We start from the raw sequence: 112550 nt of genomic DNA, 5'->3' as shown, positions 1-112550 counted from the left end.
GATCGAGCTGAAGTACGTCGAGTGCTTGACCTCCGGGTAGGTGCCCAGCGTCCGGTGCAGCTCGTGGCCGAGCCGCCGGGTCAGGTCGAGCACCTCCTGGTAGGTGGCGATCCGGTAGCGGCCGTCGTAGAGCTGGTTGTTCGGCCGGTTCTGCGGGATCCGCTCCTTGGCGTAGAGCGTCTTCAGCTCGGCGAGGGTGAAGTCCTCGGTGAACCAGCCGGTCATCTTGGTTCCGTCGATGACCTTGGTGGTCTTGCGCGAGGCGAACTCCGGGTGGGCCGCGACGTCGGTGGTGCCGCCGATTTCCGGCTCGTGCCGGGCGACGAGCTGGCCGTCCTTGGTCGGCACCAGGTCGACGTCGACGTAGTCCACGCCCATCCGGTAAGCGAGTTCGTACGACGCGAGCGTGTGCTCCGGGCGGTAGCCGGGCGCGCCCCGGTGTCCGACGATCACCGGGCCATCGTGCCGGGGACCGTGCGCGGCCGCACCCGCGGCCGTCTCCTCGCTCGCGGCGGCCGGGCCGATCGCGAGACCCGCGACGCCGAGCAGGGCCAGGCCGGACAGGGCGAGCACGCCGAGGCGTTTGCGCTTCATGGGGGGACCTTTCTCTACCGGGCGATCCGCAGCTCGCCACGACTACCGCGTCACCCTCACCGCCGCAAGCGTCGGGCGCGCGGCACCAGCCGGACGGGCGGTTGACAACCGGGTAAACGGTGGATGGCAGGCGAATCCGGACACCGCGCGACCGGGACCGGACCAGTCGCGCACCTGGTCCGGGCCGGGGTCGCGGACGGCGCGCTGCCGCGGCGCGACACGCACCGTTACGCTGTCCGGCGTGCGCGTACTGGTAATCGGCTCCGGCGCCCGGGAGCATGCACTCGTCCTCGCGGTGGCAGGCGACCCCGCGGTCACGGCGCTCGCTTGCGCCCCCGGCAACGCCGGCACGACTGCGGTCGCGGAGCAGCTCGGGGTCGAGCTCGCCGAGCCGGAGGCTGTCGCGGCCCTGGCCAAGGAGTGGAAGGCCGACCTCGTCGTGATCGGGCCGGAGGTGCCGCTTGTCGCGGGCGTCGCCGACGCGGTGCGCGACGCCGGCATCGCCTGCTTCGGACCGTCTGCCGCGGCCGCGCGCATCGAGGGGTCGAAGGCGTTCGCGAAGGACGTCATGGCGGCCGCGAAGGTGCCGACGGCCCGCAGTGAGGTCGTCGTCACTCCCGCGCGCCTCGACGCCGCGCTTCAGCGCTTCGGGCCCACCTGGGTCGTGAAGGACGACGGTCTCGCCGCAGGCAAGGGCGTGGTCGTGACCCAGGACGTCGAGGTCGCGCGCAAACACGCGCTGATGCTGCTCGACGGCGGTCACCCGGTCCTCCTGGAGTCCTTTTTGGATGGCCCTGAGGCCTCGCTCTTCTGTTTCGTCGACGGCCGCACTGTGGTGCCGATGCTGCCCGCGCAGGACTTCAAGCGCGTCGGCGACGGCGACACCGGCCCGAACACCGGCGGCATGGGCGCGTACGCACCGCTGCCGTGGGCGCCTGCCGACCTGGTGGACGACGTCGTCGCGCGGGTCGTGCAGCCGGTGGTGGACGAGCTCGCCGACCGGGGCAGCCCGTTCTCCGGCCTGCTCTACGCCGGTCTCGCGCTCACCTCGGAAGGCCCGCAGGTGATCGAGTTCAACTGCCGCTTCGGCGACCCCGAGACGCAGGTTGTGCTCGCGCTGCTGCGTACGTCGCTGGCCACTGTGCTCAACGCGACGGCTACCGGGAAGCTGGCCGAGCTGCCGCCGCTGGAGTGGTCGGGCGGGGCCGCGGTCACCGTCGTGATCGCTGCGGACGGGTACCCGGGCAAGCCGCGCACTGGTGACGTCATCACCGGCGGAGAGATCGAAGGCGTGCTTCACGCAGGTACGCGGCGTCGCGACGACGGTGCGGTGATCTCGGCTGGCGGACGTGTGCTGTCAGTTGTCGGCACCGGTAAGTCGCTTAAGGCGGCGCGTAAGCACGCGTACGAGACTGTCGAGCGCGTACACCTCGCCGGTTCGCACCATCGCACCGATATCGCACTGCGCGCGGCCAACGGGGAAGTAAGCGCTCCCGCCTGAACAGCTTCTCCACGAAGTTCGCCTCGGGTTCACGCGCCGGTTGGTAGCCTCGAAACGGGTCCGTACGGTCACCGTCCGTATCACGGGAGGGGTTAGCGCATGCCGGGAAGCACACCGCTCACCGACCTGGCTTCGTCGGTTCCGGCAGCGCCGGGCGTGGCGGACATCGTGGTCGAGCCGGCGAAGCTGCTCGAGGTCGCGCGAGTGGTCGATGAGCAGGTCAGCGCGCTTGAGGACAAGCTCCTCACGCGGCTGGGCGAACTGCGCGTCGACACTCCTTCGTCGGACACGGTGAGCGTGAACGCGATGGCTGCGTGGAACACCGTGGTCGCGGAAGGCGATCAGTCGTACGCCGCGCAGGTGCGCGCGTACGTCGCCAATCTGCACAAGCTTGTCGGACAGCTGCGCGAAGCAGCGAAGACGTACGAGGCCAGCGACGCGGACAAGGCCGCGGCTTTCGGGGACCGCGGTGCGCACGGCATCCACTAAACCGATTCTCGCCGTCGTCGCGGTGCTCGGGGTCGCTGGCTGCTCGTCGGGTGAGCAGGGCACCGCGTACCCCGTACAGCCCGCGATGAGTTCCCTGGCGCAGCAGACGAAAGCGGCCGCACTGCCGCAGCGGCCGTCGGACTTGCCGATCGCCGGGACCGATCCGTGCGCCCTGCTCGGCCAAGCGCAGCTCGACCTGCTGAAGGTCACGAGCGTGCCGCGCAAGGCCGCCGAGCCGAAGGACGGGCCCACCTGCGTGTTCGATTCGGACAAGGCCGAACCGTTCCACGCGCTGCACCTGCGGATCGTCAACGCGGACGTGCAGGAGTGGCTCACCGGATCGCGGCGCAAGAACAGCATGACCACCGCGGCCACCAGCGTCGAGGGTTATCCGGCGATCACGAATTACCGCGCGGCAGGCACCCCCGCCGACTGCGAGGTGCTCGTCGGCGTCGCCGCGGGACAGACCATGGCGGCACAGGAGTTCGCGGTCACCGCGGGCGCGTTCAGCCAGCCGCAGTTGTGCGACATCGCCACCCAGGCCGCCGGCCTGGCCGTGCAGGGCCTGAAGAACCGGACCTAGGGAGGGCGCGTGGAGATCTCCGAACTCGCGGGCAGGATCCGCGACCACCGTTTCGACGGGTGGACCGACACCGCCATCGCCGACGAGATCGAGAAGTTCGGCACCGGCGACGGAATCGCCAGCATCGCCACCGCGGTCGAGGCGCTGCGGGAAATCGCGACCGCGCTCGCGGGCACCGACCACACGCTGCGCGACCAGTTGGCGAAGCTCGGCGTCGAATGGCAGAGCCAGGCGGGCGGACAGGCCGGGCAGGTGCTGTCGGACCAGGCGGGCTTCTCTCACGACGCGATGCAGAAGGTCGCGCACACCGCGGAAATGCTTTTCGCGCAAGGGGAAGCGTTCAATCGCACCAAGTACAAGCTGCCCGACCCCGCCGCGGTCCGCAAAGGCGCGGAGAGTCTCACGCTCGTCGATTCGGTGGCGAGCTTCCTCGGATTCGAGACCGATCACGCGGCCGCGGTGCAGGCCGCGGACAACGCGCGCGGCCAAGCGGTCGAGGCGTTGAACGCCTACGCCCAGCAGAGCGGCGAAAACCTGCTGTCCACCGAACCGTTGAGCCAGCCGCAGTCGCTCACCATGGTCCAGCCCGGCAGCGGGCCGAGCCCGGTCGACCGCGCGGCCGCGGCGGTCGAGGTGACGCCGGACGGCCAGGTGCGGCCCGCCGCGGCGTCGGTGAAGTCGCAATACGTTCCCCCGCCGCCTCCGGCCCCTCCAGCCGCTTCGGTGGTGGATCCGCCGACGCCCGCGTACGGCACCCCCTCGCAGGCACCGGCTGCTCGGCCAGCCGCGCCGGTGGTCGCGGCCAGCTACGTGCCGCCGACCTCGCCGCCGCCCGCAGGATGGGAGAAGGGACCGGCACCGCACGCCAATCCGCCTCGGTCGGTCGGTTCGACCAACGGGCCGGGAATCCCCAGCGGGCCAAGCACTTCGGGCGGCCCAGGCGCCTCAGGCGGGACGCGGGTTCCGAGCGGGGCACGGCCCGGGGAATCCGGCACGTTCCTGCCGACTGGTCCGCGCGGGACGAGCAGCGGGTCCGAGGGCACGCCGGTCAACCGGGGAACTGTGTCCGAAAGTCTTGGCGGCGCAAGCGGTTCCAGCCGTCCCGCGGTCGGCGGCCCGGGTGGGGGCAACTACTCCGGCAGCGGGCACGAAAACCAAGCGCTGCAACGAGGTCGTCTGGTCGGCAGCGTCCAACAGCCGCCGCCTGCTCCCGTCGCCGAAACCCCCGGCAACGCTCCGGCCCCGCGTGCGGGAGGCGCGTCTGCCGGAGAAATCGGAGCAGGCGCCGCGGCTTTGGGCGCGGGAGTGGCCGGTGGCGCGCTTTCCGGCGACCGCGAACGGCAAGGCCGCGCACAAGACGGTCAGCCGAAGGGCCTGGTGCGGCCGTTGCCGGTGGACGAGCTTCCCGAGGAAGAAGCCGTCGCACTGCGGAAAGCCGAGCAGATCGCGCCCAAATCGGCCGGTGGCGAAGCCAAGTACCTCTCCGAAGCCGCACCGCAGGAAAGCGACGACGAGCACGTGCGCCGCTTCGGCGTCGACGACAAGGACCTGTTCGCCGACGGCCGGATGGTGACGCGCGACGTCCTCGGCGACGGCACGGGAGACGTGCGCCGGCCGTGAACCTGGTACTGACCGCCCTTGAATTCGATGTGCTGTGGGAATCGCTGGACCTGGGCGGGCGTCCGGCCGCGCTCGCGGTTCCGTCGCCAGGGCGCACGCACACCGAGCGGGCCGAGCTGATCGAGTCCGTTTGGGACTCGCTGGCGCAACGCCGGCTCGCGCGCGGCCGCCGTCCTTCCGGGACAGTGCTCGATCAGCTGCATTTGCTGGCGCGTCCACGGGAAGCGGTGGACGTCTGGGTGTGGGCGGACCGCGAGATCCGCGGCCGCGCGGTGAGCCGGGGCAGCCAAGCCGTGCTCGCGGTGGTCGACCGGGACGAGGTGTGGCTGATCCCCGCTGACGCCAGCGGGCTCGCCGACGCCGTGGTGTCGGTGGCCGGATCGCTCGACCCAGGCATCGGCCAGTCGATCTCGGTACCGCACAGCACGCTCGTCGCCGCCGACACGGCTGCCGCGGGCGACCCGAAAGCGCTGGTCACGGCCTTGGAAGACCGAGGCATGGCGTTGTGGGAAGCGCAGGAACTGGCGGGCATGTTGATGGGACAGGCCGCCCGGGGACAGTTCTGCGCGGAACGGGTGCTGCGGGACGGGACGGTGCGCCGGTCGCCGCACGTGGCGGCGTTTTACGACACCGATTCCGGGCGGTATCTGTTCCAGCTCACCGACGATTCGGACGGGCACACGTGGGCGACGGTGAGTCCGGCGGACAACGCGATGCTGGCGGAGCGGGTGCGGGAGTTGCAGGCCGCGATTTGACGCTTGGCGTGACCGTTTCACCCCTTTTCGATCGCGCTCTAACCCGGTCCGGGGGTTCGCGGCCGGAAGTCGGACGGAACTGCACACGGCACGCGCTCGAAGTCTTAGAGTAAGCAGGGAACCGACCTGGTGAGCGGAGCGTCCGAACTGGTCGGGAAGCGAGTGTCGCGAAGGGGATGACGAACGGTGCCTGTCTACGATCCGGATTCCATGGCCATTGCCGCCAGGAACGTGGAGAAGCTGAAGGACGAGTTCGAGAAGTCCAAGAAGCATGTCACCGGAGTCGACGACGAGCACGAGAGTCCGTTCGGCACGATGGGTGGCTCCAAGGACGTGCACGGTGCGGTCGGCACGTTCAAACAGGGTGTGCACAGCGAGTTCGACGCGGCCGGGAAGCTGATGGAGGCGACCAGCTTCATCCTTAAAAAGGCCGCCGGGCTGATTCAAGAGACCGACCAGGTCCACAAGACCGATCTGACTGTGCACGAAGACCGCTGAGCAGGCACGAGGGGGCAAGAGCATGGCGCTGATCGACTACCCGCCGAACTGGAACGGCATTGTCGAAAAAGCCAAGAAGGTCGACAAGATCAACCCGGACGCGATCAGCCGGGCGGGGCAGCAGTTCAGCGACGCCGCGAAGCGTGCGGGCGACCACGGCCAAGAGTTGACAAATACTACGAAGTCGTTGGCAGGCGGAGTGTGGGAAGGCCCGGCGGCGGACTCCTTCCTTGACTACGTCACGCAGATCACTACGGCGGGTGCCAAGGTGCAGGGGCATCTTGACGAGGTCGGCAAGGACCTCACCCAGCTGTCGAGCGACCTCGGCGGGATCAAGAGCAAGGTCACCGAGGCCTTCAACACCGCCAAGACGAACATCGACAACCGCATCAAGACCGAGTCGGACAAAGCGCAGAAGACGCAGGCGGCCGAGGCGGCGTACGCCAACGATAAGTCGGACAAGAAGGGCCCGCCGCCCAGCCCGACGTCGGCGAAAATCATCTCCGACGCGAACGAGGCGAACCAGAAGGACGCGACCGCGGCCGAGCAGACCATCGACCCGCTGCTGAAGCAGGCCGATGACATGGTCAAGAAGTCGCAGGATCTGATGAAGACCCAGATCGAGGGCGGCTACTCCAAGGTCCCGCTGCCCAACTCCGACGGCACCATCCCGCAGAGCACCGGCGGTCTGCACACCGGACACGGCGGCGGGGGTGGCGGCGGAGGCGGTCACCACGGCGGCGGTGGCGGCGGTGCGTCCGGTGGCGGCGGCGGTCTCGGCCCGAGCGGCGGTCCGCCCTCCTCGCCTCCGCCCGGCAACGTTCAGCAGTGGATCCAGGAAGCGATCAAGGCATTGCAGGCCGCGGGCGTGAACGTGACCGACGCGGACATCAAGAACATCTGGGCGATCATCCAGCACGAGTCCGGCGGCAATCCGAACGCGATCAACAACTGGGATTCGAACGCCGCGGCCGGGCATCCGTCCAAGGGCCTGATGCAGTGCATCGACTCGACGTTCAACGCGCACAAGCTGCCGGGGCACGACAACATCTACAACCCGGTCGACAACATCATCGCCGGCGTGCGGTACTCGCTCGACCGGTACGGCTCGATGTCCAACGTCCCGGGCATCGCGGCGATGGCGCACGGCGGTGCGTACCGCGGTTACTGACGGCACACCCCGCACGCGGTTCCGCCGGTTAGCCTGGCCGCATGGTCGACATCGGTGCTTTCGGCGGGCCCGCGTTGCGGGCAGGCGTGCCTCCTTTTCACGTGATGGACGTGCTGTCCGCGGCACAGGCCCGGCAGCGCAGCCACGGCGACCTGATTTCGCTGGCCGCCGGGCAGCCGTCCGTGCCCGCTCCGGCGGCGGTGCTGCGAGCGGCGCAGGAAGCACTGAGCCGGCACACCCTCGGCTACACCGAGCAGCTCGGCATTCCTGAGCTGCGCGAAGCCGTCGCCGGGCATTACCGGCGCACGTACGACATCGACGTGTCCGCCTCCGACGTGGTCATGACCACCGGTTCGTCCGGTGGGTTTCTGCTGTCGTTCCTCAGCGCGTTCGACCCCGGCGCGCGGGTCGCGATGGCTCGCCCGGGCTACCCGGCGTACCGGAATCTGCTGAACGTCCTCGGCTGCGAGGTCGTCGAGTTCGCGACCACGTCCGAGACGAATTTCCAGCCGACCGTCGAGCAGCTCGACCGGCTCGGGCCGATCGACGGGCTGATCGTCGCGAGTCCCAGCAACCCCACCGGGACCGTGCTGCCGCCGGGCGAGCTGGCGGCGATCTCCGGCTGGTGCGCCTCGCACGGCGTGCAGCTGATCAGCGACGAGATCTACCACGGCATCTCGTACGGCAAGCAGCTCGATTGCGCCTGGCAGTACGGCCGGGAAGCGCTGGTGCTCGGGTCGTTCTCGAAGTATTTCGCGATGACCGGCTGGCGGCTCGGCTGGATGCTGGTGCCGCAGCGGCTGCACCGCGCGGTCGACGTCCTGACCGGCAATTTCACCATCTGCCCGCCCGCTGTTTCGCAGTACGCGGCGGTCGCGGCCTTCACGCCGGAGTCCTACGCCGAAGCGGACGCGCACGTCGAGCACTACCGCCGCAACCGCGACCTGCTCTTCGCCGGGCTCCGCGAGATCGGCCTCGACAAGCTCGCCCCGGCCGACGGCGCGTTCTACGCCTACGCCGACGTCTCCGAGCACACCACCGACAGCCTGAGCTGGTGCCAGCGGCTGCTCGCCGACACCGGCCTCGCGATCACCCCGGGTATCGACTTCGACCCGGTCGACGGCGGCCGTTACGTGCGGTTTTCCTTCGCGGGCGCGACCGAGGACGTGACCGAGGGGCTGCGTCGGCTGGGCGGCTGGCTGGGGTGAAACCGGTCAGGGGAACCCGGAGATCTCTGGCCATCGGCCGCTGACCTGCTGGTGCGTCGAGGCAGCGTGGTTCCGCCCCGCGGGCTTGAGCGGTCCGGTCAGCCGTGCTGCTCGGGCCAGTCCCATTCGAGCCCGTACCGCCCGGCGCGCAGTCCGAGCATGACGGCGTGCGTGTTGGCCGATTCGCCGATGCGCACAGGTCGTTCGGTCGGGGTCGGATCGCTGAACGGACGGCGGACCTCCCGGCAGCGGACCGGGACGGCACCGGGGCCGAACCGGGCCTCGATCAGGAATTCCTGGATGGGCAGCCGGAAACTGGCGGTCCAGCCGTTGTCGGACGGCTGTCCAGGCTCGGGGTACAACTCGATCTCGTATTCGAGGACCACGGTTTCGCCGCGGCGAAGCGCACTGTCGAAGAGCAGTTCGTTGATCATCAGGTGCTTCTCTTCGCTCACCGACTGGCGGCCCAGCCTGCAGTTGTACGTCGGGATGAGCGTTGGCCGCCTGCGGGAGCCCGGGGAGAGCTCCAGCAGGTTGAGGTCCTGGCTGATGCCGTCCTGTTCGGCCAGCAGGACGTGCCGGTAGCTGATCCGGTGCACAGCCCGGTCGGAGTCGAGGTGGCAGCGCAGGTGCAAGCTGATCCGGCGCAGTCCGTTCTGCGGTGCGATGTCGGCGTCGGTCATCAGCGCCGACAGGCCACTGGAGTCCAGCCACTGCTCGTCGGGCGCGGCGGACTCCTCGGCGGCGACTTGCCTGCCCCTCGGCCGGGGCGGCCCCAGCCTGCCGGACAGCCTGCCCATCGGCAGTTCGAGGACGTTCTCGAGTTGGCGCACTGCTTCTATCGACCGGCGCTGTTCGGGCTGGCGGCTGCCGGACTGCCAGTTGCTCAGCGTCGCCAGGCTGACCCGGCTCCCGCGCTCGGTCAGCCTGGCCCGGATGCGTTCCAGGGTGAGGCCGCTGGCATCGATCGCGCCGCGCAGCGTTTCGGCGAAGGACGGCCCGGCCAGGCCGAGGGAGTCAAAATTGTTCTGCTGATCGGGACTGTGCGCCGCGTTCGAATAATCGTGGAGCGTCAACGCGCGTCACCTCCGCTGCGGCTCCCTGTGCCGGTGGCACCTTCCCTCGTTCGGAACCCTATCGAGTGAAAGGGGCTAGACAAAGGTAACGACGAGCGATCGGGAGGAACGTCGTATTTGTTCCGCCCGACCGCTGGTCGCTATTATGCCCGATTAAGGTGAACTATCTGAAATTGTTGATTCTTACTTGGTGAAGGCGGCGGTGCCCTTCGGGGTGCCCAGCCCGGTCGGGCCGTCCCAGCCGGTGCCCGCGTTGCACCACTGCTTGGTGTCGCAGCTGCCGTTGCTGCCCGAGGTGACGTCGGTCAGCTGGTCGGTGTGCGACCACGGGTACTGGGCGGGCCAGTCCTGCGCACCGGGGGTGCCGGCGTCGGCGTAGACGCTCGCGATGATCGGTGACGAAGCACTGGTGCCGCCGACGACCTGCCAACCGCTCTGCTGGAAGGTGTCATACACCGCGACACCGGTGGCCGGGTCGGCGACCGCGGAGACGTCCGCGATGGCCTTCTTGTCGCAGCCGGTCGCGGCGGTCTGGAAAGCGGGCTTCGCCGCATAGCTGGAGCAACCCGAGCCCGCGCCCTTCCATGCCGTCTCGGTGTACGAGCCGCCGCTGCTCTTCAGGGTCGTGCCGCCGACGCCGACGGCGTACGGGGAGGACGCCGGCCAGCTCGCGCCGTAGCCGTTGTCACCGCTGGACGCGGTGATCGCCACGCCGGGGTGCTTGAAGTGCGCGTCGCCCGCGCCGCCCTCGGACTCGTCGCCGCCCCAGCTGTTGGAGACGAACTTCGCGCCGAGCTTGACCGCGGTGTCCACCGCTTTGCCCAGGTCGTCGGTGCTGGCCTGATTGGCCTCGACCACGAGGATCTTGGCGTTCGGCGCGGTCGCCGCGATCATGTCGACGTCCAGCGCGGTCTCGACGGCCCAGTCCGGGTCGGCGGCCGGCAGCGGGCTCTCTTGGCCGTCTTCATTCACGATCTGCACGTCGCCCGCGGGTAATCCGAACTGCTTGCGGTAGGCGGCCAAATCTGCTTTGAGAGAGGGATAATCGCCGGACTCGGTGACGGCGATAGTCTGGCCCGCGCCGCCGTCGGCCTTCAGCTGATAGGCGGCTTGCAGCTCAGCGGGGCCGTAGCCGGAGGGGGCGGCGCCGGGAGCGCGCCGGGCCTGCTTGATGTCGGTGCGCACCTGTGCGAAGCAGGACATGTGGCCTGCCGCGCGCACCTGCGCACAGGCGTTTTTCACCGTCGGACCACCGGTGGCCGCGGGGGCGGCGGAGAACTGCTGCGCGGTGGCAGTTCCACCGGTGGTAAGGGCGAGCGCGACGGCGAAGGCACCGCCTGCGATCAATTTCTTGCGCATTGATTTTGCTCCCGACTCAGTGGTGAATAATTCACCATCAATAATTGGTCCGGGGCGCCGAGTGAACAACGGGCCGATAGTAGGTGCCTTTCAACGGACAGCCGGAAAGCCGTAAAAACTGCGTTCCGTGATATCTCGGCCAGTGCCCGGCCGGTCCGATGACCAAGGGGGCCAGGTCGCTCTGCCGCCGCGCGGGCGGCACTGGTCACGGCGCTGGGTTCGGGCACTCGAGCCGGACCCGCCGGACGAGACGACCAGGAAAGCCGGCTCAGGGGGAACCCGGAGATCCCCCTGAACGTTGGGCTGGCGTAGAGAGTTTCCGTCGCACGGATGGCACGCTGGAGGGCACCGGGCCGACGTGGCGCGGAAACGGCATCGGAGGAGCCATGTTCTGGAAGATCGTCGGAGCGCTCGTCGTGGCCTGGATCGCCTTCATGGTGGTCGGGTCTGTGATCGGCTTCCTGTTCAAGGCCGTGCTGTGGATCGGCATCATCGGCGGGGTGCTGTTCCTGGGCACCGCGGCCTACGGGGCGATCACCGGGAAGAAGCAGTCGAAGCGGATCACCCGCTGACCGGCGCCGAACCATACTGAGGCACCCGACGGCTCCCGCACCGAGAAAGTGCGGGAGCCGTTCGCGGTTCAGGCCAGTGCTGCGCGGGCGGCCTCGGCGCCGTCCCACAGGTGTGCGCGGATGCCGACCGCACGGGCACCGTCGACGTTGACCTGGCGGTCGTCGAAGAACAGGCACTCGTCCGGTTTCGCACCCAGTTTGTCCAGCAGCAGCTGGAAAATCTCGGCGTCCGGCTTCGCGACCTTCACGTCGCCGGAGAACAGCGTGTGCTTGAACAGTTTCGCCCACTCCTGCTCGCGCACCCAGACGCCGAACGCCGATGGCGCGTTCGAGAGCAGCGCGAGCGAGGCTCCGGCGTCGGACAGCGACTGCAGCAGGTCCAGCGACCCCGGCGCGAGCTGTCCCCAGCCCGCGACGTCGAGCGCGGTCAGCTCCGCCGAGAGCGCGTCGTCCACCTTCGCGCCCACCCGGTCGCCGATCGACGTCCAGTACTCCAGGTCAGGACAGCCGCGGTCGTACGGGTCGCGCACGCTCCAGTACACCGGTTCGAACGTCTCGAGCGAGACGCCCATCGCGGCGGCCAGCTTCGGCACCGCGGCGGTGCGGACGCTGAGTACCTCGCCGTAGTCGAACACGATCCAGTTGGTCACCCAAGTCCCCCAGGGTTCAGGCACCGGTTTTGATCCGGCGCAGTGCTTCGTCGATGTCAGCGGACGACAGGTCGCGGTGCGTCACGAACCGGACCTTGCCCGCCATGGGCAGAGCCTGGATGCCGAGCGAGCCGAGCCAGTTCAGCGCGGTCGGCACGTCCGGCACCCCGGCGAGAACGATATTGGTGTCCGGCGTCCGCACGTCCCAGCCGTGTTCGGAGAGGCCGCCGGCCAGCCGTTTCGCGAACTCGTGCGTTTCGGCCAGTTCGTCGACGCGGTCCAGTGCGACCAGGCACGCGGCGGCGAGCACCCCGCCCTGACGCACGCCGCCGCCGAGCATCTGCCGCATCCGGCGGGCCTGCTCGACGAACTCGACGCTGCCCGCGACGACCGAGCCGACCGGCGCGCCGAGGCCCTTGCTGAAGCACGCCGACACCGAGTCCACGCCGACCGTCAGCGCGGCGGGCGGCACCTGCAACGCGACGGCCGCGTGCCAGATCCGCGCGCCGTCGAGGTGCACGGTGAGCCCGGCCTGCTTCGCGACGGACAGCAGTTGCGCGTGCTCGTCGGGCGGAGTGACCGCGCCGCCGGCCGCGTTGTGCGTGTTCTCCAGGCACAGCAGCGTGGTGCGGAGCGTGAAGTACGGGCCGGGGTTGCCGATCGCCGCTTCGAGCGTTTCCGGCAGGCACCGGCCGGGGCCCGCGTCGTGTTCGAGGATGTTCGGCATGCCGCCGGCCAGCCAGGCGGCCGAGCCGAGTTCGTTGACGAGCACGTGTGCGCCGCGGGTGGCGAGGAACCGGTCGCCGCGCTGGAGGTGGACGCTCAGCGCGATGAGATTCGCCATCGTCCCGCTCGGCGTCCACAGCGCCGCGGGCATCCCGAGCGTCTGCGCGGCCCGGCGTTCGAGTTCGGCGATGGTCGGGTCGGTGCCGATGACGTTGTCGTCGACCTCGGCCTCGGCCATGGCCGCGCGCATGATCGCGTCCGGGCGGGTGACGGTGTCGGAACGGAAGTCGATCAGCTGCCCAGTCATGGTCACAGTCCGATCACATCACACAGGTGGGCGCGGCATCAATGCGACGGGGGGTGGAACGTTTCCGGCCGGACGTGCAACCGTGGACGCCCCCGGATCCGTCCCTTCACCGGACATGGCCAGAGCGGAGCTGCAAAGCGCGTGGACCAGCGCGACGAACAGGAGTTCGCGGAGTACTTCGCCGCTAGGAGGGACGCCGTGCGCCGGACTGCCTATTTGATGTGCGGGGATTGGCACAAAGCCGACGACCTCGCGCAGACGGCGTTCGTCGCGTTGCACCGGAGGTGGAAGAAGATCAGAGACCGCGCGGCGACTGACGCGTACGTGCGCAAGACGCTCGTGCGCGCGGTCATCGACGAGTCCCGCCGTCCGTGGCGGCGGGAGCGGCAGACCGAGGTGCTGCCCGAACCTGTCGACGACAGTCCCGGGCTCGCCGAACGCGTCGCGACTCGCGAGGACCTGCTCGCGGCGCTGAAGGAAGTGCCGCCGAAGCAGCGGGCGGTGCTGGTACTGCGGTTCTTCGACGGACTGGACGTCGGGGCCGCGGCGACGGTGCTGGGCTGCAGCGAAGGCAACGTGAAGAGCCAGACGGCGCGCGGGCTGGCGAATCTGCGTCAGGTGCTGGAACGGGAGGTGGAGACCAATGGATGAGCGGGAAGCCGAGACGTTGTTCTCCGCCGTTCCTGGCGAGGTGCCGCCGCCGACGTTCTCGGTGGACGACGTGGTGCGCCGTTCGAAGCGCGAGACGCTGCGCCGGCGCAACCGGATCACTGCCGGCGCGGCGGCCGTGGTCGTGGCCGCCGGGTTCGGCACCTGGGGAATTGTGGGGATTTCGAGCGAGAAGTCCGATTCCAGCGCGAATTCCGTGGCCGCGCCGGTGCAACCCGGCGGGTCGGCGGCGCGTCCTTTCAGCAATGGGGATGACTTCCCGGGTCAGCCGTCTCGGCAGGGAGCCGGCGAAACCGGGAGGACCGGCCCTCGGGTCGAAGGCACCTCCGGGTGCGGACGGGTGGACTGGGAGCTCGCCACTGCCCTCGCTGGCGAGCTCCCAGGCCACTTGAATGCCGCGCAGGCTTCCCCAGGCAGCGTTTGTACGACGTCGTCGCGCGGTGCCGGGTTCCCGCTTCCGGACGGGATGATCGGCGCGGCGGTGTTCGCTCGCGGTGCCGCGGTGAACGTGCCCACGCAACCAGCCGGAGCCGTCACCGTGCGTCAGCAAACCGGCAGTGGCGGGACTCTCGTGCTGGTCAGCGTGCCAGGGACTTCCGGTCACCCAGCACCGTACGCAACCGACCTCGCGCGCTTCGCCGCTTCGCTGGCCACCCGGTTCTGATCGGCGGCTATCGGGGCGGCTGGCAGAATGACCGGACATGACGGCAGCAGCCACCACCCCCAAGGGCGAGCGACGACGGGCGGCGCTCGTCGAAGCCGCCGCTGAGCTGCTGGCCGAGGGCGGTTTCGACGCGGTCCGGCATCGCGCGGTCGCCGAGCGGGCTGGTCTGCCGCTGGCGTCCACGACGTATTACTTCGACTCGCTGGAAGAGCTCGTCACCGCCGCGGTGGAGCACCACGGGCAGACCGAGCTGGAGAACGGGCGACGGCAGCTCGACGACCTGACGACCCGGAACCGGGGCGTGCAGGCGACCGTGGAACTCGTGCTGGACATGCTGCTCGGCCCGCAGAGCGGCGATCCGGAAGCCGACGCCGAGGCGGTCCTGCTGCGCTACGAACGCCTGGTCGCGACCGGACGACGGCCGTACCTGCGCCCGTTGATGCGGACGCTGTCCCAGCAGCTCAACGAACTGCTGACGGAGATCTTCGCCCGTTCCGGGACGCCGGTGGCCAAGGACGAGCTGGACCGGCTGGTCGCTCTGGTCGACGGGGCCGTGGTCAACGCGCTCATCGCGGTCGACCCGGCTCCGCGCGCCGCGGCCGGGCGGATGCTGCGGACCGCGCTCGCCGAGTCCGTCCACTGAGGACAGTTACTCCGGATACGCCGCCGTGGCGCGGATTTCGATCAGCAAGCCCGGGCTGGCGAGCCCGCTGACGCCGATCATCGACCACGCCGGGTAAGGCAGGGCGGTCACGAGGCGCTTCTTGGCTTCCAGGAAACCGGGCAGGTGCTGGTGGATGTCGACGTGGTAGCTCGTGATGTCGACCAGCGCGGAGAGGCCGAGTCCTTCCAGGCAAAGGATTTCCTCGATCCGGCGGAGCGCGATCTCGGTCTGCTCCTCGATCGTTTCCGCGATCGCACCGTCCGGGCGGCGGCCGATCGTGCCCGCGATGAACAGGAGATTCCCCGCGCGAACGGCGGCTGAGTAGCCGAAGCGGGAGAAGGCGGACGCCCCGGACGGGCCGAAAACCTCGGAGTCCTCGGGGATTGTGACGGAGTGCATGTGGATCCCTTTCTCAGATGCCCCAGCGGGACGCACGGCTGGCGCGTTCCAGCCGGGTTTCGCCGTCGGCCTCACGCTCCCGCAGGAAATCTGCGGGAACAGACGGGACCGGCGCGTTCTTCGGGTTTTTCGCGGCCTGCGCGACGATCGCGTCGGTGAGCGAGCGGACCATCTCGAGCCGGGGGTAAGCGGCGTGGATCGCCGCACCCTGCTCGTCGGTGACGGCTTCGAGGTATTCGGCGCCGACCGGGCCGCCGAAGTCGACGGAGACCCCGGCGCGCACGAGCACGCACAGCGGGCCGCGGCGTTCCGCGATGCCCGCGGAGGTGTGCAGGGCGATGGCTTGCCAGACCTCGTCGGCGTCCGCGGCGGAAATCCCTTGCTTCGCGAGGAACCCGGCAGCCCGGTCGGCGCCTTCGACCTCGAATCGCTCCACGTGCGGGCCGTCCGGCGCGACGCCGATGTCGTGCATCACGCACGCGGCGAACAATAGATCGTCGTCGAAATCGGACTCGGCCAGCCGATCGGCGACCAGCCGCGCGAACAGGTAGCTACGGACGCTGTGGTTGAACACCGACTGCGATTCCAGCGGGCGGACGACGTCGAGAACGGCGTCCGCCAGCGGAGTCGCGGGCAGGGCGATCACCGGGTCCGGAAGGAGTTCGGTCATGCCTTCAAGGGTGGCTCGCAAGGCCCTGACCTGGTGAGTGGCAAGTTTGCCGGACTTCGATAGAATCTTGCCATGACGGTGCATCGGGTCGCGGTGCTGGCGCTCGACGGGGTCCTCCCGCTGGACCTCGCGATACCGGCGCAGGTGTTTCAGGCCCGGCCGCAAACCCGCTACGAGATGTCGCTGTGCGCGCTCGGTCCGACGGTTCCCACCAGCGCCGGGTTCGAGCTGGCCGCCGAAGGCGGGGTCGAGGAGCTGCGCGCGGCGGACACGGTGATCGTGCCGGGGTACGACCCGATCCGCGAGACGCCGGAAGCGGCGATCGAGCTCCTGGCCGAAGCCCGTGACCGGGGCCGGCGGGTGGTGTCCATCTGCACGGGTGCGTTCGCGCTGGCCGCGGCAGGAATTCTCGACGGTCTGCACGCCACGACGCATTGGGAATATATCGACGAATTCGAGCGGGAATATCCTTCGGTACAGGTCGACCGGGATGTGCTCTACGTCGACGAGGGCGACGTGCTCACCTCAGCAGGCGTGTGCTGCGGCATCGACCTGTGCCTGCACATCGTGCGCCGCGACCTGGGCGCCGCGGTCGCTAATCGGATCGCGCGCGGTCTGGTCGCTGCTCCGCATCGAGAAGGCGGGCAGGCCCAGTACGTGCCCGCGCCGCTCGCGGATGCGGGCGACGCTTCGCTGTCGGCTACGCGCGAATGGGCGTTGCAGCGACTGGACGAATCGCTCAGCATCCGCCTGCTCGCCCGGCACGCGGGGATGTCGCAGCGGACTTTCCTGCGCCGGTTCGCCGAGGAAACCGGGACGACGCCGTTGCAGTGGCTGCTCAACGCGCGTCTCGGCAAAGCACGCGAACTGCTGGAGACCACGGACTGTTCGGTGGACCGGGTCGCGCGAGACTGCGGATTGGGCACCCCGGCCAACCTGCGGCTGCACTTCCGGCGGACCCTCGGAACCACGCCGACTGCCTACCGCCGCGCGTTCACTTCCTGACCCGTCCGCTTCGCGTCGGCGGCGGATTTCACCAGCAGTTCCAGCATCGCGTTCTCCGCGCCGTCCGGGTCGTGTTCGGCGATGGCCTCCAGCACCCGGCGGTGACTCGGCACTGGATCGTCCGTGGGACCGGCGCTGTGGACGAGTTTGTCCCGCTCCGCCAAGCCGATCGCGATGACGCGTTCGATCTGGAGCAGGAAGTTGTTGTGCGCGGCGGTCAACAGTCCGCGGTGAAACGCGAGATCCGCTTCGACGCTCGCTTCCAGGTCCGGCGCGGCGACCATCGCGTCAAGCGCGGATTCGAGTGCGGCGAGGTCTTCGGCGGTCGCGCGTTCCGCAGCCATCCGTGCCGCCGCGGGTTCGACGACGGCGCGGACTTCGGCCAATTCGTCCAGCAGGCCGGCGTTTCCACGGGCGGTGGTTTGCCAGCGCATGACGTCGGCGTCGAGAAGCTGCCAGCTCTCGCGCGGCCGCACGTAAGTACCGTGCTTCTGCCGCGCCCCGATCATTCCCTTTGCTGCCAACACCTTCAGTGCTTCCCGCAGGGCGGTGAGGCTGATGTCCAGCTCCTCGCGCAACGCGGGAAGGTCCAGCACCATGTCCTCGTGCCATTCGCCGGACAGAATACGCGCGGCGAGCGTTTCCACGGTCTGTTCGTGCAGGCCGCGCGGGCGATGGTCGGTCACCGAAGCGGGAGCACGCACGTCGGGGAGCCGGTCGGGTAGTTGCGGACCTCCGCGTTCCCCAGGTCCTTCAACGGGAAAACGGAAATGACGTCGTCCCGGAAAGCGGCGGTGTAGCAGGTTCCGTCCGCGACCGCGAAATTCCACGGGTACGAGCCGCACGGCTGATCGGCCGTCGCGCGCAGCGGGGTTCCGGCGAACGACGTGATGCATTCCGGGCCGCGATTCGACAGGTAGATCCCGGATTCGAGGACTTCCAGGTGCGCCACCAGGGATTCGCCGCCTGCCGCTGTCGCCGGAGCCGCCGCGACGAACTCGAACGCTCCCGGCGAAGTCTCCCGCAGGGTAATCAGCTCACCGGACAATTCCCCGGCGACGTAAGCGATTCCGTCCGCGCCGCGCACGAGCTGCCGCGGTCCGGTTCCCGGCGGCAGCGACGAAACGGCCAGCGGAGTCAGCTTTCCTTTCGGCGACAGGGTGTAGCTGCGGATTTCGTCGGTGCCGAGGTCGACGGCGCTCACCACCGAACTGTCCGCCGACGACACCGCCATGTGGACGTGCGGACCGTCCTGCCGGTCGGCGCGCGGCCCGCTTCCGGTGTGCTGCACCAGGTCCGTGCGGCCGTCGATCCGGCCGTCCTCGCGCAAGGCGAACACGGCGAGGCTGCCGCCCCCGTAATTGGCGCACAACAGAAACCGGCCGTCCGGTGTCACCGCGAGGTGGCACGGGCTTGCCCCGCCGGATTCGACCACGTCGAGCGCGACCAGGCCGTCGGCGACCGAAACGGAGGTGATCTCGCCGTAGCTCGTCTCGTTGGTCGCGTACACCATCGGCAGCGCGGGATGCTGGGTCAGCCAGGTCGGCGACACCATCGGCAGCGTCGAATCCGCGATCAGTTCGCCGCCGGAGCGCCGGAAAACCGCGATTCCTGTGCCGTTCCCGCCGGTTTCGGCGGTACGGCAGCCGACGAGTACGACGTCGCTCACGAGCTCTCCCTCACCAATGCGGCCACTCGGGCCCGGATGTCCTCAGCGGATCCTCGGGTCAGCGCCGACCCGATCCCGCAGGCGACGGCGCCCGCGTCGAGCCAGCGTGGCACGTCCTCGGGAGCGATTCCACCCGTCGGCACGAGCGGGGCTTGCGGAAGCGCGGCGCGCACGTCCTTGATCCACTGCGGGCCGAGCGCGGACGCAGGGAAAACCTTTACGGCGTCAGCACCTTCCTCCATCGCGCGCACGATTTCGGTGACCGAACCGGTGCCGGGCAGCGCCGCGACGCCGTACCGATGAGCGGTACGCAAGACCTCGGTGTGCAGCGACGGGGACACGAGAAACTGGGCCCCTGCCCGGATCGCGGCCGTCGCGGACGACTCGTCGAGCACCGTGCCCGCCCCGATCGTCGCGTCCGGATACGCGGCGGCGAGTTCCTCGATCGCGACGAGCGCGCCCGCGTTGGTGAGCGGGACTTCGACCGACTTCAACCCGGCGTCGAGCACTGCCCGCGCGGCGGCGACGGCCGAGGCGGCGTCCGCCGTCCGCACGATTCCGACGACGCCCTGGCGCACCGCTTCGCGCGTGATCTCCCACCGGTATCCCATGGCGGCCAGCCTAGCAGGCAAATTATAAATTACTAATTATTCTTGCCGACCTTGGAGCGGTGCGGCATGCTGGCGAACCATGCGCACTGCCGTGGTGACTGGTGCGGCGTCCGGGATCGGAGCCGCGACCGCCCTTCAGCTCGAAGCCGACGGCTACCGGGTGATCGGCGTCGACCTCGCCCCGGTGCCGGGCGGCGTACGGGGCGATGTGACGGATGACGAGACCTGGCAACGAGTTCTCGACCTGGCGGGCGAGGTCGACGCGGTGGTCAGCAACGCGTACCTGCCGACTTTGGGCCCACTGCACGAAACCGATCGCGCGCAATGGCAACGACAGCTCGACGTGAACCTCACCGCGTCGTACCTGGCCGTCCGGACGTGCCTGCCTTCGCTGCGGTCTCGGCGCGGCTCAGTGGTGCTGGTTTCCTCGGTGCACGCGCGTTTCGGGCTGCCCGGACATCCGGCATACGCGGCCAGCAAAGGCGCGTTGGTATCTCTGGCGCGGCAATTGGCCGTCGAGTACGCGCCCGAGGTGCGGGTGAATTCGGTGCTTCCCGGTCCGGTCGAGACCGAGGCATGGGGCCGGATCAGCGTGGAGGATCGCGAACGCAGCACTCGCGCGACACCCGCCGGACGGCTCGGCGACCCGGCGGAGGTCGCCGCGGTGATCGCGTTCCTGCTCTCGCCCGCGGCGTCGTTCGTCACCGGAGCCGAGCTGACCGTCGACGGCGGCTGGTCGGCCGCGAAAGATTCCGCTTAGGAGACAAGGTGCAGATCACCGGGATCGAAACGTTTCTCGTCGCGCCGCGCTGGTTGTTCCTCAAAATCAGCACCGACGAGGGCATCACCGGCTGGGGCGAACCGGTCGTGGAAGGGCGCGCCGGAACCGTTCGCGCGGCTGTGCACGAGCTGGCCGAGCTGCTGGTCGGGAAGGATCCGCTGCGTATCGAGGACCACTGGCAGGTGCTTCGCCGCGGCGGCTTCTACCGCGGCGGTCCGGTGCTTTCCAGCGCGCTCGCCGGGTTCGACCAGGCGTTGTGGGACATCGCGGGCAAAGCCAGGAACGCGCCGGTGCACGAGCTGCTCGGCGGTCCGGTGCGCGACCGCGTGCGGGTGTATTCGTGGGTCGGCGGCGACCGTCCGTCGGGGATCTTCGACGCGGTGTCCGCGCAGGTCGAGCGGGGTTTCACCGCCGTGAAAATGAACGTCGCCGGTCCGCTCGGGCCGATCGCCACTCCGGCCGAAGCGAGTGCGGCGCTGGCCCGCGCCCGGGAGGCGAGGGAAGCGCTCGGACCCGACCGGGACCTGGCGATCGACTTCCACGGCCGCGTCTCGCCCGCGATGGCGCGCCGGCTGGTGAAGATGCTCGAAGAGGTACAGCCGATGTTCGTCGAGGAGCCGGTGCTGCCGGAACTGCCCGCTGACGTGGTCAAATCGGTGGTCGAGGCCTCGACGGTGCCGATCGCGCTCGGGGAACGGCTGTTCTCGCGCTGGGAGTTCAAACCCGTGCTCGACGCGGGTGTGGCCGTGGTGCAGCCGGATCCGTCGCACGCGGGCGGCATCTCGGAGCTGCGCCGGATCGCCGCGCTGGCCGAGGTGTACGGCGCGAATCTCGCCCCGCACTGCCCGCTCGGCCCGATCTCGCTGGCCGCCGCGCTGCAGGTGGCGTTCGCGACGCCGAACTTCCTCATCCAGGAGCAAAGCCTCGGCATGCACTACCACGACGGCCGCGAACCGGTCGCCTATCTCGCCGACGACGCGTTGTTCCGGTTCGCCGACGGCTACGCCGCGCGTCCGACCGCGCCCGGCCTCGGCATCGAGGTGGACGAGGCGGCGGTCCGCCGCGCCGACGAGACCGGGCACGCCTGGCGGTCGCCGGTGTGGCGGCTGCCCGACGGCAGCTTCACGGAGTGGTGACCGCAGCGCTGACCTGCGCAGGTATCGTGGCCGCGTGACGGACAAGCCCCGCATTCCGAACGTGCTCGCCGCCCGCTACGCCTCGCCTGAGCTGGTGGCGCTCTGGTCGCCCGAACGCAAGGTCGTGCTCGAGCGGCGGCTGTGGCTCGCCGTGCTGCGGGCTCAGGCCGAACTGGGCGTCGAGGTGCCCGACGGCGTCCTCGACGACTACGAGCGCGTGGTCGAGCAGGTCGACCTCGACTCGATCGCCGCGCGCGAACGCGTCACCCGGCACGACGTGAAGGCCCGGATCGAGGAGTTCAACGCCCTCGCCGGGCACGAGCACGTGCACAAGGGCATGACCTCGCGCGACCTCACCGAGAACGTCGAGCAGTTGCAGCAGCTGCGCTCGCTGGAGCTGGTCCGTGGCCGCGTCGCCGCGGTGCTGTCGAGGCTGGCCGCGCTCGCCGTCGAGCACTCCGACCTGGTGATGGCCGGCCGCTCGCACAACGTCGCCGCGCAGGCGACCACGCTCGGCAAGCGCTTCGCGACCGCCGCCGACGAGCTGCTCGTCGCGTTCTCGCGGCTGGACAACCTGATCGAGCGCTACCCGCTGCGCGGCATCAAGGGCCCGGTCGGCACCGCGCAGGACATGCTCGACCTGCTCGGCGACGAGTCCACTTTGGACCAGCTGGAATCCCGGATCGCCGAGCACCTCGGCTTCGGCAACCGGTTCGTCAGCGTCGGGCAGGTGTACCCGCGTTCGCTCGACTTCGACGTGCTGTCCACTGTGGTCCAGCTCGCCGCCGCGCCGTCCAGCCTCGCCAAGACGATCCGGCTGATGGCCGGGCACGAGCTGGTCACCGAGGGCTTCAAACCGGGCCAGGTCGGCTCGTCGGCCATGCCGCACAAGATGAACACCCGCTCGTGCGAGCGCGTGAACGGTCTCGCGGTGGTGTTGCGCGGTTACCTGTCGATGATCGGCGAACTGGCCGGCGACCAGTGGAACGAGGGCGACGTCTCGGATTCCGTGGTGCGCCGCGTCGCGCTGCCGGACGCGTTCTTCGCGCTCGACGGCCTGCTCGAAACCTTCCTCACCGTGCTCGGCGAATTCGGCGCGTTCCCGGCCGTCGTGGAGCGTGAGCTTGATCGCTATCTCCCGTTCCTCGCGACCACGAAGGTGCTCATGGCGTCGGTGCGCCGGGGCGTCGGGCGTGAGACGGCTCACGAGGCCATCAAGGAGAACGCCGTCGGGGTCGCCCTCGCGATGCGTGAACGCGGCGCGGAGAACGACCTCCTCGACCGGCTCGCGGCCGACGAACGCCTCCCGCTCGACCGCGCTGACCTGGACGAACTCCTCGCCGACCGGATCTCGTTCACCGGCGTCGCCCCGCGCCAGGTCGAAGAGGTCGCAGCGCGCGTCGAGGACGTGCTCAAGCGATTCCCGGAGGCCGCGGCGTACGCGCCGCAGCCGATTCTGTGAGTGCGCGCACGTCGTCCACGTGCTGAGACGGCATTACTCGATCGGGCGAAGCTTTTAGTCTTCGTGCCGAACCCGGAAGCGCCAGGCCGCCACCCCGCGGCCTGGCGCTTCTTGTCTGCGCACGCCGGATATTCAGGAAGAAGTCATGAGAAAGATCCTCAGCACGCTCGCCGTCGTAGTCGCCGCCACCGCGGGCCTTACGGCGTGCGGATCCTCGGACGCTTCCGGGGAGACCCTGCGCGTCGGCACCCTCACCGACGCCCCGCCCAGCATCTACCTCGAAAACGGCCAGTTCACCGGGTACGACAACGAACTGCTGCGGGACATCGCCAAGCGCGAGGGCTTCAAGGTCGACTTCGTCGGCACCGAGTTCTCCAGCCTGCTCGCGAAGGTGGCCGGCGGTCAGCTCGACATCGGCAGCTCAACGATCTCCGCGACCGCCGCGCGCAAGAAGACCGTGGCGTTCAGCAACGGCTACGACACCAGCTACACGACCGTCGTCAGCAAGAAGGGCGCCGCGCTGCCCGCCGCTAACTCCTTCGCGGGCAAGCGGGTCGGCGTCGTGCAGGGTTCGGTGCAGGACGAGTTCGCCGGCAAGCTCGCCGGTGCGCAGGTTGTCCGGTTCCCGGACTACAACGCCGGTTTCGCGCAGCTGAAGACCGGCGGTCTCGACGGCTGGGTCGTGCCCAAGGACATCGGCCAGAAGTACATCGACCAGAACCCGACGATTCCGCTCGAATTCGGCTACACCGTCGCGGACAAGGACACCCCGTCGGCTTTCGCGGTCGCCAAGTCGAACCCCGAGCTGCTGAAGAAGATCAACGACGGACTGGCCAAGGCGATCGCCGACGGCACCGCGGCCCGGCTGCACGCGCAGTTCTTCAAGGAGGCGCCGGTCGCGAAGGAGCTGGAGAAGGGCGGCCCCGGCCTCCCGGTGGCGAACTCCTGATGCCCAGGCACACTGGTGGCATGAAGAAACTGATCGTCACCGCCTTCGCGGCGGCACTGGTCGCCGGTCTCACCGCGTGCGGTGGCGACGCGGGCGAGACCCTGCGAGTCGGGACGCTGAGCGATTCCCGGCCCAACGCGTACCAGGAAAACGGCGAATTCACCGGCTTCGACAACGCGTTGCTGAAGGATATCGCCGCGAAAGAGGGCCTGAAGCTGGAATTCGTGGCGACCGATTTCTCGGCACTGCTCGGCAGCGTCGCGAACGGCCGGTTCGACATCGGCAGCTCGGCGATCGCGCAGACCGACGAGCGCAAGAAGACGGTGGCGTTCAGCGATCCGTACAACTACCAGTCGCTCGGCATCGAAGCGAAGGCGAGCGCGGGCATCAGTGACGAGAACTCGTTGACCGGCAAGCGGATCGGCGTGGTGCAGGGCACGGTGTCAGACACCTGGCTCGCCGCGAACGCGCCGAAAGCGCAGGTGGTCCGGTTCCCGAACGACGCGGCGGCGCTGAGCGCGCTGAAGTCCTCGGCGATCGACGGCGCGGTGTTCGACCAGGTGTCCGCGGAGGACTACGCGACCAAGAACCCCGAGCTGAAGGTCACGAAGGCGATCACGACCAGCATCCCGCACGGATACGCGGTGCGGAAGGGCAACACCGAACTGCTGGGCAAGCTGAACGACGGCATCAAGAAGGCCGTCGCGGACGGCACCTGGGCGAAGGTGCACCAGCAGTTCGAGCCGAGCATTCCGGTTCCCGCGGATTTCAAGACGAAGTAGCCTGATGGATCAGTTTTTCGACACTTTCCTGAACTGGCAGTACATCTGGGAGGTTTTCCCGGACCTGCTCAAGACCGGCCTGCTGAACACCCTGATCCTTTCGGTGGCGGCGGCTGTCATCGGGACCCTGCTCGGCATGGTGCTCGCGGTGATGGGCCTGTCCGCGAAACGCTGGCTGCGCTGGCCGGCGCGGGTGTACACGGACATTTTCCGTGGGCTGCCCGCGATCCTGACCATCCTGGTGATCGGTCAGGGCGTCGGCCTGCTCGCCCGCAATGTGGTGGGCAACAACCCGTACCCGCTGGGCATCGCCGCGCTGAGCCTGATCGCCGCCGCGTACATCGGCGAGATCTTCCGGGCGGGCATCCAGAGCGTCGACAAAGGACAGCTGGAGGCGAGCCGCGCGCTCGGCATGAGCTACTCCAAGGCGATGCTGCTGGTGGTGATCCCGCAGGGCGTTCGGCGGGTGCTGCCCGCGCTGGTGAACCAGTTCATCGCGCTGGTGAAGGACTCGACCCTGGTGTACTTCCTCGGTTTCCTTACCTCGCAACGAGAACTGTTCAGGATTGGCCAGGACCTCGCGGCCAACACGGGCAACTTGTCGCCGCTGGTGGCCGCCGGTGCCGTCTACCTGGTGATCACGGTTCCGCTGACGCACCTGGTGAACTACATCGACAAGCGGCTGCAAACCGGCCGCAAGGTGACAGCGGAGAACAACGAAATGCTCGCGGGCGGAGCGGCGATATGAGCACGGCGATTCGTTCTTCTTCGGTGGAACTGAAGGACATCCACGTTCGTTTCGGGACGCTGGAGGTGCTGCGCGGGGTGAACCTGAAGGTGCCCAGCGGCAGCACCACGTGCGTGATCGGCCCGTCCGGTTCCGGCAAGTCCACTTTGCTGCGCTGTGTGAACCGCTTGCAGGAGCCCGACAGCGGTGATTTGCTGCTGGACGGGGAGAGCGTTATCGCCTCGGATCCGGACGCGCTGCGCCAGCGGGTCGGGATGGTTTTCCAGCACTTCAACCTTTTCGGGCATCGTTCGGTGCTGGACAACATCGTGCTGCCGCTGCGCAGCGTGCGCGGTCTGTCCAAAGAGGACGCGGCCGAGGTCGCCCGGACGCGCCTGGCGGAAGTCGGGCTCGCGGACAAGGCCCCGTACCGCCCGGCTGCGCTGTCCGGCGGCCAGCAGCAGCGGGTGGCGATCGCTCGTGCGCTGGCGATGGAACCGGAAGTGATGCTCTTCGACGAGGCCACGAGTGCGCTGGACCCGGAGTTGGTCAAGGGCGTCCTGGACCTGATGGCTGGGTTGGCTTCGCGGGGTCTCACGTTGATCGTGGTGACGCACGAGATGGGGTTTGCCCGGAGCGTGGCCGACGAGGTCGCGTTCATGGACGCTGGCCGGATCGTGGAGCAGGGGACGCCGGAGCAGGTGTTCGAGGCACCGGCTAGCCCTCGGTTGCAGCAGTTTTTGTCACAGGTGTTGTGATCGGCTGACCGCCCTAACGCCCGGCGACGGCCCGGCGTGCGATGCCGAGGTCGGCGAGGGAACCCTGGGGGAATCTGATTCCGTCGGGGTTCCCCGCACGGACTTTCGCGGGAACGCGGCCCCAGCGGGATGGCTGCGGCGCCCGGTCCCCTTCGGACGAGCAGGTACCGTGAACCCCATGGGGACGATCTCGCGGCTCACGTACTACCCGGTCAAAGGCTGTGCCGGCACGACCGTCCAGTCCGCCGACGTGACCCCGGCCGGTCTCGCGCACGACCGCGAGTTCATCGTCGCCGCGGCCGACGGCGACTTCCGAAGCCAGCGCCGCTTCCCGGTCATGGCCGCAATCCGGCCCCGCCTCCTGGACGGCGGCGCTCGCCTCGCCCTGTCCGCGCCCGGCATCGAAGACCTGACCATCGAGGTCCAGAAGGACGGCCAACGCCACCCCGCGTCCACCTTCACCTGGACCGGCGAGGGCGTCCACCAGGGCGCCGACGCCGCTGAGTGGTTCTCCACCGTGGTCGGCCAGCCGTCCGTGTTGCTCGGCGTCACCCCGGAGCATGACCGCGTCACGAGCGGTGAGACCGCTGGCACCGCGCGGTTCGCCGATGGCCACGCGATCCTCGTCATCTCCGAGTCCTCTTTGGACCACCTCAACGAACGCATCGCCGAGCGCGGCGGCGAACCCGTGCCCATGGACCGGTTCCGGCCCAATCTCGTGATCCGCGGCTGGGCGGAACCGCACGCCGAGGATTCGGTGCGCCGGATGGAAGCTGGCGGAGCCGAGTTCGCCTACGCGAAGCTGTGCGTCCGCTGCGCGGTGCCGATGGTCGATCAGGAAACCGGCAAGCGGTCCGGCCCGGAGCCGATTCGCTCGCTCGCGGCGTACCACCGCGACCCGGCGGGCGGCGTCCTCTTCGGCATGAAGGCGGCAGTGACCCGGCCCGGTCAGCTGGCGGTCGGCGACGAGGTGATGGTGCATTCCTCGGTCGGCCCGATCCGCAGCACCGAAGCCGCCGAACCGCCGTTGACCGCGACGGCCAGCTTGCCCGCCGAGTCGGTGTAGACGAGGTTCGCGCCCCGCGGCACGTCGGCGAAGGTCCGGCCGATCGTGGCGGGCACCGCGACGTGCTCGCTGTGCACGGTCACCGCACCGGTCAACCCGGTCAGTTCGAGGTCGGCGGGGGTGGCGGCGAGCTGGACGTTGCCGAAGTGGTCGACCGTCAGCACGTCCGACACGAGCTTGCCCGGGAACGCCGCGACCAGCGGTTCCGGCAGTCGCACCAGGTCGCGGATGGCGGGGCCGAAGGAACCGGGGTGTGCGCCCATCGCGATCCGCGCGGCGGTCGGCGCGAAGATGTCGCGGCCGTGAAAGGTCGCGGACGTCGGGGTGCGCACGTCGATCACGTACGCCGCGTACACGCCGCCTAGTGCCTCTGCGGCGGGTAGGAGCAGGCCGTTGTCCGGGCCGACCAGGATGCCGTGCGTCGCGACCACCACGATGCCGCGGCGCTCAGTGCCGACGCCTGGGTCGACGACAGCGAGGTGTACTGCCTTAGGCAGCGACGGCACGGTCTGCGCGAGCACTGCCGCGCCTGAGCGCACCTGCTGCGGCGGGACGAGGTGAGTCACGTCGAGAACGCGTACGTCGGGCGCGATGCCGGCGATGACCCCGTGGCAAGCGGCCACGAAGCCGTCGTGCAGCCCGTAGTCGGAGGTGAACGAAATCCAGCGGTAGGCCATGACCTGCATCATCCTCGCTGTAGCGGTGCTCGGGTTAGGGTGCAGCAGTGACGACGCTCGCCGATTACCCGAAGATCGCTGCCGGAAAAGTCCGGGACCTGTACGCGGTCGGGGACGACCACCTGCTGCTGGTCACCTCGGACCGCATCTCCGCCTACGACTTCATCCTGGACACGCCCATCCCCGACAAGGGCCGCGTGCTCACGGCGATGAGCGTGTTCTGGTTCGAGCAGCTGTCGGACCTGGTCCCGAACCACCTTGTCGCGTACGACGACCCGCGCATCCCTGAAGAGGTACGCGGGCGCGCGCTGCTCGTCCGCCGTCTCGACATGCTTCCGGTCGAAGCTGTCGCGCGCGGGTACCTCACGGGGTCCGGTTACTCGGACTATCAGCGCACGGGCGCAGTGTGCGGCGTAGAGCTGCCCGAAGGGCTCGTGGAGGCATCGAAGCTGCCGTCGCCGATCTTCACGCCCGCGACGAAGGCGGCGTTCGGCGAGCACGACGAGAACGTTTCGTTCGACGCAGTGGTCGCGACTATCGGTGCGAAGCGCGCGGAGGAGCTACGCGAGGCGACGCTCGCGGTGTACCGCCGTGGCGCGGAAGTGGCGGCGAAGCGCGGAATCCTGCTGGCGGACACGAAGTTCGAGTTCGGCGTGGACGAGACGGGCGCGCTGGTGCTGGCGGACGAAGTGCTGACGCCGGATTCGTCGCGGTACTGGCCGGCGGAGGGGTACGAGCCGGGAAGGGTGCAGCCGTCGTTCGACAAGCAGTACGTGCGCAATTGGCTGACGGGCCCGGAGTCGGGCTGGGAGAGGGCGTCGAACGTACAGCCGCCGCCGTTGCCGAGTGAAGTGGTGGAGGCGACGAGGGGAAGGTACGTGGAGGCGTACGAGAGGATGACGGGGTTGTCGCTGGAGGACTGGCTGTAGCCCGAGGGGGTCCTGGGGAGAGAACCCCGAAAACTGTCGGCACCCCCTGACACACTGCAACCATGACCACACCGTACGCAACACCGCGCGCGAGGGCATTGGGCCTGGAGTTACGCGCGGCGCGGGAGAGAAGAAGACTGGGTGTAAGAGAGTTGGCCCGGTTGCTGGGGATGACGCCTGGTTTCGTGACGAACTGGGAACGAGGACTGCGGCTGCCGAAGCCGGAGGACATCGGAGCGGTCCTGGCGCACTGCAGGGTGATCGGGCCGGACCGCAGGCGAATAGTGGAGATGGCGCGAGGAGCGCGAGAGCAGGACTGGATAGACAGCGGCGGAGAAGAGCCGTACCTGGAGTGGGAACGCACGGCGGAGGCAGTGTTCGGCTGGGAGCCGGAAGCAGTGCCGCAGCTGTTGCAGACGAGCGGGTACGCACGAGCGCTGCTGTCGAGTTCTGCGGCCGTTGCCGCGGACGAAGTGGATGCGCGCGTAGCCGAGAGGCTGTCGCGGCGAGTGGTGCTCGATTCGGGCGCGCGGTGTGTGTTGGTGCTGGGGGAAACGGCGCTGCACAAGAAGATCGGTGGCGCGGAAGCGATGGCGGAACAGCTGTGGCATCTGCGCGAGCGGCTGGCGGAAGGCAAGGTCGAGGTGCGAGTGGTCCCGGCGGACCGCCGCCCCGATCTGGGCAGGGCGTTCACGATTTTCGATTTCGCGGACCTGCCCTCGATCGTCCACGAGCGGTTGCTGCGGGAAAGTGCCAGCAGTTCGAGTCCTGCGCGGGTCGCGAAATACCGTGAGGTAGCGGAAACGCTGCTGGAGCTGTCGTTGCCGAAACCCGAGACGGACGCCCTGCTGGAGTCGGCGCTTCGGAAGTTGTCGGTGCCGTAGGGCAGAGTGGGTGCCGGTGAAAGGAGCGGCATGAGCCGAGCTTTGGTGTTGGGCGGCGGTGGCGTCGCCGGGATCGCGTGGGCGACCGGTTTGCTGACCGGGCTGGCGGAAGCGGGCCAGGACGTGACCGATGCCGACGTGCTGATCGGCACGTCAGCGGGTGCGGCGGTGGCGGCACAGCTGGGCAGCGGACTGCCGCTGCCGCAGTTGTACGCGAGGCAAACCGACCCGTCCTTGCAAGCGGCGGAGATCGCGGCCGAGTTCGACCCGGAAAAGTTCGGCGAGGATTTCGCCGCGGTGCTGGCCGACGGCGGCACCGCGGCGGAAATCCGCCAGGCGATGGGAGAATACGCCCTGGCCGCGAAAACCGTCCCGGAACCGCGGCGGCGCGCAGTGATCGAATCCCGCCTGCCGTCCCACGATTGGCCCGATCGTGCGATGAAAATCGTTGCGGTAGAAGCGGAAACCGGTGAGCCATCGGTGTTCGAGCGCTCGTCCGGTGTCTCGCTGGTCGCCGCAGTGGAGGCAAGCTGCGCAGTGCCCGGCGTCTGGCCAGCGGTGCCGATCAACGGAGGATGGTATGTCGACGGCGGCGTCCGCTCCTCCGCGAATGCCGACTATGCAACAGGTTTCGCCCAGGTGACAGTGGTCGTCCCGATGGGCGCGGCAGAGGCATTCCCGACGGAGCGACCGTTCGGTCAGGTGGTGGCGGATCTGCGCTCGGCAGGCGCGAAGGTCGCGGTCTTGGAACCAGACGAGGCATCGGTCGCGGCGATCGGTCCGAACCCGCTGGACCCGGAAACCCGCTCCGCAGCCGCGGCGGCCGGTTTGGCACAGGGACAACGGGGTGGGGTGGTGTGGGAGTGAGTTCGTCCTGGCACCAGCCTGGTCGCTGACCTCGGCGGGCTGGGCACCGCATTCAGGCGAGGGCTGGTCGCTGGCCTCGGTGGGCTGGGCGCCGCGTTCAGGCGAGGGCTGGTCGCTGACCTCGGCGGGCTGGGCACCGCATTCAGACGAGGGCTGGTCGCTGTCGGCTCCAGGCCAGCGCGCAGGTCGTGTCCGGCCGGCTGTCGCCGAGCCCTGCCAGCGTCGGAGCGGGACGCGTTGGCTTCAGGCTGCTCCGGAGTCTGCGCTCCGCTGGGCAACCCGGTTCGTCACCAAGCGTTCACCGCCAAGGTCGGCGCGCGCCGGAAGCGCGTCAGGGCTGGCATCGGGTGGTGATTGCGTTCGGGCGGTTGCAGTGGGTGAAAGTCAGGCGCGCCCCGAAAAGCCGACCCCGCGGCCGCCCTGGCACTGGCACACTGGGCCTCGTGCTTCTGCTCATCAGCGGCAGCCTGCGGGCCGGTTCGGTCAACGCGGCTGTCATCGCGACCGCGGCTGGCTTTACGGCGTCCACTGTGTACGGTGGGCTCGCTGGGCTGCCGCACTTCAATCCGGACTTTGACCGGGATCCGTTGCCGGTCGAAGTCGCGGCGTTGCGGGAGGCGATCGGGGCGGCGGACGGCGTCTTGTTCTGCACCCCGGAGTACGCCGGCGGCCTGCCGGGTTCCTTCAAGAATCTGCTCGACTGGACGATCGGCGGCGGCGAGATGTACGGCAAACCCGTCGCGTGGATCAACGCGTCTTCGGTTGCCGCGCCGACTGGGGGTGCGGACGCGCACGAATCTCTCCGCAAAACCCTCACCTACGCGGGCACTCGCATCGTCGACGACGCTTGTGCGCGGATTCCGATTCCCCGCCAAGCCGTCGAGAACGGGGCCCTCATCGATCCCGACCTGCGGGGGCGGATCGCGGTCGCGGTGCGGCGACTGGTGGAGGCGGCCAAACCGGCCAATCCGTGAGTTGCTGAGCCCAGTCGGCTAGCGCGAAAATCGGTGGCACTGCGGCATTTGCCCGGTTAGCGTCCGCAGGCGTGAGTTACGAGCATCCCCTCGCTTACCTCGTCGGCATCGAAGGCGCGGCGTTGCTCCGCGCGTTCACCGGCGAGCATGATCGCGAGTTCGTCGAAGCGCGGCTCGCTGAAATTCGTGCGCTGCTGGCGGACGAAGGCCTGGCCAAGGGGGTCGAGGTAGCGCAGCTCGCCCCGCGAGACGGTTATGCGCGCTGGGCAGCGGCGTATGACTCCGGTGAGAACGCCGCGTTCGCTGACGAGCCCCACGTCGCGGCGATCCTCGACGCCATCCCGCCGGGGCGTGCGCTCGACGCTGCTTGCGGCACCGGACGTCTCACCCGCCTCCTGGTCGAACGCGGCCACCGCGTCGTCGCCGTCGACGGTTCGCCGGAGATGCTCAGTCACGCTGAGGCCGACTCGACTTTTGTCGCTGACCTGCATGAACTTCCGGTTGACGACGGGTCGCAGGACGTCGTGCTGTGCGGCCTCGCACTGCCGCACGTGCCGGATCTGATGCCGGTGGTCGCGGAGTTTGCCCGGGTACTCGCGCCGGGTGGGCACCTTGTTCTCTCGGATGTGCATCCTGAGCAGGTCCAGCGCGGATCGATCCCGTCCGTGCGCACGGACGGCGGTGACCCGGCTCGGGTGCGGACTAGGCAGCACCGCGTTGGTGATTACTTGCGTGCGTTCTTCGCTGCGGGCCTCGCGCCGGTGAGCTGTCAGGAACCGAGGCCCGCACCTGCGGAACCGCGCTACGTGCCTGGTGGCGGGCCGTGGGATCTCTGGCCGTGGTCGCTGAACGGCCTGGTGCCGGACGCGTTGGCCGCGGCGGCGAAAGACGTGCCGTCGCTGCTCATCTGGCACTGCCGCAAAGCCGGATAAAACCCAGCGGTGACTGTCCGCCGGGTAAGTCTCACTCGCAGTTCACGGAGCGGTCAGGCGGTCGCCACACGGCTGCGGCGCAATGGTGGTGTGGATGCTCGCCTGCTGGTCTCGCTGTCCGGGGTCACCACGCGCACGCTGCACCGTTGTGCGCATCTGGCGGCCGAACTCGAACGTCGGCACGTCCCGCTGTCGATCCTGCATGTCGCGCGCACCGAGGACGGGCCCGTCACGGCCTGGGTCCGTACGCGCGCCGCGGCGGGCGACTCGGTGTTGCTCAATGGCTACGACCACCGCATTCCGCCGACGCATCGCGCCGTGCACCTGGGGCGCAAGGCTGAGTTCGCCGTGCTCCCCGCGCACGAAGCACGGCTTCGGCTCATCGCCGCGAAGGCTGCCCTCGATGCGACCGGCGTGACTGTCGACGGCTTCGCGCCGCCGCGTTGGCTGGCGTCGCCTGGCACTGTGCAGGCGTTGCGGGAGCATGGCTTCACGCTGTGCGCCGACCAGAACGCCGTACGGGACCTGGTGACCGGCGAGGTCCGGCGCGCGCGGGTGCAGGACTTCACGAGTCAGTCCCACCGTACGGAGACTGTCCGCTGCTTCGCGCTCGTACTGGCTTCCGCGCGGGCCGCGCGCCGAGGCGGGTTGGTGCGGCTTGGCATTGACGCCGCTGACCTCAGCCGCCCCGGCTTGCGGCAGGCGTTGCTGGACGCGGTGGACGTCGCCCTGGAAAACCGGGCTTTCGGGAGCACTTACGGCTCCCTGCGCCACACCGCTCCCGCCTAGAGTTCCGTCGCGACGCCTCGATCCAGCACCTTCACCTCGGTGCCCTCGGGAGCGAGGTTCTGGAACAGCCCGTAGTGCATTGCCGGGTTGGCCAGCACCGCCTCGTGGATCGGCACCGAACGGCGCGGCGCGACCGCGCGCAGGAAGTCCACGGCTTCGCCCGCCTTCAGCCACGGGGCCCCGGTGGGCAGGCCGAGCACGTCGACCTTTTGCTCGGGCACGAAGAACGAGTCACCCGGGTGGTAGAACGCGCCGTGGTCGACGAGGTAGCCGATGTTCGGGATCACCGGGATGTCGGCGTGGATCACCGCGTGCTCGCCGCCGACGACCGACACCGACGTGCCGCCGAACTCGAACGCGTCGCCGGGCCGTGCGACCTCGAACTCCAGGTGCAGCTTCTCGATCGCCTCGGCCGAGCCCGGGTCGACGATCAGCTTCGCGTCCGGGTTGGCCTTGAGCAGGCCGGGCAGCCGTTCGACGTCGAGGTGGTCGAAGTGCTGGTGGGTGATCAGCACCGCGGACAGTTCGCGCTCGTTCTCGAAACCGGTGGAGAACGTGCCAGGGTCGAGCAGAATCCGCTCCGCGGCGGTCTCGAGCAGTACGCAGGAATGTCCGAAATGGACGATCCGCATCAGGTTTTCTCCTTACCAAGATCGGTCGGTTCAACCCTACGCTCCGTGCCTGGTCCACGAGGGTGTCCAGCGAGGACTCCCGGTCGGAGGACTTTCCGCGCCAGCTCCTGAGATGCCATGCTGGCGGGAAGCCCGGGCAACTGTTGGCAGAGTGTCAGCAACCTCGTAGCCTGGGGGTTCACCGACACGGGGAGACGCCGATGACCGCGGTCCAGCCGAAGCCGACGCCCGTCGGCGAGACGTTCGATTCGCTCAGCCCGGCCACCGACGAGGTCGTCGGCACCTACCCGGTGCACACGGCCGAGCAGGTCAACGCCGCTGTCGAACGGGCGAGGGCGGCCGCGCGCTGGTGGGACGGCCTCGGCTTCGCCGGGCGCGCGGAGCGGCTGCAGCGCTGGAAGGGCGTGCTCACCCGGCGGCTCCCGCAGCTGTGCCAGGTCGTGCGCGACGAAACCGGCAAGCCGATCGCGGACGCCCAGCTCGAGAGCGTGCTGGCGATCGAGCACATCGCGTGGGCGGCGAAGAACGCCCGCAAGGTGCTCGGCAAGCACCGCCGTTCGTCCGGTCTCCTCATGGCCAACCAGGCCGCGACCGTCGAGTACCTCCCGCTCGGCGTCGTCGGCGTGATCGGGCCCTGGAACTACCCGGTGTTCACCCCGCTCGGCTCCATCGCGTACGCGCTGGCCGCGGGCAACGCCGTCGTCTTCAAGCCCAGCGAGTACACCCCCGGCGTCGGAAAATGGCTGGTCGACGCGTTCGCCGAGATCGTGCCCGAGCAGCCGGTGCTGCAGCTGATCACTGGCTTCGGCGAGACCGGCGCCGCGCTGGTCGGCTCCGGCGTGGACAAGATCGCGTTCACCGGCTCCGCGGCCACCGGCAAGAAGATCATGGCCGCCGCCGCGAACACCCTCACCCCGGTCGTGATCGAGGCGGGCGGCAAGGACGCGCTGCTGGTCGACACGGACGCGGACCTCGAAGCCGCGGCCGACGCCACTGTCTGGGGCGCGTTCTCCAACTCCGGTCAGACCTGCATCGGCGTCGAGCGCGTCTACGTGCACGAACGCGTGGCCGACGAGTTCGTCGCGCGGGTGGTGGAGAAGGCGAAGAACGTGCGCGCCGGCTCCGACGAGGACGCGCAGTACGGTCCGATCACCATGCCCTCGCAGCTTTCGGTGATCCGCAGCCACATCGAGGACGCACTGAAGCGCGGCGGGAAAGCGCTGGTCGGCGGCGTGGAGAGCGTCGGCGACCGCTATGTCCAGCCGACCGTGCTGGTCGACGTCCCGGAGGACTCCGAGGCGGTGCGCGAGGAGACGTTCGGCCCGACGGTCACCATCGCCAGGGTCCGCGACATGGACGAAGCGATCGAGAAGGCGAACGCGACCAAGTACGGCCTCGGCTCCACGGTGTTCTCGCGGGCGCGCGGCGCCGAGCTGGCCTCGCGGCTGCGCGCGGGCATGACCTCGGTGAACGCGCCGCTTTCGTTCGCCGGCATCGCCTCGCTGCCCTTCGGCGGCGTCGGCGACTCCGGGTTCGGCCGGATCCACGGCCCGGAGGGGCTGCGCGAGTTCGCCCGCCCGAAGGCAGTGGCCCGGCAGCGGTTCACCGCGCCGCTCACGCTCACTTCCTTCTCCCGCAAGGAATCCACGGACGCACTGGTCGCCAAGCTGGTGACCGTCCTGCACGGCAAGCGCTGAGGAGAACTGTTGCCCGGCTTCGGCGATTTCCAGCACGAGATCTACTTCGCCGGGCTGTCCGGCCGCGTTCCGGACCTGCCGATGGCATACGCGGAACTGGAAGCGCGTGCGGCACAAGCGCTTCCGCCGTCTGTACTGTCCTATGTGGCCGGTGGAGCGGGCGACGAGCGGACCCAGCGCGGGAACGTCGAGGCATTCGAGCGCTGGGGTCTGGTCCCGCGGATGTTCGTGGGTGCGCAGGAACGCGACCTGTCGGTGGACCTGTTCGGCATGAACCTGCCGTCGCCGCTGTTCCTTGCGCCGGTCGGCGTTATCGGCCTGTGCGCGCAGGACGGCCACGGCGACTTGGCGACCGCGCGGGCCAGCGCCCGAACAGGCGTGCCGATGGTCGCTTCGACACTGAGCGTCGACCCGATGGAAACGCTCGTCCCGGAACTGGGCGACACCCCCGGATTTTTCCAGCTGTACACGCCAACTGACCGTGACGTCGCCGCCTCGCTCGTGCAACGCGCCGAGGCGGCGGGCTTCCGCGGCATCGTGGTCACGCTCGACACCTGGGTGACCGGCTGGCGGCCGCGCGACCTGTCGACGGCGAACTTCCCGCAGTTGCGCGGGCATTGCCTGGCCAACTACTTCACCGACCCGGTGTTCCGGAAACGGCTCGGCAAGGCTCCCGACGACGACCCGGCGGCCGCCGTCGGACTGTGGGCTCAGCTTTTCGGCAACCCGCTGACCTGGGAAGACCTGCCCTGGCTGCGGTCCCTGACCAAGCTTCCGCTGCTGGTGAAAGGCATCCAGCATCCCGACGACGCCCGCCGCGCGATCGACGGCGGGGTCGACGGGATCTACTGCTCCAATCACGGCGGACGGCAGGCCAACGGCGGCCTCCCGGCGCTGGACTGCCTGGCCGAAGTGGTCGACGCCGCGGACGGCACGCCGGTGCTGTTCGACTCCGGCGTTCGCTCCGGAGCCGACGTGGTCAAGGCGCTGGCCTTGGGCGCGACCGCGGTAGGCGTCGGCCGCCCGTACGCCTGGGGATTGTCGTTGGCTGGTGAGGACGGCGTTGTCCATGTGCTGCGTACCTTGCTCGCCGAAGCTGACTTGATCATGGCCGTCGACGGCTATCCGACCCTGGCCGGCCTCACCCGCGAGGCACTGCGGAGAGTCGGCTAGCCGCTTACGAGGGCAGGAAATACCCCTCGCTCTCGTCCCACGGGATGTCGAAATCGTCCAGGTGCACGTGCCACTGCGCGTCCGGGAGGGCACGGCGCAACTCGGTCACCGAACCAAGGACGTGTTCGAGCACCGGCATCACGTGGTCGACTTCGAACGGCATCTTGGTGGACCCGGCCACGATCGCGTCCGGCTCGTCGCCGCCCTCCTCGTACAGGAAGAGGGATTCCTCGTCGGGACAGGGAAAAGACGCCTGCCGGGCGGTGACGATGCGCTCGATGGCGGTGGTCTCGGCAGCGGTGAGCGCGGATGCCCGGCTCGCGTTGTAGTAGAGGGAGGTGCTCATGGGGCCGACTGTAACGACGGGGTACGACAATTCCGTGAAAACGGTCATCCGGAACAGTCCGCCCGCTTGTTGCGCAGGCAGCTACAATCGCCGCCCGTATGTGGTTTCAAGGAAAGGCCGGGCGGATCCTCGCCTGGTCGTCCGCACTCGGCGCGGTAGCCCTCGTCGCGGGCGCAGCGGCCGTCATCAGCAGCTTCAACCCGGTTGACTTGCAGGTTTACCGCTTCGGAGCGGATGCCGCCGTCCGTGGCGGCGACCTGTACGGTCCGCTCCCGACCACCACGGCCGGGTCCATGCTGCCGTTCATCTACCCGCCCTTCGCCGCGATGCTCTTCTCCGCCCTGGCGCTCCCGCCGCTGCCGGTCGCGTCAGTTCTGCTCGACCTCCTCTCCGCCGCGTCGCTCTGGATCGTCTTGTACACCACGGTCCGCCGCCTGTGGCGCGACTGGAATCGCCGGTCCGCGGTGCTCACTGCCTCCGCGTTGACCGTTGCGGCACTTGCCTTCGAGCCCGTGCGCTCGACTATCGGCTTCGGACAGATCAACCTCGTCCTGATGGCCCTGGTCGGCGTGGATTGCCTGGCGCCCAACCCGCGCTGGCCGCGCGGAATACTCGTCGGCCTGGCCGCCGCGATCAAAGTGACACCCGCCGGTTTCCTGTTGTTCTTCCTGATCGCCAAGGATTTCCGCGCCGCCCGCAACGCACTGCTCACCGGTGCCGGGACGACTTTGCTCGGCTTCCTGGTCGCCCCGCACGCGTCCGTCGAGTACTTCTTCGGCGGCGGACTCACCGGCGCCGACGGCTTCAGCGGCTCGCCCTACGCGACCAACCAGACCATCCAAGGCGCCCTCAACCGCCTCGCGCTGCTGCCGCGGGCCCACGACCTGCTGTGGCTGTCGTTGTCCGCGTTCGTCCTGGTCGCCGCCGTACTGGTCATGCGGCGCGTCGACAGTTCGCTCGGCTTCGTCGTCAACGCGGCGGCGGTGCTCGTCCTGTCCCCGATTTCCTGGTCGCACCACTGGGTCTGGGTCGTGCCCGCAATGCTCATCCTCGCCGCCCGCGTCCGCACACTTCGCGCCGGCGCGGCGTTGGCGGCGGGCGCGGCGGTCTTCATCGCCGCGCCGCACACCTTCGTGCCCTCCAGCGGGATGAGGGAACTCGCGTGGGAACCGTGGCAGCACCTCGTCGGCGACGCCTACGTCCTCCTCGGCTTGGGTTTCCTTGCCTGGCAGCTCTTCGCAATGCAGTTCGCCCGTGTCCCCGCGCTGGAACGGGTCCGTTAAGCGGAACCGGGCCATGTCAGGGTCACCAGATCCCGGCCGGAGGATCCGAGATCGGGCGGCATTTCCGGGTCAACCCCCAGGTCCGCCAACGCCCGCTCGACGTCTGCGGCCGCGTCGGCAGGCAAGCACAACCGCCGCCGGACGACGTCCGCCATGGTCGCGAATTCCGCGTACTCCGGCTCCGGCGGCCGCCGCCATTCCACGACTTCCGGCTCGATCCCCGCTTCCGCGAGCGCCGCGAGACAGTCCGCGGCAGTCGGCCCCTCCGGTCGTTCAATGCCGTGAAACCGTTGCCACAACGGATTAAGCTCCGTCAACGGATGCCGCGCGGCCGTCTCGACCACCACCCGCCGCCGCGCCGCCGCAGTGAGCGCCGCGGCGAACGGGGCCAGGTCGGGCACGTTGTAAACCACGTTCCCGCACACGACAACGTCCGCCGCACCGGCTTCGTCGGCGAGATCGGGCCACCGGCCGGACAGCAGCCGATGCTCCACGCCCGCGGCCCGCTCGGCGAACGCCGCGAGCAACTCGTCGTCGGTGTCCACCGCTGTCACCGCGGTGACGTTCGACCGGCCGACCAGGGGCAGACTCGCCGCCCCGGCCGCCGCGCCGATGTCGAGCACCGTGCCCGGCTCCTGCAACGCCTCGGCAGCCAGTTGGTGAGTCGCCCCGATCGGCGCGGCGATCTGCCGGTCGGCACGCCGCAGGAACACCTCACGCGGGAGGACCCAAGGCGATTCCGGAGGGTGCACGGTTTCCGGAATCGCCCAGGCGGCAAGGAGATCCCGCCAGGTTGACAGAGCGGTCATCGAGCCCGGATCAGGTCCGCCGCCTTCTCCGCCACCATGATCGTCGGCGCGTTCGTGTTCCCGCGCGGCACCACCGGCATCACCGAAGCGTCCACCACCCGCAGCCCCGAAACCCCGCGCACCTTCAGATCCGGGTCGACGACCGCGTGCTCGCCACTGCCCATCGCGCACGTGCCGACCGGGTGATACAGCGTCTGCGTGTTCTCCCGGACATGCTCGGTCAACGCCTCGTCCGACAGCTCATGCGTCGCAGGCAAGAACGGCCGGTCCAGGAACTTCGCCAACGGACCTGACCGGCCGATCTCGATCAGCGATCGCAAGGCGGACTTCACCGACTCCAGATCGATCGACTCCGCGTAGTAAGCCGGGTCGATTTCCGGCTTCCACAACGGATTCGCCGACTTCAACCGCAGCCGGCCGCGGCTCGCGACGTCGACCAGCGTGGCCGCCGAGGTGAAGCCGGGACACGTCGGTTCGCGCATTCCGTTGTCGTAGAACAACGTCGGGGCCACGTGGATCTGCATGTCCGGCGCGGCCAGTCCGTCGCGGGTCGAGTAGAACGCGCCTGCCTCGCCGATGTTCGACGCGAGCGGGCCGCGTTTGGTCAGCTGGTAGCGCACCAGTCCGGCAGGCGTCGCGGAGTCCGCGATGTCGGTGGTGCCCTTCGTCGACCAGATCACGCCGACCGCCGGGTGATCGTGCAGGTTGTCGCCGACGCCCGGCAGCGCGGCGACCACATCGATGCCTAGCTCGCGCAGATGCTCGGCCGGTCCGACGCCGGACAGCATCAGCAACTGCGGCGAGTTGATCGCACCGCCGGACAGCAGCACTTCGGCGTCCGCCCGGACCGTCGTCGGCACGCCTTTGTCCAGGTAGGACACTCCGACCGCGCGAGTGCCCTCGAAGACCACCTGCGTGACCTGCGCGTTCGTCCGCACGGTCAGGTTCGGCCGCGACAAAGCGGGCCGCAGGTAGGCGTCCGCCGTGGACCAGCGGCGGCCGCGCTTGCAAGTGACCTGGTAGAGCCCGGCCCCCTCCTGCGATTCGCCGTTGAAGTCGTCGGTGTGCTTGAGCCCCCACGCGACGGCGCTGTCCACCCACGCGTGCGACAGCTCGTGGGTGAACCGCCGGTCCTCGACGTGCAGCGGGCCGTCCGTGCCGTGCAGCGGGCCGCCGAGGCGCTGGTTGCCCTCGGCGCGTTTGAAGTACGGCAGCACGTCGTCCCAGCCCCAGCCGGTGGCTCCGTGCGCATCGCGCCAGCCGTCGTAGTCGGCGCGGTTGCCGCGGATGTAGATCATCGCGTTGATCGACGAGCAGCCGCCGAGCATCCGGCCGCGCGGCCAGTACTCCTTCTTGCCGGTGTGTTTCTGCTCGACGGTCTCGTAGTTCCAGTCCCACTTCGTCTTGAACAGCGACGCGAACGCCGCCGGGATCCGGACCTCGTCCGCGGTGTCCTCGCCGCCCGCCTCGAGCAGCAGCACCCGCGCGGACGGGTCCTCGCTCAGCCGGTTCGCCAGCACACAGCCCGCGCTGCCCGCGCCGACGATCACGTAGTCGAAGGAGTCCTGCTCTGGCACGCTGCCTCCCGGTGGTGTTGACACCCTGTCAACGACACATCATGGCGCAGGTCACGCTACGCGCAAGTCCCCGGAAAACCGATCAGTCGGAAGTGGGGTCGAAGGAGGTGACGCACGCGCCGTCCGCCGCGTCGTCGTCGGTCTCCACCCGGCCCTCGCTGGAGGTGCCGTCGACCTTGGCGTCGACGTGCACGATGGTCCGGCCCGCGGTCCGCAGCACGTCCGTCTTGCGAACGGTCAGCTTCGTTTCGCCGTAGATCCACTGCTGGGTGCCGCTGCGGGTGGTGTCCGGCGCGTCCCGGCACATGACGGACAACGCCGCCGGGATGTCGCGCGCGTTGACCGCGTCGATGAACTTCGTCGCGGCGTCCGTTCCGTCCTTGACCTGGGGACGCGGCTTCGGATCGGTCGACAGGCTGGCCAGCGGCGCCGGTTCGCCGCCCGACTTGGCGTCGCGCACGCACCACCCGTTGCCGTCCGGGATGATCGCGATGCCGTAGGTCAGGTCGCCCGCGGTGATCGTGGCCGCGCGCTCCTGCTGGCCGGTCGGATGCACCGGATTGCTGATCTTCGCCTCGCCCCTCGCGTTCCGGAAGAACTCGTCGGCGGTGTAGGTCCGCTTCGACCGGATCTTGCACCACAGCCGATCCAGCCCGGTCTGCTCGGTGATCGAGTTCGCGACCGACTGGGCCGTCTGCTCCGGCGTGCCCCGCGACGTCGTGTCCAGCTTCTCCTTGAAGAACCCCGGCGTCACCCAGCCGGTGAACGCGACCGCGCCGCCGAGCACCACGACCGCCGCGCCGAGCGAGATCCACAGCCCGGCCTTCGACTTCTTCTTCGGCGGCTGCGGGTAGTGCCCGAAAGACGGCGGGTACTGCTGCTGGAACTGCCCAGGCCGCGGCCCGCGCGGCGGAACAGGACCCTGCTGCGGGTATGGGCCCTGCGGCGGGTGGTTCATGTCTCCCCCTCGATACCGGTCTGTCTGCCGGTCAGGCTAGTGAAGTACGCTTCAAGTGCACCCACGACCTGCAGAAATAAGGAGCAGCCAGCCGTGGCTCGAGTCGTTGTCGACGTCATGCCCAAACCCGAGATCCTCGACCCGCAGGGCCAGGCGGTGGCGCGCGCGCTGCCGCGGCTGGGCTTCTCCGGGGTCGCCGACGTGCGCCAGGGGCGGCACTTCGAACTCGAGGTCGACGACGACGTCGATGACGAGACGCTGGCCAAGATGGCCGAGGGCTTCCTCGCCAACCCGGTGATCGAGCAGTGGACGATCCGGCGGGTGGAGGCGTGAGCGCCCGCATCGGCGTCATTACTTTCCCGGGCACGCTCGACGACGGCGACGCCGCCCGCGCGGTCCGCTACGCCGAGGCCGGGGCGGTTTCGCTCTGGCACGCCGACGACGACCTGAAGGGCGTCGACGCGGTCGTCGTCCCGGGCGGCTTCTCCTATGGCGACTACCTGCGCGCCGGCGTGATCGCCCGCTACGCGCCGGTGATGTCCTCGGTCATCGACGCCGCGCGCAAGGGCATGCCGGTGCTCGGCATCTGCAACGGCTTCCAGATCCTGTGCGAGGCCGGTCTGCTTCCCGGCGCGATGATCCGCAACGTCGGCCTGCACTTCGTATGCCGCGACCAGTGGCTGCGCGTGGACAACAACGCCACCGCGTGGACCACGCGCTACGAGGCGGGCGCGGAGATCCTGATTCCGCTCAAGAACAACGACGGCTGCTACGTCGCCGAGCAGTCCACTGTGGACATGCTGGAGGCGGAGGGCCGGGTGGCGTTCCGCTATGTCGGGGGCAACCCGAACGGCTCCCGCAACGACATCGCGGGCGTCACCAGCGAGAACGGCCGAGTGGTCGGTCTCATGCCGCACCCGGAGCACGCGATCGACGCCCTCACCGGCCCGTCCGACGACGGCCTCGGCATGTTCTACAGCGCGGTCGACGCGCTCGTGAAAGCCTGAACCAAACGTCCGTGAGGGGAACCTTGAGGGAAGCGGATTCCCTCGAGGTTCCCCTCACGGCTTTTACTTGCTGTGGTCGCTGGAGAGCCAGCGCTCGGTGCGCACCCGCACCAGCACCGAATTCTCCGTGAGCGAGCCCTCGACGAACTTCCGCGCCTCGGCCTCGGGCGCGTACCGCGTGGCGATGGCGAGCGCCTGTTCCTCGGTCGGCGCCGAGGACCGGTCCACGACCGGACCGGACACCGTGACGTACTTGTACGGCTGGGTTTCCTGCTGCACCGTCAGGCTCAGCCGGCCCGCCGCCTCGATCGCGCGGTCCTTCGCCGATCCGCGGTCCATCCAGATCAGCAGGTCGCCGCCGGGCTCGTAGTCGTACCAGACCGGCACGGCGAGCGGAGCCGCGCCGTCCCGGCCGATCGACAGCACGCCCACTCGCTTCTCGGCGAGGAACTTCTCTCGTTCGTCCACCGTCATGACCGCCATCCGGCGTCACCCCCAGGCTAGGAAGATCAGGATCCGCTTGAGGCCAACGCCGGATTTATGGCGAACATTCCGGATTCAGCTTGCTGCCTCGGCGAAGCAGCGGCAGATAACACTGCTCAGCTGGCCGCCTCGACCAGGCTTGATCAAGAACCACCCGCCGCGATCAAGTCCTGATGTGGGCCGAGCTCCGTGATCTCGATCACTGTGCGGCCTTCGAGCACCGCGTTCAGCGATCGTTCCAGCTCTCGCGCCGAACCGGTGTCCAGCAGAGACGTCGCCTCGTCCAGATCCGTGAAGGGAACCAGCCGGGACTCTGAGTCCCGCACAGTTCCCTTCACGGACTTGGGCTGGGCTGACCGTGTTCAGCCGAGCCGGAACACCAGTGCCGCGGACTGCCCGCTGTAGATCCCGCGGACTCCGAAAACGACCCCGTCTGCCCAGAACAAACGGCAGAACCACGGTGCCAAGCGGCGATCGCCGGAACCCCTGAGCGAGACCGTGCGCACGGGAGTCACAGCTCCGGTGTCCAGTGAGAACTTGACGATGCGCTGATCGGGACTGTCCTGGCCAGCGGAGACCACGGCGATCACCTGCCCGTGGTCCACCGCGAGCGGTGCCGCGACAATGCCGCCGCCGGGCGCCGGGGCTTCCCAGCGTTTGGCACCGGTGCGGAGGTCGAACGCGGCGAGGCGATTGGGCTTCTGCGGGCTTGTCAGCGCGAGCATCGTGGTGCCCGTGACGAGTGCTCGCGAACGTCGATGTGACGTGCCGTTGGAGATCCCGCTCAGGCTGTAGCCGAATCCGACGTCGCCCATGAAGCCGTTCAACGCGTCTCCGGCCTCGATGGTGGAAACCGGTTCGAGCGAGTCGTCGAGAGTTTCGTACACCCCTTTCGATGCATCGCTGAGGTAGGCGACCAGTGGCGACGCGCTCACCCACGCCATCGTGAGGTAGGACTTGCTCTTCACGAACTCGTTGTGCTGCTTGGGTTTTCCGGTCGCGGGATCGACGGCAACGGCGACGTACAAGTCGTCGCCGGAGTCTTTGGCGCTGCAGTGGGACAGCAGCACGAAGTCCGTGCTCCGCGGCATCCCGTCCGACGGGATGCAGTTCGAGTACACCTTCTCGTCGGTCGGTGGCGTGACCTCGGACCAGCGGACGGCGCCGGTGGCCGCGTCCAGCCCGAGAAGTTGTTGGTAGTGCACGACCACGACCGAACCGCCGACGATCTCCAGCACTGCGTGCTCGTCGAGTTTCGCCTCCGATGGGCTTCCCGACGAGGTGATGGGCATTGCCCGCTGCCACAGCAGCTTTCCCGCGTTGACATCCAGCACGGCCGCGCTCGAGCAGAGATCCCCATAGCCGACGGCGATGTGGTTATCGACGACAGAGGTGCTCGCCCCGCAGAAATGGCCGGAGGGGGAGGGGATCCTCCAGCGTTCCTTGCCGTCGCTCCGTGCGTACGCGACCGCATAGGTGTCGTTCACCAGCACCAGATCGTCGCCCACGACCCAGGAATCGATGCCGTTCTCGTAGGGCGGGACCCGGTCCGATCCCAGCTGCCACGGACCCGCCTGGGACACCGCGATCGCGTGGCCGGGCACCGTGCCGCTGTTGAGTGCGAGCGGTACCGCGATCGCCGCGATCACCACGGCGGCCAGAAATGCCGAGCTTGCGAGGAGAGCCCGCCGGCCACCCATTTTCTCAATCACTACCCGCTCCCCCCTTTCGATGCGGGTAGTGTATTTGGGGAAATCTGATCTCACCAAAGTTCCGCGGCAGCTTTCGCCGCGCCAGATTTGTCGTCCGGGAATCGCGCTTTAGCTCGCCGCCTCAACCAGCCGCGAGTACGGGCCGCCAGCCGCGATCAGGTCCTGATGCGGGCCGAGCTCGGTGATCCGGCCGCCCTCGACCACCGCGACCCGGTCCGCCGCAGCGGCCGTGTGCAGCCGGTGCGCGATCGCGATCACTGTGCGGCCTTCGAGCACCGCGTTCAGCGACCGTTCCAGCTCGCGCGCCGAACCGGTGTCCAGCAGCGAGGTCGCCTCGTCCAGCACCAGCGTGTGCGGGTCGGCCAGCACGACCCGGGCCAGCGCCAGTTGCTGCGCGAGACCGGCCGGAACCGCGTACGCGCCTGAGCCGAGCTTCGTGTCCAGCCCGTCCGGCAGCCCGGCCGCCCACTCCGCGGCACCGGCGGATGCGAGCGCGGCCATCAGTTCCTCGTCGGTCCAATCCCCGCCGTCGCGCCGGGCGGGCAGCGCCAGGTTTTCGCGCAGCGTGCCGGAAAACGTGTGGTGCTCCTGCGTCAGCAGCAGAACCTCGCCGCGCAGCACGTCGTCCGCGAGTGTCGACACCTCGGTGCCGCCGACGCGGATCGAACCCGCCGTCGGCGCCGAGATCCCGGCCAGCAGCCTGCCCAGCGTCGACTTGCCCGCACCGGACGGCCCGACGATCGCCAGCCGTTCTCCTCGCGGCACGCTCAAACTGATGCCGTGCAGCACCTCGCGGTCGGAGGTGTAGCCGAACCGGACGTCGCGCACCTCGATGTCGCGCCCGCGCGGCACCTCGGTGACTTTGTCCGCCGATTCGGCCGGCTGCACGCCGATGATCCGGCGCGTCGCGGCTATCGCGACCTGCAAGTCCTCCAGCCAGAACAACGCCTCGCTGAGCGGAGCGGTCATCGCCTGCGCGTACGCCAGCATCGTGGTGATCGTGCCGAGCCCGGCCCAGCCCTGGCTGTAGGCGAACAAACCCAGCAGCAGGAGCGCGGCGATCGGCAGCACGTAGCTGATCTCGAGCGACGGCAGCCAGCGCATCTGCAGCGCACGCATCCGGCGTTCGCCGAGCGTCGCCTGGTCGAGCGCGTGATGCCCGGCGCGGACTCGCCGTTCGGTGAGGCTGAGCGCCTCCGACGTCCGCGCGCCCTCCACGGTCTCGTGGGTGATCGACTGCAGATCGCCCCAGCGGTCGAGCATCCACGCGAACGCGCTCGGGATCTTCCGCTGATACCAGATGTTCACCGGCACCAGGATCGGAACCGCCACCAGCAGGGCCAGCGCGAGCAGCGGCGAGGTCACGATCATCGCGATGGTGGTGAACAGCAGGGTTACCGCGGCGATCAGGATCTCCGGCGCGGCGAACCGCACCGCGACGTCCAGCCGGTTGATGTCGGTGGTCGCCCGGCTGAGCAGGTCGCCGGTGCCGGCCGCCTCGACAGTGCCGAGCGGCAGGTCGAGCGCGTTCGTGACGAACCGTTCGCGGGTCTGCGCCAGCACCCGCTCGCCGAACATCCGGCCGCGCAGCCGCGCCGCCTTCCTCGCCCACGCCTGCAGCACGAGCACCACCACGAACGCCACTGCCAGCAGGTCCACCTGCAGCGTCGTGCCGTGTTCGACCACGCCGTCCACAAGCTTGCCGAGCAACTGCGGACCGGCCAGCCCGACCACGGTGGCCAGGCAGAACAGCCCGAGCATCACGGAGAACTCGCGCCGGTGCTCGACCGCCACGCGTTTCGCCCAGCGCCGCACTTCGCGTTTCGACGCCAGCGGGAGCCGCGTCGTCATACCGTCACTGCCTTTCCGTGCACGACCTCGTCGGCCACGTTCCTCCACAGTGGACTCTGGCTGAACACCACCGTGGTCCTTCCGGTCCGCAATTCCTTGGTGCGCTGGGTGATCCGGGCCTCGGTGTGCGCGTCGACCGCCGACGTCGGCTCGTCGAGCAGCAGCACGTCGGAGTCCATCGCCAGCGCGCGGGCCAGGCTCAGCCGCTGCCGCTGTCCGCCGGACACCTCGCGGCCGCGTTCGCCGATCAGCTCGTCGACGCCGCGCGGCAGGGCCTCGATGATGTCCTCGGCGTCCGCTGCGCGCAGCGCCGAGAAGATGTCGACCCCGCGCGGGTGCTCCGGGGTCAGCTGATCGCGCAGCACACCGGAAAACCACAGGTCCTGGTTGTGCGCGTACACCACCCGCCTGCGCAGTTCGGCGATCGCGACGCGATCCGCGGGTACCCCGCCGATCAGCGCCTGTTCGCCCTCGTCCGCGTCCGCGAACCGGCTCATCCGCGCGGCGATCGCCTCCGCCTCGGCGCCAAGGTCGACCACCGTCAGCTTGCCCGGCGCGATCCGGATTCCGCTGGCGGTGTCCACCAGCTCCAGCGGTCCGTCCGGCAGCGGCTGCGGCGACACCGGCTCGGCGAGCTTCGGCCGCAGAGCCAGCAGCCCGCACACCTTGCGCGCCGCGACCAGCCCCGAACTGAGCGAGCTGACCTGTTCGGTCGCCGTGGCGACCGGCACCACCAGGAACGCCGAAAGCCCGTAGAACGCCACCAGTTCGCCGACGCTGATCGTGCCGTCGAGCGCGAGCCGCGCGCCCAGCCAGGTGATCGCCACGGTGACCAGACCGGGCAGCAGCACCTCCGCGCCCGCCAGCCAGGATTCACTGCGCCCGACCTCGACCCCGGAGCGCCGCACCAGCTGGCTGGCGTCGCGGAACCGGGCGAGGAACCGCCGTTCGCCGCCGACGCCGCGCAGGATCCGCAGCCCGGACACGATGTCCGCGCCGAGCGCGTTCACCTCGCTCAGATTCTCCCGCTGCGCGGTTTTCCGCTTCTGCAGCGGCGCGAGCAGCGGACCGATGCCGAGCACCGCGAGCGGGACGCCGACCAGCGCGATCGTGCCCAGCACCGGCGAGGTGCCGAGCATCGCGATCCCGATGACCACGAACGCCACGATCGAACCGAACGTGCGGCCGATGACCTCGAACGCGTTGCCGACCCAGTTCATGTCCGACGACGTGACCGCGACGACGTTGCCGGTGGTGGTGGCGTCGCGCAGGGACGCGCCGATCCGGGTCGTGTGGTCGGTGACCAGGCGTTGGGTGGTGCCCGCGCCGTGGATCCACATGCCGTACGAAGCGAAGTGCAGTCCGGTGCCGAGCAGCGCCTGCGTCACGCCGAGCGCGGCCGCGATCAGCGCCCAGCGCCACAGCGCGGACGAGTCGCCCGCGGCGATCGCCCCGACGCCCCGGCCGATCACCAGCGGCAGCAGGGCGCTCGGCAGCGACCAGCCGGCCCCGGTGACGATCGCGGCGAGGACGAGCCCCGGCCGTGCGCGCAGGACCGCCAGCAGATACCGGACCGGCGTCGGACGTTCTGGGAGTCGGATGTCGGGAAAGCGGTACGTGGCGGAAAGCACGATCACTGACGCTAAGCCGCCGGGAGTGTCCAGCGCGACTGATTTATCCCCGGCGGACCAGGCCGGGCGGCTGCGGGTGTGACCCGGCCGACACGTAGTCTTGGCCTTGTGGCGAACCCTGACACGGACACCGTGACCAGCACAGTTGACACCACCGCAGTGGCCGCGGCGACCCCGGAAACGAGCCAGCCGTACGTCGAACTCGGCCTCGCCGAAGACGAGTACGCGCGGATCCGGGAAATCCTCGGCCGCCGGCCCACCGACGCCGAGCTCGCGATGTACTCGGTGATGTGGAGCGAGCACTGCTCCTACAAGTCCTCGAAGAAGCATCTGCGCTACTTCGGCGAGACCGCCACCGACGAGATGAAGGCCAAAATGCTGGCCGGCATCGGCGAGAACGCGGGCGTCGTCGACATCGGCGACGGCTGGGCGGTCACCTTCAAAGTGGAAAGCCACAACCATCCGTCCTATGTGGAGCCGTACCAGGGCGCGGCCACCGGCGTCGGCGGCATCGTGCGCGACATCATGGCGATGGGCGCGCGGCCGCTCGCGGTGCAGGACGCGCTGCGCTTCGGCCCGGCCAACGCGCCGGACACCAAGCGCGTGCTGCCCGGCGTAGTCGCGGGCGTCGGCGGCTACGGCAACTGCCTCGGCCTGCCGAACATCGGCGGCGAGCTGGTCTTCGACCCGTCCTACGCGGGCAACCCGCTGGTCAACGCGCTGTGCGTCGGTGCGATGCGCGCCGAGGATCTGCACCTGGCGTTCGCATCCGGTGCGGGCAACAAGATCATCCTGTTCGGCGCGCGTACCGGTCTCGACGGCATCGGCGGCGTGTCCGTGCTCGCCAGCGACACCTTCTCCGGCGACGAATCCGCGTCCGGACGACGGAAGCTGCCCAGCGTGCAGGTCGGCGACCCGTTCACCGAGAAGGTGCTCATCGAGTGCTGCCTCGACCTGTTCCGGGAGAAGCTGGTCGTCGGCATCCAGGACCTCGGCGGGGCCGGGCTGTCCTGCGCGACGTCCGAGCTGGCCGCGGCGGGCGACGGCGGCATGCACATCTACCTCGACCGGGTTCCGTTGCGCGCCACCGGGATGACGCCCGCCGAGGTGCTCTCCAGCGAATCGCAGGAGCGCATGTGCGCGGTCGTCGCGCCGGAGAACGTCGAGGCGTTCATGGCCGTTTGCGCGAAGTGGGACGTCATCGCCACCGACATCGGCGAGGTCACCGACGGCGAGCACCTCGTGATCACCTGGAACGACGAGATCGTGGTCGACGTGCCCGCGCACACCGTCGCGCATCAGGGTCCGGTGTACGACCGCCCGATCGAGCGTCCCGCGTTCCAGGACGGCCTGATCGCCGACACGTCCGCGAAGCTGCCGCGTCCGTCGACGCCGGAGGAACTGCGCGCGGACTTCCTGAAGCTCATCGCGTCGCCGAACCAGGCGTCGAAGGAATGGGTGACCGCGCAGTACGACCGCTACGTGCGCGGCAACTCGGTGCTGTCCCAGCCGTCCGACTCGGGCATGATCCGGATCGACGAGGAGAGCAACCGCGGCGTCTCGGTGGCCACCGACTGCAACGCGAAGTTCGTCTACCTCGACCCGTACCGCGGCGCGCAGCTCGCGCTCGCCGAGGCGTACCGGAACGTCGCCACCGGCGGCGCGACCCCGGTCGCGGTCTCCGACTGCCTCAACTTCGGCGCCCCGACCGACCCGGGCGTGATGTGGCAGTTCGAGCAGGCCGTGCACGGTCTCGCCGACGCGTGCGTCGAGCTGGGCATCCCGGTCACCGGCGGCAACGTCAGCTTCTTCAACCAGACCGGCGACACGGCGATCCTGCCGACCCCGGTGATCGCGGTGCTCGGCGTGATCGACGACGTCACCCGCCGCATCCCGACCGGCATCGGCGCGGAAGCGGGCGAGACCCTGCTGCTGCTCGGCGACACCCACGACGAGCTGGACGGTTCGGCCTGGGCCCGCGAACTGCACGGGCACCTCGGCGGCGTCCCGCCCCGCGTCGACCTGGCCCGCGAGAAGCTGCTGGCCGACGTCCTGGTCGCCGGTTCGCGCGACGGCATGATCTCCGCCGCGCACGACCTCGCCGACGGCGGTCTGGCACAGGCCCTCACCGAGACTGTCCTCATCGGACAGTGCGGGGCCCGGGTGTTCCTCGACCGCGACCAGGACCCGTTCGTGCAGCTGTTCTCCGAGTCGTCCGGCCGCGTTCTGGTGGCGGTCCCGCGCACGGAGGAGCTGCGGTTCACCGAGATGTGCACCGCCCGCGGCCTGCCGTGGCGCAAGACCGGCGTCGTCGACCCGGATTCCGGAACGCTGGAGATCCAGGGCATCACGGAGTTCTCCCTTGAGGAGCTCCGCGAGACTTGGGAGAAGACGCTCCCGGCTCTGTTCGACTGAGCCCTCGTGAGTGCCGGTGCTGACCGGCACCGGCACTCACGACCGGAAGGTGACCGCCTCCGCCAGCTCTGCCCGCGGAATCGCTGGCCGAGGCTCGTCCGGATCGGCATATCCGATCGACATGCCGCAGCCGAGGACATATCCGGCCGGCGGCTCCGCGATCGCCGTGACGCTCCGGTGGTAACGGCCCCACGCGATCTGCGCGCAGCTGTCGAGCCCTTCCCCGCGGAGCAGCAGCATCACGGTCTGCAGGAACATCCCCGCGTCCAGCCATTGCGGGGGAAGCATCTGTTCGTTCAGGTAGCAGAACAGCGCGACCGGAGCGCCGAAGCAGTCCCAATTCCGGACCCGGACCCGCTCGCGGCCCGCGTGGTCCTCCCGCGCGACCCCGACCGCGCCGTAGCGCAGCGCTCCTAGCTCCTCCATCCGCCGCGCGTACTGCTCGGGCAGGGCTGGCGGATAGGGCAGCACCTGAGGCGGATCGCCGGTATCGCCGTCCGCGATGCGCTCCCCGACCAGGTATTTCAGCTCGGCCAGCTTCGCGCCGGACAGGACGTAAATCCGCCACGGCTGCAGATTTCCCCCGGAAGGGGCGCGCAACGCCGTGGTGAGGACTCGGGTCAGGACTTCGCCGGGTACTGGCTTGCCGAGGAAGCCGCGGACAGACCGCCGGGAACGCACCGCTTCGTAGACGTCCACGGTTTCTTGATGCTACTCAGATCGGCACCGCGACATAGCCGCCATTCTGCGGTTTCAGTTCCCATCCGTCCGGCGGCCGCGCCTCCGTCGCGTTCGCGAAAGTCGTCCCGCCGAACAGGACTTCCTTCGCGAAAGTCGCACCCTTGAAGGTGGTCCGCCCGGCGAAGGCGGTGCCGGAAAAGTCGGCCCGCTCGGAAAACTCGGTGCCGGAGAACCAGGCCCGGTCGAGGAAAGTCGTTCCGCGGCAACGGAAAACGCCCACCAGACGGCCGGGCCCGGTGCCCGCGGCGGTGAAATAGACCTGCCCGGTGAAGACGCAGCCGCTGAGATTCGTGCTGCTGTACAGCGAAGCGTGCCGCAGCAGCAGTCCGCCGATCCGGCGGTGGGAAAGGTCGAAATACTCCAGCACCGCGCCGGTCAGATCGAGATCCGGCCCTGGCCCGTCCACATCGGACGGTGGCAGCAGATCCCGGATGAGCCGTTGCGCGGTGAGCCGCACCTGCAGCTCGCGTTCCTCTTCCGGAGTGCCGCTCTTTTCCGACTTGGCATAGCGGCCGTGCGTGAACGGCCGCCGCAGATAAGAACACAGCACGTCCAGCACGGTCTGCCGATACTCCGGCCGCGTCCGTGCCAGCCCGGCCAGCGCGTGCAACGCCCCCACCCGCACCTGATCGGCCTCGTGGCCGAGCAATTCGACCGCCTTGGCGAACCGCTCGTCGGAGATCCGCTCGCGGTCGACGTCGTGCCGCTGCTGCTCGATCACCTGCCGCGCCTCCTCGACGCGGCGACGGCGATCGTTGAGCCACAGTGCGTACAGCGCCACGACCGCGCCACCGGCGAGGCCGGCGGTTTTCAGCGCTTCGCTGCGGCTCGTCGCGGGGTCGGTGAGCAACCAGCCACCGACCCCGCACAGCAGTGCCACGGACGCGATCAACGTCCACAGCAGCGGCGAGCGCACCGGGTCAGAACGCCAGGATCAGGTAAAGCCCCACGCAGTAGCCGCCGCTGCGGTTCATGATGACCATCGTGCCGCTGGCGTCCTTGCCCGACAGTTTGCCGGTGATGCGGGCGCTCGTGGTGGCGCTGCCCGCGGTGACCTTGCTCAGCGTGAGCTGCGGGTCGCCGCTGGTGGTCTCGTCGATGCTGCGCTTCGACATGCTCTCGGTGCCCTGGCAGGCCATCGCGGTCGCCCCGGCGGCGTCCTTGGCGTTGAGCTTCGCGAGGAAGTCGTCGATGACCTGCTTCGCCTCGCCCGACGCCCCGCTCGAACCCGGGTCCTCGCTCGAATCCGTGGACGGCGACGACGAGTCGCTCGGCAGCGGGGCCTCCGACGACTGGGAGGGGGCCGGGGCGGGCGGCTGCGCCTGCGTGGTGCCCTTGTCGTCCTTGCTCAGGAAGAACCCCGGCGCGACGAATCCGGTGATGCCCAGCGCGACCACCACGACGACCGCGACGGCGATGCCGATCCACAGGCCGGTCTTGTTGTTCTTCGGCGGCTCGCCGCCCGGCCCGCCCGGGTATTGCCCCTGGTCCCAGCCCTGCTGCGGGAACTGCTGGGTGCCGCCGTACGGCTGCTGCTGGTACCCCGGGTACTGCTGCTGGGCGTTCGGGTCCCAGCCCTGCTGCGGCTGCTGCTGGGCGTTCGGATCCCACGCGGGCTGCTGCTGGGCGTTCGGGTATCCGCCCGGCTGCTGGGCCTGGTTGGGGTCCCACCCCGGCTGCTGCGGCACCCCGCCTGAGCCGGGCTGCTGCCAGCCCTGGCCGTAGGGGTCCCCGCCCTGTCCGGGCTGCGGTGGGTAAGTCATGTCCGGTTCCGCCTTCCTGCTGCACCGACTCGCGCCGCGGTCTGACGCCCCGCCGGCTCAGGCGGTTCCGTCTCCGCCCCAGGTCTGCATTGTGCAAGGCGGGTAAAGCTCGCACAAAAGCGGCTCCCGGCCGCCCCGCCCGGCAGGAGGCGGGGAGAACCGGGAGCCGCGTCCGTGCGCGCCGTCAGGTCAGCCGTTGGCGAGTGCCTGCAGCCGGTCGTAGGCGCCGTTGAACGTGTCCTGGTCCAGCGGGCTCGAGGTGTACTGCCACACGGTGTAGTAGCCCCAGTTGTACGGAAGCGTCCCGGCCGAGGACGCGTACCGAGCGACCCACAGCGGCGCGGTGCTGGAGAAATCGCCGCTGACGCACTGGTTCCACCAGTTCGTCGACGTGTAGATCACCGGCCAGCGGCCCGTTTTCGCGTGATAGGTGTCGTGGAAGTCCTTGATCCACGCCGTCATCGACGCCTTGCTCAGGCCGTAACAGGTCGCGCCGTAGGGGTTGTACTCCATGTCCAGTGCGCCGGGCAGCGTCTTGCCGTCGGCCGACCATCCGCCGCCGTGCGCGACGAAGTAGGTCGCCTGCGCCGCGCCGCTGGAGGTGTTCGGAGTGGCGAAGTGGTAGGCGCCGCGGATGAAGCCCTGGTTGTAGGAACCGTTGTACTGCTGGGCGAAGTACGGGTTCGTGTAGCTGGTGCTCTCGGTCGCCTTGGTCCAGACGAATCGCTTGCCCTGGCTCCACCAGTTGCCCCAGTTGACGTTGCCCTGGTAGCTGGCGACGTCCATGCCCGCGACGGTGGCCGCCACCTGGTTCGGCAGCGCGGCGGCGGGTTGCGGTTGCTGGGCGGCGGCTTTTGTCTCCGGGGTGGACTGATCCCCCTCGACTCGCCGGATCTGCGACCCCATGGCGTGATTGTTCGCCTGGATGTCGGTGTTGACGGCGTTGATCTCCCGCGCCGAAAGCGGGGAAGCCGCCGGGGCGGCCGTCGCCTCGGTCGAAGCGCCGAGCAGGAGCGCGACAACCGGGACGGTCAGAGCGGAAAGCAGCGCGGTGCGCCGCCCTCTTCGGGAAGTGGACATCGTCGATCCCTTCACAGATACCCTCGCGGAGGGCGGCTATGTGCAGGTAGCCGCCACGGGGGAGATTCTTGAGGACGAATCGTCGTTTGTCATCAAGTTCCGTGAAGATGAATGGGCGAGTGGGTGATTTTCATCGGGCGGTGATGACTAATTCGTGACAACGTCACGAATGTTCACCCGAATGCCAGATTGCGTAGCGCTGTCTGGGTTCCGTTGAGCCAGTTCTGGTCGCCGGGCAGGGTCCCGCTGTTCGAGAACTGCCAGATGGCGTGCTGTCCCCAGCCGGCCGGGAGCTCGCCGATGAAGGAGTTGTAGCGCGCGATCCAGAGTGGATTCCCTCCGAAAGAAGGGTTGTTTCCGGTGCAGCGTTTCCACCAACTGGTCGAGGTATAGATCGTCGGCAGCCGCCCGGTGCGGGCGCGATAGGTGTCGGAGAACGCGCGGACCCACGCGACCATCCCGTTCGCGTCCTTGCCGTAACACGTTTCGCCGTAGGGGTTGTATTCCATGTCGAGTGCGCCCGGAAGCGTCTTGCCGTCGGCCGACCATCCGCCGCCGTGCGCGAGGAAGTAGTTGGCCTGCGAGGCGCCGTCGGACACGTCCGGCCGCGCGAAGTGGTAGGCGCCGCGGACGATCCCGGCTTGGTAGGAACCGTTGTACTGCTGGGCGAACTGCCCGCTGACGAACCCGGTGCCCTCGGTCGCTTTCACGTACACGAACTTCGCGCCCGCTCCCGCCGCGGCGGGCCAGTCGACCGGGCCCTGGTGTCCGCTGACGTCGTGGCCGAGGTACTGGTCTTGCGCGGTGTACGAGATGTTCGGCGCTCCCAGAACGCCTTCGTGCTTCGCGATTTGCGAACCGGCGTAGTTGTCGGCGGCCCCGGCGTAGCTCGGCGCCGCCTCCGCCGTTTCGCACAGGGACGTGCCGGTGATCCCGGCGAAGAGAACCGCGCTCCAGCGCAGCAGCAGATGACGCTTCACCCAGGACTCCTCACCGGACGCGTGTACTCCTACTGCGTCACGATGCCCGGATGCGCGGGTTTCGGCGAATCATGATCACTCGGCAGTGTGGTCTGCCCAGGTCAGCGCCGTTCTTCGGCTAGCGCCTTCATCAGGTGCTCGGCCGGGACGACGGCGGTGATCAGGTCGTGCGGGTTGATCGCGAGCGGATGCCCGGCGAGCAGCCCGACGATGTCGCGGCCGAGCACCGCCCGGGCGTGCGGCCATTCGCGCGGCACGAGCGACTTCGACGTGTACGCCGGCACCATCACCCTGCCGTCGGCGTTGTGGAAGCCGATCACCGTGCGCTGCACCGGGGACAGGGCGTAGACCAGCAGCGTCGAATCGAGGATGACGCGCGGCAGGTCCTCGGCGGGCCGGTGTTCGGTCCGGACCATTTGCAGCAGCCGCTCGAGTTCGTTGCGCGGTTCGGGAAAACCGAGCGCCTTCGGCGAGGGCCGGTACCGGTCGTTGGGGTGGAAGTCCTCGACGACCTCCCCCGTCCCGTTCACCGGATACGCGCCGACGACCGCCCACGACGGCACCGGACCGCGGGCGTCGAAGGCCTCGTCGATGACATACAGCCAGCTGTTCGGGTTCGTCCGCGCGTTGGCCCGCATCTCGGGAGTGATCTCGGGTTTTCCTTGCGGGCCGCGGCGGGGATAAGCGTTCCGGCGCGCGCGTTTGCCCGCCGGGGTCCGGGAAACCATCCGATCTGCCTCGTCCCGCTGCGCCATCGCCGTCCCTCGGTGCCGGGTGCCTGAAACTCCGTCCGCGGCCACTCTACTGTTGTCGCATGGCCTCTTCGCGTTCGGTCGATCCCGCTCAGTTACGAGCGGCGGTGCTGGCCGTTTCGGACTGGTTGCGTGGTGCCGGACCGGATCCGGCGCGCACTGAGCTGGCCGCCGCGGTGCGCGCGACGCTGCGGACGCTCGCACAGGACGCGCCAGGGCACACGGTCGAGGTCCGGGTGCCGCCGTACGCCGCGGTACAGTGCATCGAAGGCCCGCGGCACACCCGCGGCACGCCCCCCAACGTCGTCGAGACCGACCCGCGGACCTGGCTCGAACTGGCCACCGGCCTCCTGGACTGGGACGACGCGCTCGGCGCCGCCCGGGTGTCCGCCTCGGGCAGCCGCGCGGACCTTTCGCACTGGCTTCCGGTCGTGCGGATCTGATTTTCCGAGGGCAATTGTTCTCTCAGGAGTGTCTTCTGAGGCACACACTCCGTAGAATCCCCTGAGCCGAGGCCTGTGCCACGCTGTCCGGGGCAGTGCCTTGCGTGTACTTTGGGTAGTCGGATTGCGATTCCCGAGATGAACGAGCGGCGATGGAAGGGCCCTGGTCATGAACGCGGTAGGCGTGTCCGCCGGCGAGCAGAGCCTCGGCCCGACAGCGCGCCGGATGATCCTCGGCTCGCAGCTTCGCCGGTTGCGCGAGGAAGCCGGGATCACGCGCCAGCAGGCCGGTTACAACATCCGCGGTTCGGAATCGAAGATCTCCCGGCTGGAACTCGGTCGCGTCGGCTTCAAGGAACGCGACGTCGCCGACCTGCTCACCATGTACGGAGTCTCCGACGAGGACGAGCGCAAAGCGTTCCTCGACATGGTCAAGCAGTCGAACGAGGCGGGCTGGTGGCGCAAGTTCGGGGAGACGGTGCCCGGCTGGTTCACCGACCTCGTCGGCCTTGAGGAAGCGGCGTCCCGCATCCAGATCTGGGAGCCGCTGTTCGTGTCGGGCCTGCTGCAGATCGAGCCCTACGCGCGAGCGATCTTCAGCCACGGCCGCCCGGAAATGGCCGACGAGCGCGTCGACCAGCTGGTAGCCCTGCGCATGCGACGGCAGAAGATGCTGGCCCGCCCGGACGCGCCGCGGATCTGGGCGGTGCTCGACGAATCGGTGCTGTACCGGCCGATCGGCGGGCCGAAGGTGTTCCGGCAGCAGCTGGAGTACCTGCTCGAGGTCACCACTCTGCCGCACGTTTCGGTGCAGATCCTGCCGTACTGCCGAAGCGGCTTGTCGGCCGAGCACGCGTTCTCGCTGCTGCGCTTCGCCGAGGCGGAGCTGCCGAACATCGTCTACGTCGAGTACCTCACCGGCGCGCACTACCTGGACAAGCGCGACGAGATCGAGAAGTACGGCCGGGCACTGGACCTGCTCGCGGTCGACGCGGAGACCCCCGAACGCAGCCGGGCCCGCATCGCCAAGCGCAAGGCCGAGATCTAAGCCCTCCTTCTTATTGCCGCACCGAGGCGCCGTCCCCGGTGAAATTCTCCCTGCCGGGAATTCCGCTCCGCCCGTCCGAGCTGTCGGGTAGCCGAATAGAGAACGCCTCACCGCATTCTCATCACCGAGCGTGCATAAGTCCGGAAACCAGCTTCCACTGACCCGGTCGCAGTCCTTCCTATCGTTGCTCCGGCCATCACGGTAAGTGTTCTTCGTTCACCCGCTGCACCCGGAGGCGGCGAGTCACGAACGCGGTGCGTTATCAGAACGCCAATATCGTGACTTAAGGTAATAATTAGCCCGTTAGGGTAGTGCTCGAATCACCTATTTGGGAACTTCTACTGAACCGTGTCGTCACGCAGTGAGAAATTTGCAGAAAATTCTGCACGTGCATTTACCGCTGCATGCGCGCGTGCTAGCGTCGAAGTCACAGGCAGATGCACATGCAGATTCCTGAGCTTTTCATCGTCCTTCCCGGAAGGTGGCATCATGGCTGAGCGGTTCGAGAACGGTATTCCGGCCGACCGTCTGACCGGCGCACAGTGGCGCAAGGCGAGCTACAGCGGCGCGGTAGGCAACTGTGTCGAAGTGGCCCCGCTGACCTCGGGCGAGATCGCGATGCGGAACTCCCGTTTCCCGGAGGGTCCGGCGCTCGTCTACACGCGTGCGGAAATGGCCGCGTTCCTCGCCGGCGCGAAGGACGGCGAATTCGACGATGTCCTCGGCTGAGACCGACGTCGTAGGCTCTGCCTTCGACATCGAGCAGGGCTTGCAGCAGCTCATCGCCCGCGGCTACCAGTTCGTCCACCCGACGAACGGAGCAGGCGAAGTGCAGGCCGTGGTCGGAGTGCGAGTCCACGACAACGTGGTGGACGTCGTCCGCTTGAACGCGGAAGACGACGTCGAGGCCACGCGCCTCCCTGGCAGCGAGCAGAACATCTTCGCCCCCGCGTCCACGCTGTGGCGCTCGCGCGGCGAAGCAAGCCAGGTACTGGGCGAAGTGCTGGCCCTCCCCGAGCGCCAACCGGCCTCCACTGCCGTTTCCACCGCGAACGGCTGCTGGGTCCCAGGCCGAGGCGGCCGCTCGAAGTGGCTGGCCGCCCGCTGATTCACCTCTCGCTCCGCGCTGTTCCCCACCGGTGCCCCTGATTTCAGGCCCCGTACGAAGTGGCCCAATCCACTTCGTGCGGGGCCTGGCTCATTTCTCTTCCCCGCCGTTCCCCTCACGGCCACCCTGTCTGCGTTCGCGGACGCCCCCGCGCGCCGCCCCCGCCGACAACCGCAACTCGCACGCCCGCTGATCCATGCGGCCATCCCCGCCCTGCACCCCGGAACGAAGCCGCCCTCAGGCCGTCAGCGCACTCGGCTTCGGGGTGCCTGCCCGCCAACCCCGCGGCAACGTCGCCGTCAGGCGACGAGCCGAACATCCGCTCCAAACCGAGATCACCGCTCACAAAGAACTCCCCCGTAGTGGTCAGAACCACCCCGCAACCCGCCGCACCCCCTCATCCACCCCTTACACTTGGACTCGGCCCGCCCGCGTCTTCCTGGGAGCTCCTCGGTGGTTTCCGACCCCTCCGCCAGTACTGATCGACCCGAAGATCAACCCGAACCGGAACCCCGTGAGGAGTGCGGCGTCTTCGGCGTCTGGGCTCCCGGGGAAGAGGTCGCCAAGCTCACCTACTACGGCCTCTACGCCCTGCAGCACCGCGGGCAGGAGGCAGCGGGCATCTCCGTCTCGGACGGCTCGCAGATCGTCGTGTTCAAGGACCTCGGGCTCGTCAGCCAGGTCTTCGACGAGCAGGTCCTGCAGTCGCTGCAGGGGCACATCGCCGTCGGGCACTGCCGGTACTCCACGACCGGGGCCACGATCTGGGAGAACGCCCAGCCGATCTTCCGCACCACGGACACCGGCAGCGGCCTGTCCTTCGCGCACAACGGCAACCTGGTCAACACCGCCGAACTGCGCGATCGCACAGTCGCCGCGGGGCTGAAGCCGCACGCCGGGCTCACCGGGTCCTCCAGCGACTCCGACCTGGTCTGCGGGCTGCTCGCCGCGAACGCCGCGGACAAGGGCATCGAGGCCGCCGCGCTGGAACTGCTGCCGACCCTCAAGGGCGCGTTCTGCCTGGTCTTCGCCGACGAGAACACCCTCTACGCGGCACGTGACCCGCACGGCGTGCACCCGCTGGTGCTCGGTCGGCTGGAGCGCGGCTGGGTCGTGGCGAGCGAGACCGCCGCGCTCGACATCTGCGGCGCGTCGTTCGTGCGCGAGGTCGAGCCGGGCGAGCTGATCGCCATCGACGCCGAGGGGCTGCGCTCCTCTCGCTTCGCGAACCCGGAGCCCAAGGGCTGCGTCTTCGAATACGTCTACCTCGCCCGTCCGGACACGTCGATCGCCGGCCGCAGCGTGCACGCCACGCGTGTCGAGATCGGCCGCAAGCTGGCCGCCGAGCACCCGGTCGACGCCGATCTCGTGATGCCGGTGCCGGAGTCCGGCACCCCGGCCGCGATCGGGTACGCACAGGGCTCCGGCCTGCCGTACGGCACCGGCCTGGTCAAGAACGCCTACGTCGGGCGCACCTTCATCCAGCCGTCGCAGACCATCCGGCAACTCGGCATCCGGCTGAAGCTGAACCCGCTGCGCGACGTCATCCGCGGCAAGCGCCTGGTCGTGGTGGACGACTCGATCGTCCGCGGCAACACCCAGCGCGCGCTCGTGCGGATGCTGCGCGAGGCCGGTGCGCTCGAGGTGCACGTGCGGATCGCGTCGCCGCCGGTGCGGTGGCCGTGCTTCTACGGCATCGACTTCGCCTCGCGCGCCGAACTCGTCGCCAACGGCGTCGACCTCGACGGCATCCGCCGTTCGATCGGGGCCGATTCGCTCGGCTACATTTCGCTGGACGGCCTGGTCGCGGCGTCCGAACAGCCGAAGTCGCGGCTGTGCACGGCCTGCTTCTCCGGCGAGTACCCGATTCCGCTGCCCGAGGACGCGCTCATCGGCAAGCACCTGCTCGAGAGCATGGACGCCGCAGGTGGCGCGGCGACTCCCGTCAGCGCCGCCGGGTACGGTGCCGAAGACGCCGTCCGGCGTCCGTGAACCAAGCATGTCCAGTAGGGAGTCCGCTTCCGTGAGCGAGTCCACGAGCGCCACGTACGCAGCCGCCGGGGTCAGCATCGACGCCGGTGACCAGGCCGTCGAGCTGCTCAAGCCACACGCCGAGCGGGCGACAAGGCCCGAGGTGCGCGGCGGGGTCGGCGGGTTCGCCGGGCTCTTCTCGCTCAAGCTCGACAAGTGGAAAGAGCCGATTCTCGCGTCGTCGACCGACGGCGTCGGCACCAAGATCGCGGTCGCGCAGGCGCTCGACAAGCACGACACGGTCGGCATCGACCTGGTCGCGATGGTCGTCGACGATCTGGTCGTCACCGGGGCCGAGCCGCTGTTCCTCCAGGACTACATCGCGGTCGGCAAGGTCGTGCCGGAGAAGATCGCGGCGCTGGTCGGCGGCATCGCCGAGGGCTGTGTCCAGGCGGGCTGCGCGCTGCTCGGCGGCGAGACGGCCGAGCACCCCGGCCTGATGGGCGAGCACGACTACGACCTGTCAGCCACCGGCGTCGGCGCGGTCGAGGCGTCCGCGCTGCTGTCGCCGGAGAAGGTCCGTCCCGGCGACGTCGTCATCGCGATGGGCTCGTCCGGGCTGCACTCCAACGGCTACTCGCTGGCCAGGCACGTGCTGCTGGACATCGCGCGGATGCCGCTGGACGGGCACGTCGAAGAGTTCGGCCGCACCCTCGGCGAGGAACTGCTCGAGCCCACCAAGATCTACGCGAAGGACTGCCTCGCGCTGGTCGCCGAGACCGAGGTGCGCACGTTCGCGCACATCACCGGCGGCGGCCTCGAGGCCAACCTCGCGCGCGTGATGCCGCGCGGCCTCGTCGCCAAGCTCGAACGCGGCACGTGGACGCCGGCCCCGGTGTTCGCGCTGATCGGGCAGCGCGGCAAGGTCGAGCGCGCCGAGCTGGAGAAGACGTTCAACATGGGCGTCGGAATGGTCGCGATCGTGTCCGCCGAGGACGTCGACCGGGCGCTGGCGGTGCTCACCGCGCGGCACGTGCCCGCGTGGATCCTCGGCGACGTCCAGCCCGCCGAAGACCCGGACGGCCCGCGCGCGGTGCTGTCCGGCGACCACCCGCGGTTCTGAAAGCCGCTTGCCTCGTCTTGAGACACTGAGGACATGGCGGAGGACGTACGCGTCGGCGCCCGGTTCGTGATCCCGGGCGCCGAACTGCGCGAGCGGTTCTCCCGATCCTCGGGACCGGGCGGACAGGGCGTGAACACGACGGACTCGCGCGTCGAGCTGTCGTTCGACGTCGCGAGCTCCGCCGTGATCCCGCCTGCGCTGAAGGAACGCATCACGGCTCGCCTCGGCGCCCGGCTGGTCGGCGGGGTGCTGACCATCGCGGCCAGCGAATACCGCTCGCAGCTGATGAACCGCGACGCGGCACGGGAGCGGCTCGCCGAGGTATTGGCGAAGGCTTCCGCGCCGCCGCCGGCCAAACGGCGTCCCACCAAGCCTTCGCGAGGCTCGAAGGAACGCCGTCTGGCAGCGAAGAAACGCCGCAGCGACGTGAAGCGCGGCCGCGGCGGCCGGTACGACGACTAGCTCAGCGACAGGTGCACGCACTCGCCGGCAACGCGGTACCCAGCACGGCGATACACCGTTCCGATCCCCACATCGCCTGGCGTGAGGAACGCCGTGCGCGCACCGCGTTCGTGGGCGAGGCGCGTGAGGTGCGCGGTGATCGCCGCCGCGATGCCTTGGCCGCGGTGTTCGGCGGCCACGGCGATGCCGACGATTTCCGTCGCGCCGGACACGATGTCCAACGCGATTCCGCCGCCCACAATGGTTTCGCCGTGTTCGGCTAGAACGGTCAGGTAGTTGCGGTTGCGTTCGACATCGGCGTCCGACACATCGGGCGACTCGCCGAAAGCGACGTTCTGCACGGACCTCAGGCGGCGGAATTCGTCGTCGGACGACGGTTCGCGCAGCTGAATGTGTTCTGGCGCACCACAATCGACGAGGTCTTCGGTGCCGCAGGTCATCACCGGCACTCGTCGTTCCAACGTGAACTCGGCGGCGACGAGGGCTGCCTCGACGTCAGGGGCGGCGTCGGTGAAGAACTCCAGCCGGGGCAGGAGATCTCGTTGCCGGTAAGCGGAAATCAGGAGAGCGATCTCGGCGGGCGAGGGCTTCGCGCCGTCGTCGGGGATGGCGTAGTTCTCCATCGGATGAGCGCTGTCCTTGGCGAAAGTCGCCAGGAACGGGCCGATTCGCTCGGTGTCGCGGCCGATCGGTGCGGTCGCGCGGACGTATGCCTGAAGGGCGGACATCTCTGGTGGAAGCCTTTCGAGAAGAAGGAAGGGCAGCACAAAAATCGGCAACCCCACGCCGGGCGCGCAGGCCGAACAGCTCAGGCCAAGCGGCCGGGGTGGGCCGTGGCGGAGCACATAGGCATTCCTTCGTCCGAAACGAACTTCCCGCTCATCCTCTCAGACCGGGCAACCGAATTAACGGCTCAGCGCGGCGCGGGCCTGGTCCACGATCCGGGCCAGGTGCACGCCGCGGCGGACGTCGCAGGGATGCGTGGTCGTTCCGCACGACACCATCGCGGCGAAATCGTCCAGCAGCGCGGTGTACGCGTCGTTCGCCGTGCCGGTGCGGCCGAGGGTGCGGAGGCCGTGTTCGCCGAAGACCGAGTACTCGACCACCGTCGGCTGCACCGGCAGGCGCAGGCTGAGCGTCGCAGTGCTCGTGATGCCGCCTTCGTGTTCAAGCAGCAGTTGCCACAGGTCCTCGGGCCCGCGGTGCGCGGCGAGGACGTCGGTGATCGGGCCGAGGGCGGCGTCGAGCAGGTCGAACGCGTGCGGGCCGATGTCGGCGAGCGCGCCGCCCGCCGGATCCTGCCGCCAGGCTGAGGTCGCGTACTTGCCAGCGAGCAGGGCGCCGGACAGCCACTGCACGCTGCCGCCGCGCCAGCCGCCAGCAGCGGTGACGCCGTCCAGCCAGTCGCGCGTCTGCTGGGCGAACCGCAGCGTCAACATCACCAGCGACGCGACGCCAGCGGACGTCACGGCGTCGGCGAGACGCTGCGCCGAGGCGAGGTCGGGGGCGATCGGCTTCTCCAGGATCAGGTGCTTGCCCGCCTCCGCGGCCCGGGTCGCCAGCTCGGCCTGCACAGTCGGCGGCACGGCGAACGCGAGTGCGTCGACCTGCTCGAACAGCTCGTCCAGGTCGCTGGTGGGGACGGCGTCGTAGGCCTGCGCGAGCGCGGTGGCGGCTTCCGGCCGTCGGCTCCACACAGCACTGAGCACGGTCCCTGGATGATCCGCGAGGCCGGGAGCGTGCACCGTGGTGGCCCACGGTCCGGTTCCTACGAGGCCGACGCGCAGCTGGTCCTGTCCCACGCCCGGAAGTGTAGGTGTGGCCGCGGTCGCTACCGGCGGGGCCTGCGGTGCGTTAACGTCGACAAGTTCTTCGCCACGAACGGGGGAAGCCGGTGAGAATCCGGCGCTGGCCCGCAACCGTGAGCGGCCCCGGAGGGACCGCGAGCCGGATCGCCCGTCGTGGTCCGATCGATGCGAGGTACATCTGACATGCGGTTCGTGCACGCGCGGCACTGGGGGCGAGTCCTCGCCGGCTGCGCTCTTCTCGTCGCTACCGGCCTCGGCGGTGCTTCTTCCGCCTCGGCCACCACGCCCGGCAAGGGCACCGACGGCTACTGCCAGGACGACAACGGCGTCACGGTGATCGTCGACTTCCAGGGGCTTGGCGGTGAAACCCTCATCCGGTGCGCGCCCGGCAAACAGGAAAACGGCGTCACCGCCCTGCAAAACGCTGGGTTCGAACTCACTGGCGCGGGCAAATACGGCCTGGCCGTGATGTGCAAGATCGAGAACAAGCCTGCCGACCAGACCTGCACCGGGATGCCGCCGGAGAAGGCGTCGTGGAGCTTCTGGACCGCCACCAACGGCAGCAAATGGGAGTCGGCGCAGGTCGGCGCGCAGAGCTGGAAGCCGCCCGCCGGGGCGTTCGAGGGCTGGTCGTTCGCGATCGGCAAGTCCTACACCGAGTATCCGCCGCCGCGCACCGAGCCGGTGCGCAAGGCCAGCGCGCCCGCCGCGGCTCCGGAGTCCACTTCGGACAGTGGATTCCCGTGGGGCCTGGTGATCGGCATCCTGGTCGTCGTGCTGCTCGTGGTGGCCGGGACGGTCGTCGCGGTGCGCCGCAGGCGTGCTGCGGAGTAGTCCGCGAGCGCTCCATCCCGGCGCGTGGTGGGTGTGGGCGCTCGCGCTCGCCGTCGCCGCGAGCCGGACCACGAATCCAGTTCTGCTCGCCTTGGTGATCGCGGTGGCCGGGTTCGTCGTGGTGCTCCGCCGCGGCGACGCGCCGTGGGCGCTGGCGTTCCGGATGTACGCCTGGATCGCCGCGGTGATCCTGGCCTCCCGCGTGCTGTTCCGGATCCTGATCGGCGGCGAGGACGGCGGCCACATCCTGTTCACGCTGCCGACCATCCCGCTCCCGAGCGTCGCGGCCGGCATTCAGCTGCTCGGCCCCACTTCGGCCGAGGAACTGCTCGGCGGGCTCTATGACGGGCTCCGGCTGGCGACGATCGTGCTCTGCGTTGGTGCCGCGAATGCGCTGGCGAACCCGAAACGCCTGCTCAAAGCCGTACCCGGGGCGCTGTATGAGGTGGGGACGGCAGTCACCGTCGCGCTGTCCGTGGCTCCGCAGTTGGTCGAGAGCGTGCAGCGGGTGCGTCGCGCGCGTCGGCTGCGCTCCGGGAAGACGCGCGGCCTGCGCTTCGTGAAGGGGATTTTCGTGCCGGTGCTCGCCGACGCCATGGACCGGTCGCTGCAACTCGCGGCGGCCATGGATTCCCGCGGCTACGGACGGCGCAGCTACCTCTCGCCGCGCGTCCGGATGCTGATCGCGACCTGCGTGCTGGCCGGTTTGGTCGGCGTCGCGGTTGGGGTTTACGGCGTGCTCGACGGGTCCGCGTCGTGGCTCGGCGTGCCGATGCTCATCGCCGGTCTGGTGCTGGCCGTCGCCGGATTCGTGCTGGGCGGACGGCAGATCCGCCGCACGACCTACCGGCCCGATCCGTGGCGGCTGCCGGAGACGTTGGTCGTGCTGTGCGGCGTCGCGACCGCGGTGCTCGTGCTGCTCGCCGACCCGGTTTCGCTCACCACCCCGGCCAGCCCGCTGACCTGGCCGGAGCTGCCGCCGTTGCCGGCCGTCGCGGTGCTGATCAGTGTGCTGCCCGCTTGGTTCGCGCCGCGTCCGGCGCTGGTGTCGGAGGTCGCCCGATGATCGAGTTTTCACACGTCAGCGTCACTTACGACGGGGCGGACCGGCCAGTGCTCCGCGACGTCGACGGCACGATCGAAGAGGGCGAACTCTGCCTCGTCGCCGGACGCACCGGTGTCGGCAAGTCGACATTGCTCGGTGCGATCAACGGCCTGGTCCCGCATTTCACCGGCGGCACGCTGGCCGGCCGTGTCAAGGTCGGCGGCCTCGACACCGCGACGCATCCGCCGCGCGAACTGGCGTCGGTCGTCGGGGTGGTCGGACAGGATCCGCTGGCCGGATTCGTCACCGACACCGTCGAGGAGGAACTCGCGTACGCGATGGAGCAGCTCGCCGTCGCGCCAGACGTGATGCGCAAGCGCGTTGAGGAAACCCTTGACCTGCTGGGCATCGCCGAACTTCGCGACCGTCCACTTCGGACGCTCTCCGGCGGTCAGCAGCAACGCGTCGCGATCGGCGCGGTGCTCACGCCGCACCCGAACGTGCTGGTGCTGGACGAACCGACGTCGGCGCTCGACCCGACCGCGGCCGAGGAGGTCCTGGCCGCGATCACCCGCCTGGTGCACGACCTGGGCACGACTGTCGTCGTCGCCGAGCACCGAATGGAACGCGTCGCGCAGTACGCGGACCGCCTGCTCTACCTGCCCGGCGACGGCACCGTCGTCTCCGGGCCGCCCTCGGAGGTTTTCGCCGAGACCGATGTCGCCCCGCCGATCGTGGAGTTGGGCCGCCTCGCGGGCTGGTCGCCGCTGCCGCTCTCGGTCCGCGATGCCCGCCGTCTCGCCCGTCCGCTCCGAGAACGCCTCGCCGAGCGACGACCCGCTCAAGCAGCGCAAAGCTCTGGCGAAGCGGTCCTCAGTGCGCGCGGCGTGCGGGTCCGGTACGGCGGCGTGAACGCGGTGCGGGGCGTTGACCTGCGGCTCGACCGCGGCGAGGTCGTCGCGCTGATGGGCCGGAACGGCTCCGGCAAATCCTCGCTGCTGTGGGCGTTGCAGGGCAGCGGGCCCCGCTCCGAAGGCATAGTCGACGTCCTCGGCGCGGACCCGAAGACGCTCCGGTCGCGGGCCGCCCGCACGCGCGTCGGGCTGGTCCCGCAAACCCCGTCTGACCTGCTGTATCTCGATTCGGTCGGGGCGGAATGCCGCCAGGCCGACGTCGAATCCGGCGTCGCCGCGGGCACTGCCCGGAAGCTGCTCGACCGGCTCGTGCCCGGCATCAAAGACGACACCAACCCGCGCGACCTCTCCGAAGGCCAGCGGCTCGCCTTGGTCCTGGCCGTGCAGTTGGCCGCCGCCCCGCCGGTCGTGCTGTTGGACGAGCCGACCCGCGGTCTGGACTACCCGGCGAAACGGCACTTCGCGACCATCCTCGCCGACCTGGCCGCCGACGGGCACGCGGTGCTGCTGGCCACCCACGACGTCGAGTTCGTCGCCTCCGCCGCGCACCGCGTCGTGGTCCTGGCGGAGGGCGAGGTGGTCGCCGACGGCCCGACCGCGGACGTCGTCGTGGCCTCGCCCGCCTTCGCGCCGCAGGTGGCGAAGATCCTCGCGCCGGAGCCGTGGCTGACCGTGGACGCGGTGGCGAAGGCGCTGGCGTGACTGATTTCCTGGGGCCAGCCGTCCGCATCCGGCACCGCACAGCGCTGGTGCTGACGACGGCCGTCGTGGTCGGGCTGGCGATGTTCTGCTGGCCGCTGCTGGCCCGCAGCACCGTCGGCACCTCTGCGCACGTCACCGACGCGCCGTTCGTTTTCCTCGTGACGCTGCCGGTGCTGATCCTGATCGTGCTGGCCGAACTGTCCAGCGGCGGACTCGACGCGAAGGCGCTCGCGCTGCTCGGCGTGCTGTCCGCGGTGAACGCCGCGCTGCGTCCGCTCGGCGCGGGCACCGGCGGGATCGAGCTGGTCTTCTTTCTGCTCGTGCTGGCCGGACGGGTCTTCGGACCGGGCTTCGGATTCGTTCTCGGCTCGACGTCGCTGTTCGCGTCCGCGCTGCTCACCGGCGGCGTCGGGCCGTGGCTGCCGTTCCAGATGCTGGCCTCGTCGCTGGTCGGCCTTGGCGCCGGGCTGCTGCCGCGCCGGGTGAAGGGCCGGTGGGAGATCGCGCTGCTGGCGCTCTACGGAGTGGTCGCCGCCTACTTCTACGGCCTCGCGATGAGCCTGTTCACCTGGCCGTTCCTGGCGAGCCACACCGCGCTGGACTTCGTCCCGGGCGGCCCGCTCGGCGAGAACCTGCACCGGTTCCTGGTCTTCACCGTGCTGACGTCCACTTTGGGCTGGGACACCGGCCGCGCGCTCACGAACCTGGTCGCGATCCTCGTGCTGGGCCCGGCGATCCTGACGGTGCTGCGCCGGGCCGCACGACGAGCGGCATTCAGCTGACCGACTGGCCGACCTTGTCCAGCACCTCGACGAACTGGGCCATCGCGGCCGCGTTCGGGAAGTGCGAGGTGTCGATGTCGTGCACCTCGAACTGCGTGCCGGGCGTGCGCGCGTCGGCCTCGGCGATCATCCGGTCCTGCAGGGCGAGCGGCACCAGACGGTCTTGGAGATGCCGGACGTAGTACCGCGGGACGCGCCCCCACCGCTCCGGCGTGCCGCGCGAGTCAGTCGAGCTGCGGCCGATGATGTCGTCCGGAGCCATCGCGTTGAGCAGGGCGTAGAACTCGCCGTCGGTAGCGTCCGCGCAGAGTGCCGCTTTCGCCGCCGTCAACGCCTCCGCCGACGAAGATCGCCAGTTGAACCGCATCGCGCCGATCACCGCCGGGTCGGCCGCGATGAACCCGAGCATCGCTCCGACCTGCGACGACGCGGCTTCTGGCGTGGCCAGGTATTCCTCCGGCGTCGGCAGCTCGACGCAGCAGAACGCGGCGTCGTAGACCAACGCCGACACCAGCTCCGGGACTTCTTCGGCGACGAGCGTGACCAGCGCGCCGCCGATGCTCGACCCGACCAGCACGACCGGACCGAGCTCGGCGGCCCGGCGGACGACGTCCACAGTGGTCGCGACCTGATCCGCCACGGTGACCCCAGCCAACGCCGACGGCTCAGTGGCGAACGCGTCGAGATCCTGCGGGGCCTGGTACGACAGGCGGAACTGCTGCTCCGGCTGCGGCACTCCCACCCCGCGATACCCGCGCAGCACGAGTTCCGGCGGGGCGGCGGACACGCCGTTGGCGCCGGCGGCGAAGACGAACGTCGAAGTCATGCCGCACAGTCAAGCGATCCGCCTCGCCGCGCACAGCGGGGGAAAGTTGATCAGACCCGCAACTAAAGTCAGGAGTACGAGTAGAAGCCGCGGCCGGTCTTCTTGCCGAGCAGTCCGGCGTCGACCATGCGCAGCAACAGCGGCGGCGACGAGTACAGCGGCTCCTTGAACTCCGCGTACATCGAATCCGCGATGGCCTTGATGGTGTCGAGGCCGATCAGGTCGGACAGCCGCAGCGGACCCATCGGATGCGCCGTGCCCAGCTCCATGCCGCGGTCGATGTCCTCGGCCGAGGCGAAGCCTGATTCGATCATCCGGATCGCCGACAGCAGATACGGCACCAGCAGCGAGTTCACGATGAACCCGGCCCGGTCCTGCGACCGGATCACCGTCTTGCCCAGCGCGCCGGTGGCGTGCTCCTCGGCCCGGCGGGCGGTCTCCTCGCTGGTCAGCAGCGACGGCACCAGTTCCACCAGCGGCAGCACCGGCACCGGGTTGAAGAAGTGGATGCCGACGACCTGCTGCGGACGGCCGGTGGCCATGCCGAGCTTCATGATCGGGATCGACGACGTGTTGGACGCGAACACCGCGTCCTCGCGCTCGACGATCTTGTCCAGTGCCCGGAACACGTCGACCTTGGCCTGCTCCTGTTCCAGGATGGCCTCGACGACGAGATCGCGGTCAGCGAACTCGGCGATGTCCGTGGTGAAGCGCAGCCGCCCGAGCGCCGCCTCGGCGTCCTCGGCGGCCAGCTTGCCGTTGCGGACGCCGCGTTGCAGCGACTTCTCGATGCGCGCCTTGCCCGCGTCGAGGGCGGGCTGGTTCACCTCGGTGACCAGCACGTCCAACCCGGACCTGGCGTGCACCTCGGCGATGCCGGAGCCCATCAGCCCGGCCCCGACCACACCTACTCGTGCGATGTCGCTCACCCGTCCAACTCCTTCGTCACCTCACCGGCAGTGCCGAGAAAACGGGCAGCACACAACGCACGAGGGCGTCTCGGACCTAGGTCCGATTCCGCCCTCGCGTGTCGTGTGCCTGCGTCAACGGCGGTACTCGTCGTACCCGTCGTCGTACGGGTCCTCGTACCGCTTGTCGTCCTCGTGGTTGTCCGAGGAACTACTCGACAGCTCGCGCTGCAAAGCATCGAAGTCGGTTTCGTGGGAGCTGTATTTGAGCTCGCGCGCCACCTTCGTCTGCTTGGCCTTAGCCCGGCCGCGCCCCATGGCTCGACCCCCTCGCACAGGGGCGGGGCGGCCGGGGGAATCGGCGGCCCCGCATCGTCTCGACAGTTCTTTCCTGCTGACACCGTACCGTGTCCCGGGGGTTGGATGCGACGTGGCACGGTGTGCTCGTCGCGACAGTGTCCGCCGGACGCCGGTTACCGGCACGTCGATGCCGATCGGCGCTGGTCGGCGTGCCACGATGCTCGGGTGCTCCGACCCTTCGTGGCCTATCTGCGGGTGTACGAACCTCTGCGCGCGCTGGGCGATCCGCCCGCGCAACAGCTGGTCGAGGCCGTTTCCGCGGGCGGGCTCAGCCGGATCGGGATCGGCGAACGCGAACAGCAGATGTGGCTCAAGTCACAGGCGGCCGCGCCGGTGCGGCTGCTGCCCGCGCAGCTGCGCGACGGACGGCCCTCGCCGAGTCTCGTCACCGACGTGCTCGTGCTCGACCCGGCCGAGGTCCCCGCCGGACACTCGGCCGAAGGCCCGTTCGCGTGCCCGCTCGAACTGCGCGCCCGCTCCGCCGCGGCGTTGAGCACCTTCCTCGCCGACGCCGAGCCCGCGTTGCGGATCGCGGTCCTCGACGCGGGCGGCGTCACCGCGGACAAGGCCCGCGCGCAGACCAAGGCCGCGATGACCGACCTCACCGCCACCGCCGCGCACACCCTCACCACCACCTGGACTGTCCCGCTGCCCTGGTTCTCGCTGGTCGATCCGGACGAACGCAAGCTCGTGCTCGGCAGCGGCCCGGCCGACCCCGCGCGGGAGGCGTCCTGGCGCACGCCGATGTCAGCCGCGCTCCGGCGGGCGTCCGAGGCGGGCGAGCTGATCGAGACGACCTTCGGCGACTCCGGTCCCGGCCGGGTGCTCTCGCAGACCCGGCAGTGGCTGGAGAGCTTCGACCCGGACTCGGTCGTCGAACTGGACTACGGCGGGCTCGTGCAATTGTTCGCCGACTCGCTGCTCGACGCCGACTCCACCGCGGAGGAGGTCCACGACATCCTCGACGCACTGCGCACCGGGAACGTCGAAGAGCTGGCCGAGCTGTTTTCGCAGCTGCGCGAGTTCTGGGGCGACCTCGCGGCTAAGGAACACTCCAACTGACCCGCAGCTCGCCCTGGGGCTTGCCGCCGCCGAGAACCGGCGGGTGAGCCAGGTCGGACAGCTCTTCCGGTGTCTCGATGCCCAGGTGCGCGAGCACGGCCATGGCCAGCGGAGCCAAGGCCCGCTTGTTGCCGTCCGCGATCTTGATCGCGCACGCGGTGCCGTCGCCCAGCGTGAACGCCAGGACACCTTCCGCGCCGCTCTTCGACAGCAATCCCGGCACGCCCTGCATCAGCCGGGTGTCTTCCCGGTCGGTGCCCGCGACCAGCCAGGGGTGGGCCCGCATCGCGTCGGCCACCCGGCGCTCGTCGGTGCCCGGCTCGGCCTGAACGAGCCTGCCGAACGACCGCGCGAGGCCGGTCGGCGAGAACGCGAACAGCGGTGCGCCGCACCCGTCGACCCCGACCGCGGCGATGGATTCGCCGGTCAGCTCCTCGACCGTCTTCGCCAGCTGGACCTGCAACGGGTGGTCCGGCAGCTGGTAGCCCTCGGTCGGCCAGTCGTTCGCGACGCACGTGGCGAGCATCGCGGCGTGCTTGCCCGAGCAGTTCATGGTGATCTTCCGCGGCTCGTCGGCCGCACGTCGGGCGTCCTCGCCGATCGGCAGTTCGGCCGGGCAGGCCAGCACGGCCGGGTCGAGCCCGGCGCCGGACAGCATCGCGGCGACGCGCTCGACATGTCCGGTTTCGCCGGAATGCGAGGCACAGCCCAGCGCCAGGTCCGCACCGTCGTAGCCGAGCCCGGCCCGGAGCATCCCGACGCCTTGCAGCGGCTTGTTCGCCGACCGGGGGAAGAACGGGCTGGTCACGTCGCCCGCGGAGAACTGGACGGAGCCGTCGGGCGCGGTGACGACAAGACATCCGTGGTGGACGCTCTCGACGAACCCATTCCGGACGACCTCGACGAGGATCGGCTGGCCGGTCATTCCTCGACGCGCCCCAGTTCGCTGTCCAGCAGTTGGTCCACAGTGGCCGCTCCGCTGCTGTAGCGCGCGGCGATCTCGGCGTTGAGCGTGTCCATCACGCCCTGGACCTGGCGGCGAAAGGAGGACACGGAGGCTTCCTCGGCCGCGTATGTGTCCAGCGCGGCGGCGAGCTTGTCGTCGGTGAGCGAGCCGACGTCGGTGAGCCCGGTGTCGCCGATCAGCGCCTCCGCGTGCCTGCGGTGCTCGCCCGCGCGGGACGGTTCGAGTTGCTGGTGGCGGCCGGAACCGGCGGCCGGGCCGAGCGCGTTGTCGGCGAGGATGGACGCGAGCCGGTCGACAATGCTGCTTTCCCCGCCGGACGAGCGGCGCTCCTGTTCGGCGCGCACGATGTCGATGCGGGCGTGCAGGAGCCGGCGCAGGTAGGACAGGTCTGTCTCTTCCTGCGCGGCCTCGTCGCGCCGCTCGCGCAGCACCGGGAGCGGCAAGTCGCCTAATCCGGTGAGATATCCCGGGCCGAGGACGCGGTCGATCCGTCGCCGCCCGCCGGGACGCACTTCGATCACGGGCACATCCTGCTCCACATTCGGCGACGACGCTACCGTCGAGTTCACTTCAGCCCCGCAGTCTCTGCGCCGCTTCCCGTCCGGGCGCCGCGTGCTCGCCCGGCACCGAGTCCGGATCGACAGTGGCCTGGACCACTCGGTCCTCGTCGCCTGCCAGCAGCTCCGCCCCGCCCGGAACCGAGCGTTTGACCAGCGCGAGCGCGATCGGCCCGAGTTCGTGGTGCTGCGCGACCGTGCCGATCCGGCCGACCACGCGCTCGCCGAGCTTCACCGGATCGCCGGTCTCCGGCGTGATCTCCGGCGAACCGTCGAGGTGCAGCAGCGCCAGATACCGCGGCGGGCGGCCGACGTTGTGCACCTTCGAGACGGTTTCCTGGCCGCGGTAGCAGCCCTTCGCGACGTGCGCGGCCGAGCCGATCCAGCCGACCTCGTGCGGGATCGTCCGTTCGTCGGTGTCGACGCCGAGCCGCGGATGCCGCGATTCCACGCGCAGCGCGTCGAAGGTCCACGAACCAGCCGGACGAGCCCCCGCGTCGGTGAGCCGTTGCCACCATTGAGTGAGCTGCGCGCGCGGCACCACGAGATCCGCGCCCGCTCGCGTCGGCCACGGCATCCGCCGGGCGAAACCGCCTTCGGGCAACGCGGCCACCGAATACGGCTCGGTGCCGAGTTCGACGCCGAGCACGCTGTCGGTCTCCGGGCCGAGCACCGAAAGAACGGCCAGTTCTTCGGTCGCGTCGCGAATCTCGACCTTGGACCAGAACTTCATCGCTTCGAGGTACTCGCGCAGGGTTTGCTTGCCGCCCTTGGGCAACGCGCTCGTCACGAGCGGGCCGGGGTCGCTGTCGAGGTACACCGTCTCGCCGGTGTGCGCGAGCACGAAATGGGTGTCGACGTGGCCTTGGCTGTCGAGGACGAGCGCTTCGGTGCCGGTGTTCGCGGCGAGTTCGGTGACGTGTTGCGAGATCACCAAATGCAGCCAGGACAAGCGTTCCTCGCCGGTGACGGCGAGGATTTCTCGGTGCGAGCGGTCGATGACGACCACTCCTCGGGCGGCGGTGCGCTGCTCGGCGAACGGATCGCCCCAGTGCCACGGAACTCCGGCTTCCGGATGGCCCTCGGGCGCGGCGACCGCGCGGGGGATTTCGAGCAGCGGCGAGCTGTACGGCATAGCTCTAAGGGTAAGTGAGTACCTTGAGGGGATGCGCGTTCTCGCCTTCCTAGACGGTTCACTGGCCGACCCCGAAGCCGCTCACCTCCGGGTGGACGACCTCGGCCTGCTGCGCGGAGACGGGGTGTTCGAAACGATCCTCGTAGCAGTGAAAAAGCCGCGGGAAATGCGTCCGCACCTCGACCGGCTCGCCCGTTCCGCGGCGATGCTGGACCTGCCCGCCCCGGACCTCGACGGCTTCGCCCGAGCCGCGCAGGCAGTCGTCGACGCGTGGCGGGGCGGCCCGGAGATTGCCTTGAAACTCGTGTACACGCGGGGTGTCGACGGCGATCCGGAAGGCAAGCCGACGGCGTTCGCGATGGGCCTGGAGGTCGACGAGAAGGTCCTGCGGGCGCGCACCGAAGGTGTTTCCGTGGTGACCCTGGAACGCGGTTTCGGCCCCGAACTCGCCGAGCGCGCCCCGTGGCTTTTGCTCGGCGCGAAAACGGTTTCCTACGCGATGAACATGGCCGCCCTGCGCGAGGCGACCCGTCGCGGAGCTCAAGATGTGATCTTCACCGCTACCGACGATTCGGTCCTCGAAGGACCGACGTCGACGGTCGTGCTGGCGAAGGAGCGGACGCTCTACACCCCGCCGGCCACTGTTGGCATCCTGCCAGGAACGACTCAGTACGCGTTGTTCCGCGGCGCGGAGAAGGCGGGCTGGTCGGTGAAGGTGGAGCCGCTTTCGGTGGTGGACTTGCTGGACGGGGACGGCGTTTTTCTTACGTCGTCGGTCCGGAAGGTGACCCGGGTGCACACGCTGAACGGCACGCAGCTGCCGGATTCGACGGCGCTGCACGAGGAGCTGGTGGCGGCTTACGAGAGCGAGTACTGAGCGTCTCGTGAGTGTTGGTGCCGGTTCTCACCGGCATGAACACTCACGACCCGCTGATCAGCACCACCGACGGCGTGACCCCTTCCGCCCGGTAAGCGCTGATCTTGTGGTGCCCGTCCACCAGCAACGGCCGCGTACCGGACAAAACCACCGCCACCGGCCGGTGTCCCGACCGGATCGCCGTGCGGTAGTACGCGACCCGGGCATCGTCGTCGTCCGGCCAGTCGCTCGCCGGGATCAGATCCACCGCCTCGAACCGCTGCGGGCCGCTGACCCGGTACTGGCCGTCGACGAGCAACGCCAGCAGCTCGCGCAGGGTTTCCGCCAGCGGGAGGCGTAGCTGACCGGTCGCGAGCGCGATGCGCAGCGACTGCGGCAGCTCCGCCCGTCCTCCGGTGTTCAGCTCCAGGAAACCCGCGCCGCCGGTGATCGTTACCCGTTCCACGCTCAGAAGGACGCGTGGAACCGCACCAAGGTTCCGGGGCGTGCTTGAGCGAGTGCTCCGAGTGACCCCCGTCTCACGACCGCGATCACCGGATAACCGCCCGTGGTCGGGTGATCAGCGAGGAAGACCAGCGGCAATCCGTTCGGCGGGACCTGAATCGCGCCAGTGAGCACGCCTTCGCTCGGTAACTCCGAAGTGGACACTCGACGTAATGGCGGCCCGTCAAGGCGGACCCCCACTCGGTTGGATTCCGCGGTGACTGTCCACTGTGCGTTGAGCGAGGCCCGCGCGTCGGCGAACCAATCGTCGCGAGGGCCGAGCAAAACCGGCACTGCCAGCTGGGGCGGCGCGGACGAGGCGGTGACCACGTCGGCACCGGACGGAACACCGGTGACGGGGCCGAGGGGGACGCTCGCGCCAGCTTCCAGCGGCGAGGGGCCGAGTCCGGACAGGACGTCGGTCGATCGGCTCCCCAAGACGGGTGGCACCGCGATGCCGCCGGACACCGCCAGGTAGCAGCGCAGTCCGGTGGCGGGTCGGCCGATTGTCAGTTTTTGGCTTGGCCGCAACGGAATCGGCGTGTGCGAGCCGGTTTCCCTTCCGTCCACGGACACCGCGACCGGCGGTCCGGTCACCGCCGCGGTGCACGAAACCACGGCCCGGACGGTGAGCCCGCCCAGCACGGTTTCGATCCCGGCGGCGTCCTCGGGATTGCCGACCAGCCGGTTGCCGAGTCGCAGTGCCGCGACGTCAAGAGCACCCGACGGTGGGACGCCCAGATGTGCGTAGCCGGGACGGCCGAGGTCTTGCACCAAAGCCAGCGAACCGGGCGAGACGATCTCCAGCGCGCGCATCAAACGCTCCGGAACCGCACGCGGAGACCGGGCGTGAACAACGCCGGTTGCGCGGCGGAAGGCTCGAAGAGCGTCACCTCGGTGTGCCCGATCAACCGCCAGCCGCCAGGGGATTCCCGCGGATAGACGCCGGTGTACTCGTCGGCGATGGCCACCGACCCGGCGGGGACGCGAGTGCGTGGCGAACTGAGCCGCGACTGCTGGAGTTCGGCGGGAAGCCCGGCGAGATAACCGAAACCGGGCGCGAAACCAGTGAACGCGACCGTGTAGACCGCACGAGTATGGAGAGCGACGACCTCGGCCACGCTGAGCCCCGCGTCCTCAGCGACCAGGGAAAGGTCTTCGCCGGAGTACCGGACGTCCAAAACGACTTCGCGGGCATCCCCGGCAGGCGGATGATCCAGATCGGCCGAAGCCAGCAAGGAACGCGCAGCTTCCAGAGCGCTCGTGGACGCGACCACCAGCAGGGTGCGGGCCCCGGGAACGATCTCCGTGACGCCGTCGAGCGCGGCTTCGGTGAGGGTCGCCCTTGCCGCGCTCATCTCCTCGAGCGAGGCGCAGTCGAGCAGGGCGGCGTGTTCGCCGTACCGCCGCCAGCGCACGGCGTCTCCCGGAGCCTCAGCCCACCACGCGGCGCAGCAGCGCGGAGGCGTGCGGCTGCATTTCCTGTCCGACCATCGCGCGTTCCTCGACGTACCCGAGGTCGCCGTTCACCAGGCCGTACAGCCGCTGCGCACCGGTGACCTCCTTGGCCGTCGCGGTGCGGATGACCGCGTCGGTGCCGAGTTCCCAGGCCGTCTGGCTGCGCGGTTTGCCGTAGTACAGCTCGACGATGCCGGAGCTGTGCGTGAGCAGCAGTTCCAGGGTGTCGTCCTCCTGCGGCCGCCAGAACCCGGTTTCGCGGGCGGCGGGCCGCAGCACGCTGCCGTCCTCGTTCAGCAGCCACGAGCGCGCCTCGTGGAACAGGAACGGGCGGCCGTCGTGGGAGACGGTCAGCTGCTGGGCGAACTTGATCGGCCCGTCGATCGTTGGGTAGTCGATCTCGCCCTCGCCGCGCCAGACGCCGACGAGCGGCAGCAGGGCGAGGCACGCGTCGTTCAGGTTCGGGCCCTCGCGCAGGTTCGCCGTGTCGTTCGGGATCGGCAGGTCGTCCCACAACGGCAGGTTGCGGTCGCGCGTGCTGGCGGCCCGCTCCTCGGCTGCTGCGATGGCTTCGTCGCCACTCGTCATGCTGATCAGCGCTGGTCGGCGTACAGCCGGTAGACGACGTAGACCGCGAACCACACGGTGGCGATGCCCGCGATGATCAACAGGGTCGTAAACAAGGTCTCCACAGCGAGGACAATAGTCCGCCCCGGCTCATCTAGCGCTGCGCAGGGTCGCGGCGGTGAGGACGGTCACCGCCAGCAGCGCCGCGCCGGCCACCGCCATCGCGGTCTGGAGCCCGGTCGTCAGCGTGCTCCCGTGATCGAGAAGCGCTCCGAGCGCGGCCACGCCGAGCGCCATCCCGACCTGGCGCGCGGCGTTCACCGTGCCCGCCGCGGTGCCCGTGCGCTGCGCCGGGAGCCCGGCGAGACCGACGATGTTCGTCGGGGTGATGCTCAAGCCGAGCCCGACGCCGGACAGCGTCAGCGGCACGCTGAGCAGCCAATCCGGGCTCGCCGGGTCGACCAGCAGGAAGGCGGAACTCCCCGCCGCGGTGATGGCGAGACCGATCGGCAGCACGCGTTCCGCGGTGAACCGGCCGGCCAGCCGTCCGGAGAAGAACGCGAGAACGGCGTTGGCGACCACGTACGGCAGCATCTGCACCCCTGTCGTCGAGGCGGTGCTGCCCCAGGCCTGCTGCAGGTACACGGCGATCAGCACCGGCAGCGGGTAGCAGGCGAAGCCGATGACGAACGAGGTGAAGATCGAAGCGGCGAACCGGAACTTGCCGAACAGCCGGATCGGCAGCATCGGATGCGGGGCGCGCAGTTCCACGACGATGAACGCGATCAGCCCGAGCGCGCCAACCGCCGCGGCCACCGCGTCCGACGCGATCACGGCGTAGGTGAACGAACCGATCCACAACGCGCCGAGCACCTGCCCGGGCAGGTCCAGCGCGCCGTGCGCTGGATCGGACGATTCGTCGAGGCCCCGGCGACCTGCGAGTACCGCGAGAACGCCGATCGGCAGATTGATCAGGAAGATGGTCGGCCAGCCGAGCGCGTCGGTGATCGGTCCGCCGATGAGGGGACCGATGACCAGCGCGCATCCGGCCACGCTGCCCCACGCCCCCAGCATCCGGGCCCGTTCCCGCGGCTCTGGATACGCGTGCGCGAGGAGAGCGATGCCGCCCGGGATGACCGCCGCGGCCGCGATTCCTTGGCCTGCGCGCGCGGCGATGAGCAGTCCGAGCGTCGGGGCGAGGCCGCAGCCCAGCGAAGCGAGCGTGAACACCGCGAGGCCGCCGAGGTAGATCCGCTTGCGGCCATAGCGGTCGCCGAGCGTGCCGCCGGTGAGGATCAGCGCGGCGAGCGCGACGGTGTACCCGTCCACAATCCATTGCAGGTCAGTGAATTCGGCGTGCAACTCGCGCTGGATGGTCGGCAGCGCGACGCTCACCACGCTCGCGTCGAGCAACGCCATGAAGCTGCCAAGGAACACAGCGGTGGCCAGCAGCGGGCTCCGCGCAATGGTTTTCGTTTGCGACACGTCCGCGAGCTTGGGTCCTCAAGCCGACTTGAGGTCAAGTCTCCCCGGGACACGAGAAGGGCCCCTCGGAAACCGAGGGGCCCTTCTGCGCGAAAGCGTTGTCAGGCAACCGAAATGGCCAGCTGGTGCAGGCCAGGGCCTTCCGCGGTGACGTTGGCCTCGCCGTTGCCCGTGCGGTGCAGCGCGCGCACCGTCCAGGAACCCTCGGCCGCGTAGAAACGGAAGTCGCCGTCCGCCGAGGACACGACCTCGCCCGCGAAGTCGCCGCCGCCGTCGAGCAGCCGGACGAACGCGCCGCCGACCGGTCCCTCGGCGCCGGTGACCTTGCCTGCCAGGACGACCTGGCCGTTGGTGTCGAAGTCTGCCGGGGTCGCGACCTGTGCCGGTGCGCTGCAGCCGTCTGCCATCACTTAGCTCCCAACTCGACCGGAACGCCGACCAGCGAACCGTATTCCGTCCACGAACCGTCGTAGTTCTTCACGTCCGACTGGCCGAGCAGCTCGTGCAGGGCGAACCAGGCGATCGAGGAACGCTCGCCGATGCGGCAGTACGCGATGGTCGGCTTGCCCTCGTCGTAGCCTGCCTCGGCGTAGAGGTCCTTGATCTCCTGCTCGGACTTGAAGGTGCCGTCCTCGTTGGCGACCTTCGCCCACGGCACGTTCAGCGCGCCCGGGATGTGGCCCGGCACCTGCGACTGCTCCTGCGGCAGGTGCGCCGGGGCGAGCAGCTTGCCGGAGAACTCGTCCGGCGAGCGCACGTCGATGTAGTTCTTCGAGCCGATCGACTGGACGACCTCGTCGCGGAACGCACGCAGCGACAGGTCCTGGTCCTTGGCCTGGTAGTTCGTGGCCTCGCGCTTGACCTCGTCGGAGTTCAGCTCGCGGCCGTCGAGCTCCCACTTCTTGCGGCCGCCGTCGAGCAGCTGCACGTTCTCGTGGCCGTAGAGCTTGAAGTACCAGTACGCGTAGGCGGCGAACCAGTTGTTGTTGCCGCCGTAGAGGATCACGCGGTCGTCGTTCGAGATGCCCTTCTCCGACAGGAGCTTCTCGAAGCCCTCCTTGTTGACGAAGTCGCGGCGGACGCCGTCCTGGAGGTCCTTGCGCCAGTCGAGCTTCACCGCGCCGCGGATGTGCCCGTTGTCGTAAGCGGTCGTGTCCTCGTCGACCTCGGCGAACACCACGCCCGGGGTGTCCAGGTTTTCCTCGGCCCACTGCGTGGTGACCAGGACGTCTTCTCGGCTCATGGAGACTGACTCTCTTTCTGGGTTAAGGGTTTTACGAGGACGCCCGCGCGGGGCTGAAACGCTTGATCAGCAGGTACATCTGGCACCCGAGGCAGTAGTTGAACGCCGCGTTGAGGAACGCCGCGAAGAGCGCGAACGCGGTCGCGACGACGCCGAGCGGCGTCACGCCGGTCGCGAAGCCGATCGTGCCGACGAGCGCGAACACGAACCCGACCGCCTGCGCGAACCGCAGCGGGGCGGCGTCCTCGCGTTCGGTCGGCGGCCCGAGCCGCGGCGCGATCGCGAGCCGGTACAGCACCGAGTACGGCGCTGGCTTGAGCCCGACGAACGCACCGATCGCGAAGACCACGGTCTGCAGTGCGAGCAACGGCCACCACTGCGTGACCAGCACGACGGCGAGCACCACCGTGGTCACGATCGCGGCGAACCTGGGACCTCGCGGGTCTACGGCCGGTCCGGCGGACATGGGTTCCTCCTGCTCAGTGCGAGGGGAAAGGCGTGCGGACAGCACGCGGCGAAGACGGGCGGAGCTGCGAAACGGCGCGAGACGTGCTTCAGCGCCGGCCGGAAAAAGGCAGACACAAGCTGCTGCGCACGCGGCAGAAATCGACCGCGCGGCGCTGCGTCAGAAGGGTGATGGGCAGCTCGTCCACAGGGGGGAGGGTACCCAGGCTCGCTCGCTCCCGGAACCATGTTCATTCCTTGGGACGAGGTCCGGATCCTGAGAATCAACCGCCGCGGACGCCCGGCTGGGCACTGCCCCAATGTGGCATTGGGTGCGCGGGACGCACCGAACGCCACATTGGGTGCGTCAGATGCACCCAATGCCACATTGGGGAGCTTTGACGGGGCCGGGTGCGAGGGGCAGCTGGAGCCGGGCGGCGAGAGTCAGCGTGGCGCGGCGGCCAGATGCGGGCGGAGCGCTTCCAGCAGCTCCGGGCCCTTGGGCACGCCGCCCACGCGCAGCAGTTCCCGGCCCTCCGGGTCCAGCGCGAGCGTGGTCGGCGTGCTGAGCACCGACAGCGCCTGCGCGACCTCGGGACGTTCGGTGACGTCCAGGTCGACGTGGTGCAGGCCGTCGGTCTTCTCCGCGAGCGACGAGAGAATCGCCCGCGTGTGCCGGCACGGGGTGCAGAACGTGGTGGAGATCTGCACCAGGGTGACGGCGGATTCCGGATCAAGGGCCTCGGAGACCGGAGCGGGGAGCGAGCGGGTCGCGGCGGCCGGTTTGGCCGCGCGGATCCGGCCGTTGCGGGCGCGCAGGACCAGGCCCGCGGCCGTCGCGACGACCAGCGTCGCCAGCAGCACCCACACTCCGGTCACCGGGATCAGCCTCCGTGGTTGGTGGACAGGTCGGCGAAGTTGACGTCGTGCGCTTCGCCCTTGATGGTCACCGAACCGCTGTCGACGCGGACCGCAGTCGGGGTGACCGACAGCGGCAGCCGGGTCGTCGAAATGCTGGCCCGGAAGTTCGGCAGCAGAGCTTTCTGCACAGCTTCCGGAACGATCGTGGTGCTCTGGTCATTCCCGAACTGCAACCGGTAAGGCACGATCGAGATCGTCTTCTCCTTGAGCTGGATCAGCGCGAAGCAGAAGATCTCCACCTTCTGGCCGGCCACCTGCACGTCGCCGGAGATCCGCACGCCCGCGCTGGTGCCGTCGGCCGGTTCGCCGTCGGCGTTGGTCGGCGTCGGGTCCGGCTGCTTGCCCTGTTCGGTGTCGCCGTACTTCACGTACGCCTGGGTCGACTGCTCGATCTTCAGGTTCTGGATCTTGTTCAGCGGCGAGACCCGGGCGAGGTCGGACGCCTTGATCGTCACCGCACCGGTGAGCTTGCCGATCTTCACCGCCTTGGTGTTGCCGGAGGTGAGATCCGACAGCGGCGCGATCACGTCCTCCAGTTCGGCGCTCACGCGCAGGTCGCGCAGTTCGTTGCCGACCGGGACGCCGTCCGCGGAAACCGTGATGTGACTGTAGTCACCGGAGAGCGCCTGCACGGTGAACGGGAAGCCGTGGATATTGACCGACGGATCGTCGCTCAGCCCGAGCTGTGCGCGGGCCTTCTGCGAGATCGTGTGCTCGGCGAAGGCCGCCGCTCCGAAATCCGCACCGACCAGCAGGAGCACCAGCACTCCCAGCACGATGAGCCACCGCCGCACGCGCCTGCCGCGGCGGCCGCTGCCGGGGTTTTGGGCCGGTCGGTCGTCCCGGGTCACGGGCCTGCTCGCCATCGCCTCGGTTCTCCTGTTCGGGTGGATTTCGTCGTGGTGCGGGTCACGCCGGGACTGTTCGACCAGGTGTGATCGATCCAGCAGGAGCTAGGTACCGGCGTGTTCACCCGCTATTCTCACTTAGCACCGACCGACGCCACGTTTGAGGCGACGAATCTGAAGGCGGTGCGGAATCATGAGCTTGGACCTGCTGGTGCTGACGGGGGAACTCGACGCTACCTCCGTACTACCCGCGCTGGACCTGCTGCCGCACACCGTACGCGTACGCGAGCCGGAAGTGACGGCCCTGCTCGACGCGGGTCACCGGGACGTCATCCTGCTCGACGCGCGCAGCGACCTCGCGTCCGCGAAAAGCCTGTGCCGCCTGCTTAAGGGCGCGGAGGACGAATCGGGCACGCCGGTCATCGCGGTCGTCGGCGAAGGCGGTCTGGTCGCGGTCAACGCCGAGTGGCGCACGGACGACATCCTGCTGCCCACTGCTGGTCCCGCGGAGGTCGACGCCCGGCTGCGGCTGGCCACCACTCGTGACGGCATCGGACTGCAGGCAGACGCCGAACTGCGCGTAGGCGACCTTGTCATTGACGAAGCGACGTACACGGCGAAGCTGCGCCGTCGCACGCTTGAGCTGACGTACAAGGAGTTCGAGCTCCTTAAGTACCTCGCTCAGCACGCCGGTCGCGTGTTCACTCGCGCGCAGCTGCTGCAGGAAGTGTGGGGTTACGACTTCTTCGGCGGCACGCGCACGGTCGATGTCCACGTACGGCGGCTTCGCGCGAAGCTCGGTCCGGAGCACGAGCAGATGATCGGCACTGTGCGAAACGTCGGTTACAAGTTCGAGCGGCCGGCGAAGGGCGCGAAGCCGGTTGTCGCCGTTCCGGCCGACGCTTCGGAGCTGACCTCTCGCTGACGTTCGCCGGTAAGGTCGGTTTGTGGCTATCGACCTTGGCGACTGGACGACCGATCCCGACGACGCGGTGCGCGAAGTGCTGCTCGCGGTCAAAGCGACTGACGGCCGTCCCGAGGTCGACGCGACCGGGCCGCTGCCGCGCGAATTCGAAGGCGGGCTGCATCTCCTCGCCCGCTTCGACGGCGCGCCCGCGGGATACGTCCACCTTGACACCGAAGGCGATTCCCACGGTCATCAGGTCGCGGAGCTTGTCGTGCACCCGGATTTCCGGCGTCGCGGCGTTGGCACCGCGCTCGCGAAGGCCGTAGTCGAGCGCGCCGACGCGGGATTGCGCGTGTGGGCGCACGGCGATCACCCTGGCGCGGCGGCGATCGCGGCGAAACTCGGCCTCGGCAGGCAGCGCGAACTGCTGGTCCTGCATGTCGCCGTGTCCGCTGCGGACTGGCCGGAACCGGTGCTGCGCAACGGTTTCCGGTTGCGGACCTTCGTGCCCGGCCAGGACGAGGACGCGATGGTCGCGGTCAACGCGCGCGCGTTCGACTGGCATCCGGAACAGGGCGCGCTGACCGCCGCCGAGGTGCGCGCCGAGGAACTTCAGGCCTGGTTCGACCCGGCGGGCTTCTTCCTCGCGGAGAACGAGAACGGCGAGGTCGCCGGCTTCCACTGGACGAAGGTGCACGATCCGGTGCCCGGCCGGTTCGACGGCGACCCGGTCGGGGAGGTCTACGTGGTCGGCGTCGATCCTGCTACTCAGGGTAGTGGCCTCGGCAAGGCGCTGACCTTGGCCGGACTCCGTTACCTGCGTTCTCGGGGACTACCGAGGGTGATCCTCTACGTCGAGGGCGACAACGCCGCGGCTTTGGCTGTGTACAACAAGCTGGGGTTCCAGCGTTTCGAGACCGACGTCCAGTACGGTGAGTGATCACGGTCGACGCGACTGGTGACCCGTGTTACTTTCTGCGTACTAGCAGGTCACGACCAGGCCACGGCACCCGTTCGGGGTAGTAGTCCTGCTCACAACCGGTGACTTGTTCACCTCCCGTTCATGCAACCAAGGACGACCGTCCACCGAGGCTGCCTAGTGTCCGGTTCCGGTGCGGCTCACCCGCCGCCAATCCCGACCGGATTCAAAAAGGCACATCTCCGAGTGGAGGAAATGCAGTGAAGATCATGCGGCCCCTGGGTGCCGTCGGCATCGTGGCGAGCGCCGCGCTCGTGCTCGCCGCTTGTGGCTCCGACCCTTCGGCGTCGAACAACGCGGGCTCGAACTCCGCCGCTCCCGCCGCCACCGGAACCGCCCAGGTCGACTGCGGGGGCAAGAGCCCGCTTTCCGCTGAGGGCTCGACGGCCCAGAAGAACGCCATCGAGGTGTTCAACCAGGCCTACAACAAGAAGTGCTCCGGCCAGAAGGTGAACTACAACGGCACCGGTTCCGGCGCCGGCGTCAAGCAGTTCAATGCCAACCAGGTCGACTTCGGCGGTTCGGACTCGCCGATCAAGGACGCCGACCTCGAGGCCGCCACCAAGCGCTGCGGCTCGCCCGCGCTGAACATCCCGCTGGTCGTCGGCCCGATCGCGGTCGGCTACCACCTGTCCGGCGTGGACAACCTGACGCTGACCCCGCAGGTCATCGCCAAGATCTTCAACGGCGGCATCAAGAACTGGAACGACCCGGCCATCAAGGCGGTCAAGGGCAACGAGAGCCTGAACCTGCCGGACAAGCCGATCCAGGTCGTCTCCCGCTCCGAGGAGTCCGGCACCACCGACAACTTCCAGAAGTACCTCGGCGCGGCTGCCAAGGACGTCTGGACCCAGGGTGCGGGCAAGAAGTTCGCCGGCGGCGTCGGCAACGGTGCGCAGGGCTCGAACGGTGTCGCGAGCACCGTCAAGGGCGCGGACGGCTCGATCACCTACGTGGAGAGCGCGTTCGCCAAGGACGGCGTCACCCCGGCCAAGATCGACAGCGGCTCCGGCGGCGTCGCGCTGAGCGCGGAGAACGTGGCCAAGTCCCTCGACGCCGCCAAGTTCGCCCACCCGGGCACCAACGACCTGGCGATGGACCTCAACGGCATCTACTCCAGCAACGTGCCGGGCGCCTACCCGCTGCTGCTGACGACCTACGAGATCGTGTGCTCGAAGTACTCGAACCCGGACGTCGCGAAGGCCGTCAAGGCGTTCCTGACGGTGGCCGCCACCGAGGGCCAGCAGCCGCTGTCGGCCAAGGGCTACGTGCCGATCCCGCAGAGCCTCCAGGACAAGGTGCTGAAGGCCGTCAAGGAAATCTCCTGAATCGCCTGACTGGTACAAAGGCTGACTAGAGACTGTCGATGAGCGACCAATCCTCGACGCGAACGCCCACCGGCGACCCCGGTGGGCGTTCGTCGTCCGCCCGAGCGTTCCCGGAGGATCCGATTTCGGACAAGCCACCCGCGCCGGCGCCGGAAGCGCCGCCCGCGCGGAAGAAGCCGACGAAGGTGCGAGCCGGTGACCGCATCTTCCAGAATCTGACCACCGGGGCCGGGATCTTCGTCGTCGCCCTGATCGCCTTGATCGGGATTTTCCTGGTCGTCCAGGCGATCCCGGCGCTGAAGGCGGACAAGGTCAACTTCCTGTTCAACCACGGGTGGTCGACGAACGACCCGGCGAACATGGCGTTCGGCATCGCCGACCTCGCCGAGGTCACCGTCGCGACCTCGCTGGTGGCGCTGATCATCGCGATGCCGATTTCGCTGGGCATCGCGCTTTTCCTCACCCAGTACGCGCCCGCGAAACTGGCCCGGCCGTTCGCCTATGTCGTGGATCTGCTCGCCGCGGTGCCGTCGATCATTTTCGGCCTGTGGGGCATTCTCGTGTTCGCGCCCGCGATCGAGCCGTTTTCCGAGTGGGTCAACAGCACCTTCTCGTGGATTCCGATTTTCGCGCCGGGCAACATCGCGCCGAACGTGCGCGGCACCATTTTCACCGCCGGAATCGTGCTGGCGGTGATGATCCTGCCGATCATCACGTCGCTGACCCGCGAGGTTTTCGAGCGCACGCCGACCGCGCAGGTCGAGGGCGCGCTCGCGCTCGGGGCCACGCGCTGGGAGGTCATTCGCACCACGGTGCTGCCGTTCGGCAAGGCCGGTTTCGTCGGTGCGTCGATGCTCGGTCTCGGCCGCGCGCTCGGTGAAACCATTGCGCTGGCGGTGATTCTGCTGATCCCGCAGGGCCGCAACTTCGACTGGAGCCTCTTCGACGGCGGCGCGACGTTCGCCTCGAAGATCGCCCAGAACTACAGCGAGTTCAACAACCCGACCTCGGCCGGCGCCTACATCGCGGCCGGACTGGTGCTGTTCGTGCTGACGTTCCTGGTCAACTTCGCCGCCCGCTCGATCGTCGGCAAGAAGGGGGAGTGACCGTGTCGACCACCCTCGAACGGCCCGCGACGACACCGGCTTTCCAGCAGGTGAGCGCGGCCCGCAAGGTCAAGAACGGCGTCGCCACCGTGCTGGTGTGGCTGTCGTTCCTGATCGCCGTGATCCCGCTGGTGTGGGTGCTGTACACGGTGATCGCCAACGGGATCAAGCGGATCCCGTACAGCAACTGGTGGGGCCAGGACTTCGGTTCGGTGCTCGGCGACGAGGTCGGCGGCGGCGTGCTGCACGCGATCATCGGCACCCTGCTGCAGGGTCTGGTGTGCGCGGTCATCTCGGTGCCGATCGGCCTGCTGGTCGCGATTTACCTCGTCGAGTACGGCCGCGGCAAGCTGGCCAGGGCCACCACGTTCATGGTGGACATCCTCTCCGGTGTTCCCTCCATTGTGGCCGCTCTGTTCATTTACGCGCTGTGGGTCACCACGCTCGGCCTGCCGCGCAGCGGGTTCGCGGTGTCGCTCGCCTTGGTGCTGCTGATGATCCCGGTGGTCGTCCGCTCCGCGGAGGAAATGCTGCGGATCGTGCCGGACGACCTGCGCGAGGCCTCTTACGCGCTGGGCGTTCCGAAGTGGAAGACGATCATGAAGATCGTGCTTCCGACCGCGTTGTCGGGCATTCTCGGCGGCATCATGATGGCGCTCGCCCGCGTGATGGGCGAAACCGCGCCGCTGCTGGTGCTCGTCGGGTACACGTCCTACGTCAACTGGAACATCTTCAGCGGGGAGCAGGCGTCGCTTCCGTTGGTGATGAACAACGAACGCGCCACCAACTCGATGGACCCCGGCAGCGTCGGCTTCGACCGGATCTGGGGAGCCGCGCTCACCCTGGTGCTCATCATCGCCGTGATCAACCTGCTCGCCACGGTCCTTTCCCGCATCGTCGCCCCGAAGAAGAAGTGAGTCATGGCCAAGCGAATCGACGTCAAAGACCTGGACATCTACTACGGCAAGTTCCACGCCGTGGACAGCGTCACGCTGAACGTCCCGCCGCGGAACGTGACCGCGTTCATCGGCCCGTCGGGGTGTGGCAAGTCGACCGTGCTGCGCACGCTGAACCGGATGCACGAGGTCATTCCGGGTGCCAGGGTCGACGGCCAGGTGCTGCTCGACGGGGAGGACATCTACGCCTCGGCGGTGGACCCGGTGCAGGTGCGCCGCACCATCGGCATGGTGTTCCAGCGGCCGAACCCGTTCCCCACGATGTCCATTAAGGACAATGTGGTGGCCGGGCTCCGGCTCGGCGGGGTGAAGAGCCGCAAGCAGCTCGACGAGGTCGCCGAGCGCGCGCTGCGCGGCGCGAACCTGTGGAACGAGGTCAAGGACCGGCTGAACAAGCCGGGCGGCGGCCTTTCCGGCGGCCAGCAGCAGCGGCTCTGCATCGCGCGGGCGATCGCGGTGCAGCCGGACGTGCTGCTGATGGACGAGCCTTGTTCGGCGCTGGACCCGATCTCGACGCTCGCGATCGAGGACCTGATCGGCGAGCTGAAGAAGGACTACACGATCGTCATCGTGACGCACAACATGCAGCAGGCGGCGCGGGTTTCGGACCAGACCGCGTTCTTCAACCTGGCCGGCGTCGGCCAGCCCGGTCGGCTGATCGAGCTGAACGACACGGAGAAGATCTTCTCCAACCCGGACGAGAAGGCCACCGAGGACTACATCTCGGGCCGCTTCGGCTGATTCCACTGTGGACGGCCGCTCTGGTTTCCGTGCCAGGGCGGCCGTTTTCATTACTGGGTACTAAAAAACCGCCACCTGTTGGCTCAGGTGGCGGTTTTCTCGTGGTAGGTCAGATGGTCAGGTCTTCGTCGTCGGTGCCGTAGCCGGGCATCCGGCCGGTGACCACGAAAATCATCCGCTTGGCGACGGACACCGCGTGGTCGGCGTAGCGCTCGTAGAAGCGGCCGAGCAGCGTGACGTCGACCGCGGAGGCGACGCCGTGCGGCCATTCGCGGTCCATCAGCACGGTGAACAGGTGCCGGTGCAGGTCGTCGACCTGGTCGTCCTCGGTCTCGAGGTCCTTGGCCGCGGACACGTCCTTGGTCTTGATGATCGCCTCGACCTGGCGGGCGAGCTTGACCGCGGCCCGGCCCATCTCGGCGAAGTAGGGCTTGACGGCGTCCGGCAGCACCGGGTCCGGGTGGCGGCGGCGGGCGGCCTTGGCGACGTGCAGGGCGAGATCTCCCATGCGCTCCAGGCTTTCCGCCGCGTGGATGGCGGCGAGCACGGTGCGCAGATCGGTCGCGACCGGGGCCTGCAGCGCCAGCAGCGCGTACGCCTGCTCCTCGCATTCGGCGCGCGCGTCGTCGACCTTCGCGTCGTCGCTGATCACCTGCTCGGCGAGGCCGAGGTCGACCTCCAGCAGTGCCTTGGTGGCCCGCTCCATGGCGTCGGCAACCTGGACCGACATCGCGGCCAGGTTTTCGGCGAGCTGATCGAGTTCGACATGGTAGGCCTCACGCATGAGCACACCCTACGACGTGGACTGGCCGAATACCGCATCGCTGGGTGAACCGCATATGAACCCCGCCTAACGAATCCGAAGTGCTCAGCCGGTGTTGGTGTTTTTGCCCGAGCCCGCGTTCGCGGGCGGCGGCGCATTGGCCGCGGTTTCGGCGGGCTGGCTGCCCGGCAGCGGAGTGTTGTCGCGCAACGCGTCGAAGAGGCTCTTGGTCTTTTCCTGGATCAGGACTTCGTTGCCGCGCTTGTTCGGCAGGCCGACGGTGGGCACGGTGAGGAAGTTGATGTTGGCCGGATCGAGCCCGCGCATCGATTGCGCGAGCGTCATCATCTGCTGCACCCCGAGGTTGTCGCCGAACGTGGCGTGCGCGAACGCGGTGATGAAGCCGGACAGTCTTCCTGGGTCCAGCACGACATCCGAGGACATGACCTTTTTGAGCAGCGCTCCGATGAATCCCTGCTGCCGCTTGATCCGGCCGTAGTCGGAGGTCTTGTCGCCGATGACATGGCGGGCGCGCACGTAACTCAGCGCCTGGTCGCCGGAAATGGTCACGTCGCCGGTTTCGGTCAGCACCTTGCCGAGCGTGGTGTCGATGATCGGCTTCTCGTTGTGCACGGTCACCCCGTGCACCGCGTCGACCATTTCCTTGAACCCGTTGAAATCGATGCCGACGAAGTGGTTGATCCGCAGCCCGGTGATTTTCTGGATCACCTTCGTCATGCATTGCGGACCGCCGACCGCGTAGGCCGTGTTGAGCTTGGCGATCTTCTGCTCGCGCACGACCTCGTCGGTGGTCTGGGATTTCGCCGGATCCCACCGGTTGCAATCCGGCCGGTCGATCTCAAGGTCGCGCGGGAACGAAACGACCACGACCCGCTTCCGGTCCGCGGGAACGTGCGCCACCATCACCGTGTCCGACCGCGCGCCCGGAATATTGGACGCGTCCCCGACATTCTCCTCGGCGGAAGCACCGTCGCGTGAATCGGAGCCGACCATGAGGAAGTTCTCGTCGTTGGCCTGCGCGTCGGCGTTCTGGATGTCCGAGGAGTTTTCGTCCAGCGCGGACACCTGGGCGAATTTGGCGTCAAACCAGGTAACCGCACCCCACGCGACGCCCGTGCCGACAAAAATAAGCACGACAACGACGATCAGCGCGATCCGCCCGATCCGGACGTTGCGCGCGGTATGCCGCTGTTTCTTCTCCTGAAGCCGAGTCTGCTCCGGCTTCTCGGCGGGTTGCTCTTCTTCCTCTTCCTTGTCGAGCAATACGACCCGCTGCAACGCAGTCCGAGTCTGCTCGAACAAAGCCATCGACCGGGTAGTGAGCCGCTCCCGCCGCTCCCGGCGCTTCGCTTCCTCGGCAGCCGCGTCATCATGCGCGGCCGAGAACCGAGCGAGACTGTGATCGATCTTGCGACGGTACTGAGTCGCCTCGTCGATCGCCTCCATCTCGTCGGTCATCGTGAGCGGATCCATCTCCGCCCGAACCGCCGCGGCCGGCCTGGCCGGGGTGCGCCGAGGCCGCTTGCCATTCGGCCCCTCGACGGCCTGGCTCAGCTGAGTGCGCTCCGGATCGGAGGCGGGCTTCGCCGCCGGACTGAACTGCGTCTGCTCGGCGTCCTCGGCAGTGCCGAGCCCGATCCCCTTGACCGGGGTGAACTGCGTCCGATCCGCTGCGAGGGGCTGCTTTCCGTCTAGAACCGGGCTGAGCTGGGTCCGTTCGCCCTCGACTTCCGGACCGCCCCGCGGCCGGGCGTTCGGCGCGGGTCTGCGGCGGGGACGTCCGTCCTTGGGCGCGGAGGCGCGCTGTGGGCGTTCGCCGTCCAGGTCAGCGTCGAGCGCGGGGCTGAGCTGGGTTCGTTCGGGGTCTTGGGCCGCGTTTCGGCCGCCCTCGAGCTGAGGACCTGCGCTCCGGCCGCCGTCCAGCACCGGGCTGAGCTGGGTCTGCTCAAGCCCCTGAGCCGCACCCGGCCCACCGCGCTCGACTCCGTCCGGCGCGCCGACTCGCCCACGCCGCGGCGACGGAGCCTGCCCGTTGCGCCCTTGACCAGCCTGCTTGCCCCGCAACCGATCCGGCTCGAGCGCCGGGCTCAGCTGCGTCCGCTCAAGCTCGTCCTCAGATTCCGCTCCGCCAGGCGTTCCGTCGAGATCACCGGGGCGTCGCCCGGCCGGTCCAGGGCCTGCCGGACGACGACGAGGCGCGTTCGGCCCCGGCACTCGGTGCCCGCCGGAGTCCTGCCCGGCCGCGCGCTGCCCGTCAGGCTCGATCGGCAGCCCGGCCGACTCGGCCCCGGCCATCGGCTGTCCGACGGCCTCGGGCGCAGCCGCCCGTCGCCTCGCCGGACCGGGCATTCGCGGCCCGCCTGTTTCCGGCCCAGCAACCCGTTGTCCGACCGATTCCGGCCCAGGCACCCGGTGCCCGCCAGAGTCTTGTCCGGGCTTCCGCCGCCCAGCGAAGTCAGCTCCCGGCGCTCGCTGCCCATCGGGTTCGAGCCCTCCCGGCATCGGCGGCGCCGCCGAATCCGCAGCGGGCCCGGGGCCGCCAGGCATCCGCGGCGCTTGCTCGACGGACCTCCGCTGCCCCGCCGAACCGGGCCCGGCCAGCGCCTGCCCAGCGGAATCCGGTCCAGCCATCCGCGGCCCGTCCAGCTCCGGCCCAGGCAACCCGCCTGCGTCCGGCCCGGACACTCGCGGCCCGTCCACTTCCGAACCGGGCATTCGCTGCCCAGGAGCGTTCTCCGCACCGTGCGGACGCCGCGGCCCGGGCGGCTCCGGCGAAACCGGGGCCCCGCCACCTTGCCGAGGCCGAGGCGGAAGACCATCCGCCCGCCGGCGCCGCGGTCGCATCCCCGACTCCGGAGAACCAAGCTCGGCGCTCCCCGGCTGTGCACTGTCGTCCACCGCCCCAGGCCCGGACTGCCGACTCTGCGGCCCCGACCCAGCGGCTTCACCAGGACCAGGCCGAACCTGCCCGCCCGGCCCCACCGAAGAAGCGTCAGGACCGTCGAACTGCCCGCCGGGCCCCAGCACACGAGCCCCACTCGGCTCCCCGCGACGGCCAGCCCTCTCGGCCTGTCCGCCGGGGACCGCTTCGCCGGGCCGCTCGCTCAAACCGCTGCGACGTCCAGGCCCGCTCGGATACTCGCCAAGCTCAGAATCCGGCGCGGCATGCCTGGTCCCGCCGCGAACGTCGGCAGACGGAGCCCGCCGGCCACCTGGCATCGCGGAGCCAGTCTCGCCAAGCCCTTCACCCGACTCGTCCTGGTAGGCCCCAGTCTTCCGAGTCCGCGCGTCTCGGGCGACAGCATCCGGTTCGCCGACGCCGTCCGGCACCGCTCCGCCAAGAAGCGCACGCCCACCCACTCGCGCGGGCCCGGAACCATTGCCGTTCTCGACGTCCGAGCTGCCATCCCGCCGATTCCGACGTCCGCCTGAAGGACCACCGCGCCGGTCTTCGATCCTGTTGGCCGAAGTCCCCAGCGCAGGTACATCGTCAGCTGGCCTGCTGACTCCGTTGCTGAACTCGGAACCGTCGGCTACCTCCCGGCTGTGCCGATTGCCGACACCGCCGAGGCCATTGACCGGCCCACTTCCGCCAGCTGGCCCGGCATCGTCTGCTGCCGGGTCACCGTGTCGGCTGCCGCGCCCGTTCGCTCGCCTGCCGGCCGGATCAGTGTCGTTTCCAGCAGCCCCGCCGTGTCGACCGTCGACTTCGCCGACGTGCCCGTTCGTCCGCCCACCAGCTGATCCGGCGTCTTCCGCAGGCTCGCCGTGCCGTCCGTCAAGATCCGAGCTGTCTCCCGGCGTGGCGTACCGGCTGCCGACTCCGTTGACATGCCCGTTCGCCCGCCCAGCAGTTGATGCGGCGTCTTCCGCGGGGTCAATGTGCCGCCCGCCGATTCCGTTGACGTGCCCGTTCGCGCGTCCGTCGGCTGGGGCGTCTTCCACAGGCTGGGTGTGCCGCTTGGCCCGCCTGCCGGTCGAGCCGGTGTCTCCTCCGGCCGCCTCGGGGTGGCGGTTGCCGACCCCGTTCGCTCGTCCACCGGCTGGCGCAGCGTCGCCTTCCGCAGGCTCGCCGTGCCGCCCGCCAACCCCGTTTACCTGTCCATTTGCCAGCTCGCCCAGATCCGAGCTGGCTCCAGCGTGCCGACTGCCGGCCCCGTTGGCGTGCCCATTCGCCCGCCGTCGACCCGGCTCGGCAGGCAACCCAGCGCGACCGTTCGCCCCCGGGAAACCGGCGTCCGGTTCCGCTCGCCGTCGTCCTGGCTCGGGTCGCTCGGCATCCGCTCGGCGACGACCAGCCTCAGCCCGGCGGGTGCCCGGTTGCGCGAGCCGGCTCACCGGTTCCGCATGGCGGGTTCCGGGATCGTCGGAGAAGGCGGGGCGTTCGCCGGTGTGCCGCGCGACCACGTCGGACACGCTGATGCCGCCGTGAGTGTCCATCGAACGGCGGCGTCCGCCGCGGGGGCGAGCCGTGGTGTCGGAATGGCGACCGGTGCCGGGGGTGTTGCGCTCGTCGGGCACTCGGTCTCCTCTCGCACGTCAGGCGCCAGGCTGGGGCGGCTTACCTTTGAACACCCGACGGCTTCGCCGGGTCTCCCAGGACTCGTCGTACCGGGGGAGCTTTTCGTTATCGTACGGATACCCGCCGTTCGTGACGACACCCTCCCGCGAATTTCTTCACCATGCGTCGCCCTAAGGCGCACTGAAGCGGACGAACAGGTGAAGATCGGGTTCAGTGAATGGAGTAATCGCAGAGGTGCGTTACTCAGAGTGCGTAATTACCTGAGCGGTCTCGCGGTCATGGAAAGCGACCTTGTTGCGCCCCGCCCGCTTCGCGGCGTAAAGGAGATTGTCGGCTCGGTGGAGCTGGCGCGGTCCGGATTCGGTGCCGTGCGCGAGGCCGACGCTGATCGTAACCCGCAGGCCCGCCTGGAGTTCTGACCAGGGATGACGGGCAACTCGAAGGCGGGCGGCGTCGGCGACCCGGATGGCGCCCCGGTGATCGATTCCCGGCAGGACGAGAGCGAATTCCTCGCCGCCGTAGCGTGCGCAGAACGCATCGGCGGGCAGTCCCTCTTGCAGGAGATCAGCGACCCGGCAGAGAACGCGGTCGCCGAGAAGGTGACCGTACGTATCGTTCACGGACTTGAACCGGTCGAGGTCGACCAGTGCGACGGCCACCGCGGCGGGCAGTTCAGGCAGCCGCTGGTCGAGGTACCGGCGGTTGTAGCTGGAGGTGAGCGGATCGCGCAGGCTGCCCGCTCGCGCGATGTCGAGCGCGGAGCGCAGGTGCCGGTAGGCCCGCCGCCAGTCGCCGCGCGTCGCGAACAGGTCCGCGATGGACTCGTGCAACGTGAGCAAGTCTGGTGCGGTATCCCCCGTTCCGAGCTCGTCGTCCGTCGCCACTCTGACCTCCGCCACTCCATCGTTTTCGTCGTAAAGGAGCGGTGGCTTGAGTGATCGGTACGTACGAAGGTGAATTTCGCTCAAGTGGACGACGGACTTCCGCTGTTGTCACTCAGCGGAGTTCTTCGCCTCAGAGCGCGGAGAAGGGCTTTTTGTCCTTGAGCTGCGCGAATTGATCACGCGCCCAGTAACTCGCGTCAGTCGCCGGATCTGTGATCCACTGTGTGTAATCGGCCCAGGAAATCCATCGCCAGCCGCCCACTTCTTCGGGATTCGGCCGCGGGTCGACCTCCGTCCAGGCGGCGAACACCGGACAGAACTCGTTCTCCACGATCCCCTGGAAGGGCGGCGTGCGGTAGCGGTACGTGGGCAGCACGCACTCGAGGTCGTCGAGTTCGGGCAACCCGAGCTCGTATGAAGCCCGCCGGCGCACTGCGGTCTCCAGTGCTTCGGCGGGAGCCGGGTGACCGCACACGCTGTTGGTCCACACCCCAGGCCACACCTTCTTGTGCAGCGCGCGCTGGGTGATCAGCAGGGCGTTGTCCGAACGGCGCAGGACGTAGCAGGAGAACGCGAGGTGCAGTCGCGTCTCCGCGTGATGACTGGCGAGCTTCGGCCCGGTCTCCCCGGTCGGCACGCCGTCCTCGGTCACGAAGACGACGCGTTCGGTTTCGGCTTCAGTGCTGGTGTCCACTCCGGATACTGAACACCACGCACCAACCGGCCGATACCGCGAGCCGGGTGGCCGTTTCGCCCGATTCGAGTGTCAGACCTTCACACACCGCTCGAATCCCCAGTCCGCCGGACACCCAACCGAACGATGGCGCAGGCCAGCCCCGGTGTCACCGGCTGCCGAGATGCTCGACGATCAACGAGGTCAATGCCTCCGGCGCTTCCTCCGCTACCCAGTGCGACACCTCCTCCAGCATCTCGAACCGATACGGCCCGGTGCACCAATTCGCCGTGTCGAGCGCGGCGGTGGAACCGAAGGCGACGTCCTCTGTGGACCACACGTACATCGCGGGCACCGAGACCTTGCCGATCTTCCCGCCTGGACGGCCGGCTCGGTACCAGTTCAGCGCGGCGGTGAGCGCGCCCGGTTCGGACAGTCGCTGCACGTACTCGTCGATCTTGCTCGGCGGGATGCGCCGGTCGAAGATGTCGCGCAGCGCCTTGGCGTTGTCGGCCAGCATGCGACGCTCGGTCGCGGGGGTCTGGCGCCATTCCGTCATGTACGCCGACCGCAGGTGCTGGTCTTCGTCAGTCCGCATCGCCTCGGCGAGCGCGCCCGGGTGCGGAGTGGACACCACGGTGACGCTGCGCAGGCGCTCCGGGTGCTCGTCCGCCGTCCACCAAGCGACCGCGCCGCCCCAGTCGTGGCCGACCAGGTCGAACTTGCTCCAGCCGAGAGCGTCGGCGATGGCCACGACATCGGACACCAGTGTCGCGATGCCGTATTCGGCCGGGCGCTCGGGCCGCACGTCCGGCGAATAACCGCGCTGATCCGGCGCGACCGCGCGGTAGCCGAGCACACCGAGCGTCGCCACCTGGTGCTCCCACTCCACGGCGGCCTGGGGAAAGCCGTGCAGCAGCAGTACCGGGCGGCCGTCTTCAGGTCCGGCGGCGATGGCGTCGAAGGATCCCGCGTCGGTCGGGATGGTCAGCTGGTCGATCACGAGACGCACTCTACGGACTGGTGCCGACAGTTTTGGCCGGTATCGCGCCTGCGCTGTGATGTGAGCTACAAGGGAACAAATAAGTTGAGTCGTGCGTTGGCAACTTTGCAAGGCTTGGTCAGCGCCCCAGCGGCTGGCCGCAGTTGTCCGAAAGGGGATTCGACAATGCTGATCCGCACCGACCCGTTCGCCCAGTTCGACCGTCTGACCCAGCAGTTCTTCGGCGGTCAGGGCACCGCGCCGCGCTCCGTTCCGATGGACGCCTACCGCGCCGGCGACGAGTACGTCATCCAGTTCGACCTCCCGGGGATCGCCCGCGACTCCATTGACGTGAGCGTCGAGCGCAACGTGCTCACCGTCCGCGCCGAGCGCACGCCTGTCGCGGTCGAGGACGCGCAGGTCCAGGTGTCCGAGCGGCCGCGTGGCAAGTTCTCGCGCCAGCTGTTCCTCGGTGACACGCTCGACACCACGCGCATCGCCGCGGACTACGTCGACGGCGTGCTGACGCTGCGCATTCCGGTCGCCGAGAAGGCCCAGCCGCGCAAGATCACCGTCGGTGGCGCGCCGCAGGAGATCGACGCCTGAGGTCGCTGTACCCAAGTTGTCCCCAGGTTGTCCACAGTGGGTTGTGGATAACCTGGGGACAGTTGCTATCTGCGCAGGTGAACCCGGCTAGGCTTGCAACCGCCTGCGCACCAGAGGAGCGATCGTCCGGTTGAGGATCAAGTCTTCCGCGACGAGCGCACCGTCATCGAGCCCTAAGCGCTCGTCGGGCAGATGTCGGCGAAGCCCAGCGCGTAGTTGCGGATCATCCGGATGCGGTGGAGTTTGACCCGGCCCGGCCGGATGGAGGGGTAGCTGCGGTAGAGCGTGTAAAGCCACGCGACGGACAGCAGGCAGAAGGTGGTTTGCGCCGAGATGCCGTCGACTGAGAACGTCGCCGCCGCGACCGCGGCGAAGATCATGCTCACCACGTAGATCCGGCCGAGCACGCGGTGCAGTTTTGGCTGTCTGGCGCAATCTCGTCGCGAACGGGAACGGTCAGATCGGCAGCACCAGGCGCGCGGGCGCGGCGCGCAGCACGATCGTCAGGTAGGGCGAGGGGGTCGCCGGGTTGAGCGGGATCCGGCTCAGCGTCGGGCCGCCGGTCAGGTAAGTCGCGGCGGAGAACAGCTCGACGCCGATGGCGGACACCGCGACCGCGGCCCAGGCGACGGCTACTGTGGGAACGGCGAAAGTCATCACGAAACCCCTGCTCAGACTGGCTTTGTGCAGGGAGCGTCTCGGGATGGCCGCGTCGGTGAGAATTGCGTACATCGGTGGTATGCGATGCGGTTGCCGCGGCTGGGAGTTCGTGGTCGCCTGTTGAGCTTCGCTGGTGCGCGCGGCGAGGTTTCCCTCGGACCACTGCCGTGTCTGCTGTTGCCGCCGACTGACCTGGTCGCGCTGGTCCCCACGTGGTCAGGGCGCGTTCGATTGCCCTGACCAGGTCGCGATCAGCCGCCGGAGTGCATGTCTTCGGCCTCGGGGACGCAATCGTCGTCCGGGTCGTCCAGCCAGCCGTGCGGGAGCGTCACCTTGCCCGGCGAGCCCTGCCGCCCGCGCGGTCCGGTCGCCGCGCTCGGGAACGGAGCGTCGTGGTCCAGCTGCGCGATCAGGTCGTCGAGCTGGTTCAGACTCGTCACCATCGCGAAGCCGCGCCGCAGCTCGGAGCCGACCGGGAAGCCCATCAGGTACCAGGCCATGTGCTTGCGGATGTCGCGCATGGCCTTGTCCGGGCCGTCGTGCTCGATCAGCAGCTCCGTGTGCCGCCGCAGGACACGCGCGACTTCGCCGAGGTTCGGTCCCTCCGGAATCTCGCGACCTTGGAAGGCGGCTTCCAACTCGCCGAACAGCCACGGCCGACCGAGGCAGCCGCGCCCGACGACCACACCGTCGCAGCCGGTCTCGGCGACCATGCGGAGTGCGTCGTCCGCGCTGAAGATGTCGCCGTTGCCCAGCACCGGGATGCTGGTGACCGCCTCTTTCAGTGCTGCGATCTTCGACCAGTCGGCCTGACCGGAGTAGCGCTGAGCGGCCGTGCGCGCGTGCAAGCTGACGGCAGCCGCGCCCTCGGCTTCGGCGATGCGCCCGGCGTCGAGGAACGTCTGGTGGTCGTCGTCGATGCCGACGCGGAACTTCACGGTGAACGGAACGCCGCCCTCAGCCGCCGCCTTCGCCGACTCGCGCACGATGTCCGCGAACAGCCGCCGCTTGAACGGCAGCGCCGCACCGCCGCCCTTGCGCGTCACCTTCGCGACCGGACAGCCGAAGTTGCTGTCCACGTGGTCGGCGAGCCCCTCGCCGACGATGATCCGGACCGCCTCGGCCATCGTCTTCGGGTCGACCCCGTAAAGCTGCATGGACCTCGGCTTTTCGTGCTCGCCGAAGGTCATCATGTGCATCGTGCCGGGATGCCGCTCGACGACCGCGCGGGCGGTGATCATCTCGCACACGTAGATGCCGGCACCGTACTCCTGGCAGAGCTGCCGGAACGCCACGTTGGTGATCCCCGCCATCGGCGCGAGCACGACGGGAGGATCGACCTGGTAGGGGCCGATCTTCAACGTGGGCGCGCTCAAGGTGGCAGTCACTCTTCCATTGTCGCCCGTGACGTACGGCACACGCATCCGGGCAGGTCGGCGGTCGCGAGACCATCTCGTGTCCAGCCTTGAGTAGTGCTACGGATCCGATCATCGTGCCGTTTCACCCACGCTGTCCGGTATGACCACGGAAGCTGCAACGCTCCACCGCCTGGCCGGCGAACTGGACGACCTCGGCCGCCGCCTGAACCACGTCGGCGCGGAACTTCGCGCAGTGCGCCCCCAGACTGAGTCGGCCACCGACCAGCCCGACGAGCCATCCGTCCTGGACACGGCCGCGGGCTCCCGGCCGACGCCGGGCCACCCGGGCGGCCACGCCGAGCCGGCAGCGTCGACCGGGGAGGCGTCGCAGGCGGATTACCCGCTTGGCGGCACTCAGCCCGTCGGCTCCGGCTACCCGGCCGCGCCAGGCTTCGGCTCCGACGACTCGGCTGCGCAGGGGCCTGCCGACAAGGCAGTCCCTTCCGTCGCGCCGGAACAGGCTGCCGCCCTGCCAGATCAGACTGCCGCTGAGCTGGACCAAGTCGCCCCTGCGCCGGATCGGACCGCCGCTGGCCCGAACCAGGCTGCTGTGCCGGGCGGGACCGACGCGCCGGACAAGACGACCGCGTCGGGCAAGACCGCGGCGCTGGGCGAGCCGTCCGCGTCGGGCAAGACCGCGGCGCTGGGCGAGCCGTCCGCGTCGGGCAAGACCGCGGCGCTGGGCGAGCCGTCCGCGTCAGGTCGCCCTGCCGAGCCGGGCACAGCTGCCGAACCGGGCGATGCCGTCGCACCGGGCCACCCCGCCGGACCTGGCCAGCCTCCTGCACCTGGCCACAGCTATCCGACTGCTCCTGGTCACTCGCCCGCCCAGGGCTACCAAGCTGCGCAGGGCACGGGTCCGTACCTGTACCCGGCCTACTCAGCCGCGCATGGGGCAGCCTTCCACCCCCACCCGGGCTACTACGCGTACAACCCTTACGCAGCAACGTATTCCGCCCAACCCATGGCTGGCGCGACCCACCCGTCGACGCCACAAACCGGGACTGGGCAACCCGCCTCTGGCGATGTTGCAGCCGGACAGTCCGCCGCCCAACCGAGCCACGGGCAGCCGACCGCCGACCAGTCCGCTCAAGGTCACCCGCAGGCAACCTTCCAACAGTCACCGTATGGCCAGCCGCCATACGGTCAGCCGCCTTACGCTCCGCCGCTTTACACCCCGCCTCCGACGCTGCGGGAGCGACTCGGCCGTGAAGGTGCCGGTTCGCGGCTGCTGGCGTGGGTCGGCGGCGCGGTGACGTTGCTCGGGGTCGTCCTGTTGCTGATCCTGGCCATCCAGCGCGGCTGGCTCGGACCGTTGCCGCGGGTCGCGGTCGGTGCTGCGTTCGGCGGGATCCTGGTCGGCGCGGGTGCTTGGCTGCACCGCAAGCCGGCGGCGCGCACGGGAGCATTCGCCCTTGTCGCCACTGGGATCGCGACGCTCTACCTTGACACTGTCGCTGCCACCTCCTTGTTCGATTTCTTGCCGGTTCCCGCCGGGCTCGCGGTCGGCTTGGCGATCGCGGTGGGCGGACTTGTGCTTGCGGTCAAATGGGATTCCCCTCTCCTGGCGACTGCCGTGGTGGGAGGATGCGGAGTGTGTGCGCCCCTGATCACTTGGGGCTTCACCGATGAACTCGTGACGTTCCTTCTCATGATCCAGATCGCGACCGTCCCTGTCCAGCTTCGACGGTCGTGGTGGCCCCTTTCGTTTACTGCGGCCATTCCTCCCTTGACAGCGGCGATGATCGGTATCGGGCTGCGCACGTTGCCGGTGTGGGCAGTGCTCGCCGCTGGTGTGGCCAGCGCGGCGGCAGCGCTGATCTCGTTGCGGCGCAATGACAATGAGCCCTACTCGCTGTCCGTCCTGGCTGTTTCCCCGCTGCCGATCCTGGTTGCCGCGCTGGTTCTGCACAGGCCGGAATCGGTGCTTCTCGCGGGCGGAACGGCGGCCGTGCTCATCGCGACCTGGATCCTCGTTCGAGGGAATTCCGGTACTGTCGCGGGAATCGCTGGTCTCGTCGCCGCGATGCAGGCGACCGTCACGCAGTTCGATGGCGGGGCTGTCTTGCTTGGCGAAGCAGTAGTGCTCGCGTTCGCGGCGAAGTTCGCTCGAAACCGTTTCGCGCTAGGCGGTTCTCTCGTCTTCGCCGTGATCGGTGGACTGTTCGCGCTCGGGTCGGAGGTGACCCCGGCGCTGCTGGTGCTCCCGCATTGGCATCCGCGAGACCTTCTCCTGACCGCGCTGGCCTCGGCCGCGCTTCTCCTCGCTGCGGCGATTGCGTTGCCGTGGGCGGCAATTCGGCTCGATGTGGTGAAGTCGGCCAGTCTTGCGCCTTGGCTGCCTGCGGGATTGTGCGCGCTCTACGGCGCTGCTGGGCTGGTGCTCGCCGCGTCCATGCTCGTAGCCCCTGGTCGCGTCGGATTCCTGGTTGGCCACACGCTCGTCACGGTTTCCTGGACCGTGGTGGCGTTCGTTCTTCTTCTGCGGGGGATCGAGGTGGTCGCGTTGCGGATCGCCGGGCTGGTATTGGTGGCCGCTGCTGTCGCGAAGCTCGTGTTGTTCGACCTTGCCGCACTGGACGGGTTGGCTCGCGTGGGCGCGTTCCTCGGCGCTGGGGTGATCCTGCTTGTGGCGGGTGCCCGGTACGCGAAGGTTGTCGCGTCGCGCTGAGCTTGCGGGAAGTCCCCCGATCCGGGGAATCGAGATTGATCTCGGATCGGGGTTTTTCCTTGTGTGGCAACAAAAGTGAGTTGTCTCAGGGCGGTGGTTCTAGATGGTGCGTGAAGGTCGGCGGGGCAGAACTGTCGGTGGCTCGTGGTTACCTGGGAAACCTACCGAGGAGGTATCCGACCATGACCTACACTCACGACTCGAAACTCATTGAACGCGCGGGCGAATCCGTCGCCTGGCTCACCACCGTGACTCCCAGCGGCCGCCCCGCGCCGCGGCCGGTCTGGTTCGTGCTCGACGGCGAGGACATCGTGGTCTTCAGCCGGCCAGGCACCGCCAAACTCCGGCACCTCGCCGCCAATCCCGAGGTGAGTTTCCACCTGAACAGCGACGAACACGGCGGGAGCATCATCGTCGTCAACGGACGTGCGCACATCGACGAGGCCAAGGCCTCCGAAGCGCCCGGCTACCTGGCGAAGTACCAGCGGCATTACGCCGGTATCGGGTTCGCCGATCCAGCGGCCTTCGACGCCGACTACTCCGTGCGGATCCGGATCGTGCCGGAGAAGTCCTGGGGATTCTGAGGGCGGCCCCTTAGAAGCCGACGTCCAGGCAAGCCAGCCGTCCACCCGCGGTTCCGGCGTGCCCGGGGTTGGTGTGGGTGTGGGTTTCGTGGATCACCACGGACTTCGCCCGTCGTCCGTCGAATGTCCAGTCCACAATGGAGGTTGCATGACCGATGCCTGAGCGATCGGTGGTGAAGTCGAGCCAGATCTCGTTGCGCGGGTTGGCGTAGGCCGGATCCACCGACGGTTTCACCGGGTCCGGCACGTGCTGGAAGTGTCCGCCCGCGGCGTCACCGGTGGCGCCGCAGGAGTTGACGTGCGCGTGTGCACCGTATTCGTGCTGCGGCAGGAGGCCGCTGATCACCAGCACGGTGGTGGTGCCGACGCGACTGGCGGACAGGGCGGAGACGTGCGCCTTGGCACCGGCGGGCACGAGATCCGGACGGTAGGTGACGGCATGGCTGCCCGGTGCGTATGCCTCGAATGTGCCGCGGGCGGCGGTGAAGTGCAGCGGAGAGGCTGTGGCCGGAGCGGCTGCGGCGGAAGTGGCCGAGAGGCTCGTGACGGAGAGACCGGCGGCGAAGGCCGCGGAAAGGAACTTAGGGAGGAAACGCATGGAACTTCTCTAACCAGTCGGTGCGTGCCGTGCCATGTTCTCCACTCGAACGTGTGGAGGTCGCCCGGATCTCGGGATGGCTTTCCCTGCCGGAGTGAGGTGCGTGGGGTCGCTGGGCGGGACAGCGTCGGGATCAGCCAGATTCAGAAGTTGGCTGGGCCGGACGAGGGACAGGTCAGACGTGGGCCTGGTCAGACAGGGCCTGGGGCTCTGTCCGGATGTGGGGCGTGAGGGCGAGTCCAGTGCTGGTGCTCGCTCGTGCTCGTCGCGGACAGGCTCCGAGGCGCTCTGGTGCGGTTCGAGGCATGCGCTGCGTGCAAGAGCGGCTGGCGAGGTGACGGAGCTCGGAACGGCGGCTGTGGCGGCCTTGCAGGTCGCCCGGCTGGCCTGGCGAGTTTTCGGGCCTTGCCGCCTTGGGTACTTGGCAGCGTGGCAGCGTCGGACTTGCCCGGCGATGCTTTGGCGAGCACCGGTGGAGCCTGACATGCCTGATGACCCGAACAGCGCCATGGGGTTTGACGGCCGTCGCGCGGACGACCACGAGCAGGCAGCCACTAGTGGGTCGGCCGAGGTCGGTGGGCCGTCGGAGAGCGGTCGGTCGGCGGACTCCAGAGGGCAGGCCAGCAGTGGCGGGTCGGCTGACGGCGGATCGAGCGGCGGCGGGCCGGCGGGCAGCGGCGGGCCAGCGCACTCCAGCGGGCGAGCGCGGGCTGGAGAATCTGCGCAGGTCCCTGGATCGCCGCGATCGAGCGGGTCGGCGCGGGCTAGCGGAGCGGCGGAGAGTGCCGGGCTGGGGCAACCGACCGGGTCGACGCAACCCAGCGAGCTTGCGCAGGCGACCGGGTCGACGCAACCCAGCGAGCTTGCGCAGGCGACCGGGTCGACGCAGGACAGCGGACCAGTGCAGGGCCGTGGGTCGGCGGAGGCTCCGGGATCGGCGGAGGCCGCGGGATCGGCGGAGGCCAGTCGGTCGGCTGTGGTCGGTGGGTCGGTGCAGGCCCCGGGATCGGCAGCGGCCGCTCGGTCGGCTGAGGCGGGCGAATCGGTGCAGGCCGGTGGTCCCGCGCAGGTCGCTGGGTCGGCGGACGTCGAGGGGTCGGCGGGCGTCGACGGACCGGCGGAGGTTGTCGACGACGTCGAGCACACCGGTGAGACACGGAACCAGATGTTGCAGCGGAACGTCGGCGAACTGCTGCAGGAGCTGCGGGTCGCGCAGGCGGGCGTCCAGATCCTGTTCGGGTTCCTGCTGTCGGTGGTCTTCACGGGCCGGTTCCATGACGCCAGCGGGTTCGAGAAGACGCTGCATCTGCTCGCGGTGCTGCTCACCGTCGCGGCGACGGCATTGCTGATCGCTCCTGCGGCGTGGCATCGGATGCTGTTCCGGACTGGGCGACGGGAGCAGATCCTGCGGGTCGGCAACCGGGTCGTGCTCGTTGGGTTTGGGTGTCTTGCCGCGGCGATCACGGTGACTGTCGCGCTGATCGCGAAGGTCTCATTCGGACCGGTTGCGATGGGGCTCGTCGGCGGGATGGCGATCTTGCTGTTCGGGCTGCTGTGGTTTGCGGTGCCGGGCATGCTTGTCGGCGACCAAAGGCGACGCGACGGTCACTGAGCGGCGTCGGTGCGGACCGCTGTTTGTCCTGCGCAGGACAGAAACGCCGGGGGCGCGGAGCTGTTCATCGAGCCGTCGGCAATTGTTGCCGTAGCGGTCGGGACCGGCCCGTAGCTTCCTGCTCGTGACTGACTCTTCACGGCGGAACTTCCTGCGCGGTGCCGGAATCCTCGGTGCCGGTGCGGCGGTGTCCGCGTTTCCTGGTCTGAACGGGATCGCCGCGGCTGATCCCGGTGTCGCTCGGCGGCCGGACGGTGACAGCCCGCGGTTCACGATCGCGGTCATGCCGGACACGCAGTACCTGTTCGACGAGGACCGGGGCGACTCGACGCCGGTGGACGCCTCGTTGTCGTACCTGCTGCGGCACGCGCAGGACGACAACGTTGTCTTCCTCGCGCACCTCGGCGACCTCACGCAGAACGGCCAAGCTCGGGAGTTCGCTGGCATCAGCCGGTCGTTCCAGGTGCTCGACCGGTTCCGGTTCCCGTACAGCACGCTCGCGGGCAACCACGACATCGACGGTTCCACCGACGACCAGCGCGGCCGGACGCCGTACCTCGACGCGTTCGGGCCGCAGCGGCAGCGGAACTCGCCGACGTTCCGCGGTTCCTCGAAGGACGGCTACAACACCTATCACGTGTTCCGGGCCGCCGGTCGGGAATGGCTGGTGCTCGCGATGGACTGGCGTCCGTCGGCGAGCGGATTCGCATGGGCGAAGCAGGTTCTCGCGCAGCACCCTAAGATGCCTGCCATCCTGACGATCCACGAGCTGGTCAACTCCGACGAGCAGGGCAAAGCGTTCCTGTCGGACTTCGGCAAACAGGTCTGGGACGAGTTCGTCAACGAAAGCGACCAGATTTTCCTGACCCTCAACGGCCACTACTGGCCGCCGAGTCGTCTGGTGAAGCGCAACGCCGCCGGCCACGACGTGCACCTGCACCTCACGAACTACCAGGACCGCTACTACGGCGGCAGCGGCATGATCCGGCTGTACCAGTTCGACGTTGCCCGCGGCGTGATCGACGTCCGCACCTTCTCGCCGTGGCTCGACGGGCGGCGCGACCTCACCGAACTCGAGCGCATCGAAGCGGAGCGCAGCACCGACGTCGACTACTTCAGCATCGACATCGACTTCGACAAGCGGTTCGCCGGTTTCGCGCCCGTGCCGGTGCCGCCTGCCCGTCCGGTGAAGCCGCAGCTCGTGCCGGGCACCGTCGCGTATTGGCGGTTCGAGGGCGGCCGCGCGGGGGCTCCGGTTCCGGACAACGCGCTGATCAAGGACCTCACCGGCCGCGGCAACGACCTGCGCCGCGCGACCGTGCCGGGCAGCGGGCCTGACGCGTTGACTTACTCGGCGGATTTCTCGCCCCGCCAACCGTCGCGGGCGAGCCTTCGGTTCGACGGCGCGCGCAACCCTGGCCGCGGCGCGTATCTCCAGACCGTCGACAGCGCGCCGATGAACAACCTGACCTTCCAGCGCGGCTATACCGTCGAAGCGTTCATCCGGCTGCCCGAAGACTTCCGCGACGGCACCCACGGCTGGTGCGGCATCTTCGCGCGCCTAGGCAACGGCGGCGCGGCCGGGAAGTCCGGCGACGACCCCAACGAATCCGCCGCGACGTTCAGCGTCTCGGACGGCGCGGAGCTGCAGTGGGCGGTGTTCCCGGTGAACCAGAACGGGATTTCGACCAATTGGGGCCACGAACTGCCGTTGGCGAAGTGGTGGCACGTCGCGGTCGTCAACGACGGATGGCGCAGCACGCTCTACGTCGACGGCTGCCCGCTGCTGCGCAATCCCAAGACGCCGGCGATCGGTCTGGCCAACCCGGGCGGCAGCTGGCTGGTCGGCGCCTCGTCGTACCGGGGCAAGGTGGAGCGCAGCTTCTACGGCGAGATCGGCGAAGCCCGCGTGGTCGACCGGGCGCTCGCGCCGCGGGAATTTCTGCTGGGCTGATAAGCCGCGCCGATTGGCTGCTCGGCAATTGCGGAAGGCGGGGTGCGCGGGCCTGGGATTGGATCCGGAACGGGCTTGTTGACCGAACGTCCATACGGAATCCCGGGCACGTTATTCCGATTGCGCGGTGGGCACATTCGACCAGTGCGGCCGTTCGGGGGTATTAGCGAAACTGATGGCTTCGGCCAGTCGGTCTAATCGGGGAAAGGCGGTAATAGTCATCGTGAAGCAGGGTCGGAGCGGGGTGAATTCGTTCGGGCGAGTGCCGGTCCGGTTAATTCGCCTAGGCCGGCGGTGTGCCGGTGAGCGGGACCGGGCTTGCTGAAGGCGTGCTGGGATCGGCGAGCGTTCCCGTGCCGGGGACTGGGGCAGGGAACGTCGGTGTGCGGTCTCAGGCGGGCCAGCGTCGATGCTGGACCGTTGCCGGGATTCCTGCCAGCGTCGGTGCTGGGTCGGAGTCCCGGTTGCCTGGTCGGCACGGGTGCCGGTGGCTCGCGTCCGTGCCTGGGGGGGCATGGACGCGGATGGCTTGGGCCCGCTGCCGGGTCCGGCGTGGATGCTGATCGCTGGTGTCGGAACTCGTTGCCAGGTACTGCCGGCGGTTGGAGTTCGTTGCCGAGATCAGCACGGGTGCTGGAACCGGTGTTCGGGCCTGGTGCCGGGACCGGGTGCGTTGCCGGAGCTGGCGGCTAGGCCCGCTTCGCCGGTCGGGCAGCGTCGTTGCTGAGCCGGTGGAGTCAGCATCGTTGCTGGAGCCAACGGCCGGGACTGTGCGGTGCGCCAGCGTCATTGCCGGAGCGATGGATCAGGTGCGGCCAGCGTCGTTGCTGGCTGCGGCCGGAACCGGATGCCGCGCCAGCGTCGTTGCCGGAACGGGTGGAAGCCCGTGCTGGCCAGCGTCGTTGCTGGGCCAGCAGTGGAGCGCGCCGGGCTGGCGGCTCGGCCGGAGCTGTCGGGACTGACGCTCGTGCTGGGCTTTCAGAACCGGGACCGGCGTTGATGCTGGAACGGAACTCCGAAGCCGGTGCTCTGGCCTGGACGGTCCCGCCTTGGCAAGTCCCGGATTCGGCCGAACGAGGCCGGGGAAACTCGCCGCGGACGGGGAGCGTGCCGCGGAACCAAGGTGGTCCAGTCCGAGGAACAGCCGATCCGGGCTGGGAGTACCAGCCGGGAGCTGTGTCCGAGGACCGCGCCTTGGGAACCACCTGGTTCTGCCCGAGAGCCAGCCGGTCCAGTCCAGGTGCCAGCCTGAACCAGTCCGGCGCAGCCGGAGCGTCGGGCCGACCGCGTTGGCCCGCAGGAGCCCGTTGGCCTCGCCGGAGGACCCGAGTCCGGGCACGGCAGCCCCGAACCGAGACCACGAGCCCAGCTCAAGGACCCCGCCAAGCAAGCAGTCCGGCCGCGCCGCGCCGAAAGCTCAGCCAGCACGTCAGACCGAGAACCCCACCGAGAACTCAGCCTGAGCACGCCAACCCGTGAACCCAGCCCTGTGCCCTGCCGCGAAACCCGATCGGCGAAACCCGACCGTGCACCTAGCCCGCACCCGGCCGCGAAACCCGTGGATCAGGCGGTGAGCCGTCCCCACGAATAGTCCTGTTTCGCGAGCTTCAGGTACACGAACAGCTCCGTCGAGACGACGCCCGCGATTGGCCGTACCTCGTCGCCGAGTACGGACAGGAGGTGGTCGTCGTCGCGGCAGAGCAGTTCCGCCAGCAGGTCGAAGCGGCCCGAGCAGAGTGCCACCTGGTGTACGTCGGCGACCTTGGCCAGTTGCTGGGCCACTTCGCGGGCGTCTCCGTCCACCGTGATGCCGACCATCGCCCTTCGGGTCAGGTCGACGTGTTCCGGCGAGGTCACGGCGACTATCTGCACCATTTCCTCTCGCAGCAGCCGTTGTACTCGCTGCCGCACCGCGCCCTCCGAAAGACCCACCGCCTTGGCCAGTGCGGTGAACGACGCCCTGCCGTCTTCCTGTAACAGCGTGATGAGCGTCCGGTCGGTCCCGTCTAGCGCTCTCGGAGCACGCGGTTCCTCGATTTTCGTACGGTTTTCGTCACCCATGCCGTCCCTCCCTGTGTTTCGGCATGTGATTCGTCAGACGCGCAGCGTATCGGCAGGAGCCGGAGAGCAGGAGACCCTTTCCCGTTTTCTTCTCCAGATGGCGGACATGTGCGCTCCCGCACGCCCCCGTTCTGGCTCCGGCAAACAGCGGGTACGGTCGCGAACCGCCGATCCCGAGGAGGAATATTCCAATGACCGAAGCCGTCGCCGCGCCTGTGGTGCCGGCCAAGGGACTCCGTTCGAACGCGCTGGGCATGGTGTCCTCGACGGTGATCGGGATGTCGTCGACCGCCCCGGCGTATTCGATCGCCGCGACGCTCGGGTTCATCGTGCTCGCCGGAACGGGGTTCAAAGCCGCCGCGTTCGTGCTCTTGTCGTTCGTCCCGGTGCTGTTCGTCGCGTGTGCCTTCCGGGAACTGAATGCCGCCGAACCCGATTGCGGCACCAACTTCACCTGGGCCACCCGCGCGTTCGGCAGCCGCGTCGGCTGGATGACCGGGTGGGTCGTCCTGGTGGAGCAGCTGCTGGTGATGAGCAGTCAATCCGCGCTGACCGGCCGGTACACGCTGCTGCTGTTTGGTCTAGACGACCTCGCGAACAACCGTGCGGTGACGACCGCGATCGGATGCGCGTGGCTGCTCGCGCTCTGCTGGCTCTGCTACCGCGGCATCGAGGTGTCCGCGCGGGCGCAGTGGATCCTCCTCGGCATCGAACTCGCCGTCCTGGTGATCTTTTCCGTCGTAGCGCTCACGCGCGTCTACAGCGGCACTGCGGGCCCGCAAGCGACCACGCCGCGGTGGGACTGGCTGTGGCCGAGCGGAGTGAGTGTCGGGGCGGCGGTGTCGGCGGTGCTGCTCGCGGTCTTCATCTACTGGGGCTGGGAGAGTTCGCTTTCGGTGAACGAGGAATCGGCTGATCCGCGGCACGCGCCGGGCCGGGCGGCGATCCTGTCGACCGTGCTGCTGGTGCTCAACTACCTGCTGGTGACCGTCGCGTCGCTGGCCTTCGCGGGCGTGGGCGAGCACGGGATCGGGCTGGCCAACGAGGCGAACGCCGAGGACGTGCTCGCCGGGCTGGGCGGCGCGGTGTTCGGGACGTCCGGGTTCGGCAAGGTCATGGGGTTGCTGCTGATCGTGTCCGTGCTGACCAGCGGCGCGGCCACGAGCCAGGCCACGATCATGCCCGCCGCGCGCACCACGTTGTCGATGGCCAGCCACGGCGCACTGCCCAAGGTGTTCGGCCGCGTGCACCCGAAGTATCAGACGCCGTCGGTGACCACCTGGGCGTTCGGGCTGGTGTCGCTCGCCTTGTACGTGCTGCTGGCGTTGTGGAGCCGGGACGTGCTGGCGGATTCGGTCGACGCGGTCGGGCTCACGATCGCGATCGAGTTCACGGTGACGGCGGTTGCGTGCGTATGGGTGTTTCGCCGGACACTGTTGTCGAGCGTGCGCAATTTCCTGCTTCGCGGCTTACTGCCCTTCGTGGGCGGCGTGTTCTTCCTGGCGGTACTGGTGCTCGCAGCGATCGCGTACGCGAAGCCTGACTCCGGAGAGACCACTGTGTTCGGCATCGGCGGTGTCGCGGTGATTGGTGTCGTGGCGATCCTTGTGGGCTTTCCGTTGATGTTCGCCGTGCAACGCGCCTGCCGTGACTTCTTCGCCGGGCGAAGTCTGACGCGCGGCGCCGTTGCCCGCGGCGGTCAGACCATCGAAAGCTAGCAGCGGCGAAGCAGGTCTTCTTCGGTTTCGCGGCGCACGAGGAGCGTCGCGTGCCCGTCGCGTACGCCGACAAGCGGTGGGCGGCCGACGAGGTTGTAGTTCGACGCCAGCGAGTGGTGGTACGCGCCGGTGCACGGTACGGCCAACAGGTCGCCAACGTGGATGTCGTCGGGCAGGCAGACGTCCGCCAGTACGTCGCCGGACTCGCAGTGTCGTCCGACCACCGTCATCGGCGTACGCGCGGCCTTCGTACGACGGCCGACGAGACGCGCGGTGTAGCGCGCGCCGTACAGCGCGGGGCGCGGGTTGTCGCTCATGCCGCCGTCGACAGCGACGAAGGTGCGCGCGCCGCGTTTCACAGCGCACACGCGGTAAACGGTGATCCCAGCCGGTCCGACGATCGCGCGGCCGGGCTCGATTGTTAGTCGTGGCAAGGGAAATTCGTGGGACGAGCATTCGTAGCTCAGTGCGACGCGGAGGCGGCGCGCGTACCCGTCGAGGTCGAAGGACGCTTCACGGTCGGCGTACGGAACCGCGTGTCCGCCGCCGAGATCCAAGTCGCGCAACGTGATTCCGTATTGGTCGCGAATGCGGACGAGCACTTCGACCATCCGTCGTGCGGCTTCCTCGTAACGGTCCACACGGGACACTTGCGAGCCGATGTGGCAATGCAGCCCGGTCAGTTGCAGACTTGGCTGCGAAAGCACTGCGGCGACAGCGCGGTCGACGTTGTCGCGTACGTCGGGGCGTAGCGAGAAGCCGAACTTCTGTCCTTCGGTGCCGGTGGTGATCGCAGCGTGCGTGTCGCCGCTGACGCCGGGCGTGACGCGGATAAGGACGCGTTGTGCGCCGTGTGCGAGCGCGCCGAGTTGTTCGACTTCGTCGAGAGAGTCGAGGACGATGCGGCCGACGCCGTACTGCAGTGCGGCTTTCAGATCTTCGGGGGTCTTCGCGTTGCCGTGCAATAGGATGCGCTCCGCGGGAAAGCCAACAGCGCGTGCGACAGCGATCTCTCCAGCGGAGCACGTGTCGAGCGACAGTCCTTCTTCAGCGACCCAGCGCAACACTGCTCGCGTGCAGAGTGCCTTGCTCGCGAAGGCGACGTCGGCCTCCGGCAGCGCACGGCGGTACGCGCGGGCTGTTTCGCGCACTTGTTCTTCGTCGAGGAGGTACGCGGGCGTACCGAAGCGCGCCGCCAGGTGGCTGACCGGCGCGCCAGCGAAGAGCAACTCGCCACCTTCGCCGAGCTTGGTGCCTTGCGGCCAGAGTCCCGGTTCTAGATGGTCGGCGGCCTCGCAGCCGAGACTCGGGAGCAGCTCGCTGAGCGTCACGGTTACCTCCGGTCGATGTCGATCGCGGCGAACATCGCCAGCACACTGCGCTGACCCCGGACCGGAACGTCCCGGAAACGGGCCTCTGACGGCCCCGGCGGTCGTGCTGACGCGTTCTTAACGCGCGAGTAACTTCCGCCACACCCTGGTTGAGCTGGGCTTTGCTGAGTTTTCCGGAGTTCGGCCGTCTTATCGGCCATGGTTGAACAGATGACGGACTTCGCGAGCGAGACCGAGCCGTACCGGCACGAGCTGCGGGTGCACTGCTACCGGATGCTGGGCTCGTTCGACGATGCGGAAGACCTGGTCCAGGAGACTCTGCTGCGCGCGTGGCGCGGCCGTTCGACGTACGCGGGCCGCGCGAGCCTGCGGGCGTGGCTGTACCGGATCGCGACCAACGCGTGTCTCGATCACCTCGAAGCACACCCGCGGGAGTTGCCGGTGCTCGATCTGCCGGTTGCGCACGACTCCGACCTCGCACCGCGCCCCGATGTCGCGGTGCCGTGGTTGCAGCCTGCACCCGACAGCGCGCTTCAACCGGACGGTGTCGTCGTCGCGCTCGAGACGGTGGAGTTGGCATTCCTCGCCGCCATTCAGCATCTTTCGCCGCGACAGCGTGCTGCGTTGGTGCTTCGCGACGTACTCGGCTGGTCTGCGCGTGAAACAGCTTCAGCGCTCGGTACGACGCCTGCGTCGGTTAACAGCAATGTGTTGCGCGCGCGGGCCGAGTTGCAGGAGCACTTGCCTACGCGACGTACGGAGTGGGCGTCTGCGTCCGCGAGCGAGGAGGAACGCGCTGTCGTCGCGAAGTACGTGAAGGCGCTCGTAGAGCACGACGAAGCGGCCTTCGCTGAACTGTTGCGCGAAGACGTGCGTTGCAGTCACGCTCCCGGCGCTGGCGGGCATATGGGGTCTGAGCCGACTTGGTACGCGGGGCGGGACACAGTGCTCGAAGGCTGGGCCCCGGCATTCCATGGCGGCGACGCTGCCGAGTTCCGCGTTGTTGAGACCCGCGCGAACTGTTTGCCCGC

General features: G+C 68.9%; 115 protein-coding genes, 2 pseudogenes and 1 riboswitch (2 of these 118 only partly in view). Of the genes and pseudogenes, 60 read left to right on the top strand and 57 right to left on the bottom strand.

Going from position 1 to position 112550, the window contains the following annotated elements; translation table 11 throughout:
* On the bottom strand, positions 1-594 hold the 5' portion of the coding sequence (locus H4281_RS21830) for a glycerophosphodiester phosphodiesterase (protein ID WP_182892793.1). The gene continues 543 nt to the left of window position 1, outside the view; 594 of the gene's 1137 nt are visible here — the first part of the coding sequence; the start codon lies at positions 592-594; its stop codon lies off the left edge, out of view.
* 241 nt (positions 595-835) lie between these two features.
* On the opposite strand from H4281_RS21830, the gene purD reads away from it, so the two are divergent.
* From purD to H4281_RS21790, 8 genes are all read left to right on the top strand, one after another.
* Positions 836-2095 (top strand): phosphoribosylamine--glycine ligase, encoded by a 1260-nt coding sequence (gene purD, locus H4281_RS21825; protein WP_182892792.1) that lies wholly within the window; start codon positions 836-838, stop codon positions 2093-2095.
* Between the two features lie 99 nt (positions 2096-2194).
* Positions 2195-2584, top strand: coding sequence for a PE domain-containing protein (locus H4281_RS21820; protein ID WP_037354127.1), 390 nt, complete (start codon positions 2195-2197; stop codon positions 2582-2584).
* Entirely contained in the window at positions 2565-3167 is a 603-nt protein-coding gene (locus tag H4281_RS21815) for a DUF3558 domain-containing protein (RefSeq protein WP_182892791.1), read from the top strand. The genes H4281_RS21820 and H4281_RS21815 overlap by 20 nt, the downstream gene beginning before the upstream one ends.
* Before the next feature lie 9 nt (positions 3168-3176).
* Entirely contained in the window at positions 3177-4787 is a 1611-nt protein-coding gene (locus H4281_RS21810) for a hypothetical protein (RefSeq protein WP_182892790.1), read from the top strand.
* Positions 4784-5542, top strand: a complete 759-nt coding sequence (locus H4281_RS21805; protein WP_182892789.1) for an ESX secretion-associated protein EspG — start codon at positions 4784-4786, stop codon at positions 5540-5542. Before H4281_RS21810 ends, H4281_RS21805 begins: the two co-directional genes overlap by 4 nt.
* Positions 5543-5728: 186 nt before the next feature.
* Positions 5729-6040: a hypothetical protein gene (locus tag H4281_RS21800; RefSeq protein ID WP_182892788.1), complete on the top strand. Its 312-nt coding sequence runs from the start codon at positions 5729-5731 to the stop codon at positions 6038-6040.
* A 22-nt stretch (positions 6041-6062) separates the two neighbouring features.
* On the top strand, positions 6063-7211 hold the full coding sequence (locus H4281_RS21795) for a transglycosylase SLT domain-containing protein (RefSeq protein ID WP_182892787.1): 1149 nt from the start codon (positions 6063-6065) through the stop codon (positions 7209-7211).
* 41 nt (positions 7212-7252) lie between these two features.
* Positions 7253-8419 carry a pyridoxal phosphate-dependent aminotransferase gene (locus H4281_RS21790; RefSeq protein ID WP_182892786.1) on the top strand — a complete coding sequence of 389 codons (1167 nt, stop codon included), beginning with the start codon at positions 7253-7255 and terminating at the stop codon, positions 8417-8419.
* Positions 8420-8517: 98 nt separating this feature from the next.
* Here the strand turns inward: H4281_RS21790 and H4281_RS21785 are convergent, their stop codons facing one another.
* Positions 8518-9495: a hypothetical protein gene (locus H4281_RS21785; RefSeq protein ID WP_182892785.1), complete on the bottom strand. Its 978-nt coding sequence runs from the start codon at positions 9493-9495 to the stop codon at positions 8518-8520.
* A gap of 183 nt (positions 9496-9678) precedes the next feature.
* A complete protein-coding gene (locus H4281_RS21780) occupies positions 9679-10854 on the bottom strand; it encodes a S53 family peptidase (RefSeq protein WP_182892784.1) in 1176 nt (391 codons plus the stop codon).
* Positions 10855-11240: 386 nt separating this feature from the next.
* On the opposite strand from H4281_RS21780, the gene H4281_RS21775 reads away from it, so the two are divergent.
* The gene (locus tag H4281_RS21775) at positions 11241-11426 is read left to right on the top strand and encodes a hypothetical protein (protein WP_182892783.1); all 186 of its coding nucleotides are present in this window, start codon (positions 11241-11243) and stop codon (positions 11424-11426) included.
* A 68-nt stretch (positions 11427-11494) separates the two neighbouring features.
* On the opposite strand, the gene H4281_RS21770 is transcribed toward H4281_RS21775, so the two are convergent.
* On the bottom strand, positions 11495-12076 hold the full coding sequence (locus H4281_RS21770; RefSeq protein WP_182892782.1) for an HAD family hydrolase: 582 nt from the start codon (positions 12074-12076) through the stop codon (positions 11495-11497).
* Positions 12077-12092: 16 nt separating this feature from the next.
* Positions 12093-13109, bottom strand: a complete 1017-nt coding sequence (locus H4281_RS21765) for a threonine aldolase family protein (RefSeq protein WP_182892781.1) — start codon at positions 13107-13109, stop codon at positions 12093-12095.
* 141 nt (positions 13110-13250) lie between these two features.
* Between H4281_RS21765 and H4281_RS21760 the strand changes: the two genes are divergently transcribed.
* Genes H4281_RS21760 through H4281_RS21750 form a run of 3 tightly spaced genes read left to right on the top strand, consistent with a single transcriptional unit; the run spans position 13251 to position 15085 of the window.
* Positions 13251-13760, top strand: a complete 510-nt coding sequence (locus tag H4281_RS21760; RefSeq protein WP_182892780.1) for a SigE family RNA polymerase sigma factor — start codon at positions 13251-13253, stop codon at positions 13758-13760.
* Positions 13753-14442 (top strand): hypothetical protein, encoded by a 690-nt coding sequence (locus tag H4281_RS21755; protein ID WP_182892779.1) that lies wholly within the window; start codon positions 13753-13755, stop codon positions 14440-14442. The genes H4281_RS21760 and H4281_RS21755 overlap by 8 nt, the downstream gene beginning before the upstream one ends.
* A 37-nt stretch (positions 14443-14479) precedes the next feature.
* Entirely contained in the window at positions 14480-15085 is a 606-nt protein-coding gene (locus H4281_RS21750; RefSeq protein ID WP_182892778.1) for a TetR/AcrR family transcriptional regulator, read from the top strand.
* A gap of 6 nt (positions 15086-15091) precedes the next feature.
* Here H4281_RS21750 and H4281_RS21745 read toward each other — a convergent pair whose 3' ends face one another.
* Together H4281_RS21745 and H4281_RS21740 are read right to left on the bottom strand one after the other, a co-directional pair.
* Complete coding sequence (locus H4281_RS21745; protein ID WP_220507600.1) at positions 15092-15505, bottom strand: RidA family protein; 414 nt, start codon at positions 15503-15505, stop codon at positions 15092-15094.
* A gap of 13 nt (positions 15506-15518) precedes the next feature.
* Positions 15519-16175, bottom strand: coding sequence for an HD domain-containing protein (locus H4281_RS21740; protein ID WP_220507599.1), 657 nt, complete (start codon positions 16173-16175; stop codon positions 15519-15521).
* A gap of 72 nt (positions 16176-16247) precedes the next feature.
* On the opposite strand from H4281_RS21740, the gene H4281_RS21735 reads away from it, so the two are divergent.
* Positions 16248-17180: a GlxA family transcriptional regulator gene (locus tag H4281_RS21735; protein ID WP_182892776.1), complete on the top strand. Its 933-nt coding sequence runs from the start codon at positions 16248-16250 to the stop codon at positions 17178-17180.
* On the opposite strand, the gene H4281_RS21730 is transcribed toward H4281_RS21735, so the two are convergent.
* From H4281_RS21730 to H4281_RS21720, 3 genes are read right to left on the bottom strand one after another with little or no spacing between them, the layout of a single operon-like run.
* Positions 17156-17866, bottom strand: coding sequence for a FadR/GntR family transcriptional regulator (locus tag H4281_RS21730; RefSeq protein WP_182892775.1), 711 nt, complete (start codon positions 17864-17866; stop codon positions 17156-17158). The two genes, H4281_RS21735 and H4281_RS21730, sit on opposite strands and share 25 nt — an antisense overlap.
* Positions 17863-18849, bottom strand: a complete 987-nt coding sequence (locus H4281_RS21725) for a lactonase family protein (RefSeq protein ID WP_182892774.1) — start codon at positions 18847-18849, stop codon at positions 17863-17865. Before H4281_RS21725 ends, H4281_RS21730 begins: the two co-directional genes overlap by 4 nt.
* On the bottom strand, positions 18846-19460 hold the full coding sequence (locus H4281_RS21720; protein ID WP_182892773.1) for a bifunctional 4-hydroxy-2-oxoglutarate aldolase/2-dehydro-3-deoxy-phosphogluconate aldolase: 615 nt from the start codon (positions 19458-19460) through the stop codon (positions 18846-18848). Before H4281_RS21720 ends, H4281_RS21725 begins: the two co-directional genes overlap by 4 nt.
* A 79-nt stretch (positions 19461-19539) precedes the next feature.
* Between H4281_RS21720 and H4281_RS21715 the strand changes: the two genes are divergently transcribed.
* The 8 genes from H4281_RS21715 to H4281_RS21680 all read left to right on the top strand — a co-directional run bounded on the left by H4281_RS21715 (position 19540) and on the right by H4281_RS21680 (position 27121).
* Positions 19540-20220, top strand: coding sequence for an SDR family NAD(P)-dependent oxidoreductase (locus H4281_RS21715; protein WP_182892772.1), 681 nt, complete (start codon positions 19540-19542; stop codon positions 20218-20220).
* A gap of 8 nt (positions 20221-20228) precedes the next feature.
* Positions 20229-21377, top strand: a complete 1149-nt coding sequence (gene dgoD, locus H4281_RS21710) for a galactonate dehydratase (RefSeq protein WP_182892771.1) — start codon at positions 20229-20231, stop codon at positions 21375-21377.
* A 34-nt stretch (positions 21378-21411) separates the two neighbouring features.
* Positions 21412-22839 (top strand): adenylosuccinate lyase, encoded by a 1428-nt coding sequence (purB, locus tag H4281_RS21705; RefSeq protein ID WP_182892770.1) that lies wholly within the window; start codon positions 21412-21414, stop codon positions 22837-22839.
* A 145-nt stretch (positions 22840-22984) separates the two neighbouring features.
* Positions 22985-23788: a substrate-binding periplasmic protein gene (locus H4281_RS21700; protein ID WP_182892769.1), complete on the top strand. Its 804-nt coding sequence runs from the start codon at positions 22985-22987 to the stop codon at positions 23786-23788.
* Positions 23789-23808: 20 nt separating this feature from the next.
* Positions 23809-24570: an ABC transporter substrate-binding protein gene (locus tag H4281_RS21695; protein ID WP_182892768.1), complete on the top strand. Its 762-nt coding sequence runs from the start codon at positions 23809-23811 to the stop codon at positions 24568-24570.
* A 4-nt stretch (positions 24571-24574) separates the two neighbouring features.
* Positions 24575-25318 carry an amino acid ABC transporter permease gene (locus tag H4281_RS21690; RefSeq protein WP_182892767.1) on the top strand — a complete coding sequence of 248 codons (744 nt, stop codon included), beginning with the start codon at positions 24575-24577 and terminating at the stop codon, positions 25316-25318.
* Complete coding sequence (locus H4281_RS21685; protein WP_182892766.1) at positions 25315-26055, top strand: amino acid ABC transporter ATP-binding protein; 741 nt, start codon at positions 25315-25317, stop codon at positions 26053-26055. Before H4281_RS21690 ends, H4281_RS21685 begins: the two co-directional genes overlap by 4 nt.
* Before the next feature lie 178 nt (positions 26056-26233).
* Positions 26234-27121, top strand: coding sequence for an MOSC domain-containing protein (locus tag H4281_RS21680; RefSeq protein WP_182892765.1), 888 nt, complete (start codon positions 26234-26236; stop codon positions 27119-27121).
* On the opposite strand, the gene H4281_RS21675 is transcribed toward H4281_RS21680, so the two are convergent.
* The gene (locus tag H4281_RS21675) at positions 27004-27798 is read right to left on the bottom strand and encodes an SAM hydrolase/SAM-dependent halogenase family protein (protein ID WP_182892764.1); all 795 of its coding nucleotides are present in this window, start codon (positions 27796-27798) and stop codon (positions 27004-27006) included. The genes H4281_RS21680 and H4281_RS21675 overlap by 118 nt on opposite strands.
* Before the next feature lie 47 nt (positions 27799-27845).
* On the opposite strand from H4281_RS21675, the gene H4281_RS21670 reads away from it, so the two are divergent.
* The 6 genes from H4281_RS21670 to H4281_RS21645 all read left to right on the top strand — a co-directional run bounded on the left by H4281_RS21670 (position 27846) and on the right by H4281_RS21645 (position 33173).
* A complete protein-coding gene (locus tag H4281_RS21670) occupies positions 27846-28727 on the top strand; it encodes a phosphoribosylaminoimidazolesuccinocarboxamide synthase (protein ID WP_182892763.1) in 882 nt (293 codons plus the stop codon).
* 62 nt (positions 28728-28789) lie between these two features.
* Positions 28790-29611 (top strand): helix-turn-helix domain-containing protein, encoded by an 822-nt coding sequence (locus H4281_RS21665; RefSeq protein ID WP_182892762.1) that lies wholly within the window; start codon positions 28790-28792, stop codon positions 29609-29611.
* Between the two features lie 30 nt (positions 29612-29641).
* Positions 29642-30478: a patatin-like phospholipase family protein gene (locus H4281_RS21660; protein ID WP_182892761.1), complete on the top strand. Its 837-nt coding sequence runs from the start codon at positions 29642-29644 to the stop codon at positions 30476-30478.
* A 449-nt stretch (positions 30479-30927) separates the two neighbouring features.
* Positions 30928-31452 (top strand): NADPH-dependent FMN reductase, encoded by a 525-nt coding sequence (locus H4281_RS21655; RefSeq protein WP_370648233.1) that lies wholly within the window; start codon positions 30928-30930, stop codon positions 31450-31452.
* 71 nt (positions 31453-31523) lie between these two features.
* On the top strand, positions 31524-32384 hold the full coding sequence (locus H4281_RS21650) for a class I SAM-dependent methyltransferase (protein WP_182892759.1): 861 nt from the start codon (positions 31524-31526) through the stop codon (positions 32382-32384).
* A gap of 90 nt (positions 32385-32474) precedes the next feature.
* Entirely contained in the window at positions 32475-33173 is a 699-nt protein-coding gene (locus H4281_RS21645) for a DUF2334 domain-containing protein (protein WP_182892758.1), read from the top strand.
* Here H4281_RS21645 and H4281_RS21640 read toward each other — a convergent pair.
* Positions 33170-33805 carry an MBL fold metallo-hydrolase gene (locus H4281_RS21640; RefSeq protein WP_182892757.1) on the bottom strand — a complete coding sequence of 212 codons (636 nt, stop codon included), beginning with the start codon at positions 33803-33805 and terminating at the stop codon, positions 33170-33172. The genes H4281_RS21645 and H4281_RS21640 overlap by 4 nt on opposite strands.
* Positions 33806-34005: 200 nt before the next feature.
* Here H4281_RS21640 and H4281_RS21635 point away from each other — a divergent pair, with 200 nt between their 5' ends.
* A complete protein-coding gene (locus tag H4281_RS21635; RefSeq protein ID WP_182892756.1) occupies positions 34006-35502 on the top strand; it encodes an aldehyde dehydrogenase family protein in 1497 nt (498 codons plus the stop codon).
* A gap of 9 nt (positions 35503-35511) precedes the next feature.
* The gene (locus H4281_RS21630) at positions 35512-36675 is read left to right on the top strand and encodes a lactate 2-monooxygenase (RefSeq protein ID WP_182892755.1); all 1164 of its coding nucleotides are present in this window, start codon (positions 35512-35514) and stop codon (positions 36673-36675) included.
* Positions 36676-36679: 4 nt separating this feature from the next.
* On the opposite strand, the gene H4281_RS21625 is transcribed toward H4281_RS21630, so the two are convergent.
* Entirely contained in the window at positions 36680-37021 is a 342-nt protein-coding gene (locus tag H4281_RS21625; RefSeq protein WP_182892754.1) for a hypothetical protein, read from the bottom strand.
* A 98-nt stretch (positions 37022-37119) separates the two neighbouring features.
* On the opposite strand from H4281_RS21625, the gene H4281_RS21620 reads away from it, so the two are divergent.
* A complete protein-coding gene (locus H4281_RS21620; RefSeq protein WP_182892753.1) occupies positions 37120-38304 on the top strand; it encodes a glycosyltransferase 87 family protein in 1185 nt (394 codons plus the stop codon).
* On the opposite strand, the gene H4281_RS21615 is transcribed toward H4281_RS21620, so the two are convergent.
* The 3 genes from H4281_RS21615 to H4281_RS21605 all read right to left on the bottom strand — a co-directional run bounded on the left by H4281_RS21615 (position 38301) and on the right by H4281_RS21605 (position 41648).
* On the bottom strand, positions 38301-39113 hold the full coding sequence (locus tag H4281_RS21615) for a class I SAM-dependent methyltransferase (protein WP_182892752.1): 813 nt from the start codon (positions 39111-39113) through the stop codon (positions 38301-38303). The genes H4281_RS21620 and H4281_RS21615 overlap by 4 nt on opposite strands.
* A complete protein-coding gene (locus H4281_RS21610; RefSeq protein ID WP_182892751.1) occupies positions 39110-40690 on the bottom strand; it encodes a GMC family oxidoreductase in 1581 nt (526 codons plus the stop codon). The genes H4281_RS21615 and H4281_RS21610 overlap by 4 nt, the downstream gene beginning before the upstream one ends.
* An 82-nt stretch (positions 40691-40772) precedes the next feature.
* On the bottom strand, positions 40773-41648 hold the full coding sequence (locus tag H4281_RS21605) for a hypothetical protein (protein WP_182892750.1): 876 nt from the start codon (positions 41646-41648) through the stop codon (positions 40773-40775).
* Positions 41649-41741: 93 nt separating this feature from the next.
* Between H4281_RS21605 and purS the strand changes: the two genes are divergently transcribed.
* Complete coding sequence (gene purS, locus H4281_RS21600; protein ID WP_037808692.1) at positions 41742-41981, top strand: phosphoribosylformylglycinamidine synthase subunit PurS; 240 nt, start codon at positions 41742-41744, stop codon at positions 41979-41981.
* The gene (gene purQ, locus H4281_RS21595) at positions 41978-42655 is read left to right on the top strand and encodes a phosphoribosylformylglycinamidine synthase subunit PurQ (RefSeq protein ID WP_182892749.1); all 678 of its coding nucleotides are present in this window, start codon (positions 41978-41980) and stop codon (positions 42653-42655) included. Before purS ends, purQ begins: the two co-directional genes overlap by 4 nt.
* A gap of 63 nt (positions 42656-42718) precedes the next feature.
* Here purQ and H4281_RS21590 read toward each other — a convergent pair whose 3' ends face one another.
* The 5 genes from H4281_RS21590 to H4281_RS21570 form a co-directional block, all read right to left on the bottom strand.
* The gene (locus tag H4281_RS21590; RefSeq protein WP_182892748.1) at positions 42719-43138 is read right to left on the bottom strand and encodes a pyridoxamine 5'-phosphate oxidase family protein; all 420 of its coding nucleotides are present in this window, start codon (positions 43136-43138) and stop codon (positions 42719-42721) included.
* A 143-nt stretch (positions 43139-43281) separates the two neighbouring features.
* Positions 43282-43464 (bottom strand): hypothetical protein, encoded by a 183-nt coding sequence (locus tag H4281_RS21585; protein WP_182893042.1) that lies wholly within the window; start codon positions 43462-43464, stop codon positions 43282-43284.
* A gap of 36 nt (positions 43465-43500) precedes the next feature.
* A complete protein-coding gene (locus H4281_RS21580; RefSeq protein WP_182892747.1) occupies positions 43501-44850 on the bottom strand; it encodes an outer membrane protein assembly factor BamB family protein in 1350 nt (449 codons plus the stop codon).
* Positions 44851-44958: 108 nt separating this feature from the next.
* Entirely contained in the window at positions 44959-46701 is a 1743-nt protein-coding gene (locus H4281_RS21575; protein ID WP_182892746.1) for an ABC transporter ATP-binding protein, read from the bottom strand.
* Positions 46698-48332, bottom strand: coding sequence for an ABC transporter ATP-binding protein (locus tag H4281_RS21570; protein ID WP_182892745.1), 1635 nt, complete (start codon positions 48330-48332; stop codon positions 46698-46700). Before H4281_RS21570 ends, H4281_RS21575 begins: the two co-directional genes overlap by 4 nt.
* Before the next feature lie 108 nt (positions 48333-48440).
* On the opposite strand from H4281_RS21570, the gene purL reads away from it, so the two are divergent.
* Entirely contained in the window at positions 48441-50747 is a 2307-nt protein-coding gene (purL, locus tag H4281_RS21565) for a phosphoribosylformylglycinamidine synthase subunit PurL (protein ID WP_312872155.1), read from the top strand.
* A gap of 36 nt (positions 50748-50783) precedes the next feature.
* Here purL and H4281_RS21560 read toward each other — a convergent pair whose 3' ends face one another.
* The 4 genes from H4281_RS21560 to H4281_RS21545 all read right to left on the bottom strand — a co-directional run bounded on the left by H4281_RS21560 (position 50784) and on the right by H4281_RS21545 (position 54331).
* Entirely contained in the window at positions 50784-51446 is a 663-nt protein-coding gene (locus H4281_RS21560) for a nitroreductase (protein ID WP_182892744.1), read from the bottom strand.
* A 16-nt stretch (positions 51447-51462) separates the two neighbouring features.
* Positions 51463-52404, bottom strand: coding sequence for a pentapeptide repeat-containing protein (locus H4281_RS21555; RefSeq protein WP_182892743.1), 942 nt, complete (start codon positions 52402-52404; stop codon positions 51463-51465).
* Positions 52405-52408: 4 nt separating this feature from the next.
* The gene (locus tag H4281_RS21550) at positions 52409-53251 is read right to left on the bottom strand and encodes a hypothetical protein (RefSeq protein ID WP_182892742.1); all 843 of its coding nucleotides are present in this window, start codon (positions 53249-53251) and stop codon (positions 52409-52411) included.
* 189 nt (positions 53252-53440) lie between these two features.
* Positions 53441-54331, bottom strand: a complete 891-nt coding sequence (locus H4281_RS21545) for a lysozyme (protein WP_182892741.1) — start codon at positions 54329-54331, stop codon at positions 53441-53443.
* On the opposite strand from H4281_RS21545, the gene H4281_RS46260 reads away from it, so the two are divergent.
* A complete protein-coding gene (locus H4281_RS46260) occupies positions 54324-54458 on the top strand; it encodes a hypothetical protein (RefSeq protein WP_255443103.1) in 135 nt (44 codons plus the stop codon). The genes H4281_RS21545 and H4281_RS46260 overlap by 8 nt on opposite strands.
* Positions 54459-54504: 46 nt before the next feature.
* Here the strand turns inward: H4281_RS46260 and H4281_RS21540 are convergent, their stop codons facing one another.
* Both H4281_RS21540 and H4281_RS21535 read right to left on the bottom strand, forming a co-directional pair.
* Entirely contained in the window at positions 54505-55293 is a 789-nt protein-coding gene (locus H4281_RS21540; protein WP_220507647.1) for a lysozyme, read from the bottom strand.
* A gap of 119 nt (positions 55294-55412) precedes the next feature.
* A complete protein-coding gene (locus H4281_RS21535) occupies positions 55413-56066 on the bottom strand; it encodes a type VII secretion system-associated protein (RefSeq protein ID WP_182892739.1) in 654 nt (217 codons plus the stop codon).
* Positions 56067-56125: 59 nt separating this feature from the next.
* Here H4281_RS21535 and H4281_RS21530 point away from each other — a divergent pair, with 59 nt between their 5' ends.
* The 7 genes from H4281_RS21530 to arfB all read left to right on the top strand — a co-directional run bounded on the left by H4281_RS21530 (position 56126) and on the right by arfB (position 62218).
* Entirely contained in the window at positions 56126-56506 is a 381-nt protein-coding gene (locus tag H4281_RS21530) for a sterol carrier family protein (RefSeq protein ID WP_182892738.1), read from the top strand.
* A 169-nt stretch (positions 56507-56675) separates the two neighbouring features.
* Positions 56676-57554 carry a helix-turn-helix domain-containing protein gene (locus H4281_RS21525; protein WP_116204924.1) on the top strand — a complete coding sequence of 293 codons (879 nt, stop codon included), beginning with the start codon at positions 56676-56678 and terminating at the stop codon, positions 57552-57554.
* Between the two features lie 489 nt (positions 57555-58043).
* The gene (locus H4281_RS21520; RefSeq protein WP_020664000.1) at positions 58044-58283 is read left to right on the top strand and encodes a DUF397 domain-containing protein; all 240 of its coding nucleotides are present in this window, start codon (positions 58044-58046) and stop codon (positions 58281-58283) included.
* A complete protein-coding gene (locus tag H4281_RS21515; protein ID WP_182892737.1) occupies positions 58270-58662 on the top strand; it encodes a hypothetical protein in 393 nt (130 codons plus the stop codon). Before H4281_RS21520 ends, H4281_RS21515 begins: the two co-directional genes overlap by 14 nt.
* Before the next feature lie 453 nt (positions 58663-59115).
* Positions 59116-60654 carry an amidophosphoribosyltransferase gene (gene purF / locus H4281_RS21510; RefSeq protein ID WP_182892736.1) on the top strand — a complete coding sequence of 513 codons (1539 nt, stop codon included), beginning with the start codon at positions 59116-59118 and terminating at the stop codon, positions 60652-60654.
* 31 nt (positions 60655-60685) lie between these two features.
* On the top strand, positions 60686-61756 hold the full coding sequence (purM, locus tag H4281_RS21505) for a phosphoribosylformylglycinamidine cyclo-ligase (protein ID WP_182892735.1): 1071 nt from the start codon (positions 60686-60688) through the stop codon (positions 61754-61756).
* Positions 61757-61789: 33 nt separating this feature from the next.
* A complete protein-coding gene (gene arfB / locus H4281_RS21500) occupies positions 61790-62218 on the top strand; it encodes an alternative ribosome rescue aminoacyl-tRNA hydrolase ArfB (protein WP_182892734.1) in 429 nt (142 codons plus the stop codon).
* Here the strand turns inward: arfB and H4281_RS21495 are convergent.
* Positions 62215-62946 (bottom strand): GNAT family N-acetyltransferase, encoded by a 732-nt coding sequence (locus H4281_RS21495; protein WP_182892733.1) that lies wholly within the window; start codon positions 62944-62946, stop codon positions 62215-62217. The two genes, arfB and H4281_RS21495, sit on opposite strands and share 4 nt — an antisense overlap.
* A gap of 177 nt (positions 62947-63123) precedes the next feature.
* On the bottom strand, positions 63124-64020 hold the full coding sequence (locus H4281_RS21490) for a Gfo/Idh/MocA family protein (RefSeq protein WP_182892732.1): 897 nt from the start codon (positions 64018-64020) through the stop codon (positions 63124-63126).
* A gap of 46 nt (positions 64021-64066) precedes the next feature.
* Positions 64067-64192: riboswitch (cobalamin riboswitch) on the top strand.
* A 17-nt stretch (positions 64193-64209) separates the two neighbouring features.
* Here H4281_RS21490 and H4281_RS21485 point away from each other — a divergent pair.
* The 4 genes from H4281_RS21485 to H4281_RS21470 are packed head-to-tail and all read left to right on the top strand — an operon-like array spanning position 64210 to position 68303.
* On the top strand, positions 64210-64860 hold the full coding sequence (locus H4281_RS21485) for a hypothetical protein (RefSeq protein WP_182892731.1): 651 nt from the start codon (positions 64210-64212) through the stop codon (positions 64858-64860).
* Positions 64847-65926, top strand: a complete 1080-nt coding sequence (locus tag H4281_RS21480) for a CbiQ family ECF transporter T component (RefSeq protein WP_182892730.1) — start codon at positions 64847-64849, stop codon at positions 65924-65926. Before H4281_RS21485 ends, H4281_RS21480 begins: the two co-directional genes overlap by 14 nt.
* A complete protein-coding gene (locus H4281_RS21475) occupies positions 65923-67521 on the top strand; it encodes an ABC transporter ATP-binding protein (protein WP_182892729.1) in 1599 nt (532 codons plus the stop codon). The genes H4281_RS21480 and H4281_RS21475 overlap by 4 nt, the downstream gene beginning before the upstream one ends.
* Entirely contained in the window at positions 67518-68303 is a 786-nt protein-coding gene (locus H4281_RS21470; protein WP_182892728.1) for an ECF transporter S component, read from the top strand. Before H4281_RS21475 ends, H4281_RS21470 begins: the two co-directional genes overlap by 4 nt.
* On the opposite strand, the gene H4281_RS21465 is transcribed toward H4281_RS21470, so the two are convergent.
* The 3 genes from H4281_RS21465 to H4281_RS21455 all read right to left on the bottom strand — a co-directional run bounded on the left by H4281_RS21465 (position 68296) and on the right by H4281_RS21455 (position 70355).
* On the bottom strand, positions 68296-69129 hold the full coding sequence (locus H4281_RS21465) for an alpha/beta fold hydrolase (RefSeq protein ID WP_182892727.1): 834 nt from the start codon (positions 69127-69129) through the stop codon (positions 68296-68298). The genes H4281_RS21470 and H4281_RS21465 overlap by 8 nt on opposite strands.
* A gap of 68 nt (positions 69130-69197) precedes the next feature.
* Complete coding sequence (locus H4281_RS21460) at positions 69198-70058, bottom strand: 3-hydroxybutyryl-CoA dehydrogenase (protein WP_078870267.1); 861 nt, start codon at positions 70056-70058, stop codon at positions 69198-69200.
* A 114-nt stretch (positions 70059-70172) separates the two neighbouring features.
* Positions 70173-70355 (bottom strand): DUF3073 domain-containing protein, encoded by a 183-nt coding sequence (locus tag H4281_RS21455; RefSeq protein WP_037716129.1) that lies wholly within the window; start codon positions 70353-70355, stop codon positions 70173-70175.
* Positions 70356-70562: 207 nt separating this feature from the next.
* Between H4281_RS21455 and H4281_RS21450 the strand changes: the two genes are divergently transcribed.
* Positions 70563-71459, top strand: coding sequence for a DUF8083 family protein (locus H4281_RS21450; protein ID WP_182892726.1), 897 nt, complete (start codon positions 70563-70565; stop codon positions 71457-71459).
* Here H4281_RS21450 and H4281_RS21445 read toward each other — a convergent pair.
* From H4281_RS21445 to ygfZ, 3 genes are read right to left on the bottom strand one after another with little or no spacing between them, the layout of a single operon-like run.
* Positions 71440-72384, bottom strand: coding sequence for an asparaginase (locus H4281_RS21445; protein WP_182892725.1), 945 nt, complete (start codon positions 72382-72384; stop codon positions 71440-71442). The genes H4281_RS21450 and H4281_RS21445 overlap by 20 nt on opposite strands.
* A complete protein-coding gene (locus H4281_RS21440; protein WP_182892724.1) occupies positions 72381-72947 on the bottom strand; it encodes an RsiG family protein in 567 nt (188 codons plus the stop codon). The genes H4281_RS21445 and H4281_RS21440 overlap by 4 nt, the downstream gene beginning before the upstream one ends.
* Before the next feature lie 49 nt (positions 72948-72996).
* On the bottom strand, positions 72997-74118 hold the full coding sequence (ygfZ, locus tag H4281_RS21435; protein ID WP_182892723.1) for a CAF17-like 4Fe-4S cluster assembly/insertion protein YgfZ: 1122 nt from the start codon (positions 74116-74118) through the stop codon (positions 72997-72999).
* Positions 74119-74149: 31 nt separating this feature from the next.
* Here ygfZ and H4281_RS21430 point away from each other — a divergent pair, with 31 nt between their 5' ends.
* On the top strand, positions 74150-74995 hold the full coding sequence (locus tag H4281_RS21430) for an aminodeoxychorismate lyase (RefSeq protein ID WP_182892722.1): 846 nt from the start codon (positions 74150-74152) through the stop codon (positions 74993-74995).
* 43 nt (positions 74996-75038) lie between these two features.
* On the opposite strand, the gene H4281_RS21425 is transcribed toward H4281_RS21430, so the two are convergent.
* The 10 genes from H4281_RS21425 to H4281_RS21380 form a co-directional block, all read right to left on the bottom strand.
* The gene (locus H4281_RS21425; protein ID WP_182892721.1) at positions 75039-75440 is read right to left on the bottom strand and encodes a hypothetical protein; all 402 of its coding nucleotides are present in this window, start codon (positions 75438-75440) and stop codon (positions 75039-75041) included.
* A 2-nt stretch (positions 75441-75442) separates the two neighbouring features.
* Positions 75443-76294, bottom strand: coding sequence for a 5-oxoprolinase subunit C family protein (locus tag H4281_RS21420; RefSeq protein ID WP_182892720.1), 852 nt, complete (start codon positions 76292-76294; stop codon positions 75443-75445).
* The gene (locus H4281_RS21415; RefSeq protein WP_182892719.1) at positions 76294-76896 is read right to left on the bottom strand and encodes a 5-oxoprolinase subunit B family protein; all 603 of its coding nucleotides are present in this window, start codon (positions 76894-76896) and stop codon (positions 76294-76296) included. Before H4281_RS21415 ends, H4281_RS21420 begins: the two co-directional genes overlap by 1 nt.
* A gap of 16 nt (positions 76897-76912) precedes the next feature.
* Positions 76913-77524, bottom strand: a complete 612-nt coding sequence (locus H4281_RS21410) for a heme-binding beta-barrel domain-containing protein (protein ID WP_182892718.1) — start codon at positions 77522-77524, stop codon at positions 76913-76915.
* A 129-nt stretch (positions 77525-77653) separates the two neighbouring features.
* A complete protein-coding gene (locus H4281_RS21405) occupies positions 77654-78988 on the bottom strand; it encodes an MFS transporter (RefSeq protein ID WP_182892717.1) in 1335 nt (444 codons plus the stop codon).
* 101 nt (positions 78989-79089) lie between these two features.
* Complete coding sequence (locus tag H4281_RS21400; RefSeq protein WP_009084726.1) at positions 79090-79395, bottom strand: DUF1416 domain-containing protein; 306 nt, start codon at positions 79393-79395, stop codon at positions 79090-79092.
* On the bottom strand, positions 79395-80231 hold the full coding sequence (locus tag H4281_RS21395; RefSeq protein ID WP_182892716.1) for a sulfurtransferase: 837 nt from the start codon (positions 80229-80231) through the stop codon (positions 79395-79397). The genes H4281_RS21400 and H4281_RS21395 overlap by 1 nt, the downstream gene beginning before the upstream one ends.
* Before the next feature lie 31 nt (positions 80232-80262).
* On the bottom strand, positions 80263-80697 hold the full coding sequence (locus tag H4281_RS21390; protein ID WP_182892715.1) for a DUF4395 domain-containing protein: 435 nt from the start codon (positions 80695-80697) through the stop codon (positions 80263-80265).
* A 422-nt stretch (positions 80698-81119) separates the two neighbouring features.
* Positions 81120-81554, bottom strand: a complete 435-nt coding sequence (locus tag H4281_RS21385) for a TlpA family protein disulfide reductase (protein ID WP_182892714.1) — start codon at positions 81552-81554, stop codon at positions 81120-81122.
* A 5-nt stretch (positions 81555-81559) separates the two neighbouring features.
* Positions 81560-82462: an LmeA family phospholipid-binding protein gene (locus tag H4281_RS21380; RefSeq protein WP_182892713.1), complete on the bottom strand. Its 903-nt coding sequence runs from the start codon at positions 82460-82462 to the stop codon at positions 81560-81562.
* A gap of 175 nt (positions 82463-82637) precedes the next feature.
* Here H4281_RS21380 and H4281_RS21375 point away from each other — a divergent pair, with 175 nt between their 5' ends.
* From H4281_RS21375 to pstB, 6 genes are all read left to right on the top strand, one after another.
* Entirely contained in the window at positions 82638-83369 is a 732-nt protein-coding gene (locus H4281_RS21375; RefSeq protein ID WP_037809366.1) for a winged helix-turn-helix transcriptional regulator, read from the top strand.
* Positions 83370-83391: 22 nt separating this feature from the next.
* Positions 83392-84291: a mycothiol synthase gene (gene mshD / locus H4281_RS21370; protein WP_182892712.1), complete on the top strand. Its 900-nt coding sequence runs from the start codon at positions 83392-83394 to the stop codon at positions 84289-84291.
* Positions 84292-84530: 239 nt separating this feature from the next.
* Positions 84531-85658: a phosphate ABC transporter substrate-binding protein PstS gene (gene pstS / locus H4281_RS21365; protein WP_182892711.1), complete on the top strand. Its 1128-nt coding sequence runs from the start codon at positions 84531-84533 to the stop codon at positions 85656-85658.
* A 185-nt stretch (positions 85659-85843) separates the two neighbouring features.
* Positions 85844-86764, top strand: a complete 921-nt coding sequence (pstC, locus tag H4281_RS21360) for a phosphate ABC transporter permease subunit PstC (protein WP_037808608.1) — start codon at positions 85844-85846, stop codon at positions 86762-86764.
* Positions 86765-86766: 2 nt separating this feature from the next.
* Positions 86767-87681: a phosphate ABC transporter permease PstA gene (gene pstA, locus H4281_RS21355; protein ID WP_037718612.1), complete on the top strand. Its 915-nt coding sequence runs from the start codon at positions 86767-86769 to the stop codon at positions 87679-87681.
* A 3-nt stretch (positions 87682-87684) separates the two neighbouring features.
* Positions 87685-88461 carry a phosphate ABC transporter ATP-binding protein PstB gene (gene pstB / locus H4281_RS21350; protein WP_009084706.1) on the top strand — a complete coding sequence of 259 codons (777 nt, stop codon included), beginning with the start codon at positions 87685-87687 and terminating at the stop codon, positions 88459-88461.
* A gap of 109 nt (positions 88462-88570) precedes the next feature.
* Here the strand turns inward: pstB and phoU are convergent, their stop codons facing one another.
* The 6 genes from phoU to H4281_RS21320 form a co-directional block, all read right to left on the bottom strand.
* Positions 88571-89245: a phosphate signaling complex protein PhoU gene (gene phoU / locus H4281_RS21345; RefSeq protein ID WP_182892710.1), complete on the bottom strand. Its 675-nt coding sequence runs from the start codon at positions 89243-89245 to the stop codon at positions 88571-88573.
* Between the two features lie 84 nt (positions 89246-89329).
* The gene (locus tag H4281_RS46810; RefSeq protein WP_182893018.1) at positions 89330-90718 is read right to left on the bottom strand and encodes an LCP family protein; all 1389 of its coding nucleotides are present in this window, start codon (positions 90716-90718) and stop codon (positions 89330-89332) included.
* A gap of 2060 nt (positions 90719-92778) precedes the next feature.
* Positions 92779-93027: a hypothetical protein gene (locus H4281_RS21335; protein ID WP_182892709.1), complete on the bottom strand. Its 249-nt coding sequence runs from the start codon at positions 93025-93027 to the stop codon at positions 92779-92781.
* 979 nt (positions 93028-94006) lie between these two features.
* Positions 94007-94666 (bottom strand): GGDEF domain-containing protein, encoded by a 660-nt coding sequence (locus tag H4281_RS21330; RefSeq protein ID WP_182892708.1) that lies wholly within the window; start codon positions 94664-94666, stop codon positions 94007-94009.
* A gap of 115 nt (positions 94667-94781) precedes the next feature.
* Entirely contained in the window at positions 94782-95345 is a 564-nt protein-coding gene (gene idi, locus H4281_RS21325) for an isopentenyl-diphosphate Delta-isomerase (RefSeq protein WP_182892707.1), read from the bottom strand.
* 148 nt (positions 95346-95493) lie between these two features.
* Positions 95494-96327 (bottom strand): alpha/beta fold hydrolase, encoded by an 834-nt coding sequence (locus tag H4281_RS21320; protein WP_182892706.1) that lies wholly within the window; start codon positions 96325-96327, stop codon positions 95494-95496.
* Positions 96328-96492: 165 nt separating this feature from the next.
* Here H4281_RS21320 and H4281_RS21315 point away from each other — a divergent pair, with 165 nt between their 5' ends.
* A complete protein-coding gene (locus H4281_RS21315; protein ID WP_134727607.1) occupies positions 96493-96912 on the top strand; it encodes an Hsp20/alpha crystallin family protein in 420 nt (139 codons plus the stop codon).
* Between the two features lie 173 nt (positions 96913-97085).
* Here H4281_RS21315 and H4281_RS21310 read toward each other — a convergent pair.
* The 3 genes and pseudogenes from H4281_RS21310 to dusB all read right to left on the bottom strand — a co-directional run.
* Positions 97086-97334: pseudogene (locus H4281_RS21310) on the bottom strand (DUF2306 domain-containing protein); the annotation flags it as partial.
* A 34-nt stretch (positions 97335-97368) separates the two neighbouring features.
* Entirely contained in the window at positions 97369-97569 is a 201-nt protein-coding gene (locus H4281_RS21305; RefSeq protein WP_182892704.1) for a hypothetical protein, read from the bottom strand.
* 254 nt (positions 97570-97823) lie between these two features.
* A complete protein-coding gene (dusB, locus tag H4281_RS21300; protein ID WP_182892703.1) occupies positions 97824-98996 on the bottom strand; it encodes a tRNA dihydrouridine synthase DusB in 1173 nt (390 codons plus the stop codon).
* A 94-nt stretch (positions 98997-99090) separates the two neighbouring features.
* Here dusB and H4281_RS21295 point away from each other — a divergent pair, with 94 nt between their 5' ends.
* Together H4281_RS21295 and H4281_RS21290 are read left to right on the top strand one after the other, a co-directional pair.
* On the top strand, positions 99091-101661 hold the full coding sequence (locus H4281_RS21295; RefSeq protein ID WP_246412168.1) for a DUF2339 domain-containing protein: 2571 nt from the start codon (positions 99091-99093) through the stop codon (positions 101659-101661).
* Between the two features lie 182 nt (positions 101662-101843).
* Positions 101844-102245, top strand: a complete 402-nt coding sequence (locus H4281_RS21290) for a TIGR03667 family PPOX class F420-dependent oxidoreductase (RefSeq protein WP_182892702.1) — start codon at positions 101844-101846, stop codon at positions 102243-102245.
* Positions 102246-102255: 10 nt separating this feature from the next.
* On the opposite strand, the gene H4281_RS21285 is transcribed toward H4281_RS21290, so the two are convergent.
* The gene (locus H4281_RS21285; protein ID WP_182892701.1) at positions 102256-102843 is read right to left on the bottom strand and encodes a superoxide dismutase; all 588 of its coding nucleotides are present in this window, start codon (positions 102841-102843) and stop codon (positions 102256-102258) included.
* Positions 102844-103981: 1138 nt separating this feature from the next.
* On the opposite strand from H4281_RS21285, the pseudogene H4281_RS21280 reads away from it, so the two are divergent.
* Both H4281_RS21280 and H4281_RS21275 read left to right on the top strand, forming a co-directional pair.
* Positions 103982-104455 (top strand): annotated as a pseudogene (locus H4281_RS21280) (DUF6328 family protein); the annotation flags it as partial.
* A 124-nt stretch (positions 104456-104579) separates the two neighbouring features.
* Complete coding sequence (locus H4281_RS21275; RefSeq protein WP_182892700.1) at positions 104580-106409, top strand: LamG-like jellyroll fold domain-containing protein; 1830 nt, start codon at positions 104580-104582, stop codon at positions 106407-106409.
* A 1563-nt stretch (positions 106410-107972) separates the two neighbouring features.
* On the opposite strand, the gene H4281_RS21270 is transcribed toward H4281_RS21275, so the two are convergent.
* A complete protein-coding gene (locus H4281_RS21270; RefSeq protein WP_009084674.1) occupies positions 107973-108470 on the bottom strand; it encodes an Lrp/AsnC family transcriptional regulator in 498 nt (165 codons plus the stop codon).
* Between the two features lie 191 nt (positions 108471-108661).
* Between H4281_RS21270 and H4281_RS21265 the strand changes: the two genes are divergently transcribed.
* Complete coding sequence (locus H4281_RS21265; RefSeq protein ID WP_182892699.1) at positions 108662-110188, top strand: APC family permease; 1527 nt, start codon at positions 108662-108664, stop codon at positions 110186-110188.
* Here H4281_RS21265 and lysA read toward each other — a convergent pair.
* Positions 110185-111519: a diaminopimelate decarboxylase gene (lysA, locus tag H4281_RS21260; RefSeq protein ID WP_182892698.1), complete on the bottom strand. Its 1335-nt coding sequence runs from the start codon at positions 111517-111519 to the stop codon at positions 110185-110187. The two genes, H4281_RS21265 and lysA, sit on opposite strands and share 4 nt — an antisense overlap.
* Positions 111520-111717: 198 nt before the next feature.
* On the opposite strand from lysA, the gene H4281_RS21255 reads away from it, so the two are divergent.
* Positions 111718-112550, top strand: partial view of an RNA polymerase subunit sigma-70 gene (locus tag H4281_RS21255; protein WP_182892697.1) — the 5' portion only. It continues 145 nt past the right edge of the window; 833 of the gene's 978 nt are visible here — the first part of the coding sequence; it begins with the start codon at positions 111718-111720; its stop codon lies off the right edge, out of view.

Origin of the sequence: Amycolatopsis dendrobii (assembly GCF_014145675.1) — a bacterium.
Lineage (GTDB): Bacteria > Actinomycetota > Actinomycetes > Mycobacteriales > Pseudonocardiaceae > Amycolatopsis > Amycolatopsis dendrobii.
This window is presented reverse-complemented; position numbering and strand designations above follow the sequence as displayed.

Bases quoted from the DNA above. Each gene is read 5' to 3' on its own strand.
- ygfZ (WP_182892723.1), bottom strand. From the start codon at position 74,118: ATGCCGTACAGCTCGCCGCTGCTCGAAATCCCCCGCGCGGTCGCCGCG.
- H4281_RS21755 (WP_182892779.1), top strand. From the start codon at position 13,753: ATGGATGAGCGGGAAGCCGAGACGTTGTTCTCCGCCGTTCCTGGCGAG.
- H4281_RS21635 (WP_182892756.1), top strand. From the start codon at position 34,006: ATGACCGCGGTCCAGCCGAAGCCGACGCCCGTCGGCGAGACGTTCGAT.
- H4281_RS21515 (WP_182892737.1), top strand. From the start codon at position 58,270: ATGTCCTCGGCTGAGACCGACGTCGTAGGCTCTGCCTTCGACATCGAG.
- H4281_RS21720 (WP_182892773.1), bottom strand. From the start codon at position 19,460: ATGGGATACCGGTGGGAGATCACGCGCGAAGCGGTGCGCCAGGGCGTC.
- H4281_RS21795 (WP_182892787.1), top strand. From the start codon at position 6,063: ATGGCGCTGATCGACTACCCGCCGAACTGGAACGGCATTGTCGAAAAA.
- H4281_RS21270 (WP_009084674.1), bottom strand. From the start codon at position 108,470: ATGGGTGACGAAAACCGTACGAAAATCGAGGAACCGCGTGCTCCGAGA.
- H4281_RS21715 (WP_182892772.1), top strand. From the start codon at position 19,540: ATGCGCACTGCCGTGGTGACTGGTGCGGCGTCCGGGATCGGAGCCGCG.
- H4281_RS46810 (WP_182893018.1), bottom strand. From the start codon at position 90,718: ATGGATCCGCTCACGATGACCGACGAGATGGAGGCGATCGACGAGGCG.
- H4281_RS21790 (WP_182892786.1), top strand. From the start codon at position 7,253: ATGGTCGACATCGGTGCTTTCGGCGGGCCCGCGTTGCGGGCAGGCGTG.
- H4281_RS21520 (WP_020664000.1), top strand. From the start codon at position 58,044: ATGGCTGAGCGGTTCGAGAACGGTATTCCGGCCGACCGTCTGACCGGC.
- H4281_RS21420 (WP_182892720.1), bottom strand. From the start codon at position 76,294: ATGCGCGCGCTGGAGATCGTCTCGCCCGGTTCGCTGGCTTTGGTGCAA.
- H4281_RS21410 (WP_182892718.1), bottom strand. From the start codon at position 77,524: ATGACGAGTGGCGACGAAGCCATCGCAGCAGCCGAGGAGCGGGCCGCC.
- H4281_RS21590 (WP_182892748.1), bottom strand. From the start codon at position 43,138: ATGGCGGTCATGACGGTGGACGAACGAGAGAAGTTCCTCGCCGAGAAG.
- H4281_RS21525 (WP_116204924.1), top strand. From the start codon at position 56,676: ATGAACGCGGTAGGCGTGTCCGCCGGCGAGCAGAGCCTCGGCCCGACA.
- H4281_RS21575 (WP_182892746.1), bottom strand. From the start codon at position 46,701: ATGACGACGCGGCTCCCGCTGGCGTCGAAACGCGAAGTGCGGCGCTGG.
- H4281_RS21375 (WP_037809366.1), top strand. From the start codon at position 82,638: ATGAGCTTGGACCTGCTGGTGCTGACGGGGGAACTCGACGCTACCTCC.
- H4281_RS21675 (WP_182892764.1), bottom strand. From the start codon at position 27,798: ATGGCCTACCGCTGGATTTCGTTCACCTCCGACTACGGGCTGCACGAC.
- H4281_RS21400 (WP_009084726.1), bottom strand. From the start codon at position 79,395: ATGGCAGACGGCTGCAGCGCACCGGCACAGGTCGCGACCCCGGCAGAC.
- H4281_RS21700 (WP_182892769.1), top strand. From the start codon at position 22,985: ATGAGAAAGATCCTCAGCACGCTCGCCGTCGTAGTCGCCGCCACCGCG.
- H4281_RS21745 (WP_220507600.1), bottom strand. From the start codon at position 15,505: ATGCACTCCGTCACAATCCCCGAGGACTCCGAGGTTTTCGGCCCGTCC.
- H4281_RS21780 (WP_182892784.1), bottom strand. From the start codon at position 10,854: ATGCGCAAGAAATTGATCGCAGGCGGTGCCTTCGCCGTCGCGCTCGCC.
- H4281_RS21605 (WP_182892750.1), bottom strand. From the start codon at position 41,648: ATGAACCACCCGCCGCAGGGCCCATACCCGCAGCAGGGTCCTGTTCCG.
- H4281_RS21665 (WP_182892762.1), top strand. From the start codon at position 28,790: ATGACCACACCGTACGCAACACCGCGCGCGAGGGCATTGGGCCTGGAG.
- H4281_RS21750 (WP_182892778.1), top strand. From the start codon at position 14,480: ATGACGGCAGCAGCCACCACCCCCAAGGGCGAGCGACGACGGGCGGCG.
- H4281_RS21495 (WP_182892733.1), bottom strand. From the start codon at position 62,946: ATGTCCGCCCTTCAGGCATACGTCCGCGCGACCGCACCGATCGGCCGC.
- H4281_RS21390 (WP_182892715.1), bottom strand. From the start codon at position 80,697: ATGTCCGCCGGACCGGCCGTAGACCCGCGAGGTCCCAGGTTCGCCGCG.
- H4281_RS21455 (WP_037716129.1), bottom strand. From the start codon at position 70,355: ATGGGGCGCGGCCGGGCTAAGGCCAAGCAGACGAAGGTGGCGCGCGAG.
- pstB (WP_009084706.1), top strand. From the start codon at position 87,685: ATGGCCAAGCGAATCGACGTCAAAGACCTGGACATCTACTACGGCAAG.
- H4281_RS21660 (WP_182892761.1), top strand. From the start codon at position 29,642: ATGAGCCGAGCTTTGGTGTTGGGCGGCGGTGGCGTCGCCGGGATCGCG.
- H4281_RS21680 (WP_182892765.1), top strand. From the start codon at position 26,234: ATGGGGACGATCTCGCGGCTCACGTACTACCCGGTCAAAGGCTGTGCC.
- H4281_RS21615 (WP_182892752.1), bottom strand. From the start codon at position 39,113: ATGACCGCTCTGTCAACCTGGCGGGATCTCCTTGCCGCCTGGGCGATT.
- H4281_RS21640 (WP_182892757.1), bottom strand. From the start codon at position 33,805: ATGCGGATCGTCCATTTCGGACATTCCTGCGTACTGCTCGAGACCGCC.
- phoU (WP_182892710.1), bottom strand. From the start codon at position 89,245: ATGCGTGAGGCCTACCATGTCGAACTCGATCAGCTCGCCGAAAACCTG.
- H4281_RS21465 (WP_182892727.1), bottom strand. From the start codon at position 69,129: ATGACTTCGACGTTCGTCTTCGCCGCCGGCGCCAACGGCGTGTCCGCC.
- H4281_RS21380 (WP_182892713.1), bottom strand. From the start codon at position 82,462: ATGGCGAGCAGGCCCGTGACCCGGGACGACCGACCGGCCCAAAACCCC.
- H4281_RS21295 (WP_246412168.1), top strand. From the start codon at position 99,091: ATGACCACGGAAGCTGCAACGCTCCACCGCCTGGCCGGCGAACTGGAC.
- H4281_RS21485 (WP_182892731.1), top strand. From the start codon at position 64,210: ATGCGGTTCGTGCACGCGCGGCACTGGGGGCGAGTCCTCGCCGGCTGC.
- H4281_RS21315 (WP_134727607.1), top strand. From the start codon at position 96,493: ATGCTGATCCGCACCGACCCGTTCGCCCAGTTCGACCGTCTGACCCAG.
- H4281_RS21430 (WP_182892722.1), top strand. From the start codon at position 74,150: ATGCGCGTTCTCGCCTTCCTAGACGGTTCACTGGCCGACCCCGAAGCC.
- H4281_RS21475 (WP_182892729.1), top strand. From the start codon at position 65,923: ATGATCGAGTTTTCACACGTCAGCGTCACTTACGACGGGGCGGACCGG.
- H4281_RS21690 (WP_182892767.1), top strand. From the start codon at position 24,575: ATGGATCAGTTTTTCGACACTTTCCTGAACTGGCAGTACATCTGGGAG.
- H4281_RS21395 (WP_182892716.1), bottom strand. From the start codon at position 80,231: ATGAGCCGAGAAGACGTCCTGGTCACCACGCAGTGGGCCGAGGAAAAC.
- H4281_RS21530 (WP_182892738.1), top strand. From the start codon at position 56,126: ATGGCCTCTTCGCGTTCGGTCGATCCCGCTCAGTTACGAGCGGCGGTG.
- H4281_RS21265 (WP_182892699.1), top strand. From the start codon at position 108,662: ATGACCGAAGCCGTCGCCGCGCCTGTGGTGCCGGCCAAGGGACTCCGT.
- H4281_RS21620 (WP_182892753.1), top strand. From the start codon at position 37,120: ATGTGGTTTCAAGGAAAGGCCGGGCGGATCCTCGCCTGGTCGTCCGCA.
- H4281_RS21740 (WP_220507599.1), bottom strand. From the start codon at position 16,175: ATGACCGAACTCCTTCCGGACCCGGTGATCGCCCTGCCCGCGACTCCG.
- H4281_RS21285 (WP_182892701.1), bottom strand. From the start codon at position 102,843: ATGCGTTTCCTCCCTAAGTTCCTTTCCGCGGCCTTCGCCGCCGGTCTC.
- H4281_RS21305 (WP_182892704.1), bottom strand. From the start codon at position 97,569: ATGACTTTCGCCGTTCCCACAGTAGCCGTCGCCTGGGCCGCGGTCGCG.
- dusB (WP_182892703.1), bottom strand. From the start codon at position 98,996: ATGCGTGTGCCGTACGTCACGGGCGACAATGGAAGAGTGACTGCCACC.
- H4281_RS21820 (WP_037354127.1), top strand. From the start codon at position 2,195: ATGCCGGGAAGCACACCGCTCACCGACCTGGCTTCGTCGGTTCCGGCA.
- H4281_RS21545 (WP_182892741.1), bottom strand. From the start codon at position 54,331: ATGTCCACTTCCCGAAGAGGGCGGCGCACCGCGCTGCTTTCCGCTCTG.
- H4281_RS21685 (WP_182892766.1), top strand. From the start codon at position 25,315: ATGAGCACGGCGATTCGTTCTTCTTCGGTGGAACTGAAGGACATCCAC.
- H4281_RS21765 (WP_182892781.1), bottom strand. From the start codon at position 13,109: ATGACTGGGCAGCTGATCGACTTCCGTTCCGACACCGTCACCCGCCCG.
- arfB (WP_182892734.1), top strand. From the start codon at position 61,790: ATGGCGGAGGACGTACGCGTCGGCGCCCGGTTCGTGATCCCGGGCGCC.
- H4281_RS21535 (WP_182892739.1), bottom strand. From the start codon at position 56,066: ATGGCGCAGCGGGACGAGGCAGATCGGATGGTTTCCCGGACCCCGGCG.
- H4281_RS21445 (WP_182892725.1), bottom strand. From the start codon at position 72,384: ATGACCGGCCAGCCGATCCTCGTCGAGGTCGTCCGGAATGGGTTCGTC.
- H4281_RS21290 (WP_182892702.1), top strand. From the start codon at position 101,844: ATGACCTACACTCACGACTCGAAACTCATTGAACGCGCGGGCGAATCC.
- H4281_RS21695 (WP_182892768.1), top strand. From the start codon at position 23,809: ATGAAGAAACTGATCGTCACCGCCTTCGCGGCGGCACTGGTCGCCGGT.
- H4281_RS21775 (WP_182892783.1), top strand. From the start codon at position 11,241: ATGTTCTGGAAGATCGTCGGAGCGCTCGTCGTGGCCTGGATCGCCTTC.
- H4281_RS21550 (WP_182892742.1), bottom strand. From the start codon at position 53,251: ATGACTTACCCACCGCAGCCCGGACAGGGCGGGGACCCCTACGGCCAG.
- H4281_RS21735 (WP_182892776.1), top strand. From the start codon at position 16,248: ATGACGGTGCATCGGGTCGCGGTGCTGGCGCTCGACGGGGTCCTCCCG.
- H4281_RS21625 (WP_182892754.1), bottom strand. From the start codon at position 37,021: ATGAGCACCTCCCTCTACTACAACGCGAGCCGGGCATCCGCGCTCACC.